Genomic DNA, 81,150 nt, shown 5'->3' with positions numbered 1-81,150 from the left:
CTCAACGCAATCGTCCGGGACCAAAAACCATGGCAAACAGCTTGACAGCCAAGACAGTCGCTCTGTCCTGCCGGACATCTCCCCCTCAAGGGGGGAGATGGCAGCTTCAGCGTCTCGCTTATCCGCAAGCATTGGAGATTGGCGAAAGCCAATGCGACATCCAATCTCGCCACTAGAGGGGGAGATGTCCGGCAGGACAGAGGGGGGCGCGAAGGAACGCGAGTTGCGCGATTTCGCAGCCCTGTCATCCCCTCCCCATCCCTCCCACCTGCTCCGCGGACAAAAACAGCAGCACCACGTCCGACATGCCGAGCAGCGGCGTGAAGGTGACGATGGTGATGCCGCCGGTGGCGTTGGTGCGGGTCAGTCCCTCGGAATAGATGTCGAGCGGCGGCTCCTCGTCGAACCAGACGCCGTGCAGCGTTTCGCCCTGCCATTTCTCGCGGCCTTTCTCGTAGCTCTTGAACGACAGCACCGATTCGTCGGCCTGGACATCGCCACCGCCGCCCCAGCGCACCACGATGCTGTCGAGCGCGCCCGGCGCCCGTCCCGCCATCGTGCTGACGATCGCGTCGGCCGGGATCATCCCGGTGCCCCAGGCCGCCTGCTGCTGCGGCGGGCCGATCAGGATGCGCTGCGGGTTGTCGCGCGTGCTTTCACCGGTGACGCCGGCCGCCCACATCCGTACCGCACAATCGAAAACCTTGCCTTGCCACCAATCGGGATAGCGGCCGGTGAGGTGCATCGCCCACTCGGCGCCGCCCGCCCTGGTCTTGCCGAGCTGGTTGCCGGCCATGAACAGGCGCTCGCGATTGGTCGCGCCGGCTGCGTGAAATTCGGCCTGTCGGGGATAAGGCCGATAGGCGGCAAGCTGGTTAGTGCGGCGCCTCCGGTCCAGCTCCGCCAGCAGGCTGAGATATTCCTTCCTTGCCGCCCGGCTGGGCGAAGCCTTTTGCGAAATCCGGCTTCTCGAGGAACGGCCTAAGGACGGCTTCGAGGCCGCGGATGCGCTGCCTGATTTCGTCATCGCTCAATGCATCCAGATTGTTGATGTTGACACTAAGATCCTTGGGCAGCACCGAGAGCACGAGCTTCAGATACTGATCGGGCTTTTCGGCGCGCACCTCGGCGATGACGCCGGCGCCATGGGCGCGGAAATCGGCGCGGATCGCTTCGAGGAAGCCGTCGGCCAGCGTCTTCTTCGCCCGCTTGGTTCGCTTGCCGGGTGCTTGATCGTGCGGCTGGGGATCGCCGGTGGAAGGAGCCTTGGCCATGCCCTACTCTGCCGTCCCGGCGGAGATCGCCGGCTTCTTGTTGGCTGGCCGCACAATGCGCTTAGTCAGCGTGCCGGGCTTCATCGCACTGGCGTCAGGCAAGGCATTCAGCCGTGCCCTGAGAATTGCCACCGCCTTGCCGTCGAGTGCTTCCGACGGGAAGCCGAAGCCGCCGACCGCATCGACGGTACCGCCACGCAGCATACCGATCCGCACGCCGGCGGCGACCAGTTCGAAGCGGCCGATGCGTGCATAGGGTGCGGCGCCGGCGAACTCGCCAATGGCGCTGACGACCTCGTGGCCGTCATCGTCGGTGATGATGGTGGCGTAACGGTTGGACATGGGGATGTTCTCTGGGGGTGGGCGCACGAGCGCGTTGCGGGATTCATGGTTGGTGATTTCGCGGTTCCGACGATCGTCAGGTCGCGTTCCTTCGCGCCCCTGTCCTGCCGGCCCCACAGCTGGCAGCTCACGTAACGTTTGGTCGAAAAGGAAGCCTGAAACAAAAAACCCGCCTCGGCGGGCGGGTCGTTGGAGCCAATTGGCACCATACCCAAATTAGTAGCATAGCTGCCGGCACAAAGCAAGAACAAAATGTGGCATCAGCGGAAAAAAATGCACTGACGACCTCGCACCCTTCATCGGTGGACGGCTGGAAAGAGGGGTTCTTTGGCGAGAAAGGCGGGGCATTGCGTGAGACTTGCGTTGACGGGATGGTGTTTGCGCTTGAGGGGAACGCGTCATGGGCAATGTCACCGGTCACTACGGCAGCGACGGCATCGTCGATCGCATATTGGCCGCGATCCCGGACGTCGACCCGGCCGGCAAACTCGCCGCCGCGCAAGTCTATCCATTCGATCAGCTCCATGGCCGCGAACTGATCGCCACGCGGGAGCATGCTGCCCGTCTTGCGCCTTCGCCGACAGATCGGATCTTGGATATCGGCAGCGGCATTGGCGGGCCGGCAAGATTTCTGGCCTCGACCTATGGCTGCCAGGTCGACGGCATCGACCTGACGCCGGCCTTTGTCGCCGCGTCGAGCCGACTGCCCGCACTCAGCGGATTGTCCGACAAGGTTCGCTTCCATCAGGCCGACGCGACGAAATTGCCTTTTGGCGACAGCACGTTCAATGCGGCGATCTGCTTCTATGTCGGCATGAACATCGAGAATAAGGCCGCGGTCATCGACGAGGCCTGGCGCGTGCTGAAACCGCGAGGCAGGCTGATCTGGACCGAGGCCATGCTCGCCGGCGGCGAGCCGTACTACCCCATGCCCTGGGCGGTTTCGCCGGCGACCAGTCACCTCGCCGATCGGGAAAAATTGAAAACCCTGTTTGCAGATGCCGGGTTTCGCATCGACGAGATCGTCGACGAAACCGGCGAACATGTTGAGCTGGCGCTGCAGAGAGCCAATTCCGGCATCGTGCCCTCGCCGGCGCAGCAGCAGGCAAATGAAATCGTCATGGGCGCGGAATTCCTGCAGCGCCGCCGCAACTACATCCGAAGCCTGAGTGACGGAAAGCTCGCCTCGCTCGCCGTGATCGTCTCCAAACCGGCCTGAAACAAAAAACCCGCCTCGGCGGGCGGATCGTTGGAGCCAATTAGCACCATACCCAGATTAGTAGCATAGCTGCCGGCACAAAGCAAGAACAAAATACGTTGCGGCGGCAAAAAATGCGAGGTGGTGGGCGAAGCACACCGGCCGGCGAGACGCCACCGTCCGGATCAGAACAGGCATTCGCGCGTTTGAAGCTTAGCCAATGGGAGCAAAAGCCATGAACGTCGCCAATCTGCAACTCGAAGGCCTGCTTATGGCCATCGCATCGATCAATCAGGTCCTGGTCCGCAAGGGCGTGCTCTCTGTCGAGGAGATAGACATCGCCTTGCGCAAGGCCGAAGCCAGCGAGACCAACGAGGAAAGGTCCGAAGGCATGTCGGCGTCGAGCCGCGACGCCGTCAACTTCCCGATCCGACTGCTGGAGTTGGCCAATCAGTGTCAGCCGGAGACGGACATGCCGTCCTTCTCAAAACTGGCGCGGATGGTTGGTCAGATCAAGGAACCTTACAACGACCAGATGTGAAGCGGCGATCGAGGATGACCGCCGCAGCAAGCTTTGGCATCACCCCCTGCCAAGCTTCAGCGCCAGGACGCGGCCTGGCCCGTGCACGGCGGCAAACAGCAGCCCGGCCAGGAAGGTGAAATGGTCGACGAAGAAGCCGAACTCCGCCTGGTTGCCGGCCCAGTGCGATGGCCCGTGGAAGGCGAAGCCCAGGAACAGCACATAGGCGCCGGCGACGAGTGCTGCCCAGGAGAAGAAGGCGCCGGTCAGGAAGCATAGGACGAGGACGACCTCGAGCAGGGCTGCGCACCAGGCCAGGAACAGCGGGAACGGAAATCCGGCCGCCGCGATATAGCCGGCGGTGGCGCCGATATCGATGAATTTGAAGGTCACGGCCATCAGGAAGACGGCGGCAAAGATCAGGCGGGCGACAAGGATTGCCGCGGTCTGCCACGGCGACTGAACGGATGAGTGAGTGGTTTCCAAGGTCATGATGTCCTCCCAAGAGTTGCGACGGTTTCGCCCCAAGGACGCACCACCAGCCGCAAGCCCGACATCATCCCCCGAAAAACCTGCAGGATACAAGCGCGTAGCGGGCCAGACATTGCAGAACCTGGTTCCTCGCCCAATGGAGGCAGGGCGCATATGGGCAAGTGCCCCCTCACCCGGATTGCCAACCGAATTGCGAAGGGCAATTCGGGGCAATCCGACCTCTCCCCGAGGGGAGAGGAGGTCGCCTGCGTTGATGCCAGCCTCTTCTCCCCAGCGGGGAGAAGGTGGCCGCCCACGGGTCTTGCCTCCGGCAAGCCCGAGGACAGGCTCCGCGGCCGGATGAGGGGGACTCCCTATCAATTGCCTGCCTTTACTAGGGCGAGGAACCAGGTTCAGGACTACCCCACCTTGGCCCCCGGCTTGCTGATCGGCTCCCGTATCGTTCCATACTGGCTGCCCCAGCGGTCGGTCATCGCCCAGCGTATGTCCCAGAGCTCCGGGAAGAAGCGGTGGCGGGCGCCGGCCTCCAGCAATTCGACCGGCCGGCCCTTCAGCGATTTCGCGCCGAGACCGATGGTGCGGTGGATGAGGTAGAGGTGGTTGGCGCGGAATTTCTGGAACAACTCGTCGAACTCGACCAGCGCTTCGGCAACGACATAGCTGTCGCCGTGATCGTAGCCGGCATCGTAGACGTCCTCGACCGAGAGCCCGCGGCCATCGAGGTAGGACGCCTTGAAGGCCCGCCACAGATCGGGCGGCAGCCGCAGCAGCTGCTTGAAGCCCGGCGATTCCTGGCCGCTGCCATTGCCGAGCTGCAACCGGATCTGCTGGTATTCCTTGGGCGACATGGTTTCGAGCAGGTCGAGCTGCGCCGTCATCAGCCGCATCAGCCGATGCACGCGCCCCATCAGCGTGACGATGCGATGCGTATCCTGCCTTTCCAGGAAATCGACGACGTCGATCAGCGTATAGGCGATGAGCTTCATCCACAGTTCCTCGACCTGATGCACGATCTGGAACTGCAGCTCGTCGGCATTGACCATCTCGGCCAGCGGCTTCTGGCAGGCAAGCAGCCTGTCGCATTTGAGGTAGACGCCATAGTCGCGCATCTCAGGCGTTTCGATGCGGGCATAATAGTCTTGCTTGTCCATGGCCATGCTCCTTGCCCCGGCCTTCGGGCCGTAGGCGCTTGTTGGATCCCGGTCTCCCGAGTCTAATCGCTTTCTTGCCGAACATTGTCCCTTTCTGTTATTCGACTGGCGGGAAACGAAGGACGAAAACTGTCCCTGAAGCAGATTGGAAGAACAAATGATGCTGGATGCGGTCGACCGGAAGATTGTCGCGGCGCTCGAACGCGATGCCCGGATCTCCTTTGCCGCGCTCGCCGACGAGGTTGGCCTGAGCAAGACGCCGTGCTGGAAGCGGGTCAAGGCGCTGGAGGACGCCGGTGTCATCCGGGGCTACTCGACCCGCATCGACCCGGCCAAGCTCGGCTTCGGCATCGAAGCCTTTATCCAGGTGTCGATCGATTTCGAGCTGTCGGACGCCTTCGAGGCGGCGGTGCAGAAGCATCCGCTGATCCGCCGCTGCCACGCCACGACAGGCGAGGCCGACTATCTCCTGCAGATCGTCACCGTCGACATGATGGCGCTCGACAGGATGCTGCGCGAGGAGCTCAGCCGGTTACCCGGCGTGCGGCGCACGATCACCTCGATGGCGATGCGCGAGATCAAGGGCGGCATCTCGTTCGCCAATGCCGTCGGGCATACGCAGACAAAGCGATAGACGGGCGGCGGGGCGGCGCCCCGGTCAGGCCCTCGTCACCAATTCGCGCCCCAGCCGCTTCGGTGGCTCGGCGCGCAGAACCACATTTGTCGTCACCGTGCCGTAGTGGCCGATGCTGTCGACGATGCTTTCAAGGTCGGGCGGTGACGGGACCACGACCTTGACCAGAAAACAGTCCTCGCCGGTCACCCGCAGTACCTCGATCACCTCCGGCAACTGGGCGAGCTTCTTCAGGCAGGCCTGGATATGCTCATGCGTGGTGCGCAAGCGGATGACCGCCATGGTGCCGAGCCCGAGCGCTGCCGAATTGATCACCGCCTTGTAGCCGGTGATGACGCCGCGCTCCTCCAGCCGCTTCACCCGTTCCGAAGCGGCGGGCTGGGACAGGCCGACGCGGCGGCCAAGCTCGGAGATGCCGATGCGGCCATCCTCCTGCATGATCTCGATGATCGCCAGATCGGTGGGATCGAGCCTTGGCCGATAATCGCCGTTCCGCATGATCACCTTTAATCCATCGGATTTCTTCGCTGCTTTCCGATGATCTCTCATTCCGCCGCCTGGGAGAAGACCTAGAATTGCGCGCGTTGCATCAGGAGAGAAGGGCTTCGCATGACCGAATTCATCATTGTGCCGGGCATCGGCGGATCGGGCAAAGCCCACTGGCAGACACGTTGGCAACAGGCGGACCTGGCGATGCGGCGGTTCAGCCCGGCGAGTTGGGACGCGCCGGACTTCGACGACTGGGTGGCTGCGCTGGAAGCCGCTGTAGGCCTGGCAAGGACACCACCGGTGCTCGTCGCCCATAGCCTCGGCTGCCTGCTGGTCGCGCACTGGCAGCGGATCTCGCCCCGCGAGGTCGGCGGCGCGTTGCTGGTTGCGGTTCCGGACCCTGCGTCGCCGGCCTTCCCCTCCTCCGCCCGCGCCTTCGCCGAGACACCGCAACAACGGCTTCGCTTTCCCTCGCTGATTGTCGCCAGCACCAACGATCCCTACGGCTCGCTGGACTATGTCAGGGCAAAATCCGAGCGCTGGGGCAGCGATCTCCATATCGCCGGACCGCTTGGCCACATCAATGGCGACAGCGGGCTCGGCGACTGGCCGGCGGGAATGGAGCTGCTGACGGCTTTTCTCGGGCAAACGCAAGCAAGCGCCCGAGGCGCCGTGCTTCAGCCGTGACCGCATCAGGACGGCTACCGCGCCGCCGCCCTGATCCGGTTTGCGCCGCGATGCCGCGCCTCAGTTCGATGCTGCGGCAGGGGTGCTGAGTTCGAGGAACGGTACGGTTGCCTTGTCGGACCGGCAGGGTGGTTCAGAGCATCAACCGCAATTCCCTATGCCCGAAATTGCTTTACGGCACCTGTGTAATGCTGCCGCTGCCTCTGACCTCCGAACGCCGCATGGTCGGGTGCCCGTAGACGTCGACGTCACCGCTGCCGGAAATCGTGACATCCGCATCCGCTTGTGCGGTAATCTCCGCATCGCCGCTGCCGCGGATCTCGATCCGCGCGGATTGGGCGATAAGGTTCCTGAGCCGGCCGGTGCCCGAACCGCGGATATCCAGATCGACCGTCTGGGCGGTTCCGGTTGCGGTAACGCTGCCGCTGCCGCGGATGTTCAGCTGCAGCCCGGGCTGATTGATCTGCGACAGGGCAAGGTCGCCGCTGCCGACCACTTTCCAGTCTGAAATTGCCGGCCCCGACACGCTGACATCGAACCGGGACGCGAACCAGCCCGGTTCGCAATCCAAGGTGAGCCTGCTGCCTTCCATCCGCACATGGTCGATCAGGGTCGACTCGCCGCTGACGACGGCCTCGGCCTTGTCACCCGGCTGATAACGGACTGAAGCCGGCAAAGCGATCGTGAAACTGCCGTCGTTGCGGAACGGCAGCGTGACCTCTTTTCTGGTCGATGTGGTTGCTCCGCAGGTGGATTGTCCGCCAATCCATGAACCCCCGGCGTTGATCCAGTCCGGCCCGGCCAGCCCGATGCCGACGGCCAGGAAGAGCGCGGCGCCGGCCAGTCCCGCCGCTGCGACGAATGCCAGTTTTCCAGTCATGGTCCGTTTCCTTCAACGTGATGACAAATTGCGATCTTGGCACCGCTCAAGCCTGGTTGCGGTCCGGGTGGGTCAGACGGGAATGCATCCGGGCATAGCGCCCGAAGACCTGTATGCCGGCGCTCGACCCCAGCAACAGCAGGGCGCCGCCGCCGAGGAACCCGCACACCAGTCCGGCGCCGATGAAGACGCGGCCAAGCATCGCCGTGAGCGTGCCGCCGGGCTCGAACAGCAGCGTGGTCAGAATGATCTTGATGCCCAGCGCACCGATGGCGACAAGCGTGATGCCAAGGCCGAGCGCAAGCACGACCGCGGTGATGAGCAGCGGCAGCAGGAAGACGATGTCGACGAAGGCAAGGCCGGCAAGCGCGAACGTCGCCGCCAACATGTTCGACACGCTCCAATGAGTTTCAAAACGGCGCAGCCCAGCTTCGGCGCGGAGTTCGCGGGCAAGCCTGGCCGGGTCACCCAGGGCCGCCGCGACCTCCGCTTCGCTGCGGCCCGAGGCATCGGCGAAATGGGCGGCGTAGTCGCCAATAATATCCTCGATCTCCTGAGTTGGCAGGCCGGCGAGCCCCAGTCTCAATTTTCGCAGGAAGGCATCCCTGGTCATGGCAAATCCTCAAGAAGTTTGTCGACTGCGCCCGCGAGCGAGCGCCAGTCGCGGCGATGAGCTTCGAAAGCCTGCTGGCCGAGCGGCGTGAGCCGGTAATATTTGCGCGGCGGCCCGCTGCTCGACTCGACGATGCGGGTGGCGACGAGGCCGTCATTCTGCATCCGCCGCATCAGCGGATAGATCGTGCCTTCTCCCATGTTCACAGCGGCGACCAGCGTGCTGGCGATCTCGTAGCCATAGCTTTCGCCCCGCGACAGCACGGCCAGGACGCACAACTCGAGAGCGCCTTTTCGCAACTGCACCTGGATCGAGTCGGTCATGCGTAACTTCCAAAATTCAATGGCTGTATATAACACGCTACCTGTTTATGCAAGGTAGCGATTGGTAGCTCGCCATCAGGCTAGGCGGGCAATGGAGATTGGCTTTGAAAACCGCTTGTCTGTTTGACGCAGTTCCGGACGGAAAACCGCCGACACTTTTCTGGAACCGCTTTAGCGGACTTCCACTCCAGCCGCAGCGCCGCGCTGGTAGGCGTTGCCTGACGCGTCCTTCTGCCGTTCGGCATCGCTTTTGCGCTTCGGGCAATCCTCGTAATTGTGGTCGCGCCCACCGCAACAGGAGCAGCATTTTGCCGGCACGTCGGAGCGAAGCATCGTTGGCATGCACAAGAATGCACGAAAACCCGACAGATTGCTAAGGCTGCGGCACCGGCAAGGTCGATTTCGCCACGGAACCGCTGCCGTCGCATGAAAGTTATCTGCTCATTGCAACCGGAGCACAGGACATGGCCGACGACCAGAACCGCTACGAGACCGGAGCGAGGAAATATCCGGCAAAGACGAGCCCCGACGCGGCCGACGAATTCTCGCAGGATGCGGCCGGCAACAAGCCACCTCCCGGCGGCATGAGATTGACCAGGCCGGCTGACGATTTCGACGACAAGACCCGGCATTCGGAGGGCCAGAACCCGCCGCGCGCAGCCATCCGTCCAGACGGCAAGGCTACCGTCAAGAAGCCCGGCAAGGACGCAAGACGATGAACGTCGCCAATCTCCAGCTCGAAGGACTGATGATGGCAATCGCGGCCGTCAACAACGCGCTGGTCCACAAGGGCCTGTTATCGGTCGACGAAGTCGACATGGCGTTGCGCCGGGCCGAGGCGGCGATGACCAGCGACGAGCGTCTCTATGAAGACATGTCGCCGTCCAACCGCGACGCCGTCTGCTTTCCGCTCAGGCTGCTGCAGGCGGCCAACAATGCCCAGGGCGAAACCGGCGTGCCGTCCTTTGCCGAACTGGCCAGGATGGTCGGCCGGACCAAGGAGCCCTATAACGACCAGATGTGATGGAGGACGCCATGGCCGACGACAAATCCAAGACCAAGCAGGATCGCAAACTGGTCTCCGGCGAAGAGCCATACGAGGTCGCTGCGTTTGCCCGCAAATACGGCATACCGCAAAGCGAGGCCGCGACCATTATCAAGCGCTACGGCCCCTCGAGGAGGAAGCTCGACGCGCATATGGCGAGCCGCAACGCCTGATCCACGTTGGCGGCCGGCGCCGCTCACGCCAGAAGCGTCCCTGCCCTGCCGCCTTGTCGAGATCCGCCCCGCCGGGCGGCCTGCTGTGTGTCAGGCTCGCCGCTGCGGGATTCAACGCCTGGTTTTGATAGCCGTGGAATACTCTCGCGGCGCAACAACTCATTTACCTCGACACTGTACCAGTCCGGTGAGCAAAGCCGGGGGGTCGGATGCAGGAACAACTATTGCGCTACGAATGTGTCTTGGAGCCGAACGGACGATGGATGGTGTGGGACATCGTTCACGATCTGCCGGCGCAATTTTCGCAGATCGCGCTGATCGGCCTGAGCCGTCGTGAAGCGGTTTCGCTCTGCCGGCTGCTCAACGAGACGAGCCGTTCCGAGACGCGGCAGAGCCGGGCCTCCTGAGAAGCGCGTGCGTCTCAGGCCTGCCCAAGCTCGGGGGATTTACATGCGATCGACAATATTCGGTCTGGTCCTGTTGCTGCCGGCCGCCGCCCTGGCGGAGCCGATCGAGACCCAGAAGATCATCACGGCGGCGACCGGCGACTGGAACGGCGATGGCGCCGCCGATCTGGCGATGATCGTCGAGACCGAGCCCGGCTATTCCATGGACCTGCATTTGTTCCTCAGGGACCGCGACGGCAATTTTCTCAGGCCTGCCGGGGTCGTGCATGAACAGATTTACGCGGAATGGAAGGACTACGACCGGCCAGGCCCCGCCACATCCGACGCCGAGCCCGAACTCACCGCGCTCCCCAACGGCTCGATCAAGCTCTATATTCCGGCGATGGAGATCGGCAGCGAGCGGACCAACAAGACGCTGACGCTCGCCTGGCGCAACGGCACGTTCGTCGTCGCCGGTTTCGCCTACGAATATTGGGATTACATGGACGACAATGTTGCCGGCGACTGCGACTACAATGTGCTGACCGGCAAGGGCAACAGCAGCAAGAAGCTGGCGGACGGCACCACCAGGCACGCGACCGTATCGGTCGAGGGCAAGGTCATCCCGTTCGCGGAGTGGACCCCAGGCACTGGCTTCAGCGCTTGCGGAGAGTAAGAGGTTTCGGTTGCCTCACTGCAGCGGCGGCTTCCACAGCAGGCTGTTGCGATCGGCGGATTTGACGCGCAGCCAGGTTTCGCGGCCGTCGCGCAGCACGCGGATCGGGATCTCGGCGCCCGCCGGGCCGCTCTTCCACAGCTTGCGATAAAAATCGGCGAGCCCGTCGACCGCCGCGTCGCGGACATCCGAGATGACGTCGCCCTGGCGCAGGCCCGCCTGGGCGGCCGGGCCGCCCTCGGCGACGCTCATCACCACGACCTTGCCGTCGCTCTCGGCCGAGAAGGCGCCGAGCCACGGCCGCGGCGGCCTGGCGACCTGGCCGCGCGTCAGGAGATCGTCGAGGATAGGCGGCAGCAGATCGATCGGCACCACCATGTTGATGTCGGCGACCTCGCCGTTGCGGCTCATCTGCAGGCGCAGCGAACCGATGCCGAGCAGCCTGCCATCAGCGCCGATGAGGCCGGCGCCGCCCCATGAGGGGTGGGCCGGCGCCGTGAAGATCGCTTCGTCGATCAGATATTCCCAATAGCCGGCGAATTCCTGCTTGGTGACGATCTGCGCCCGCACCGAGCGGCCGACGCCGTCGGCGAGCACGACGGGATCGCCGATCTTCGCCCTGGACGCATCACCGAGCGCAATGGCGGGCAGTCCGAGCGGCGCCAGCGCCTGCACCAGGCCGAAGCCCGATTCCTGATCGTAGGCGAGCGCATGGGCGGGCACCACGCGGCCGTCCTGGTCGGCCAGCCAGACCTCCTCGGCCTCGGTGATGAGATAGCCGATGGTGAGCACCAACCCGTCGCCGCGGATGACGACGCCGCTGCCTTCGCGGCGGGTGCCCAGCGCGTCTGCCGTGAAGGCGTCTTCGGGGACGGTGGCGCGGACGGCCACGATGGATCGCAAAAGGGGCTCGATATTCATGCTTTGGTTCCTGGCAATGTTCGCAGGCTGATATGAGGTTCGCAGGCCGATATGGGCTATAGTATGGCGCCGGTGACCAGGCGCAAGAGGCGGCGCCGGCTTTGGTGCGGACCGGCGCCGCGCCGTTGGCGCCGGGGTTTTGCAACAGCGCCGGCCGCCCTATCTGTACCTACGGCTATCCGAAGCTGTCCTATGCAAAGTTCCGCCTCCATCACCCAAGTTGATACCCTGAGATCCTCCCCCAATCCTCCCGAACCCCAATCCTCCCGAACCCCAATCCTTCCAATCCCCAATCCTTCCAATCCAAAGGCCTCCCGACATGAACGACTACACAACGGACCAATATACGCCGCCAAAAGTCTGGACCTGGAACAAGCCAAATGGCGGCGCTTTCGCCAACATCAACCGGCCGATCGCCGGCCCGACGCATGACAAGGAACTGCCGGTCGGCAAGCATCCGCTGCAGCTTTATTCGCTGGCGACGCCGAACGGCGTCAAGGTGACGATCATGCTGGAGGAGCTTCTGGCGCTCGGCCACAGCGGCGCCGAATACGACGCCTGGCCGATCAGGATCAATGACGGCGACCAGTTCGGCAGCGGCTTCGTCAAGGTCAACCCCAACTCCAAGATCCCGGCCATGATGGACCGCAGCGGCGAAAAGCCGATCCGCATCTTCGAATCCGGTTCGATCGTGCTCTATCTCGCCGAAAAATTCGGCGAATTCCTGCCGACAGAGCAGCCGGCTCGTGCCGAAACCCTGTCATGGCTGTTCTGGCAGATGGGGTCGGCGCCCTATCTCGGCGGCGGCTTCGGCCATTTCTATGCCTATGCGCCGATGAAGATCGAATATGCCATCGACCGCTTCGCCATGGAGACCAAGCGGCAGATGGACGTGCTTGACCGGCGCCTGGCCGAAAGCGAGTATTTAGGCGGCAGCGACTACACGATTGCCGACATCGCGGTGTGGCCCTGGTATGGCGGGCTGGCCAAGGGCCGCATGTATGATGATTCCGGCGAGTTCCTGCAGGTGGAAGAGTACAAGAACGTGCAGCGCTGGGCCGACGCTATCGATGCACGGCCGGCGGTCAAGCGCGGCCGCATGGTCAACCGCACCTTCGGCCAGCCCTCGATGCAGCTGCACGAACGCCATGACGCCAGCGACTTCGAGACGAAGACGCAAGACAAGCTCGAGGCGGCCAAAAGCTAAGCGGACGACGCGCCGATCTCCCCCCTCGTGGGGGAGATTGGCAGCTTCGGCTGGCTCGCCTCCACCGCCGCCATCCACAGCCGGTCGATATCGGCCAGGAATTTCTCGTCGAGCTTGTCGAGGTGCTTCCAGTACATACCGTCCTCGAAGAAATAGCCGAGTTCCTTCTCGATCCTGTCGGCCTCCTCCGCCCGATCGAGCCGCAGGCCGGCAAGCACCTCCGCCTTCATTTCCGAAAGCTGCGAGGAAGAAAGCGCATCGAGTTCGTCGAGCGTCAGCCGCGGGAAGATCAGCCGGCTGCGCGGCAGGTCGGATAGGTTGACGCACAGGCAGCCGCGCCGGAGAGCATGGACGAGCAGGCGGGCCGCCTTCGCCTCGAGGTTGCGCAGCGTGACGTCGTTGCGCAAAGGGTCGGCGCGGCCGACGCCGTAAAAATGCGTGTTGCCGGGCTGATCGTAGATCATGTCGCAGCCAAGGAATGCCAGCACGTCGGGCTTCTGGCTGTGGATCGTCCAGTAGGCCGCCGTCATCGACATGGTGCCGCCGGCATAGACGAAGCCGCCAAAGCTGTTTTGCGCCGGAACGTAATGCGAGGCGCTGAAGATCTGCGCCTGCTGCAAGGGATCGCCTTGCGGCATCCGCTCCGCCGGGAAATCGCCGGCATGGACGAGGAAATCCCAGTCAGGGCGCACGCGCCAGGCATTGTTGATGGCGACGATCTTGCCGAAGGCCTGCTTGGGCCAGGCCGCGCAGCGCACCACATCGGGGGCGCTGCCGATCAGCAAAATCACGTTTGGCGTTCCGTCGATGACCATACCCCTCTTCGACCGGCCGAAATGCATCTCTATGCCGCCCGGTTGAACGGCTTTATAGCCTCAACGCCGCATCGAAACACCAGCCGGATTTAGGCTGATATCAACAAAAGGGAGCTTTGCCAGCCGGTTGTAAAATGTGGCCTCAGGCACCGTCGTACAAGCAGCAGGCAGGTTTTCCCGCTAGCCCAAAACCGACGATATGAGTTGGGCGATATATATTAGTTGACTAAACTAGCGGAACGTCCAATGCACATTCCCAGAACCGAACATGTCCTGTCTAGACCATGATATCTATATGGGACATCACTACATAAGCTGAACGCGACCTCGACGGTTCGGCGGCTGCGCGTCCCCTACTCCCCAGCAACCTCCCTATACGCCCTCACAACCCCATCAAGCCCACGTATCTGCCATGTCTCCCCGTCCCGCGCCTCGAGATAGGACCGGCCGAGCGGCACTTTCCCTCCGCCGTCCGGCAGGTCCAGCACATAGACGGGGTTGCAGATGCCCGACAGGCGCGCGCGCAAGGCGCTGACCAGCGCCTGGCCCTCGGCGATCGTGGTGCGCCGGTGCGCCATGCCGCGCGCGAGATCGCCGTGGTGCAGGTAATAGGGTTTGACGCCAAGGCGGTACATCAGCTCGCGGCACAGCTCTTCCAGCACCTCGACCGTGTCGTTCACGCCTTTCAGCAGAACGCTCTGGTTCAGCAGCACGAAGCCGCCCTGCCGCAACGTGCGGCAGGCCCGCTCGGTCGCCTCGGTGATCTCGCGTGGATGGTTGAAATGGGTGACGACCGTGACCATCAGCCGGCCCTGCAAGGCTTGAACCAGCCCGCTGGTGACGCGCGAGGGCAGCGCCACGGGCACGCGGGTGTGGATGCGCAACAGCCGCACATGCTGGATCGCCTCGACGCGGGCGCGGATTTCCGTCAGCGCCTTGTCCGGCAGGGAGAGCGGATCGCCGCCGGTCAGGATCACCTCGCGGATTTCCGGATGGGACTCGATATAGGCGAAGGCCGGCCCCAGCGCCTCGCGCGAAAAACCCCGGCCGATCGAGGTCAGCGACTCCTTGCGAAAGCAGAACCGGCAATAGACCGCGCATTGATAGGTCGGGAACAGTAGAACCCTATCGGCATGGCGATGCGTCAATCGCGGCACCGGACTGAAGGCGTAGTCGGCGATCGGATCGTCGAGTTCGCCCTCCTGCTCCGTCAGTTCATCTGGCGACGGAATGACCTGAAGCCGTATCGGATCGGCCGGGTCGCTCCAGTCGATCAGGTCGAGATAGGCCTTGGGAATGCGAACCTTGTGACGCGTGGCCGCGGCTTCGGCCGCCGCGCGCTCGGCAGGCGACAGCGGCAGGGAATCCAGATCGCCTATATGCCGCACGCCCTCGCGAACATCGTCCTGCCATGCGGCATCCGCCTCGTCGGCACGCTCTTCATCGGCTGTCATGCCGGCCGCATCGACGGCCATGCTGGCGTCGGGGATGTCGGGATGTGAGGTCATCGAGGCTCCTTGAATTCGGGCTGGGTACAGCATTGGAGCCACGATTTGAAGGCAATAAGCGGTGTTGGGTCGGTTGGAGTGCGCGGCCAGGAGGCGGCGGCCGTCCACTGATCAGAAACCAACGTCCCGCATCGCTGACGCATAACATTAGCTTGCTCTTATATTAGCTTGAGCGTATACACATAAACGGCCGGTAATCTACCCCCCACCGGTTAGGCTCGGCGCCAGTCCCTCCCTACCCCTCAGGTCAACGACGCCGGGCCGCTCGGCCGCCGCAGTTGAGGCGACCGACCAGTTCTCTTCGATGTTGATCATGCCCCTCCTCGACCCGGCAGCTTGGTGAATGCATCGGCGATGTCCGCGTCTCTTCCTGTCGCCGGCCGCGGTCGCTAATCTCGGATCGCAAAAAGCTGGAGAACAGGGAATGGCGAACGACTTGTCGCCAAGGCTTTTGGCGATCATCAACGCGCTGCCTTTGCGGCCGGGCATGCGCGTGCTGGAGATCGGCTGCGGACCAGGTGCTGCGGCGCGCGAGATCGCGCGCCGGATCGGCGGCGGGCATGTGCTGGCGATCGATCGCTCCGCCAAGGCCATCGCACAGGCCGGAGCCGCCTCGCGCGCCGAGATTGCGGCAGGCCGGTTGAGTCTTCGCCAGGTCGCGATCGAAGATTTCGAGTTGGAGGCCGACGAGAAGCGCTTCGACATTGCCGTTGCGGTGCGCGTCGGCGCGCTGGACGGTCGTCATCCCGAAGCGGGAAAAATCGCCCTGCAACGGCTCGGCGCTGTGTTGACCGCGCAAGGCCGGCTGTTCATCGACGGCGGCGATCCGCTGCGCGAAATTGCGATACACGGCTGAACAGCTCGTGCTTAGAGCTGGGTCCGCGCCTCAGCTCCTCAACCCCGGCGCCTCCTGCCCGGTGCGCTCGACATACTCCGTATAGCCGCCGCCATAGGTATGAATCCCCTCGGGTGTCAGTTCCAGAACGCGATTCGACAGCGCCGCCAGGAAATGGCGATCATGCGAGACGAACAGCATGGTCCCCTCGTACTGCGACAGTGCCGTGATCAGCATCTCCTTGGTGGCGATGTCGAGGTGGTTGGTCGGCTCGTCCAGCACCAGCAAATTGGGCGGGTCGAACAGCATCAGTGCCATCACCAGCCGTGCCTTCTCGCCGCCCGACAGCACGCGGCATTTCTTCTCGATCTCATCGCCGGAAAAGCCGAAGCAGCCGGCCAGCGCCCTGAGCGGCGCCTGGCCGGCCTGCGGAAACGCGTCTTCCAGCGTCTGGAACACGGTGCGCTCGCCCTCCAGTACTTCCATGGCGTGCTGGGCGAAATAGCCCATCTTGACGCTCGGGCCGCGCGCCACCGTGCCATTATCCGGCTCGGAAGCGCCGGCCACCAGCTTCAGCAGCGTCGATTTGCCGGCGCCGTTGACGCCCATGATGCACCAGCGCTCGCGGCGACGCACCTGAAAATCGAGCCCCTCATAGATCGAGCGGCTGCCATAGCCCTTGTGCACGTTCTTCAGCGTCACCACGTCCTCGCCGCAGCGCGGCGCCGGCTGGAAGTCGAACGACACCTTCTGGCGGCGCTTGGGCGGCTCGACACGGTCGATCTTGTCCAGCTTCTTCACCCGGCTCTGCACCTGGGCGGCATGCGAGGCGCGCGCCTTGAAGCGCTCGATGAAGGCGATCTCCTTGGCCAGCATCGCCTGCTGGCGCTCGAACTGCGCCTGCTGCTGCCGGTCGGCAATCGCCCGCTGCTGCTGGTAGAATTCGTAGTTGCCGGAGTAAGCGGTCAGCGAGCCGCCGTCGATCTCGACCACCTTGTTGACGATGCGGTTCATGAACTCGCGGTCGTGCGAGGTCATCAGCAGCGCGCCGTCATAGTTCTTCAGGAACTGCTCCAGCCAGATCAGACTTTCGAGGTCGAGATGGTTGCTCGGCTCATCGAGCAGCATGGCGTCGGGCCGCATCAAAAGGATCCTGGCCAGCGCCACGCGCATTTTCCAGCCGCCGGACAGCTTGCCGACATCGCCGTCCATCATCTCCTGGCTGAAGCCGAGCCCGTCCAGCACTTCGCGGGCGCGCCCATCCAGCGCATAGCCGTCGAGCTCCTCGAAACGATGCTGCGCCTCGCCGTAACGGGCGATGATCTCGTCCATCTCACCGGCGCGATCGGGGTCGCCCATGGCGTGCTCGAGCTCGCGCATCTCGGCCGCCACTTCGCTCACCGGCCCGGCGCCGTCCATCACTTCGGCAACGGCGCTGCGGCCTTCCATGTCGCCGACATCCTGGCTGAAATAGCCGATGGTGACGCCGCGATCGACCGAGACCTGGCCCTCGTCGGGCTGCTCCTCGCCGTTGATCATGCGAAACAGCGTCGTCTTGCCGGCGCCGTTAGGCCCGACCAGCCCGACCTTCTCGCCCTTCTGCAACGCGGCGGAGGCTTCGATGAAGACGATCTGCCGGCCGTTCTGCTTGCTGATGCTTTCGAGACGAATCATGGTTTTCCGGGAAAGGCCAAAGGAGAGGTCCCGCGCCAATACGCGATAGGCCGCGCCGGCGGAAGCCCGCAAGTGATGAGGTGCCCCGCGCCAAATTGTCTGAACCCGCCAGTTTCTTCCCGGCTGGATCAGGCTTTGACGGCGTAGGGATGAGCCGGCGGATCAGCTATCGGTCAGGGCTTTTGTCGTCACCAGTTTAACCCCGGTGGCGGCAAATGCCGCATTGTGCCGGGCGATGATCTCCGCGGCCGTCTCGCTGGCGGCGTCGAGCGTGCTGTGGGCGTCGGAAACCACCGTGACGCCCAGGCCCGCTGCAAAGGCGCCCTTCACCGTGGCCGCCACGCAGAAATCGGTCTGCGCGCCGATGAGAACGACCTCGCCGGCGCCCTGCCCGACTACCCATTCTGCAAGCGCGGCATTGCTGAACGCGTCGCCGACACGCTTGGCGAAAATCGGCTCGTCCTCAGCCTGGCCGAGCGCCGGCCACACCGGCCAGCCCGGCTCACCCGGCGCCAGAGGATCGCCCTGCGGGCCGTCGTGCCTGATGAAGGCGATCTTGCGCCCGCTCCGCCGTGCCCATTCGATCAGCGCGCGGGTCCGGGCAACCATGCCGTCGGCATCATGGATCGGCGGCTCGGCAACGCCGTCGAACATGCCGGTCTGAAGGTCGATCACGATGAGCGGTGCGGTGGCCGCGGGGCTGGTCCCTGACATGGATGCGAGCATAGCGTGGGTGGTAGGTGGGTCAAGGATGCTCGGCGCCGCCGTTGAAGCCGCCGATCTCCCCCCTCGTGGGGGAGATGTCCGGCAGGACAGAGGGGGGCGTGAAGTATCGCGGCCCTTCGCAAAGTAGCCCGGCGGCCCCGGTGCACGATCACGCCCGGCCCGATGTCCCATCCTCGCCAAAAATCCCGGTCACCCAGTCGATGAACACGCGGACCCGCGGCGCGAGCTGGCGGTTCTGCGGGTAGAGCGCCGACAGCGGTGTCGGTGACGGCGGGTAGTCCGGCAGCACTTCGACAAGCGTGCCGCGCGCGAAATCCCCGGCGAAGCGGTAATGCGGCGCCTGCACCAGGCCGAAACCGAGGCGCGCCAGCTCCGCCATCGTGTCGGAGCCGTTGACCGTCACCCGGTTGGGCAGGCTGACATAGCGCAACGCGCCGCCAACGGTGAATTCGAGCGGCATGACCTCGCCGGTCCGCGACGAGCGGAAGCCGACCATCAGATGGCCTTCGAGATCGTCGGGGGTTGCCGGCATGCCGTGCTTTTCGAGATAGGCGGGGCTGGCGCATGTGACTTCGCGCAATGTTGCCACCCGCCGAACGATCATGCCGCTGTCGGCCTGTTCGCCGGAACGCAGCACGCAGTCGATGCCCTCGCGCACCAGATCGACCAGCCGGTCGCCGTCGCCGATATGCAGGTCGATCCCGGGGTAGCGGTCGAGGAACTCGGAGAGCCGCGGCAGGATGAAATGCCGGGCCATGAAGCCGTGCACGTCGATCCTCAAAAGGCCCTGCGGCTGCGCCGATTGAAAGCCGGCCTCGGCATCCTCGACATCGGCAAGGATGGCGAGGCAGCGCTGGTAATAGGCCTGGCCGTCCAACGTCGGGGTGACATGGCGCGTGGTGCGTTCGAGCAGCCTCACCCCCAGCCGCGCCTCTAGGTCCTTGATCGCCTCGGTGGCGGTCGATCGCGACATCGAGAGATCGGCGGCAGCCGCGGTGAAGCTGCCGCGCTCGATCACACGGGCAAGCAGGCGCATCCGGTCGAGACTGTCCATCGCCATTGTTCGCCATATCCGAATGGTGTTGGCAAGTCCCGAGCGATTATCCCGCAAGATTTGTCGCCTATTTCAGTCGACAAGAATTGGAGAGCTGACATGACTACGCGGAATGGAAAGGTAGCGTTGGTAACCGGCGCCTCGAAGGGTATCGGCGCCGAAATTGCCAGGCGGCTGGCGCGCGACGGCTTTTCGGTCGTCGTCAACTATGCCAGGGGCGATGAAGCCGCCGAAGGCGTGGTGCGCGGGATCGAGGCGGCGGGCGGCACGGCGATCGCCGTCCAAGCCGACGTCGGCGATCCCAAGGGCGTGGCGCATCTGTTCGACGCAGCCGAGCAGGCCTTTGGCGGCCTCGACGTGCTGGTCAACAATGCCGGCATCATGAAGCTCGCGCCGATCGCGCAGATGGACGACGCCGGTTTCGAGCAGCAGATCGCGGTGAACCTCGGCGGCGTCTTCCGCGGCATGCGCGAGGCCGCAAGGCGGCTGCGCGAGGGCGGCCGCATCATCAGCTTCTCGTCCAGCGTGGTCGGGTTCTACCAGTCGACCTACGGTGTCTACGCTGCCACCAAGGCCGGCGTCGAGGCGATGACCCATGTGCTGGCCAAGGAACTCGGGCCACGCGGCATCACCGTCAATGTCGTGGCGCCGGGGCCGGTGGCCACCGAACTGTTCCTCGGCGGCAAGTCCGAGGCACTGGTCGAAACGATCACCAGGATGATCCCGCTCGGGCGGCTCGGCCAGCCCGCCGACATCGCCGGCGTGGTGTCGTTCCTCGCCGGACCGGACAGCGGCTGGGTCAACGGCCAGGTGCTGCGCGCCAATGGCGGCACGGTCTGACTTTACCTCCAACAATCAACAGGAAATCGACATCATGCCGTTTGCAAATTTCAAGGTGCCTGAGCGCGCGCTGTCCGCCGGACAGAAGGAGGACCTCGTCCACAAGACCACAGCCCTGTTCGTCGAGATGTTCGGCGAAGGCGTGCGCCCCTACACGATGGTGCTGATCGAGGAGGTCGCCGATGGCGGCTACGGCCGCGCCGACGTGGTGTTCACGATTCCTGGGGGAAGGACGTGAAGCTGCCGATCTCCTCCCTTCTGGGACCCTCAACGGTGAGATAGCAGCTTGGCGGTCGCGCGCTAGATCGCTGGCAGAGGCTAAGGCGAGGCCAGCGATGGACGATTGGAAGCTACCTTGGGACGGCGGTTGCTTGTGCGGTGGAATACGCTTTCGCATCAGCGCGCCGCCCTTGCTGACGACGGCGTGTCACTGCACCGGCTGCCAGAAGCTGAGCGCCAGCGCGTATTCCCTGACCATCGCCGTGCCCAGCGACGGTTTCGCCATAACGCAAGGCGAGCCGGTGGTCGGCGGCCTGCACGGCCCGCACCGGCAGCTCTATTGCCCGCACTGCAAGAACTGGATGTTCACGCGTCCGCATGGCCTGGATTTCCTTGTCAACGTGCGCGCGACCATGCTGGACGAGCACCATTGGTACGTGCCCTTCGTCGAAGTCTTCACTTCGGAAAAGCTGCCCTGGGCTTCGACCGCCGCTACCTACAGTTTCGCTACTCAGCCCGACCTTGAGGGATACGCCCCTTTGATCGAGGCGTTCGCCCGCGAAGCGGCGCGGCCAACCTGACTGGTTGCCGCCCGGAAAGGCGGCGCCAGCTTTCGTGCCTCACTTCAATTCCAGCCAGACCGGCGCGTGGTCGCTGGCGCCGACCTCGCCGCGCACGTCGCGGTCGATGCCCGCCGCTACCAGCCGGCGCGACAGCTTCTTGCTGAGCAAGATATGGTCGAGCCGCAGGCCGGCATCGCGCGGCCAGCGATTGCGGCGATAGTCCCAGAATGTGTAGAGCGTCTCCGTCGGGTGCTTCTTGCGCAGCGCATCAAGCCAGCCCTGGTCGAGCAGCCGCTGGAACGATGCCCGGCTTTCCGGCTGCACCAGCGCGTTGTCGTCATAGGAGCGGGTCGGGTAGATGTCGCGCGGCTCGGGCACGATGTTGTAGTCGCCGGCCAGCACCACCGGCAGGCCGGTGTCGAGCAACTGCGCCGCATGCGTCTCCAGCCTTTCGTGCCAGGCCAGCTTGTACTGGAATTTCGGGCCGGGCTGCGGATTGCCGTTCGGCGCGTAGAGGCAGGCGACGACGATGCCGTTGACCGCCGCTTCGATGTAGCGCGCCTGCTGGTCGCCGTCGTCGCCGGGCAGCGCCTCGCGGGTCAGCACCGGCTCCGAGCCACGCGAAAGGATGGCGACGCCGTTCCAGGTCGGCTGCCCGACCCACACCGCCCCGTAGCCGGCCGCCGCAAGCGCGGTGCGCGGAAACTGCGTCTGCCTGGCCTTGAGCTCCTGCAGGCAGGCGATGTCGGGTTTGGCGGCGGCCAGCCATGCGAGCAGGTTTGGCAGCCGGCCGTTGATGTTGTTGACGTTGAAGGTGGCGATCTTCATCGGCCTGCTTCAGCGCACGATCCGTTCGGTCCACGCCTTCACTGCATCAGCCAGCGTCTTCAGATGATCGGCGGTGGAGAAGCCGGAGATGTTTTTGCGCGGCTTCAGATCGTGGTCGCCGTCTTCCAGCCAGGAGATCTCGATTGCGTCGGACAGAGCATAGGTCGCGACCTCGTCTTTGGTCCCGAACTCGTCGCGCGTGCCTTGGAAGATCAATGTCGGCGTCTTGAGGTCGGCGAGGTGTTTTGTCCGAAGCTGCGTCGGTTTGTCCGGCGGATGGAAGGGATAGCCGAGACACAGCAGCCCTGAAATCTCGCCCTTTGAAAACATCTCGTCGGCGATCATCGAAGCGACGCGTCCGCCCATCGACTTGCCGCCGATGATCAGCGGACCCTTCACGCCCTTCGCCCTGAGATCGGCGATTGCCTTGATATATTCCGGGTTCACCGTCTCGGCGCGCGGCGGCGGCTTGCGATGGCCGTAGCGGCGGGCCGCCATGTAGTGGAACTCGAAGCGCACAACGCGAAAGCCGGCTGCGGCCAGCGCTTTTGCCGTGGCGGTCATCGAGGGCGAATCCATCGGCGCCCCGGCGCCATGGGCGAGCAGGATGGTGATTGGGGCGGTGTCGGCACCGTCGAAGAGGAAGGTCGTCATGGGGTGGCCCGCAGATGAAGGCCGAGTTCCTTCGCACCCCCCTCTGTCCCGCCGGCCATCTCCCCCGCAAGGGGGGAGATTGGATGTCGCCATCGCTTTCGCCAATCACCAACGTTGGAAGGCGGGCGGTAAGGAGAAGCTGCCGATCTCCCCCCTTGCGGGGGAGATGTCCGGCAGGACAGAGGGGGGTGTTCAAGCGCGACCAAATGAAGCCCTAACCCCCCGACATCCGCGCCAGCTGCAAATCGACGAACTGGATACCCTTGGCCGCCATACGTGCCCATTCGGAATCCGCGTCGAGTTCGAGGTAGCGCGCCCAGTTCCGCCGCGCTTCGGCTAGATTGCCGGCGTCGAACTCCAGCCTCGCAAGGTTGAACACCGCATCGGCGTACTTCGCATCTAGCGAAATCGCCTTCAGCAGATGCCGCCGAGCCGACGCCACCCGCCCCTCTTCGCTCATCAGCCCGGCCAGATTGAACCATGCCTCGACGAACACCGGGTCGCACTTGATGGCGCGGGCATAGTCGTGCGCCGCCTCGGCCGCGTGGCCGGAGGCGCGCAGGCAGTTGGCGCGGTTGAAGGCGGCGATGGCATCGCTCGGGTCGATGGCTAGACAGCGCTGGTAGAGTGCCGCGGCCTGCTCGTGGTCTTCAGCCTCTTCCGCCGCCTCGGCATCGGCGAACAGCTCTTCCAGCGTGTCGTCATCCTGCGTTCCCAGATCGAACAGCAGCTGGCCGTTGACTTCGCTCTGGCCGCCCTCGAGATAGATCGCGTCGGCCCGCCCGTGCTGCGAGCCGACATTGAGCGATTTGGCGGTGAGCGAGGCGATCGGGCCGGAGCGATGCACCGACCGCACGATCGCCCCCCATGAGGCGCCGCCGGCGACCAGCCCGGCATATTTGCGGGCGAGGATCAGGTCGCGGAAGGAATACGGTTCGCAATCATGCTCGAAGGCGTCGAACAGCGACAAAAGGTCGAGATCGGCGCCGGTCAGCCGCGACTGATCGATCAGCGACTGCCGCGACAGCGTCGAGGCTTCCGGTGCCTTCATCAACCCGAGCAGCCGCAGGAAGCCGTTCTCGCTGACCAGCCTGCGCCCGGCTGCACGTTCCGCAGCGACGCGGCGCTCGATCTCGATGTCGCCGGCCCTGGCGAGCAACATGCGGCCCAACACGACATGCGTGGTGCGCCGAGTGACGCCGCGCCGCAACTGGCCGTGCTGGCGCGCGACCTCGCGCGCCGCCAGCCTGAGCGGAAAGGCCGCCAGCGCGCCGACGATGCCGAAGACCGTGCCGGCAAGAGCCGTCACGCCTTGCTCTTGCCGACGGCTTTGAGAAGGTTCGCCTTGAGCGGGTTTTCCTTGGCCGCGCCAGCGCCGGCCTTGGCGGATTTCGCCGCAGGCTTGGCTGTTTCATCGGCCTTGCTCTTCGACTTGGCCGGTGGCTTGGCCGACTGCGACAGGCTCGCCTTCAGCGCATCCATGAGATTGATGACGTTGCCGCGCTCAGGTGCCGCCGCGATGATAGGCTTGTGGCCCTTGAGCTTCTCGCGGATCATCGTCATCAACGCGATCTCGTAGCGGTCCTCGTAATTCTTCGGGTCGAAGGTGGTTTCCTTCTGCTTGATCAGCGCTTCGGCTAATTGCAGCATTTCCGGATCGGGGTTTCCGGCCGGGATATTGCCGAAATATTCAGCCGTGCCACGCACTTCGTTCGGATTCCTCAAGGTGCAGACGAACATGCCGTTCTCGCGCGCGCCGATCGTCACCACGCGCTCGCGGCTGGACAGCACGAGGCGGGCGATCGCCAGCTTGCCGGATTTGCGCATCGCTTCGCGCAACACGGCAAAGGTCTCCTCGGCCATTGCGCCATCCGGCGCCAGGTAATAGGGCGCGTCCTGGTAGATGACGTCGACCGAACGCTCGTCGACAAAGGCCTCGATGTTCATCGTATGGTTGGATTCGATGCGCACCGCGTCGAGATCGGTATCGTCGATGATGATGTATTGCTTGTCCTCGTATTCGTAGCCCTTGACCAGGTCCGAACGCTCGACCAACCCGAGTTCAGGGTCGACCGGCTTCATGTTGATGCGGTTGTGCGTCTTCTTGTGCAGCTGGTTGAAGCTGATGCGCTCGCTGGCACTGGTCGCCGGATAGAGCCGGACCGGACAGCTGACCAGACTGAGCTTGAGGTAACCTTTCCAACTTGCCCTGGGCGCCATGAAATACTCCTACGCGGCCTTGTGCTGTCGAACTGTTCGCAGCGCTGTTTCGTCCGGAGGACGAATGCGGCTGCCGAAATCCTACATTGCCCCTTACAATACCGGCAAATCCCTAGCGAAATCTTCCTCCGCTGGGAGCCGCCTGCAGGCAAGAGGTCCGTGGCGAAGAATAATTCAAATTTTCCGGAGCGTCGATGGAGTCTGGGCCGCGCTCGCAGAACTACGTCGCGGTGCCTATCGCCGGCAAATCCCTGGCGAAATCTTCCATGTCGGCCCAAGGGTCGCCTGACGTCGCCAGAAGGCCCGGCAGCGAGGAATAATTCAGATCCTGCGGAGCATCGATGGATTCCAGATCGCTCCAGCTGACCGGCGTCGAGGCCGGCAAATTGGTGCGGGCGCGCAGTGAATAGGGAGCCGCCGAGGTGTGGCCGCGCGCATTGCGGTGAAAATCGATGAAGATGCGCCGCTTGCGGTTGTCCTTGCCCATGGTGGTGGTGAAAGTGTCGGGCGCGGTGGCGGCAAGATGCGTGGAGATGGCGCTGGTCGCCTGGTGCAGTTTCTTCCAGTTCTGCTTTTGCGTCACCGGCACGGTGATGTGGATGCCGTGCCCCCCGGAGGTCTTGGCGAACGGCACCAGCCCTAGCGCTTCCAGCTCGCCCTTAATGTGCACCGCCGCCTCAACCACCTCGCGCCAGGCGATCCCTTCGCCCGGGTCGAGGTCGAAAACGATCAGGTCCGGCTTGTCGAGCCGCGTGCGATGGGTGCCCCAAGTGTGGAACTCGACGACGCCGAACTGCGCCAGAGCCAGATAGCCCTTGGCGTCTTCCACCGAGAGATAGGATTTGGTCTCGCCCTCCGAATTCGTCGCCTCGAAGGTCGCCACCGAGGACGGCATGCCGGTGAAGGCGTGGCGCTGGAAGAAACAGTCCTGCGGCTTGCCGGTCGGGCAGCGCACCAGCGAGACCGGCCGGCCGAGAATGTGCGGCAGCATGAAATCGCCGACCAGCGCGTAATAGACGGCGATGTCGAGCTTGGTCGGGCCGGTCTTGCCGAACAGCCGCCGCGTCGGGTTGGTCACCCAGATTGTGGCGAGGTCGGCCTCGGCGATCAGCCGCTTGCGCTTGGCCGAAACCGGCGTCGACAGGCCGACGTCACGCAGGCCGCGGAACACGGCATGGCGCAGCGCATTGTCGGTGGTCCGGTTGGCGTAATGGATATGCGCCGAAAGCAGCGGCCGCACCCAGTTCATCTCGCGCATGATCTCGCGCGGAACGCCCTCGGGCGCGGATGCACCGGCCCGCAACGGCTCCAGCCGCGCCAGCAATTCGCCTGCGGTCGCGGCATCGAAGCCGGTGCCGACCTTGCCGCGATAGTGCAGCTCGCCGTCTTCGAATTCGCCGAGGCCAAGTGCAGCGAGTCCCTCGGCCGCGTCGGAGACGGTGTAGCCAGCGATGACAAAGTCGCCGGTCTGGAGCGCCTTGGTCTTGGTCCAGGTTTTGGTGCGGCCGCTCTGGTAGATCGCCGTGGCGCGTTTCGACACCACACCCTCCAGCCCCATCTCGGATGCCTGGTCATAGAGCGCCTGGCCGTCGCCTTCGACATGATCGCTGAGCTGGATGGCGGAGTTGGCGCCGAGACCGGACAGAAGTTGCGAAAGCAGCGCCTTGCGCCGCCGAAGCGGCGCTTTTGTCAGGTCCCAGCCGTCGAGATAGACGAGGTCGAAAGCGTAGAAGTGGAGCTTGTTGCCGGCGCCTTCGGCCAGCGCGTCCTGCAGAAGGGCAAAGCGGCTGATGCCCTTGGGGTCGAGCGCGACGACCTCGCCGTCGATGATCGCCTCCCGGCACGGCAGCCTGGCGAAGGCAAGCGGCAGGTCGCCATAGCGCTTCGTCCAGTCGAGGCCGGCGCGGGTGATCAGCCTGACCGCACCGTCGGCCAGGTGCGCCATGGTGCGGTAGCCGTCGAACTTGATCTCGTGCAGCCATTCCTCCCCAGTATCCTCACCGTCCGGCGGCTTGGCCACGGAGGTCGCCAGCTGCGGCTCGATCCGGGAAGGCGGGGGCGCCTTGACGGCGCCCGGCAAAGCGCCGGGTTTCAGCACCACCGGCTTGGCAGGTTTGGCGGCAGGCTTCGGCGGTGCCACCAGTTCCTCAATACGACGGCCGGATTTGACGCTTTCCGGCCGGGCTTCCAGTATGTCGAGCGTGGCATCGGCGGCGAGATCGCGCTCCTTGAACAGCAGCCAGTTCTTCTTGCCCTCATCCTCGCCGGGCTTCGGTTTCAGCCGCGTCAGCATCCAGCCGCCATTGAGCTTCTCGCCGGCGAGCCGGAACTTGAAGGAGCCGGTGCGCAGGCTCTTTTCGACATCGTCCATCGGCGCCCAGACGCCGGTGTCCCAGACGATCATCGGTCCTCCGCCATATTCGCCTTCGGGAATGACGCCCTCGAAATCGATATATTCGAGCGGATGGTCCTCGGTCTCGACCGCCAGCCTTTTGTCGGCCGGGTTCAGCGACGGGCCGCGCGGCACCGCCCAGCTCTTCAGCACGTCGCCGACCTGCAGGCGCAAATCATAGTGATCGGCGGTGGCGTGGTGTTTGTGGACGACGAAGCGGTTGCCTTCACCGGCAGCCAGGCCACCGGCCGGTTCCGGCGTCCTCGTGAACTCGCGCTTGGCGCGATAGGCCTTGAGCTTCGAAGGAGCTGGCATGGACTAGGCGTAGGTGGTGGGCAAAAGCAACGAGCGTAGCATCAAAATCCCATCGCAGCGGCGCTCCAATGTCACGGCATGGATCCCAGGGTCTCCGCGACGTCGCTTCGCTCCTGCTCCGCCCTGGGATGACGAAGGATGGGAGGTCACGCCGCTCAATCGTCGGTGGCCGGCGTCAATTCGAGCTCGGCCGGCGACAGGCCCTGCTGCAGCTGGCTGAGCCGGAATTCGTCGACCCAATAGGCCTCGCCGTCGACCAGCACCCGCGCACTGTAGCCGCCGGCGGAAAAACGCTGCGCGGTGATGTAGACCTTGTGGCGGTCGAGCGCCTTGCGCACCGCGGCGCGCTTGGATTTCTGGCTGGTGACGGAACTGGCCATGCTGGTTACTCACGCACAAAGCCGCAAGGCGGCATGCCTAAGGATGGCCGAGAGCGGGTCGGCTGTCAATTTGGCGGCCGCTGCGAGCCCTCGCGCGGTGGCGTCTCTCGCTCTGTGGAAACCGAGCCGGCGCGCTATATTGAACGTGGCGGCTTGGAACGCGATGCTGACCTGGAGAACTTCACATGACGTTGACGACACGCAAACTCGGCGGCCAGGGGCTGCAGGTTTCCATGATCGGCCTCGGCTGCATGGGCATGAGCCAGTCCTACGGCCCGGCCGACGAGGCGGAATCGACCGCCACGCTGCACCGCGCCATCGAACTCGGCTGCACCTTCCTCGACACTGCGGAAGTCTATGGGCCGTACGCTAACGAGGAACTGCTCGGCCGCGCGCTGAAGGGCCGGCGCGATGAGGTGACGATCGCGACGAAGTTCGGCTTTCGCATCGAAAACGGCAAGCAAGTCGGCACCGAGCGCGACAGCCGGCCGGAGCATATCCGCGAGGCTGTCGAAGGTTCGCTGAGGAGGCTAGCCAGCGACCACGTCGACCTCCTCTATCAGCACCGCGTCGATCCGGCGGTACCGATCGAGGAGGTGGCGGGTGCTGTCGGCGAGCTGATTGCTCAGGGCAAGGTCCGCTTCTTCGGCCTCTCGGAGGCCGGCGCCGCCAATATCCGCCGGGCGCATGCCGTGCATCCGGTGTCGGCAGTGCAGAGCGAATACTCGCTGTGGGAGCGCAATCTCGAGCCGGAAATCATTCCCCTGCTGAAGGAGCTCGGCATCGGCCTGGTGCCGTTCTCGCCGCTCGGCCGCGGTTTTCTCACCGGATGTCAGGCGCGCCGAAGACTATCCAGAGGGCGATTACCGGCGCGGCGATCCGCGCTACCAGGGCGCCAACTATGACGCCAACATGCAGGCGGCAGCCACGGTACTCGACATCGCCGCGGCCAAGCGCGTCAAGCCAGGCCAGATCGCGCTGGCCTGGCTGCTCCACAAGGGGAGCGACTTCGGCATCGACGTCGTGCCGATCCCCGGCACCAAGCGCAGAAAATATCTCGAGGAGAACGTCGCCGCGGCTTCGATCAGGCTCGACGCCGCCGAGATGCAGGTGCTCGACGACGCGCTGGCGCCGGGCAAGGTCGCCGGTCCGCGCTACGGCGAGCGCACCATGGTGATGATCGATCGGTAGGTCTTGCCTTCTCCCGTTCTTGCGCAAAGCTCCGGCCTTGGCTAGCATCCGCCGGCAGGCACCGAGCGGAGGAGAACGTCGCGGTGGACCGGCTGGAGCGCCGTTGCGTCCCTTCAAACACGAGTTGGGCGCTCGAAGGACACTCCATTTTGAATCGACGCAAGGAACCTTCCGGAAAACCCATTCCGGTTTCGGGGTCGTGCGCTCATCTGGGAGGAGACTAAATTGATCAACAGACGTGAATTCCTGCTGTCGACCGCGGCGATGGGCGCCCTGGCGCTGGCCGCTCCGCAACTGGCTTTCGCCCAGGACAAGCTGACCATCCTCGGTTCGGTGCCGAGCCTCGGCTTTCCGTTCTTCGTGCACATGCTGAACCAGATCAAGGCGGAGGCCCAGGCGCAAGGCGTCAACCTGGTCGAGAGCGACGGCCAGAACTCGGCGCCCAAGCAGACCGCCGACATCGAGGCGGCACTCGTGCAGAAGGTCAACGCCATCGTCATCTCGCCGCTCGACGTCAACGCGCTGGCCCCAGCCATCGAAGAAGCGGTCAAGGCCGGCGTTCCCGTCGTCACCATCGACCGCCGTGTCGAGGGCGTCGAGGGCATCCTCGCCCATGTCGGCGCCGACAATGTCAAAGGCGGCGAGGCCGAAGCGCAGGCCATGGTGGCGGCGTTTCCGAACGGCGCCAAGATCTTCCATCTGCAGGGCCAGCCCGGTGCCGGCCCGGCGATCGACCGCAACAAGGGTGTGCACAACGTCCTCGATCCGATGAAGGACAAGTACCAGATCATCTTCGAGCAGACCGCCAACTTCGCCCGCGCCGAGGCGCTGTCCGTCACCGAGGCCGGCCTTGCCGCCAACGGCAAGCCCGACGCGATCATCTGCGCCAATGACGACATGGCGCTTGGCGCGGTTGAAGCCTGCGCGGCGCGCAACTTCACCGACGTCAAGATCTACGGCTTCGACGCGCTTCCCGAAGCGCTGGTCGCCGTGCGCGACGGCAAGCTGGCCGGCACGGTCGAGCAATTCCCCGGCGAGCAGTCGCGCACTGCGGTGCAGATCGCGGTCGCCTACGCCAAGGACAAGACCGAGCCGAAGGAAAAGCTGGTGCTTTTGACGCCGATCGTCATCGGCAAGGACAATCTCGACAAGGCGGAGAGGCTGGGCGAGACGAAGTAGGGCCAATTGGCGAGGCCGGCGGGACAGCACCCCCCTCTGGCCTGCCGGCCATCTCCCCCTCAAGGGGGGAGATTGGCAGTTTCAACGCGTCGCCCTGTCTTCAACGCCGAAGATTAGCGAAAGCGGCCATGACATCCGATCTCCCCCCTTGAGGGGGAGATGTCCGGCAGGACAGAGGGGGGTGTTCAAGCGCGGCGTGAACAACTGCATCGAGGGAGAAGCTTTTGCCAGCCGAAGCCACTGCGTCGCCCAATACCGCCCTCCTCACCGTCGAGGGCGTGACCAAGCGCTTTGCCGGCGTCACCGCGCTGAACGACGTTTCGCTCGAAGTCCGCCCCGGCGAGATACTCGGCCTGCTCGGCGAGAACGGCGCCGGCAAATCGACGCTGCTCAAGATCCTGTCCGGCGTGATGCCGCCGTCCAGCGGTCGCATCGTCTTCGACGGCGTCGAATTCAATCCGCACAATCCGCAGGATGCGAAACGCCACGGCATCGTTACCATCTACCAGGAACTGAGCCTGATCCCGACGCTGACCGTGGCGGAGAATATTTTCATCGGCCGCGCACCGCTCGGCCGGTTCGGGCTGGTCAGTTGGCGGCGAATGGAGGAAGATTCCCGCGCGATCATCGCTCGTGTCGGCCTCGATCTCGACCCGGCGACGCCGGTTTCCGCACTGTCGGTGGCCGAACAGCAGCTGGTCGAGATCGCCCGCGCGCTATCGCTGAAGAGCCGCTTGATCATCATGGACGAGCCGACCTCGGCGCTGACCGAAACCGAAGTGCAGAAGCTGATGGCGATTATGGGCCGGCTGCGCAGGGATGGCGTCGCCATCATGTTCGTCACCCACAGGCTGGAGGAGGCATCGGCGATTTGCGACCGCATGACGGTGCTGCGCGATGGCAGGCTGGCCGGTCACCTCGATCGTGAGGGCGGACCGATCAGGCTGCCGAAGATCATCGAGAAGATGGTTGGCCGCGCCGCGTCCGAGCTCTATGCCAGACCGACGCTGCGCGATGTCGCCGGCGACGTCCGGCTCTCGGTGCGCGGCCTGCGCACGGTGCGCGATCCGCAGGCGCCGCACGCCATCGTCCTTGAAGGCGTCGATCTCGACCTCAAGGCGGGCGAGATCCTCGGCGTCGCCGGGCTCGTCGGCTCCGGCCGCACCGAGCTCGCCCGCGCCATCTTCGGTGCCGACCGCATTGCCGCCGGCACAATCATGCTCGACGGCAAGCCGATCGCGCCGGCCTCACCCGCCGACGCCATCGAGCTCGGCATCGGTCTCGTGCCGGAAGACCGCAAGCACCAGGCGATCTTCGCCGCACTCGGCATTCTCACCAATTTTTCCGTCGCCGCGCTCGACCGCTACTCCAATGCCGCCGGTTTCATGGCCGAGCGGCGCGAGCGCGAGGCGCTGGCGAACTACAGAAAGACGCTGTCGATCCGCATGGCCTCGCCCGAGCAGCCGATCGAGGGACTGTCGGGAGGCAACCAGCAAAAAGTCATCCTTGCCCGCTGGCTGGCGCGCGACCCGAAGGTGCTGATCGTCGATGAACCGACGCGCGGCGTCGATGTCGGCGCCAAGGCGGAGGTGCACCAGATCCTGGTAGAGCTCGCCGCGCGCGGCATCGCCATCATGATGATCTCTTCGGAACTGCCCGAAGTGCTTGCGGTGTCGGACAGGATCGTCACCATGCGGCGCGGGCGCATCACCGGCGAGATGCCCGGCATCGAGGCGACAGAGGAAAGACTGATGGAACTGATGGCGCTCGACCAGAAGCAGGAAGCCCAGAATCAGGAAGCACCGCGATGACCAGCACGACCGAACGGAGCCAGCGCGGCGGCATCAATCTTGCGCGCCTGCTGATGAGCTTCGGCCCGCTGATGTTCCTGGCGGTGCTGATCGTCGTCTTCACCGTGCTGAAGCCGAGCTTCATCGACCCGATCAACCTGTTCAACATCATGCGCCAGATCTCGATCACCGGCCTGATCGCGCTCGGCATGACCTTCGTCATCCTGACCGCCGGTATCGACCTGTCGGTCGGCTCGCTGCTCGCCTTCTGCGGCATGGTCGCGGCCGTGGTGGCCAAGGGCGGCACCGCCAACACGCTGTCGCTGTCGACCACGGGCACGCTGGGCTATGGCTGGTTCGCCGCCCTTCTCGCCGCCGTCGTCGTCGGCGCCGTGGCCGGCGGTGTCCAGGGCTTTGCCATCACCAGGCTGAAAGTACCGCCCTTCGTCGTCACGCTCGGCGGCCTCACCGTGTTTCGCGGCCTAACGCTGACGATCTCCAATGGCGGCCCGATCTCCGGCTTCGACGCCTCGATGCGCTGGTTCGGTACCGGCCTGATCGGCCCGGTGCCGGTGCCGGCGATCATCTTCGCGATTGCCGCAATCCTGTGCCACATCGTGCTGCGCTACACGCGCTACGGTCGCGCCGTCTACGCCGTCGGCGGCAATGCCGAGGCCGCGCGGCTCTCCGGCCTGCGCGTCGACCGCATCCTGATCTCGGTCTACATCATCGTCGGCTTCTTCGCCGGCCTTGCCGCCTTCGTTTTGTCGGCGCGGCTCAACTCCTCCGAAGCCGTCGCCGGCATCGGCTACGAGCTGACGGTGATCTCGGCGGTCGTCATCGGCGGCACCTCGCTGTTCGGCGGCATCGGCAGCGTCGGCGGCACGGTGGTCGGTGCAGGGCTGATCGGCGTCCTGCAGAACGGGCTGCAATTCAACAACGTCTCGTCATACACGCAAAGCATCGTCATCGGCCTGATCCTCATCCTCGCCGTCGCCTTCGACCGCTGGCTGAAATCGCGGGTAAGGCGGTGATGGCGGGGGCGACGATTTTCGCTGCAAGGCAGCAAGAGGTTGGCGAAAAGCGCTGGCAACAGCCAATCTCCCCCCTTGCGGGGGAGATGTCCGGCAGGACAGAGGGGGGTGGGAAGGATCGCCAACGTCTCAATGGAAGCCGCTTCCAAGCCCATTCCAGCAGGAGGATTAGACTGCAAATGGCTGACAAGCTGGCGGGACAGCACCCCCCTCTGCCCTGCCGGGCATCTCCCCGCAAGGGGGGAGATCGGCCGTCACCCATGACTTCGCCAATCACGAAGACAGGAGCGCCTAGTGGGGCACGATCTCGTTCCGTCACGCCAGCGCAAGAATCCAAAATCCATGCGTCGCGCGATGACCGACGCCGAGCTGAAACTGTGGAATGAGCTTCGCGCGCATCGGCTGATGGATTTGAGCTTTCGCCGACAGGTGCCGATTGGACCCTACATTGTGGATTTTGCCTGTCCGACGCACGGCCTCATCGTCGAGGTTGATGGCAGCCAGCACGCCGACGCTGAGCACGCCGAGCGGGATAGGATACGCAGCGCCTATTTGGAGAGCAGCGGCTGGACTATCCTGCGCTTCTGGAACGACGACGTCATTCGCGATATCGACAATGTCTGCCAGCACATAGTCATGACGGCCGGCGCGGATGTGCGCTGAACTCGGCCGTGCAGGATCGGCGGGACAGCACCTCTCTGTCCTGCCGAACATCTCCGCTCAAAAGGGGCAGGTTTCTGAGGCGAGGTGCCAATGACCCAAATAAGAACCATGACCGAACAGGACGTGCCCTCGGTATCGCGGCTGCTGGGCCAATCCTGGCGCCACACCTATTCGCCAATCCTGGGTGCCGAGACCACGGCACGGCTGTCGGATGAGAAGCACGCGCCGGAGCGGCTGGTGACCGAGCTCGGGGACGACAGCAAGATGTGGTTCGTGGCCGAGCGGGCGGACGGCTCGCTCGCCGGCTACGCGATGGCCGCGATGGGCAACAAGGGCGATGTCATGCTCGAGCGGCTCCATATCGACAAAAGCGAGTACGGCACCGGGCTGGCGGCCGATCTTTTGCACGCGGTTCTTGCAGCGCATGCGGGGATTCCCAGCATCGCGCTGGAGGTGATCGAGGGCAACGACCGGGCAATCGCCTTTTATCGCAAGCACGGTTTCGAAGTGGTCGAGCGCCGGCCGGCTGCACACGGGGTGGGCGGCCACGCCTCGCTGATTATGCGCCGGTTGCTACCGATGGCTTAGAGCGCTGTCGGCGAAGCTGCCAATTTCCCCACTAGAGCAAGCAATCGCGCATCCGCGCCGCGATCATTTACGCTCCTTCCTTGCCCGCTCCCACGCGTTGAGCCGACAGAAACATCAGCGTGTAGGCAGCCTTGCGGCGGTCCCAGCCGGCCGACTCGGCCATATCCAGCAGGCCGTCGACCAAAGGCGCCAGCGCCGCCCTGCAATCGGTTTCATAGTTGAAATCGTTCTTCGGGCGGGTCGGCGCCGCGGTCTTCCCAAAACTGTCCGTCATATCCATGGCAACACCTGCTCAGCATTCGACCCGAACCGGCAAGCCCGTGCCCGCGTTGGCGGACACGGCCCATCTGCCGTTTCGAAATCTCGCTTTGAAAGCCTGATCTTAGAAGTCCATGCCGCCACCGCCGGGCATCGGAGGCATGGGTGTTTCCTTCTTCGGCTTCTCGGCCACCATCGCCTCGGTCGTCACCAGCAGGCCGGCAACAGAGGCGGCACCCTGCAGCGCAGTGCGAACGACCTTGGCCGGATCGATGACGCCCTGCCCGTACAGGTCGCCGAACTCGTTGGTCTGGGCGTTCCAGCCATAGCCGAAGTCGGTCGTCTCGCGCAGCTTGCCGACGATGATCGAACCTTCCGCACCGGCGTTCTCGGCGATCTGGCGCACCGGCGCTTCGATGGCGCGACGCACGATGTCGACCCCGGTCTTCTGATCGGGATTGTCGACGACAACGTTATCGAGCGCCTTCGCCGCCCTCAGCAGCGCCACGCCGCCGCCGGGCAGGATACCCTCCTCGACCGCCGCGCGTGTGGCATGCATGGCGTCGTCGACGCGATCCTTGCGCTCCTTGACCTCGATCTCGGTCGAGCCTCCGACGCGGATGACGGCGACACCGCCAGCGAGCTTGGCTAACCGCTCCTGCAGCTTCTCGCGGTCGTAGTCGGAGGTGGTTTCCTCGATCTGCGCCTTGATTTGGCTGATGCGCGCCTGGATTTCATCCTTGCGGCCGGCACCGTCGACGATGGTGGTGTTCTCCTTCTCGATCAGCACCTTCTTGGCGCGGCCGAGCATCTCCAGCGTGACGTTCTCGAGCTTGATGCCGAGGTCTTCCGAGATCGCCGTGCCGCCGGTCAGGATGGCGATGTCTTCGAGCATGGCCTTACGGCGGTCACCGAAGCCCGGCGCCTTGACGGCCGCAACCTTCAGGCCGCCGCGCAATTTGTTGACGACCAGCGTCGCCAGCGCCTCGCCTTCGACGTCCTCGGCGATGATCAACAGCGGCTTGCCGGATTGCACGGCGGCTTCGAGCACAGGAAGCATGGCCTGCAGGTTGGACAGCTTCTTCTCGTGGATCAGCACATAAGGTTCTTCGAGTTCGACGCGCATCTTATCCTGGTTGGTAATGAAATAGGGCGAGAGATAGCCACGGTCGAACTGCATGCCTTCGACCACTTCCAACTCAGTCTCAGCGGTCTTGGCTTCCTCGACAGTGATGACACCCTCATTGCCAACCCTTTCCATCGCCTCTGCGAGGAAGCGGCCGATCTCGGCATCGCCATTGGCAGAGATGGCGGCGACCTGGGCGATCTCGTCGTTCCTGGTCACCTTGCGGGCATTGGATTTCAGGTCGGCGACGACGGCGTCGACCGCCTTGTCGATGCCGCGCTTCAAATCCATCGGGTTCATGCCGGCAGCGACCGCCTTGGCCCCTTCCCTGACGATGGCCTGAGCAAGAATCGTCGCGGTCGTGGTGCCATCGCCTGCGGTGTCGCTGGTCTTCGAGGCGACCTCGCGCACCATCTGCGCGCCCATGTTCTCGAACTTGTCCTCGAGCTCGATTTCTTTGGCGACAGTCACGCCGTCCTTGGTGATGCGCGGCGCGCCGAACGACTTATCGAAGACGACATTGCGGCCCTTTGGACCGAGCGTCACCTTCACCGCATTGGCGAGAATATCGACGCCGCGCAGCATTTTCTCGCGGGCTTCGGTATGAAATTTCACATCTTTGGCAGCCATTGGATCACTCCTTCGAATAGGCAGCTTTTCGTTGACTGGAATGCTTGTTCAGGCCCCGCTCAGGCAGCCCTCTTCATCTCGCCGGCGCCCTCGATAACGCCCAGCACGTCGCTCTCTTTCATGATGAGCAGATCCTCGCCATTGAGCTTGATCTCGGTGCCGGACCATTTGCCAAACAGGATGCGGTCGCCGACCTTGACATCGAGCGGCTGCAATTGGCCGCTGTCGTCGCGCGCACCGGGGCCGGCGGCGATGACCTCGCCCTCCTGCGGCTTCTCCCTGGCGGTGTCGGGGATGATGATGCCGCCGGCGGTCTTCTCGTCGACCTCGATACGGCGGACCAGGATACGGTCGTGCAATGGACGGAACGTCATGTCGTTCTCCTCTCGGGACAAACAGATTTTCGAAGATCCTCCTCACCGGACCGGCAATATCGGCCCGGCACGGGGTGCGCGACCCCTTCATCAGGCATCGCGCGCATACGAACTAGTCGCGCTTTTTTCTGCTTTCAAGAGGGTCACGCAAAAATTTTAGCACTCGACCAATGAGAGTGCCAATGTACTGTAATTGCTTGCACATTCGTCGCTCTCCCGACGCGACTGGAACCTATGTGGAACCAGAGGCGTTTTCGCGGACGGAGATTTCAACGGAAGGAAGATTGCATGACCAGCAGGGACTTTCAGCTCCAGATGCAAGGGTTTGGCCTCACCACGGCGGAGATCCACTACCGCCTGCCGGATCATCGGAGCCTGTTGCAGCTCTACATCTGGCAGGAATACGATATCGCCCCTGATTTCCCGACGCTGAAGCATTTCCTCGATTTCTGGGAGCGCGAGATCGAAGGCCCGCTGCATTCGGTGCGCGTCGCCCATCATCACCTGATCCAGCCCTCCGAATGGCGGGCCGTAAACGGCATCATCACCGTCCACTGAAGAGCAAGCCGATCAGCCGCTAGTGGTCAGAATCTGACACTTGGTATCCGGTTGGGCGGTCGGTTCAGGGGTTCAAGGCGGTTAGCAAATCCTGTGTGGAGCGCGGAGCAACGCGACTTCGCGACGGAGTGGCGGAGCTAACCGAAGCGGATCGTGTCCGGAACGGGTCTTCGGCTTACGCGTTGCAACATGGAGGCGACGGCGGGCGTGCCTCACGACGCGCGGTTGGGTCCCATCCACTTGTTGCCGCGATTGGACCTGCGAAGCGCGCCGAAGTCATCGCAGAAACGCCCATACATTCGTCATGTCCGCGGCGATGGCAGTGCTGGCACGACGTCGATCCAAAGGAGAGTAGATGAGTGCGTTCTCTCTTTCATCGGACGGGAAACTTGCGATAACGGCGAGCCAGACGTCGTCCAAAAATGACTTCGACTATTTGGTGGGCAACTGGAACATCAGGAACCGTACGTTGAAGGAACCGCTGGCCGGCAGCGACGAGTGGGAGGAATTCGACGCGACCCAAGAGTTCCGCCAAATCCTAATGGGTTTGGGCAACTTCGACATTTTTCATACGGAGTTGGGAGGAAAGCCGTTCGAGGGCCTCACCGTGCGATTGTTCGATCCAACGACGCGTCTCTGGACGATCTACTGGGCCGACAGCAACGCGGGCAAACTCGACGACGGAAAGGTGGGCTCGTTCAATGGCGACGAAGGCGAATTCTTCGGCCGTGAGGTTGTGGCCGGCAAGGACGTTATCGTGAAATTCCACTGGGATAAGCGCAACCCGCAAACCCCGATTTACAGCCGTGCGTTCTCCGCTGATGCAGGCAGAACGTGGGAATGGAATTGGTACTCGAACTTTTCACGACGGTGACTAACTGAGTTGGCCCAAGCAAAATCCCGCTCCTTCGCGTGTAGCCAAGGGAAATCCCGAGCCGGACTCTTATGTCAGTGGGTACAAGTCAGGTGGGTACCACTAGACAGCGGACAAAGTTTCCGGAGTGGGGGAAAGGCAGCTGCCTCTCCCCACTTGTTTTGGATCTCACAATATCGGAGGGGTCCGGACTAGCCGGCGTGGTCGACAGGCTTGCGGGCCGATGCGAGCAACCCGGCCTTGCGCGCCGCCCTGGCGAAGGCCTTGCGCGCATCACGCGCGGTGTGCCAACCGTCGAGCGCGTCCCGGCAGGTCCGATAGGCAGCGCGCCAACTCCGGCCCCGTGCACGGTCCGGCCACTGCTGGCGCATGCATTCGATGGCTTCCCAACTGCTGGCGACCTTGCGCTCGCTGGATTGGAATTTCAACGTGATCGGCTCGGCAAAGCGGACGTCGTCCATCACTTCCTCCGTGTCTTGTGATCGTCTTCTTGTTTGAGCAGCAACGTCATGCTGGCGGGCACCGGCGGCCGGCCGGCGCCGCTGAAGGACATGGTTCGTCTCTCTGCGCGGTTCAAGAGCATCGCGGAAATGGCCGGTTATTCCTCCTCGTCCGGCCCTTGCAGCAGTTCGATCAGCATCGCTACTCTTGCCGTCGGCAGCGGTCGGCCCTCGTTCACCAGCGCCTCGTCGGCGGCGATCCAGGCCAGGGCCTCACGCAATTCTTGGACCGTCCCGTCTGTCGCCGCAATGTCGGCGATAACGGCGTCGTCGACCGGGCCCACCACAGAAATGATCTCGTCGCGTGTCATGTCAGCTCCATCTGCGATTGCCGGGAACGCAGCCCCGGCAACAGAGGAATCTGGGTCTTGACCTGCGGCAGACAATGACCCGCCGGGGAACTCGGCGTTGGCGATTGAAGCCAGCTGGCAAACAGGCAATCTCCTGCCGGACATCTCGCCGCAAATAGGGAGATTGGCAGCCTCGCCGAACCGACCGAAAAACCGGCAACGCGAAAGCCGCCGGGTCTTGACTTGCGGCGGACAATAACCAGATCGATGGCACCGGTCGCCGAAATGGGGCCGGCGAAACCAGGGAGCGCCAGCTCTTTGGCGCTCCTCGTATCTATGTTGCTCGATGGAGGATGTAGCTATGAGAACCGCATTCGACTTTTCCCCGCTCTATCGGTCGAGCATCGGCTTCGACCGCGTCTTCAACCTGCTGGAAAATGCCCCGCAGGCTTTCGACGCGTGGCCGCCCTATGACATCGCGCGCAGCGGCGAGAACAACTACCGCGTCACCATCGCCGTCGCTGGCTTTTTCGAGGACGACCTCGAAATCACCCATGAACCCAACCTCCTGATTGTCTCCGGCCAGCACAAGGAGCCGGATAACGCGGAGTATCTGCATCATGGCCTCGCCGCACGGCCCTTTACCCGCCGTTTCGAGCTTGCTGATCACGTCAAGGTCGCGGGCGCCACGCTCGACAACGGCCTGCTCAGCATCGATCTGGTACGTGAGGTGCCCGAGGAGATGAAGCCTCGGCGCATCGCCATCGCGACCGATGTCGCCTCGCCGAAGACCGGGCCGAAGGTCGCGCAAGACGAAGCAAACAAGCAGGCTGCCTGAATGCACCAGTCGAGAAAGGAGACTATGCAATGGCTATTCGTGATCTCATTCCCTGGGGCCGGGAGAACAATCAGGCCCCCAGCCTGTTCCGCGACGGCGATCGCGATCCCTTCCTGACGCTGCATCGCGAGATGAACCGCTTGTTCGATGAGGCGTTCCGCGGCTTCGACACGCGGCTGCCGTCGCTCGGTGGCTTCTCCGCTGCCCGCGCCAGCTGGCCCAGTGTCGAAATCTCCGATGGCGAAAAGGAGATCCGCGTCACCGCCGAGATCCCCGGCATGGACGAGAAGGACATCGAGCTGCTGCTCGATGACGGCGTACTGACGCTGCGCGGCGAGAAGCGTGAAGAGACCGAGGACAAGGACAGGCAGTTCTCCGAACGCTTCTATGGCCGTTTCGAGCGGCGTATCCCGCTCGGCTACGAAGTCGACGAAGGCAAGGTGAACGCCGCGTTCCGGAACGGAGTGCTCAGCGTGACGCGGCCGAAGACGGAGCGCGCCCAGGCCAAGGCCAAGCGTATCGCCATCAACGACGGCAACGGCAAGTCCTGATGGCTCGCATCAGGACGACGACCCTCCCTTCTGCCCTGCCGGTTCCGGCGGGCAGAGGGGGCAACTGTCGATGACCCGTTCTCCCGACGCTCCGGTTCCGCCTGACCAGGCGCAGCAAGCCCTGCAGTGCCTGACGACCGAGCATTTCGTGCTGCAAAATGCTCGCGCCGCGACCATTCAGGAAGCGAACCAGCGAGCCGATCTGTTCCTGACCTCGGTCTCGAGCGCAACCATTGCCTTGTCCTTCGTCGCGCAGGTCACGGAGATGGGCAGGCCGTTCGTGCTGTTCAGCCTGATCTTGCTGCCTTGCCTTTTCTTCATCGGCCTGGTCACCTTCGTGCGCGCGGTGCAGGTTGCCATCGAGGACATGGTGCATGCCCGCGGCATGGCCAGGATCCGCCACTATTTCGTCGAGCTGACGCCCGTCCTGCAAAGATACCTTGTCAATTCCACCCATGACGATCCCTCGGCGGTGCTGGTCGACAAGGGCCTCAGGCCCTCACCGCTGCAATATTTCATGACCACCGCGGGGATGGTGGGCACGATCAATGGCGCCATCGCCGGCGTCTTCACCGGCATCGTTGTAAAGTCCGCGTTTGGCGGGGGCATGACGCTCGGCGTGATTTGCGGGCTGCTGGTCTTCGCCGCATGCATTCTCATCCTGCGGCGTTACCACAGTCGCGCCTGGGCGGCGGCCGAACAAAGCTTGCCCGCACTGTTCCCGGGCGACAATGTCAACAGCGAAAGCTAGCGCCGACACATCCGGATGTCGAAAAGTGGCAGGGCGACGCCCTTGCGTCTTGCGCGCCAATTGACCATCCTCGCCAACATTATTTGCACCGCGGCCGGGGGGTTCGCATATGCCGACGCTTTATGCGCTGAAACCGGCCTTTCAGGCCAGGTTGCGGCCGCTTGCCGACGGACTGGCCAGGGCCGGCGTCACCGCCAACCAGATCACGCTGCTGGCCGCTGCCCTCTCGCTCTTCACCGGCCTTGTGGTGGCAGCCCTTGCCGGCCACCGCATGGTCTTTCTGCTGATGCCGCTCGTGCTGTTTACGCGAATGGCGCTGAATGCCATCGACGGCATGCTGGCAAGGGAACATGGCCAGGCCTCGAAGCTCGGCATGTATCTCAACGAGCTCTGCGATGTTGTCTCCGATCTCGCTTTGATCATGGCCTTTGCCGTCATTTTTCCTGCCTGGGGCGTCGTTGCATTCGCTATCGCGGCGGTGATTGCGGAATTCGCCGGCGTGCTCGGCATCGCGGCCGGAGCGGGGCGCAACTATGCCGGCCCCTTCGGCAAAAGCGATCGGGCGCTGGCGCTTGGCATCCTCGCGGTGCTTATCGCGTCCGGCCTGTGGGTCCCGGCGCTCACGCCGCTCGTGTTTCCGGCCATGGCTACACTCTCGCTGGTGACCGCCATCAACCGGATACGCGGCGGCCTTAACGGGAACGGCAGCTGAATTCCGGTCTCGCCAGGGAGAACAACATGCTTCACCAACAGACGGTTGCCGCCGTGGCTCCAGCCAACGTCGAGCGGGTGGCGCAGGAGCGCAGCTTCAAGAGCCATGACGGCACCGAGATCTTTTATCGCTATTGGCCGGCGCTGTCGGAACATCGCAAGGGTGCCATCCTGCTGTTCCATCGCGGCCACGAGCATGGCGGCCGCATGGCGCATCTGGTCGACGAGCTCCAGATGCCCGACCACGCCTTCTATGCCTGGGACGCGCGTGGCAATGGCCGCTCCGCCGGCGAGCGCGGCTATGCGCCGTCGTTTGCCGCGCTGGTGCGCGACATCGATTGCTTCGTGCGCGAGATCGGCAGTGACGGCTTTGCCCGGCGCGATATAGCGTTGATCGCGCAATCCTTCGGCGCCGTGCTTGCCGCCGCCTGGGTGCACGACTATGCGCCTGACATTCGCGCCCTGGTGCTGGCCTCGCCGGCCTTCTCGGTCAAGCTCTACGTGCCCTTCGCCAAGCAAGGCATTGCGTTGTGGCAGAAGCTGAAGGGCCGTTTCTTCGTCAATTCCTACGTCAAGGCGAAATTCCTGACGCATGATCCCGAGCGCATCGCCTCCTTCGACGCCGACCCACTGATCACCCGGCCGATCGCCTCCAACATCCTGGTCGAACTCTACGACCACGCAGCGCGCATCGTCGCCGATGCCCGCGCCATCACCGTGCCGACACAGCTTCTGATCTCCGGCAGCGACTGGGTGGTGCGGCATGGACCGCAGCACGAGTTTTTCGTCAATCTGGCGAGCCCGGCCAAGGAGCGGCATGTGCTGCCCGGCTTCTTCCACGACACTTTGGGCGAGCGCGACCGCCACAAGGCACTCGACCTGATCAGGCCTTTCCTCGAAAAGCAGTTCGCGGCGCCGGAAAAGCCGCTCGACCTGACCGGGGCCGACCGCGCCGGCTACACACGCGACGAGGCCGACCGGCTGGCCTCGCCGCTGCCGCTACTGTCACCCAAAGGTCTCTACTGGGCAATCAGCCGCGCCTCGATCCGCATGGGCGCATGGCTGTCGTCCGGCATGAAGACCGGGATTGCCACCGGCTTCGATTCCGGCTCGACGCTCGACTATGTCTACGAGAACGATGCGCGGGGCATCGGCCCCGGCGGCCGCATGATCGACCGCACCTTTCTCGATGCTATTGGCTGGCGCGGCATCCGCCAGCGCAAGCTGCATCTGGAAGAGCTGATCGGCAGTGCCGCTGAGACGCTGAAGGCCGCCGGCCGGCCGGTCCATATCGTCGATATCGCCGCTGGCCATGGCCGCTACGTGCTCGATGCTGTGCAGAAATGCGCCGAGCCGCCGGCCAGCGTGCGGCTGCAGGATTTCTCCGAGCTCAATATCTCGCTCGGCCGCAAGCTGATCGCCGAGCGCAAGCTGCCGGCGAGCGTCTCGTTCCATCAAGGTGACGCCTTCGACGCCACGATGCTGGCCGGCCTCGACCCGGCGCCGGATCTCGCCATCGTCTCGGGGCTCTACGAATTGTTTTCCGACAATGCGATGATCGCCCGCTCGCTCGGTGGACTGGCCGGCGCCATGCAGCCGGGAAGCCTGCTGGTCTACACCAACCAGCCCTGGCATCCGCAGCTCGAGATGATCGCGCGCAGCCTGACCTCGCATCGCGGCGGCCAGGCCTGGGTGATGCGCCGGCGCACGCAGGCCGAGATGGACCAGCTGGTGGCGGGCGCCGGATTCGAGAAGCTCGACCAGCGCATCGACCAGTGGGGCATCTTCACCGTTTCGATCGCCCGGCGCGTCTGAGCATGGACTTGCCTGCCTCTGCCTTGCCTCGCGATGCCCCTGCCCTTCCGGCCTTGCCGCGCGAGCCGTATCCCGGGATAGTCCTGCGCGCCGCGCTGTGGCTGGCATTTCTGGCGCCGTTCTTCTACTCCACCTACGGCTTCGCCAACTGGCTGGCGTCGCGGCGCGACGATTTCGGCAGCATCGTCTTCGGCTGGGAGCATGGCATCCCGTTCCTTGCCTGGACGATCGTGCCCTACTGGTCGATCAATCTATTCTACGGCCTGTCGCTGCTGTTGAACAATTCGAAGAACGGCGTCGACCGCCTCGCCGGCCGCTATCTGACGGCGCAGATCATCGCCGTCGCCTGCTTTATCCTGTTCCCGCTGACGGCGACCTTCGTGCGTCCGCAGACAAGCGGCCTGCCCGGTTTCATGTTCGCCGTGCTCGGCGGCTTCGACAAGCCCTTCAACCAGGCGCCGTCGCTGCACATCGCACTACTGGTCATCATCTGGGACCATTGGCGTCACAGGTTGACCGGCATCGCCGGCGCCGCCTGGCATGTCTGGTGTTTCCTGATCGGCGCCTCGGTGCTGACGACGTGGCAGCACCATTTCATCGACATTCCGACCGGCGCGCTGCTCGGCCTTTTCGCTCTGTGGCTGTTTCCGCGCGACGGCGAGCTGCCATTCGACGGCTTCCGCCTGAGCGTTGACCCGAAAGCGCGGCGGCTGGCGCTGTTCTATGCGCTCGGCGCAAGCCTTGCGCTGGCCAGTGCCGCTGCCGGCGCGTTGGTCTCGGCGCTGTGGCTCATCCTGTTGTGGCCGGCACTGGCGCTGGCCATCGTCGCTTTCGCCTATGCCGGCGCCGGCGCCAAAGTGTTCCAGAAAACAGCTGATGGCCGCGTGTCGCTGGCCAGCCGTCTCCTGCTTTGGCCCTACCGCCTTGTTGCCAGGGTCAATGTGTGGGCGTGGACGCGAAAGCTTCCAGCGCAGATCGTCATCGCCGACGGTGTTTGCCTCGGCCGTTTTCCGACCGCCGCCGAGGCCGACGCCTTCGGCACGGTGGTCGATCTTGCCGGCGAATTGGAAAGGCCGCGTGGCGCCTCGATCCGCTGGGTGAGCCTGCCCATGGTCGACCTTTTGCCGCCGTCTCGCGAGGCGCGTGCGCAAGCGGTGGCGGCGATCGAGACGGCGCGGGGCCAGGGCACGGTGCTGGTCTGCTGTGCGCTTGGCTTCCAGCGCAGCGCCGCCGTCATCGCCGAATGGCTGGTCGCCAGCGGCCGGGCCGACACGCCGGCTCAGGCGCGAGGCAAGCTCGCCGCCGCGGGCCGGCCGGTGCATCTTGGCGTGGACGCACCGGCATGACCGCCTTTCGAGATAGGGCCGAGACGTTCGCCGCCGGGCTGATGGTGCTGGTGGCATGGCCGCTGCTGCTGGTTGCCGCTGCCTTGCTGGCGGCGCCGGTCGTCGGCCTGGCGGCAGTGCCGCAAACATCGTCGCTGTCGGCGGTAGCCTGGCTGATCGCCGCAGCGGGTGCCATAGCCACAATCATTCTCTCGGCCCTGCTTTTGTTCGACGCGCTGCTGTTCCGGCTGATGGCCAGCCACGCCAGCGAGGCAGGCGGCGGTGCCGCGGTCGACGATGTGCTGGCGCGCATGCGGCTGAAACCCACGGCGGCCGGCGGCCGCTCGCTCGACCAGCGGATAGCCGGCACGCGCCGCCTGCTTGCCAAGCAGCGTATCACGTTCGGCCTGTTCGCGGCGGCCTCGGTCGTCGCGGCATTCTTTTGAGCCGGTCGATGACAAAGCTTCGTGTCAGCACTTATACCTTGCTGCAGACGGTGACCTCGGTCGGCCTGTCGGCGCTGGCCTGGGCGGTCACCGGCGTGCGGCCGATCTGGAACGGCAGCCAGCCATCGGACCGGCAGCGCATCTACTTCGCCAACCATGCCAGCCACGGCGATTTCATCCTGCTGTCGGCCTGCCTCAGCGAGAAGGAACGCGCCAGTACCCATGCGGTGGCCGCCGCCGATTATTGGGGCAAGACGCGGCTGCGCCGTTTCATTGCCGAGGACATGCTGTCTTCCGTGCTGATCCACCGGCAGTGGACGGATGAAACGCAGCACCCGATCTCGATCATGCTGTCGGTGCTCGATCAGGGCCATTCGCTGATCCTGTTTCCCGAAGGCACGCGCAACATGACCGACGAACCGCTGCTGCCGTTCCGCTCCGGCCTCTACAATCTGTCGATGGCGCGGCCCGATGTCGAACTCATCCCGTGCTGGATTGAGAACATGTCGCGGGTGCTGCCCAAGGGGCAATTCGTGCCGGTGCCGCTGCTTTGCCGTGTCGTCTTCGGCGCGCCGATCGCTATTCAACCGGGTGAGGAACGCCGCGCCTTTCTCGACCGTGCCCGCGAAACGCTGCTGGCGCTGAACCCCCGGCCGTAACGAGACGATTGAGGACCAAGGCAAAATGCTGCCGATGATGCACGAAACCCTCATTCTGATTGTCGGCCTACTGGCGGTGCTGATCAGCGCCAGCGTCGTCGCCGGCGTCTTGTCATGGCGCGCGCCAAAACCGTTGTCGCCGACGCTGGTCAACCTCACCCAGCGCATCAATGCCTGGTGGGTGATGGTGGTGGCGATCACCGTTGCCTTCTTCTTCGGCCGCCCCGGCATGACCATCCTGTTCGCGCTGATTTCCTTCGCCGCTCTGCGCGAATTCGTGACGCTGACACACAGCCGCCGCAGCGACCACTGGGTGCTGCTCGGCATGTTCGGCATCGTCATCCCGTTCCAGTACTGGCTGGTGTGGACCGCCTGGTACGGGCTCTTCACCATCTTCATCCCGGTCTACTGCTTCCTGCTGATGCCGGCGATCACCGCACTGCACGGCGACACCGAACGCTTTCTCGAGCGCGTCTCGGCGCAGCAATGGGCGGTCATGATCTCGGTCTACTGCGTCAGCCACGTGCCGGCGCTGCTAACACTCGAAGTACCCGGTTTCGAAGGCCGCAACCTGTTGCTGATCGCCTTCCTGATCGTCACCGTGCAAGGCAGCGACGTGCTGCAATATATCTTCGGCAAACTGTTCGGCCGCCACCTCCTGGCGCCGACGGTCTCGCCGTCGAAGACCTGGGAGGGACTGGTCGGCGGGCTGGCGGCATCGAGCCTGCTCGGCGCGCTGCTGTCGTTCCTGACGCCGTTTTCGCCGCTGCAGGCGGCCGGCGTCGCTCTGGTCGCCTGCCTGATGGGATTCTTCGGCGGGCTGGTCGCCTCCGCCATCAAGCGCGATCAGGGCGTCAAGGACTGGGGCCACCTGATCGAAGGCCATGGCGGCATGATGGACCGTGCCGACAGCCTGGTCTTCGCCGCCCCGGTGTTCTTTCATACGGTGCGCTATTTCTGGACAGTATGAGGGTTGGCGCCGTTTGCCGCGGCACCGTCCGGACGGTTCAGCGCGACTTTGCGAAGATAACCTGATCCGTTTCGTTATTACCGTTTTCGCGAAAACGGTAATAACCCCACCTGCCGCCGTCATTCGCCGCGCTTATTTTGCCGCGGCGAGCGGCTCTTTCTTGCGCGCCGGCGCCAGGCGGCGCATGCGGCGTTTGGCGGTGGTCTTCAGCGCCACCGGCGGATTGCTGGACAACGCACCGAGCACCGCACCGACCATTCCGTGTGCGACGAAATCAGCGTTGATCTCATTGGCCAATTTGGCGGCTGCCTCCTGGTTGTCACTGTCGGGTTCCGACCACAACACGATACCCACCCGCAACCTTGGTTTGGCGCGTTTCAGCCGACGGACCAGGAACCGGCCGTGCTTGACGGAATTCCGGCTCAAAAATCCGACGACGGCGGTATCGATAGCGTCGAGCTCAAGGCGGCGAATGCTCCCCGGTTCCATATCGGCGAAGCTCGCTCTCAACACCGTGGCGCCCTGGACTTCGAGCACCTGTGCCAGCATGGCGGCAGCCGCGTCGTCGAGTTCGCCGCGCCCTCCGGCGCACAGCACCGACATGCCCGTGCCATCCGGTAGTTCGGTGTCGTCCCCGCCCTGAACCTCCCCCTGAACCTGCTTGTCCTCGTGTGAGCCGTTGTCCTCGGCCGCGGCAGTGTCGCCCGCTTCCGCCTCCTCCTGCGCGCTGTCGTCGAGGTTCGCCACCATCGTCAGCGCGCTGCCCGCGACCTGCTGTCGTTGCTCATCGCTCAACACACCACGCACACGGTCCTGCTCGCCGAGCAGAAGTGCGGGAATCGCGACCTTGTCGTAGAACTCGACCAGATATTCTTCCTCCAGCATCTCCTCGGCATGGTCCGTCGCTTCCTCGGGATCGCCGGCCAGCAGCCGCTGGTAAAGCCGGGCGTGCGGTTCGAGCACGGGTTCGTTGCCGAACAGAACGTCGAGGAATTCGAACTGCGGCACATGTCGGCCGAGCACGACGAGGCAGACCGTGAGCGGCGTCGACAGAACGAGGCCCAATGGCCCCCAGAGCCAGGTCCAGAAGATCGCCGCGACGATGATAGCCAACGGCGACAGCCCGGTGCGCGAGCCGTAGAGCCAGGGTTCGATCACGTTGCCGGTGATCAGTTCCACCACCACGAAAAGCCCGGCGGTCCATAGCACGAGCGACCAGCCGGGCGCCACGGCCAGCGCCAGGAACAGAGGCAGCAGCGTCGCGATAACCGGGCCGATATAGGGAACGAAGCGCAGCGCCAGCGCCAGCAAACCCCACAGCAATGGATTGGGTATGCCCAGCAGCCAAAGTCCGATTGCAATCGGAACGGCATAGACGATGTTCACGACCAATTGCATGAGCAGATAGCGGCCGACGCGCTTGCCGGCATCCTGCAGCGCCTCGGTGGTTCGATGCAGATCGCCGTAGCCGACGAGGCGTATGAAGCGATCGCGCAGGTCCTCCCGCTCGAGCAGCATGAATATGACCACCACGACGATCAGTCCGGCCGATGCCAGCGGGCTCAGCAGCGGGCCGATCAGATTCTGGAGAACCTCGAGCGGTCGTTCGCGCGCGACGATTTCGACCGGGATCGGCTCCCGCGGAGGCTGATCGGCGGCGGGTTGCGCGGGTTCCGGTCTGTCGAGTTCCTGGCCGACGCGTTCGATCACCCGGCTCAATCTGGAAACGATGCCTCCGCCGACGCCGGTTTCCTTGAGCGACCGGACCTTGGTCAGGATATTCGCCTGGTAAAGCGGGATGTTCTGCGCCAGTTCACTGACCTGTGTGGCGACTATGAAGGAGAACAGCGCCAGCACCGTGAATGCGCCGAGCACGCTGGCGATCACGGCAGGAAGACGCGGAATGCCGGCTCGCTTGAGTGCCGACACCATCGGCACAAGCGCAAAGGTAAGCAGCAGGGCGATTGCGATCGGCAGAAAGACCTCGCGCCCGAAATAGAGCGCCGCGACGGCCGTCACGACCGACGCTACGCTGGGCAACGATGTGCGCGGAAGCGCCCTGGCCGCGGAAACAATGCTCGCCCGCCGGGTCTCCGACAGGTGCGCGCCGTTTCGACTATTTGCCGCCACTTGATACCTCCGCCCCGCCATCGCCATGATCGGGCATATTGAGCCGGCGTGCAACTTCGCAACCTCTCCTGCAGCGAAGCTTTGATTTGCCGTCGTTTGGCTTGCTGCCGGCAGCGCGGCAGTTCCGTCACGGTAGAATTTTTTGCATAAATGGCGGCACCAGCAATCCTGTTCCATGCTTGCGCCAGAACCTGGAACTTTTGGGTCAAAACGCCGTTCCTTCGTAGATCGCTAATGGACAACCTCAAGGCAGCAGCTCAGGAGGAATGATCATGAACATCAAGATGCTTTGCATGGGCGCGATGGCGCTTTCAATGATGACCGGCGCAGCGCTTGCCGCCGGTACCACTGGCACTTCGGCGCTCGACGATCCGCAGAAAATGACGCCCTTCTTCACCGACGCCGGCATGAAGACCATGAAGTCGGAAGCCGAAATCAAGGCGGCATGGATGGCCATGTCCACGAGCGACCGGGCCATGATGTTGAAGGAATGCAGCGACGCAGGCATTGCCAAGATGCATGCCGACTTCTGCAAGATGGCCAACCAGCTCGGTGGCGCCAACAAGTGACCGCCGGCCTCTTGCCGATTGCAATAACGGACCAAGCGAAAGGGCGGGCAGCTCCGCCACTTTCCTGTCCGCACCGGCCGGCGCTCAGCGATTTGAACTCGTGCCGGAATATCTGCGTAATGAAGGCCACGGCTTTTGTTCGATTGCCGTGGCGCCATCGCATGGACGACGGCCTGGTCGGAGCGCATGTCGCGGAGCGGCAATGCCATTATGGGCCCAGGGGGGTCCCGTCTGCTCGCAACCCGGGTTTTCCGATCGGCCGTCCACATGGCATTGACAGCCGGCACGCTTGACCCAGGGGCTTGACCCGGCACGCTTGACCTCGCCGCCAACCGTGGGATAGGCCGGGGACTGGCCCAACCACCTCCGCACCGGAGCCCCCCGCGAAAGACCTGCCATGACGGACACGATCGTAAGAGACAGCAATGGCACGGCGCTGCACGAGGGCGACTCCGTGACCCTGATCAAGGATCTCAAGATCAAAGGCACCTCGGAGACGATCAAGCGCGGCACGCTGGTGAAGAACATTCGCCTCACAGGCAATCCCGGCGAGATCGAATGCAGCACCAGGCAGGTAAAGAGCCTGGTGCTGAAGACCGAGTTTTTGAAAAAGGCGTGATTGCCTCGGCACCCTTCGCTTCGCTTCAATATCAATCGCTCTCTTGACTGAACCGCTCATGTGAGTGAATCGCCCACGCTGGGAGTTGGAGGAGCCGCGCCCTCCCCCTATGTTGCACTGCGTTAGATTTGTTGCATTGCAATATCGGCGCATCGGGTCGAGCCTCTGCGAGGTGGGTATTCCTTGCACGAGGTGACTGTGTCGGCATCATTTCGGCCTGACATCGAAGGGCTGCGCGCGCTGGCGGTGGCGGGTGTCATTGCCTTTCATTTTGGTCTCTCCGGTCTGCCCGGCGGCTTTGCCGGCGTCGACATCTTCTTCGTCATCTCCGGCTACCTGATTACAAAACACCTGGTTACGGAAATCACCGAAACCGGGCGGCTGAATCTCTGGCGCTTCTACGCCCGGCGCGCCCGGCGCCTGTTGCCGGCGGCACTGTTCGTCATCCTCGCCACGCTGTTCGCGGGTTATTTCATCCTGTCGCCGGAGGAACAGGCGCTCTATTCGAAAGGCGCCATGTTCGCCTCCGCCTACATGATCAACCTCTGGCTGATCCGCTGGTCGTTTGACTATTTCGCCGCCGACGCCACCAACAACCCTTTCATCCACTTCTGGTCGCTCTCGGTCGAGGAACAGTTCTACCTGGCATGGCCGGCGCTGCTTCTTGCCGCCGCATGGCTGCGCCCAGGCAAGCGCACCGCTATAATCGTCATCGGCGTCGCAGGCCTAGCCTCCTTCGCCGCCTGCGCCTGGCTGACCGAAGTATCGCAGCCCTGGGCCTTCTACTTCTCGCCGCTCAGGGCCTGGGAATTCGCCGCCGGCGGCCTCGCCACCATGGCGCCGGCAAGGATCTGGCGCGACCGGCCGCTGCTGGCCACCCTCCAGGCATGCCTCGGGCTGGCGCTGATCGCGTGGGCCTATCTGATGCTGGACGAAGACTCGCCCTTTCCCGGGGTGAATGCGCTGGCGCCTGTCGCCGGCACCGTGCTGCTGCTGCTCAGCGGCAGCTGCCGCAATCTGCCGAGCGCCGTGCTGGCGCTGGCGCCCCTGCAATGGCTGGGCCGGCTTTCCTATTCGCTCTATCTCTGGCACTGGCCGGTCATCGTCTATGCCGCGATGGTGGTTCCCAACCTGTCCACGTTTGACCGGCTTGCCTGCGCGGCGCTGACGCTGCTTCTGTCGATGTTCACCTATCATTTCATCGAGAACCCGATCCGCCGCAACGGCTGGCTGATGGCCGGAGCGGCGCGGGCGCTGGTGCCCGCCGTCGCGCTGACCGGCGCCGGCGTGGCCGCGGCCTATGGCAATGCGCGCTTTGCCGAGCACAATCTCAGCCCCGAACAGCACGTCATCGCCGACAGCGCCGCCCAGCTCTCCACCGTGCGCGCCACCAATGGCGGCTGCGTGCTCGATTTCGAGACCGTCAAGCCAAAGCCCTGCATGTTCGGCCGCAAGGACGCCCAGCGCTCGGTCGTGCTGTTCGGCGACTCGCATGCCGACCATTGGTCGACGCCGCTGATCAAGGCAGCCGAGAAGAACAACTTTCGCGTCGTCACCTTTCTCAAATCCTCCTGCCGGGCTTCGCGGGTGACGACCTGGAACTGGCGGCTGAAGCGCGACTACACCGAGTGCGACCAATGGCGCCAGCAGTCGGTCAAGGACATCATCGCGCTCAATCCGCAACTGGTGGTGATCTCGGAATTCTCGATCGGCAATGTGATCAAGGAATCGCCCGAGGAGTTAAAGCACGCCGATTGGCAAGAGCAGTGGCGGACGGGCCTGACCTGGACGCTTCAAGCATTCAGCCAGGCCGGCATCAAGGTCGCGGTCATCAGGGACGTGCCCTACAATGCAAGCTACGCCGACAAATGCGTGGCGCGGGCGCTGTGGCGGGGACAGACGCCCGCGACATGCGATACGCCGAGGATCATGGCGGCAAATGACGACATCGCCACGATCGAGCGCGACATCGTGCGCTCGACACCCAACGCCAGCTATATCGACATGACCGACCGCTTCTGCGACCAGACCACCTGCCACGTCTTCATCGACGGCAAACTCGCCTTCCGCGACCGCCACCATCTGGCAACGCCTTTTGCCGAGACGCTGGAGCCGGCGGTGGAGCGGGCGCTGTTTTCGGATGTGATGGCGGCGGCTGTGAAGTAACGGTGCCGGCAGCCTTTCCCGCCGAATCCTTCAGGCGGGCTTGGTGCCACGTTGACCGACACGGCAACCATCCCCGGGGTCAGCTAAGGATGAGACCCGCGAGGAAAACGGTAAGGATAAGCGACAGCGGAACTGCAAGAAGGCAGCACAGCTCGAAAGTATTGGCTCCCCAAGAAGTCATTGGGCGCTTTTTCATGTTGGCCTCCTCCCTCAACGGCCAGACCGGGACGGCAGTTCCGCTTAGATGGTGCTCATCCCCACCACTCATCATGCAATTGACGCAACTCGTTCCGCTTCCTGGTCATCCATCGTGCACGCGCCAGGTGTGTCGCCCACGCCCGGAAAGCCCTGTCTGGCTCCTCCTCCGGATCAATGTGCAGAACGATGCGGGCGACCTCACGCCAATCGGTCCCTTCGGCCGACGCGTCGAGCAGCCGGATATAAGTAAGCATGCGATCCTCGTCATAGCCGGTCGGCACTGAAGACGTCGGCGCTGCGTTCGCGATATGAGAGTTTGGCTGCTTTGGCATTGCGACCTACCAGCAATGGCGCACCGTAGCAGCCTATGAAGAAGCCGGCGCCCTTTGATCGGAGGATGCGGATCGAGATTCGCCTCGACGGTCGGCAAATGCGGGCCTCAGGCGGCAGTTCGCCGCCCAGGAGGGCCACGCCTCATCACATCGCGATCGGGTCGACGCATTCCATGTATTTTAGTGGAACCTAATTTAGTTGGCGCAATTATGCATGCGTGAAAAAGCGTGAAATCCAGACTGTCACTGAAAGCTGGCTATCGCGAGATCAGTTGGCCGATGATCCAGTGATTGCCGTCGATTTGACCGAACGGATATTACAGGCGGCCGAAAACGACAGGATCGTCTGCCTCGTCGTGGCAACGGAGCAGCTGGAAACCGACAGCATCGAGAAAGCGGAACCTCAGGAGACCAGGATTGCCGCAAGTTTCGTCCGGGACTTTGAGGTGATGCTGCTTGTTCTTTATGCGGCCTACGCCCTCGCTGTGCTGGGTGCGACCGCCTTCGTTTTGCTGGAACTGGGCCATGTTCTGTAGATCGGCAGGTGACGGGACTGGCGCTGGCCAATTTGTCGCTGTTTGACGGGATACATAGGGCGCGGACCACGACCCGCTTGAGGCTTGCGTCGGCGGCCCCACCCTGGCGCACAGCCAGAGGCGTTTTTGCCCCGCTGGCGCTAATTTGGGGCCCTCGGTTCGTGACATCTTGCCAATCTATGGAACGAGGCTGCCCCTCGGGGGTTTTTCTATTAGAGGGACGTTAAAGAAGGAGGTAGCTATGAAGAAGCTCCTGCTTGCCTCGGTGATCGCCATCGCCTCGGCGGCTTCCGTGATCGGCCCGGCGAATGCCGGCGGCAGTGTCACGATCGGCATCGGCAACGGCTATGACGACGACTATTATTATCGCCACCATCGGTATTCCGATTACGACGATGAGTACGTCCCCCGTTACCGCTATGATGTCTATAACGAGGACTACAGGCCGCGCTACCGGCACCACCGGCGCTGTCATACCGAGGTCGTCAAGCATTGGCGTCATCACCACCGGGTTATCGAAAGAATCCGTGTCTGCCGTCGTTGACGGATCGATCCGGCCGGCAGTGCCGGCCGGATCGGTGGGGCTCCTCACCTCGGCTTGCGCATCAGCATCATGCCGTAATACACAGCCAATATGTCGAGCCCGATCTTGAGTAGTTTCACCACCACGTCGCGCGGCTCGCCGGCCTGTTCGGCCAGGCTCTTCACCGTTGCGTCGGCACAGCAGACCCTTTGCACGATGCCGGCGATTTCCCAATGGGCAAGCGCCCTGGTGGCCTCGGCATGGTCGCGGCCGGCGGACAGGATGTGATCGGCGACACCGCTGCCAGTGCGGCCGCCGTCGACGCGCTCGGCCCAGGCCATCGGCTTGGCGCTTGCCTCCGACGAGTTGCGGAAATCCTGGCGGTAGCGCATGCCTGCCTCGCGCTGCTGGCGCGACAACGAGGTGAGGCCGGTCAGCGGGTCGACATTGCGCACCCGCACGATGCCGCCGGTCGCGGTGTGGCCGTCATTGGAAACCTCATAGAGGCGCGCCGCCTCCTGCGTTCCCTTGGCCAGCCGCTTGCGGCCGAACCGGTCGTCCTTCAGCGCGAAATCATGGCCGATCTCCTTGCGGATGCGCACCTGCTCGGCCTCGCCCTTCGGCAATCGCGGCAGCCTGGTTTTGGTCTTTTGGACGGTTTTGTTGCTCATCGGCTCTGTCCTCCTGGTTTTCTGTCGTCGGGCTCTGGCGAATTTCCGTCATCCAGCGGGGCTCAAATTGCTTTGGCCGGCAGCGTGCGCAGGAAGCGCGCCGCGTGATAGGCGCAGTAGCTTTTCGAAGGCCTTGTGCGCAGCCCGCAGCACAGCATGTCCAAACCGGGGCGGCTGCCGGGGGCGTCGTTTTCCGCATCCTCCTGCGGCGTCGTATCGAGCGGCGCGCGGCAGCGGTCGAACAGGCAATCGATGAAGCGCATGGCGACGAAGTGCGGCTGGCGGCCGCCGGCGGCGATCGGGCGCGGCGCCGGCATTTCGAGCGGCTCGCCATCGGACCCGGTGATCCGAACCGGACCCGGCTGCCAGGCCGGCGGCGCCAGCCTGGCCGACAGCCTTGCCGGGCGGCAGTGGTGCTCGGCCGGTACGGCCCCTGCCTGGCCGGCGGGGTTCGACGGCTCTGGCGCCGATTGTCCATGCCGGCCGCCCGACCGTCCGCTACACCAGCCCTTGGATCTGGCAAGGCCGATGGTGCGCAGACGGGCGGTGCGGTGGACGATGCCGATGATGGCCGCGCGCGAGGCCGGGCGGCCGCGCAGCGCACTCAGCCGGGCGGCGATCTTCGCGGCCGACAGCCCGCTCATCAGCCAGTTCTCGATTTGTTCCAGTTCGGAGGCGGAGTAGCGGGCGGCCATGACGTTCTGTTCCCTGCAAAGGTGGTTGTGTGCGGCGCCGGCTTCGCCGGCCTCAGGCTCGAAAGCCGGTCAGCCCTCGCGCGGCCTGCTACGATCGAGCTTCATCTCGGCCGCCTGCCTTGCGCCGGAGGCTGCCTTGCCCGCCCGCTTATCGAACGCGATGACCGTACCGTCCTCGGTGCGGATGCAGGAAACCGCGGCATCCGCATTGACGGCCAGCAGGCAACTCGTGGCCGGAGCCGTGAGGGAACGGCTCCGGCCGTTCCGGCCGCTTGCGCTGCCGGATCCGAGGCGCGAGCCTCGGGCATCGTCCCGGCCGGGGAGGAGGACAGCCAGGACGAAGGCGAAAAGGCTGGCACATGCCTATCTCGGCCGCCTCCTTGGCGCTGAAGGGCGGATTCGAGGACCGAAAGCTGGCGGAGCGACTTGTGCATGGCTACATAAGAGCATAACTCAAGTGGTAATGCAAGTGATTCTTGCATAGACGAAACCGAATCTTGTGCCTCAGATGGAGCCATGGTGAAAACTGCACTGTCGATCAAGGTCGGGGCGGCGATCCGCCGGGCGCGCAAGCAGCGCGGCCTGGTGATGCGCCACATTGCCGAGCACAACGACACCGACGTCGCTGCCGTCGGCAATTGGGAAACCGGGCGCAACCTGCCCAAGACCGAGAACCTTTTGAAGACCGCCGCCTTCCTGCGCGTCGACCCGGTGGCGCTCGGCAAGGGCGAGGTCGCCTTCCTCGAAGATGCCGGGCCGGTTGCCGATGCCGAGATCGTCACCGATCCCGGCCCCCTGCCCGCCGGGCCGATGGACATCCAGCTTCTCGGCACCGCCGTCGGCGGCGACGATGGCGACTTCACCTTCAACGGCCAGCCGGCCGGCTATGTCCAGCGGCCGCCGGGGATCCGGCATCTGCGCAACGTGTTTGCGCTGCACGTGCTGAGCGATTCGATGGTGCCGCGCTACGAGCCCGGCGAGATGATCTATTGCGGCGGCCGCGACGCCGTCCCCGGCGACCATGTGGTGATCGAGACGCTGCCCGAAGAGAACGAGCAAAACGGCAAGGCCTTCATCAAGAAGCTGGTCAAGCGCACCGCCGCCGAGCTGATCGTCGAGCAATACAATCCGCCCAAGACGCTGACCTTCAACCGCTACGCGATCAAGAACGTCTTCCGCGTCATCCCGCTCAAGGAACTGCTGGGGTATTGAGGCTTGTTGCCTTCTCCCTTTGTGGGAGAAGGTGGATCGGCGCACAGCGCCGAGCCGGATGAGGGGTGCTGGAAGGAACGCGGCGGAGGAAATGTAGACGCGATTTTAAGCACTTAGGCCATCAAGGTAGCGATCCGTCCAACACCACCTCATCCGACCGAGCTTCGCTCGGCCGCCTTCTCCCACAAGGGGAGAAGGGAAGAGCAGCACGCCCTCCCTCAAGCCCGCCTCGATTGCTCCAGCTCTCGACCGTTGAGCAGGCGCGCCTCGGCGCGGGCCCGCTGCCGGTCGTCGATGAAGGCAGCCTGGATCGAAACGGCGGCGCCCGGCAGGCCGTCGGCCCGGCAGGCCTTGCAGATCAGGCGCCCCGAAAGTGCTGATAGCGGTGTCTCCGGCATCACCCCATGCCGCTTGAGCTCGGCCGGCTTCCACCACCTGTTGCGGCCGCAATCGATGCACTCGACGGCAATCGAGACGACATCGGCGATCGTCGCTTCCTTGCCCGCTAATGCCATGGTCATCCCCATCGTTGTTCCTGCTTTGTTCGCAACATTATCGGTTTTCGAGGCGGAGTCGAGTCGGTTCCGCTTACACCGGCGTGAAAGTTTCACTTGTTCATTTATTTGAGTTATGCTTATATCTCATGCAAGCTGGAATCGACGCAGCCGCGGCCGCTCCGTCCACCGAATGCAAGGGAGTGACGATGGACCTCGCCCAGTTCGCCCAGGCCTGCGGTTATGCCGGCGACAGCCCGGCCATGCTTGCCGCCTTCGCGGCCATCCGCCAGGACGGCATCCGCACGGCGCGCCAGGGCCATCGCCAGCGCAAGGCGGCGATCGACCGGATGAAGCCGAGCCGCGCTTTGTTCCTGGCGGCGATCCGCCCGGCGCAGTCGGCCGAGGAGGCGATCGAGGACGCCGCCCGCTTCCTGTCGATGTTCCGCAACATGCCGCAGTGGCGACAGGAAAGGCGCAGCGCCGACCTCGCCCGCGCCAGGCAGCAGCGCCTCTTCGCCCGCTTCTTCCGCCGCTACGGCTATCGCCTCTGGGCGTTGGAGGCGGCCTATCGTGGCGGGAGCGGCCGCTGGCCGATCAAAGCTGCTGGCTGCGGGCGAAAATGCGGCCGTAGTCGGGATCGCCAATTTCGGCGAAGTGATGGGAGCGCAGGAAGCGCTGCAGCCGGGGATTAGGTTTGGCGCACGTCGCCGCGTGGACATTCCAACGGATCAGCCTGAATTTGCCGATCGGTGGCATAGGCCCGGACAAGCCTCCACAAGACGAGCAGGACGCCTTCGCCACCACCGTCGATATGGGCAAGGTTGACCAGCAGCGTGCCGCCATCGCGATTGAATTCGGCCAGGACGGTGGCGCTGCCCATGGTAAAGGAAATCGGGCGGCCGAAGGCCAGCAATTGATCCTGGTCCGCGCGCGACAGTGCCCGCAAAACCTCCAGCGAGACGCCTTCAATTTCGATCCGCATTGGCTGGTTGACCATCGCCGGGTTGCTCGCTTTCGACCGATTTTATCCTAGTCTGCCTGCCAGAAAGACAGCTGGTAGTCCTCCAGGTCTTTGGGCTCCGGATCGAAAAACTCGACGACAAACCTTCGGTCCGGAAACCGCCATTGCAGTTTTGCTTCATAAATCTCCTTGAGGACTGAGCCGAGGAACACGAGCTTGTCGCGAGAAATGTCGGCGATGCCCAAGGCGTGAATATCGGCAATATGCAAGTGGTTCATGACCGCTTCCACAGACTGTCGCGTGGCGTTGGGGTGTCGTTCGAAGCTTCGCAGGCCCTCCTCGCTGAACCCTTCCATCAAAACGTAGCGTTCGAACGTTACGAACTCCGGCCAGAAAACGGTGCTGTACCCCACAGCAAGTGCAAATCGGCCCTCGCAGCCAACCCAGCTTTGTAAATCGATGCCGGTCCCATTGTTCCAAGCTGCCAATTCGGCCTTCATGCTGGCTGGAACATCCATATCGTTTCCTCCCGATCTTCACCTGTCATAGGTCTTTCAACGGCTGCTTTCCACTAGCCGACGCTTGTCGTCGCCAAATCCACGCCGTATGTCTCCGCGCGATGAGCGAGATCGAATTCCGTCGTGCCCAGGCGCCCGACCTGCCGGCGATCGTTGCAATGCTTGCCGACGATGCGCTCGGCGCAGACCGGGAAGACCCGTCCACGCCGCTCGCGCCATCCTATCTCGATGACTTCAGCGCGATCGATGCCGATCCCAACCAGTTGCTGGCCGTGGCCGTCGAGGGCGAGCAAGTGGTCGGGACCCTGCAACTCACCTTCCTTCCGGGTATCTCCAGGAAGGGTGCCTGGCGCGGCCAGATCGAAGGCGTACGCGTCGCCCGGCAATGGCTGTCCCGCGGCGTCGGCAAGCTGATGATCGAATGGGCGATTGAAACGTGCCGTTCGCGCGGCTGCAGCCTTGTTCAGCTCACCACTGACAAGGAACGACGGGAGGCGCACGCTTTCTACGAGCGCCTCGGTTTCACCGCCAGCCATCTCGGCTACAAGATGGCGCTGTAGGTCGCTGCAGCAGGCGCCGTCGGCGAAGCTGCCGATCTCCCCCCTTGCGGGGGAGATGCCCGGCAGGGCAGAGGGGGGTGCTGTCCCTCCGACCTGTCAACCAATCGGAGCCAAACCCTCAGGCTGATTCGAGTTGGCAACAACTGAAGTCGAAGTTGGCGATCCGTCCCACCCCCCTCTGTCCTGCCGGACATCTCCCCCGCAAGGGGGGAGATTGGATGTTGCTTCGACTTTCGCCAACCACCAACGCTGGAACGCAGGCAGACAGAGGGCGCCAAACTGAAGCCATTGCCCTTCACCTACCCTCCGCGCCGCTTGACAATCCGCCCACAATGTTCTCTTTATGTTCTCATCACAACTCGAGATGATGCGGCGTTTGAACCGCCGCGGGCGAACGGGCCGGATGGAAGCCAACATCCTCCACGCGGATCTGGATGCCTTCTATGCCTCGGTCGAACAACTGCTCGACCCGGCCTTGCGCGGCAAGCCGATTGCCGTCGGCGGCGGGGTAGTGCTCGCCGCATCCTATGAAGCCAAGGCGTTCGGCGTGCGCGGCGGCATGCCGGGACGGCGGGCGCGGGAACTCTGCCCGCAACTCATTTTCGTCGGCGGCCATTTCAAGGACTATCAGCGGCTGGGCGATGCGGCAATCAAGGTGCTGGGCGATTTCACGCCGGTGGTCGAGCGAATTTCCATCGACGAGGCCTTTGCCGACCTCGCCGGCTGCACCCACCTGTTCGGCTCGCCGGCCGAGATCGCCGGCAAGATCCGCCACCGCGTGCGGGCGGAGCTCGGCCTGCCGATCTCGGTCGGCGTAGCCCGCACCAAGCATCTGGCCAAGATCGCCTCACAGGTCGCAAAACCCGACGGGCTGGTGGTGGTCGATCCGCGCCACGAGCTGGAGTTCCTGCACCACCTGCCGGTCGAGCTGATGTGGGGTGTCGGCCCGGTCACCAGGGAGCGGCTGGCCGGCATCGGCGTCAACACCATCGGCGAGCTGGCGAAGACCAACAATGGCGCGCTGGAGCGCCTGCTCGGGCCGGCGGCGGGAGAGAAATTCAACGCGCTGGCGTGGAACCGCGATCCGCGCAAGCTCGAGACGCAGCGCCGGGCGCGCTCGGCCGGCGCGCAATCGGCGCTCGGCCGAAAACCGGCCGAGGAGCAGGTCTTCGTGCCTGCGCTGCTGCATCTGGCCGATAGGGTCGCCACAAGATTGCGGGCGAAATCCCGGCCCGGCCGCACGGTGACGGTTCGTGTCCGCTTTGCCGACCTGCGCTCGGTGACGCGCTCGATCACGCTCGACCAGCCGATTTCGGCAACCGCCATGCTGGCCGAGATCGCCGAGGCGCTGGTCCGCAAGGTGCTCATCGACCATCCGCACGAAAAAACCATCTCGCTGCTGGCGATCGCCGTCTCGCATCTGGAGCAGCATGCCGGCCTGCAACTGGAACTGCCGCTTGGGCTCGACGACGACCGCCGCCGCCCCGGCACCAGCAGGGGCGCGGCGCGCTGGATCGCAGATCGCGCCGTCGACAAGATCCGCGACCGCTTCGGCTGGGAGGCGGTCGGCTACGCCTCGGTCGCGCTCGGACTGTCGCGGTCGGTTCCCGACGCGTTTCGCGAGCTCGCCGAAAAGGAGTTGTGAGCCGGCCGGTCGGGGCGAAAGTCTGGCGATACCGATCTCGAAAGAACTATCCGACAGGAGCCAGGGGCGATACGGCCGGCCCGTTCAAGGCCGTGCCGTCGACGGCAAAATGCGAGCCGTGGCAGGGGCAGTCCCAGCAGCGTTCCAGCGAGTTCCAATGGACATGGCAGCCGACATGGGTACATGCGGCCGAGCGTTTGTAGAGCGTACCGTCCTCATCGCGAAAAGCCGCGACTTTGGTAAGACCTTCGCGCACAATAGCGCCCTGCCCCGGCCGCAGCTTGTCGGCGGAATCGATTTCACCAGGCGCGACATACTCGGCAAAACTCCTGATCGCTGTCGCATTCTCCGCTAGATAATCGCCGATCGCCCGTACCGTCTTGCGCGAGGGTTCGTAAAGTCCCCGCCAGGGGCTTTCCCCCTTCAGAATCAGGTCCGAAATCAACAGGCCTGCCACGACCCCATGGGTGATGCCCTGACCGGAATCGCCCGTAGCCACGAAGACGTGCCCGTTGCCGGGATTGCGGCCGATGAACCCGGCATAGTCGACCGTCTCCATCACCTGCCCGGACCATCGATTGGCTTCCGCGCCGAGATCGGGCACCAATTTTTTGATCCAGGCCGCCAGGGCCGTGAAGCGGTGGTCGGCGTCGTCGGCCTGCCCTGTCTTATGGTCTTCACCACCGACGATCAGAAAGTCGGTCTTGCCTTCGCCAGGCTGCAGACGGACGTAGTGATAGGGGTCCAGCGTGTCCCAATAGAGTGCATCCGGCAAAACGTCGCGCGCGATCTCGAACGACATGGCGTAGGTCCGATACGGCGCCTGCTTGGTATGGAGCGCGACCCGATCGTTGATCGGCGAGTTGGTGGCGACAACGGCCGACCTGGCAGACACGGCAAAGCCCGAGACCGTGCTTACGCGCACGCCGCCGTCGGTCTCCTCGACCTTATCGACGATGGTCTCCGCATAAAGCGCGCCGCCGTGCGCGCGGATGCCGGCAGCCAGCCCGCGGAGATATTTGAGCGGGTGGAATGTCGCCTGATTGGCGTAGCGAAGGATCGGTGCATCCGAAAAGCCTGCAAACGGCACGCCTGCGGTTTTCTCGACGTCGACCCCGATCTTCAGAGCGGCGTCCAGTTCGCGCTCGATGACGGATTCCTTCCTGCCCGACGCCGGAAACAGAAAACCGTCGAGGCGGCGGAAATCACACGCCATACCCTCCGCCTCCAGGATCGATTGGATACGGTCAATAGCGGCCGACTGGCTTTGATAGTAAATCCGCGCCAGTTCCTCGCCGCGCAATTTGATCAGTTCCGAAAAATAGTCATCGCAGATCGATGACAGGTGCGCGGTGGTGCGGGCCGTCATGCCGCTTCCGATCCGGCCGCGATCGAGCACCGCCACCTTTTGCCCGGCGATGGCCAGTTCGTAGGCGACCGACAGTCCGACAATGCCAGATCCGACGACCACGACATCGACCTGTTCACTCCGCTCGAGCGGAACCGCATCAGGCGCGACTTCGGTTCTCGCCCAAACGGATACAGTCCTTTCGTCGCCGACATTCATGGCGGAGCCCTTCATACCCGACATTCGGATAAACGGACGCCAGGATTCAAAGTTCCTTGACGCCTGAATGCCTGCGTAAGCTTGACGTCACCGCCGGTCCGCCCCGACGCGTTGTGAGCCGGCCTGGCTGGGGCGGTGCGATGCACTTTACGTGGCCGTCACACCAAAAGCGTTGCGCTGCCCCAGGCGATCAGGGCGATGCCGGCTGCCCGGCCGACCCACTGGCCGGCAGGAAACGCCTTTTCAACCAGCACCAGAATGGCGAGCCCGGCAACCCACACCAGGTTCATGATGCCACCCACGAACAATAACGCCATCAGCATCCAGCAGCATCCGACACAGAACGCCCCGTGCAGCGCGCCCAAACGCAGCGCGCCAAGTGTGTGGGGACGCCAGTGGCGGGAAAGGAACGCCGTCGGCTTCCTGCAATGCGACAGGCAGGCGTTCTTGAGCGGCGAGAGCTGATACAGGCCCGCGGCGATCAGGACGATGCCTGAAAGCCAGCGGCTCTGCGAACTCATCGTCGCCGCGGTAACGAATGCCTCGCGTTCGAGCAGCCAATGCAACGCAGCTGCCGCGACGGAGAACCCCAGCCAGACCAAGAGATAGCCTGCCATGAATACGCCGGTGGGCGCGAGCTTGTCCTGGATCTGGCCCTGTGCGAGCGCATGGCGATGCACGCGCGCATAGAGCAGGACAGTCGGCGCCGCGCTCGGAGACATCATGGCGATCATCATGACCCACCACATGGCGATCATCAGCGCCCAGTTCGCCGCCCCCCAGACCCGCGGTTCCGTCGCCGTGGCCATTGCGCTCATGTCCATGCCGGGCATGTCCATGCCAGACATATCGGAGGTCATGTCGGCGGTTTGCTGGTGGGGGAATAGCGCGACCCTCGTCATCTCCCACGCATTCATGCCGAGCCCTGCACCGGCGACGATATAAAGCCAGCCCAGCAGGCACAGCGCCGCCACGCCCGCAATCGTGATGACGCGGTCGCGTCTGAGCAGCCGTTCCAGTGGCGACCCACCGTCCATGCGGCGCGTCAGGCTCGCACCACCCCGTGATTGTTGAGATGCAGCCGGGCGAACTGGCCGTAACTGTCCTTCATATTCACCTGAACCGGCCCGCTGGTTGTGCTTGAAGCGCTGCCGATCTCGGCGACCGCATATTCGAAGCCGTTCGGCAACACGATCTGAGCGCGCGAGTCCGCGCCCGTCACCTTGTTGCGAATCGGTTCGCCGACCGTTTCGATGTAGTCCTTGACGAAGATGCGGCCCCTGCGGCCGTCGATATCGAGGTCGAGATCGATCTTGGTGAAAACCGGCTCATTCATTTTTGTCACGGTTGAGGCGTAGACGGCGAACATCGTCGCGAACGGGTCGGTGTCCTGGCCGGTCATGATGCGCAGCAGCGCGTCACGCTGCCGGTCGGTTGCATTCTCGTCGACGAAAGCGATGGCTTCGCCATTGCCTTCGTGGATCGCGCCAGGCCATTTGAAGATCGCGGCGATCCGCAGGCCGTCGAGAGCGGTTTCGCCATGATGACCTTCGTCAATCTGGATGCCCGCCACCGCATGGCAATGGCCTTTGTCGGGCAGCGCATTGAATTGACAGTTGCAGCCATATTCGCAGGTGCAATTGACGAGTTCCCGTCCCTTGATTTCCCAAGACGTCATGCTGTCCTCCCTGATGCGAAGTATTAGACCATCATCATACACCTGCGCCGGCCGTGCCGCCATCCTGTGGCGCCAAGAGTGATCGCGACAAGAGGCGGCAGGCCAATGCGGTTTCTTGTCGAATTTGGGTGAACATACCCCCCGGAGATGGCGGGGCGATATCGGAACGGCAGACGTGGGTCGAAACAAGCGTTTCCGAGCGCAACCCGCCAAGGTCCGGAAATGACCCAGAAGGGGCGTTCGGCAGCGATCCGAGCAGCAAGGATTTGGCAGGACCGGAAATCGGCATGGAATGCCGCAATCATCATCATGTCCCGTCCAAGTTGTGGACACTTCCTTCTCAAAGGCGCACTCTTGGCATGCGAAACGCGAGCCAGAGTTTCGTCCAACGCTTCACATGCCTGACTTGCGTCGGTGATTGTCTGACCTATCCGGATACTTCCGGATGGGCAGACCTCACATTGTGTCGCCTATCCGTGATCAGGCTACGGCCTAAGGCACGTTGCAGCCCGTTCCGGATCAACTGGGAGGTAAACAACATGCCTGATTTTCAGCGCAGAGAACTTCTTGTTCAAGGAAGCGCGGCTCTTGCCGCAATTGCTGCTCTCTATACCTCGCGTCGGGCTTACGCTTTTCCAACACGGCCGAGCGAGGAAGTTATTCCGTGGCTGGATCAGCCGACCAAAAATCCCGATCCGGTGGGTATCCAGAAGCAGCTTGTCTGGGAGGATTTGGATAGCTGGATAACGCCAAACGACAAGTTCTTCAGCATCTCGCATTTCAACCGACCAACGATCGACGAGAAGACATGGTCGATGGAGATCGGAGGCTTGGTCAAGAAGCCCTTGGAGTTAACGCTCGCCGACATCAGGGCGCGACCGCGGCAGGAGGTCGTTTTCACAGTGGAATGCTCGGGCAACCACGGATTTCCCTTTTTCACCGGCGGCATCGGCAATGCCCGTTGGGCAGGGACGCCGCTCGCCCCGATCCTCGAGGAAGCCGGTGTTCTGGAGAAGGGCATCGAGGTCGTCTTTTTCGGTACCGACACAGGCGAGGTCCCGATACGCGACGTCAAGATGCAGCAGAACTTCGCTCGTAGCATGTCGCTCGCCGACGCGATGAACCCCGACAATCTCCTCTGCTATGAAATGAATGGAGCCGCCTTGCCGGCGGCCAACGGCTTCCCGGTACGGCTCATTGCTCCAGGCTGGTACGGGATCGCCAACGTCAAGTGGCTAAAGCGCATCGAGGTTCGCGATACGCGGTTCATGAGCCTTCTGATGGCCCGTGACTATGTCACCATCCGGGAGGAGGACCACAACGGCGAGACCGTATGGGCCGAGACTTCGGTCGGGCGAGCGCTGATAAAGTCCGCGCCCGCGAAGGTTACCCGGAAAGATTCAGATTACTCCATCATTGGAGCAGGCTGGGGGGCGCCGATCGAACGGGTCGAAGTGCAAATCGATCAGGGGCCTTGGGCACCAGCGACCATTGACCACAGTGAGGAGGCAGAACACGCCTGGAAAATTTGGTCCCTGGATTGGGCAAATCCCTCTCCTGGAGAACACACGGTGACCTCGCGCGCGGTCAGCACCACGGGACAAATTCAACCGGCGATGGACGATCCCTTGATTGCCAAGAAACACACATACTGGGAAAGCAATGGCCAGGTGACGCGCCGCGTGCGTATCGGCTAGCGCATTTTGCAGCCAAATGGAATCATTTGGCGTCCGCATAAATGCGGCAAAACAGATAGTTAGAGCGGGTTACCGGTTCCAGAGAACCGGAACCAGTCTAAGAACTTGCTGCCGTGTGACAATTTGCGTTTGGGTCACCCAGGAGGAGGCTGCCTGATCCGAAAGCTGGCACCGCTCTATATCGAGCATGACGGGTGTAGGCCGTAGATCCTCTTCGCGACGATACCGCTCCCCGAAATCGGCAGCGGAGCCCTTCAGCTTGGTGATGGAGGCGATGGCAGACTTGTCCGGTGGCGCAACCCTTGGCCACGTCGCCTCCGCGCGCCATCTCGGCAAGCCCCCTCACCGCTCTATCGTACTGATCTCCGCATCGACCAGGCACCAGGGCGCATAGCGGAAGTCGCGGATCTGAACGACCTGCTCGTCCCGCCATTCGACCAGCATGAAGCCGCGCACGGCGCCGTCCGGCTCCCAGGGTTGCGGATGAGGATCGCCGGCCGGCCGCCGACAAAGCCCAGCGACAGCGCCCAATCGGTCGCGCGGTCGTAATTGCCGAAATAGGTCGACACCTCGGCCTTGCCGCGCAGGCGGACGCGGTTGACCAGCGGTTTGCGCGAGTGGATGTCCGCCCGGCGAATCGGTCGAGATCGCATCACGCAGCGTTGACGTTGCCATCCGCGTGTGGTCGTCATACTCCGGGGTAGGGGGCAAGCAGCGCAATGGCCAGAGTCACGAAGGTTGATTCTAAATCTTACTACAACACTCTTCCGCCGCTCGGACACGAGTGTGGTGACATCTGGCGCAACCTGCCTTCGTTCGGAATGCTCGGCGAGACCCCGTGCGCTGGCATAGTCATAACTCCAGCATGTGATCTTAGTTGGCAGAAATCCGACACCCTGACCTACCTGCCAATTGTCCCCATTCGGACCTTCTTCTCGATGGAAGCGGCTTTACCGGCGGTTATTGAGCGGGTATGCGCAAACCTTCAGACCATCGGGTACGAGTTGCGGCCTGAGTGGTCAGCTCAGACGTACGTGCCCCCATCTGGCGAGGAACTGACGTCCCTACAGACGGGTTTGGAGCAGTATCGTTCAGCGCAACAGCGTCCGGCGAAGGTGCTGGCGGCAATCGACCGCACCGTGGCGGGCATTGAGATTTTGCATGCTATCACGCACTCAGAATTGAACCCGATCGCAAGCGAGAAACTAAGCGTCCATTTTGGTGCTGAATGGGCCAAGATAAAGGATCGATTGATACGGAACAGTTACTCTCCTGCTCTTCATTTTCTTCCACATGATGGTCAGAATGCGGTATTCAGCGGTGTCCGAGAGCATTCGGTTGTACTCTTCCGCTACCCTATCACGGTACCCGTAAAGATGCTCAACTATGCAGAAGAGACTAGCGACTCCGCATGGGCTGATCGCGTTGAATCTCTGAACCTGTCTAGCACGATGAAAAACGCGTTCTTTTCGGCGCGACCGGTCAAGATGCTGTCATTAAAGGCGGCATTTCTTTCCGACCTTCTCACCCGGTTCTCTGCCTTATACAACCGCATTGGATCGCCTGATTTCACCAAAGAAACAGTTGATCTTTACTCATCGCAGGTGGACATTTGATGGAATACGTCAGCCTTACTCGAGAAACTTGCTCTTGGTTGTTAACACATCCTGAGGCGCTAAGTGCATTGGCAGATATCCTCTTGAATGGAGATCTTTCTGGACTCGCCAGAGCCGACTTAGCGGCAGGCCCATTGAGGTTGTCCGGGGCGGAGGATGGTCGGATACTTGCGATCTGGAATGCAGAGTACCTCTCGAACACCGGCAGCGAAAGCTGGGGCATCTTCCGTTTAGAAGGTGCCCTGTCGATTGCTTCGCATCCCAAAATAGGCCCGCAGGTAATCGAGCGTTTTGTCTATGTTATAAGCCAGCGCCTGCAAGGGCTCATGATCGAAGGCGACTTCATACATCGCGCGCGGCCGAATGGATCCCATACTTGCCTCGCCGGCCGCGGTAACGACGCAAGGCACTACTCGGTCTGTTATTATGAAGCGGCGCCAGGCTTCAGTGGTCTCACTTCGCGGTCGCTTATCGGCATAGGGCCTGAGCACGATTTCGACGAGTTGACGAAGGGAATCGAGCCGGAAATACTCCGGATTGTATCTCTGGTGGAAAAGTGCAATTCGCTCGTAGATCGGCAGGTAAGGCGCCCGGCGCTGGAGGATGAACAATTCGCCCAGCTTCGGAATGCTGTTATGCCCGCTGATGCGGACTCGGGGTTCCTGAGCAGCATCACCGTGACAACGAGCACGTATGAAGATCGTGTCGTAAATCCGTACGAAACACTGCACTGGACTTTTGATCAGTGGCTACGAAGCGGCGTTCTGAACCCGGCTCAACGTCGGGCCATTTCTGTTGACATTCTGCATTCGCACCCAGTCAGGATCATCGGTCCTGCTGGTTCAGGCAAGACGTTGCTGATGCAATTGATAGCGTTGCGGTACCTCAATGAACACAGGGCCAATGGGCAGCCCTTGAAGGTGGCCTATATTGTCCACAATGCGGCAATGGCTGCTACAGTGTTAGATCGTTTCAAGGCCCTTGGAGGCGAGGAATACCTTACCGGCACTGATCAGGAATTGATCGTCACGACTTTAGGAGAGTACGGTCGCCGTCGTATTGAACTAGACGAGCAGATGGTGATCGACCGCGATGCACAGAAAACGAAAGAGTTCCAATTTTTGCAAGTGCGGAGCGCTCTGCAGAAGGTTATGAACACTCGTCCTCAGCTTTTCGAGGAAAGCGAACTTCTAAAGCAAGTATGGAAAGAAGATGAGCTTTTTATTGCCTTCGCAGTCCTAGTTACTGCTGAAATATCAGCAGTCATCAAAGGCAGAGGGCTAACTGACGAAAGGGACCGGTATATAAACGCAGAGGTCCCTTTTAGTAGATTTCATAGAATCCTAAACCAAACGGAGCGCGCTGTCGTTTTTGACTGTTTTGAGAATTATCACGCTGTTGTTTTTGAGCAGTACGGTATGCTGGATTCTGATGACATAGCATTGTCGCTGGCTGGTCGGCTTAAAACGCCGGTGTGGGAGTTGAAAAGGCGCTCCGAAGGGTATGATCTCGTTTTGGTAGACGAGGCGCAACTCTTCAACGAAAACGAAAGACGAGTGTTTCCGCTCTTAACGAGCAATTCGGCAAAGCACGTTCCGATAGCGCTGGCGCTAGACGAGGCGCAAGAGCCGTTCGGTCTTTCCGCCGCTGGCTTGGGCGCGTTGGGAATTTCAGACATTGAGAACGAGAAGCTGCCCTCGAACCATCGCTCAACAAAAGAAATCATAAGTCTCGCCTTCTTCGTTATCCAAAGGACCACCGACCTTTTTGGTAGCGAGTTCCCAGACTTCACGGGCACGGATGATGCCTCTGTTCCGTCAGATCACCCGCTAGCAAGCCCCCCGGTCATTGTGACGCGCAATGAAGATCAGACCTTCGCAAAATTCCTGGTAAAGACAGTACAGAAACTTCGCTCGAAGAATGTTAGACAGATTGCCGTCATCTGTCATTCGGAGACATATTGGAAAGATATTTTAGATAGTTTTACAGAGTCAAAACTCCCACTGCATGTGATAACGCAGAGAGGGGAAAAGATTGTACCCGACCAACCCCTTGTTGTGCTTAGCCGCCCATCCTTCGTTGGTGGGCAGGAGTTCGATGCGGTGGTACTGGTCGGACTTGAGCAAGGGATTATGCCGCCACGAGTCGTTAATAACCCGCCGCTTGCAGCTGCCCTTGAGCAGCAGGTACTACGAGAAATCTACCTGACTGTGTCGCGCGCCCGATTCCGGGTTGTCGTGGCCATCAACAGAGGCGGAACTCCGAATACTGCGATAGCGGCGGCGCGTGACGCGGGAATGATTACTCATGGGTCAATCGTCTGACCCACATCGAAAGCGACCGGTTCGATGCCGCGTCGTTCCCCGCTCCTCCCAGCCAAGGGACAGTAGCGCGGAAAACTTCAGTTTCGAACGATCCAGTTTTCAGAGGCAGAGTAAGTGGCCCACGAAACGAGATTCGAACCGCCATTGCGTAGTCTGCTTTCGGCGCAAGCAGACATATTCACCGGAGATTTCGGCGTCGACTCTAGGCCCCAAGCGGAAGGTTCCACCCGCGACCGCAACGGGTGGCTGTGCCAGAAGCCACCTCAATAATAGCGAAGCCGGTGGCGCAACCTTGGCCCTGTCGCCTCCGCGCGCCATTTCCGCACCATTTCCAGCGCTCGCCTCACCTCTCCACGGCCCTGATTTCCGCATCTACCAGGCACCACGGTGCATAGCGGAAGTCGCGGATCTGGATGATTTCATCGCCCGCCCATTCAACCAGCACGAAGCCGCGCACGGTGCCGTCGGCCGCCTGCGGGTCGCGGATAAGGATCGCCGGCCTGCCGTCGACGAAGCCGAGTGACAATGCCCAGTCGCTGATACGGTCGTAATTGCCGAAATAGGTCGACGCCTGGGCCTTGCCGCGCAGGCGGACGCGGTTGACGACTTCGAGCCGGACGTCCTCTGCGATCAGTGCCTTGACCGCGTCGAAGTCGCGCGCGTTGAACAGGTCGACATAGCGCCGCAGCCGGCGCTCGTCATCGGCGTCGAGCTTCGGCGCGAGCGCCTGCTCGGGCTGCAGCGCCAGCAGCTTGAGCTGCGCCCGCCCGCGATGCAGCGCGGCCTTGGTGGCGGCGAGCGTCGCGCCGGTCACTTCGCAGGTCTCATGCAGGCTGAGGCCGAGCACGTCGACCAGGATCACGGCGCTGCGCTGCGGCACCGAAAGCTGCATGAAGGCGCGCAGGCCGGTCTGGGCGGCGAGCCGGCTGTCGGCGCTGCCGGAGGGATCCTCGATGACGCTCATGTCGGCCTCGGTCATGCGCGACCTTTCCCGATTGCGCCGCCGCAGATGATCCTGCGCGGCATTGTGGGCGATGCGAAACAGCCATTGCTCCGGCCGTTCGACCATCGCACCGCCGTCGATCGCCTGCAGCGCGTTGATCAGCACCTCCTGGACGATGTCCTCGCCGTCGATCACCGAGCCGGCCATGCGCGCGCAGTAGCGATGCAGCCTTGGCCGCAACCCGACGAGCATCGCCTCCAACGTCGCCCTGTTCATTTTCGGCGTAGCATCCCGTTTCTGCGCGAGCGGCATGGCAGGCGCTATCCCGCCTTCTGACCCGCCAGCATACGGTAATTGCCGATGACTTTGACAGGCGATCGCATTGCCGGGGTCGAACGGCGTTCGGCGTGGTTTTCCGCAAATGCCTTGAAGGCGGCAAGCCCGGTCAGCGCCGACGAATCGCCGTCCTGGCCGACGATGTGGACGAACGAGCCGTCGTCCAGCTCGAGCACGAGATAGCGCACCGTCGGCGGTGCCGCCTCGCCCAGTGCTTCGAACACTTTTTCGACCAGCGCGCGGTTATCTTCCAGGTCGGCTTGGTTCACACCGTATCGAATGAGCGCGTAGTCCATCGTCGTCTCCTGACCGGTTGGTATGAACGAAGGACGACCGGCTGCGCTGAAAAGATTCTCCTTGTGGAAGAATCTTTTCGGTTGCCCGCATCGTCTTTCCCGCGTGGGCGGCTGCGCGGCAGCCATCAAGCAGGAGAGACGACCATGCATATCCAGTTTGCCGAGCTTCCGGTGTTCGACCAGGACCGCGCCAAGGCGTTCTACACCAGGCATCTCGCCTGTCAGGTGCTGGCCGACCAGAAGATGGGCGACGGCGGCTGGCGCTGGATCGAGCTGGCATTTCCGCATGCCGTGACGAACCTGCATTTCATCAGGCGCGCCGACGACGCCCCCGGCGCGGAGCCCGTATTGGTGCTGGTCGACGAAAATGTCGGAGCAATGAGCGCGGCGTTGAAGGCGGGCGGCGTCGAAATCATCACCGAACCGCATGATGCGCCGTGGCAGCCGGGGCGCACGGTGGCGGAGTTTCGCGACAGCGAAGGCAACCGCATGGTCCTCGCCAGCCGATAAGCCACCGGAGCCCTCTGTCCGGCGGGGCATCGTACCTAAGTCCTACCTTCGGCCCGACCATCGGCCGTGCTTCCTTCGTGTTATTATTTCGTGACCGCTGCGCGCCGGAACCTTCCCTTGCATCGGGCGTTCGGGCGCTGTATTCGCGATGCCTCATATTTAGGCAGGCGGAGGAAATGCGAATAAGGGCGGGTGGCAAAACAAACATGGGCCGGGGAGGAGCATCTTACCATGTCGAACCGTAAAATCGGAATGTCCCCCAGTTTGGGGCTGCGCGTCGCTGACCTCAAATCCAGAATGCAAAGTGCCCAGATTACCGAGTACGAAATCAAGACGTTTCAAAAGGTTGCCGCCATTATGGGCGGCGCCAAAGGCTCACTGCGCCTCGATGCGGACGATCTGATTGCCGCATCCTTCCTTGTCGATCCCGTGGAAGATCTCCCGCTCTCCAGTTGACGGCGCTGAACGCGGGTCGAAATCCTATCGGGTTTGTACCTGCGATTGCCGCCAGCGGAGCATCCGCCAGCCCAGGCCGCATGCGAGGATGACGTTGGCCAGCGCCAGACCAGAAAGCGCGGCCAACGTCCCATGCGGGCCGAAGCGCTCCAGCAGCAATGCGCCGGCCGAGGGTGCCGCCGCCTGGGCGATCAGGCTCGGCATGGCGAGGCGGCCCATCAGCTTCGCGTAGCCGTTCGAGCCGAACAGCGCGAGCGGCAACGTCCCCCGCGCGATGGATTCCAGGCCGATGCCCGCGCCATAGAAGCCGAGCGCCAGCGGGATGATTGGCATGCCGGCCCAGAGCGCCGAAACGCCGATCGCCACAAACGTAACCGAGGCGAACTTGGTCAGGATCGGATGGTGGTAGCGCGCGATGGTCATCTCGATCGCGCGCGCCGCCACCTGGGACGGGCCGACCAGCGCGCCGAGCCCGACGGCCGCGGCCAGCGCCATGCCGCTGCCTTGCAGGATGGTGAGCAGATGCACCGACACCGTCGAGGAGATCACCGCCGCAAGCGTAAGGGTGGCGGCCAGAACGATGATGATCGACGGATCGGGATTGCCTTCGCCGGCCGGCGTCACCTCTTTCAATCCTGGCCCGACCGGCAATCCTGGCCCGACTGCCGGTTGCGGCGCCTCGCGGGGCAGGATCACGAGATAGAGCGGAAGCGCAATCACCAGCTGAAAGACAGCGTAGGCCAGGCAGGTGCCGCGCCAGCCGACCTCCCCAAGAAGCCAGGCCGAAATCGGCCAGCAGATCGTACTGGCAAAACCGCCGAACAGCGTCAGCGTGGTAATGGCGGAGCGCGCGCCGTGGCCGTAGTGGCGCCCAAGCGTCGCGAAAGCGGCATCGTAGAGCCCAGCCCCCATGCCCAGTCCGATGACCAGCCAGGCTGCGATATAGGCCGCAAGATTAGGGGCGAGAGCCAGCCCGATCTGGCCGAGCCCGATGCATGCGGCGCTGAACGCCAGAACGCTGCGGCCGCCATGCCGCTCGATCGACGACCCGACGCGCGGCGAGATCAATCCTGCCGTGAGCAAGCCGAGAGACAGGCCGCCGACAACCCATGCCAGCGGCCAGCCGGTATCGGAGGAGACCGCCGGCGCAATCACCGCTGGAAGATAGTAGGAAGATCCCCACGCCATGATCTGCGTCAGGCCAAGCGCGGTGATGATTGCGCCGCGGCTGCGCAGGATGGTGGGCGAAGGCGCCAGAAGGCTCATGCCGCGACGCCGCAGCCACAGCCGCTTTTGCCGATCGCCTTTGCTTCGGCATCGGCGACACAGCAGGCATCCACCGCTACCGGCGCCGGACCGCCGCAGCAGCCCGTGTCGGCAATGCCGATCCGCGGCACGGTGCAGACGCCGGTCTCGGGCAGCACGAGCTGGACATTGTCGGCCGCAACCATGTCGCCGGCAATCGCCGCGGCGACGGAGCGCACCTGCTCATACCCGGTCAGCAGCAGGAAGGTCGGCGCGCGGCCATAGCTCTTGATGCCGACTGTGTAGAACCCATGCTCGGGATGGCTGAGCTCGCGGTGACCGTGCGGCGGCACGTCGCCGCAGGAATGTTCGTTGGGATCGATCAGCGGTCCCAGCGCCTTGACGCTTTCCAGCCACGGATCGAGTTCGAGCCGAAGCTCGCGCGTCAGCGACAGATCGGGGCGCTGTCCGGTCGCGGCGATGATGCGGTCGACCGGGCCAATCCGCTGCAAGCCGTCCTTGGTCTGGCCTTCGACGACCAGCCGGCCGTCGGCATCGCGGATCGAAACGGCTGCAAAGCCCGTCACCAGTCTGACGCCGCGGCTCTCGGCGAGTTCGCGCACTTCGGCGCCGAGTTCGCCGCGTGCCGGCAATTGGTCGGCATCGCCGCCGCCATAGATGCGCACCAGGTCGGTGCCGCGCGTTGTCCAGATGAAGGCCGTGCCGGGCTCCATATCCGCCAGCCTGGCGAGATCCAGCAAGGCATTGGCGGCCGAATGGCCGGAGCCGGCGACCAGCGTCGTCTTGCCGGCATAAAGGCTGCGGTCGCGGCCGAGGATGTCGGGAATGCCGTAGGCGATGCGGTCGGCAAATTGCGCTTCGCCTACGGCATGAATTCCGCCGGCGCCGAGCGGGTTCGGCATTTGCCAGGTTCCCGACGCATCGATGACGGCGCGGGCGCTGTCGCGCCGCGTGCCACTGGCGGTTTCGACCACCAGCATGAACGGCCGGTTTTCGCGTTCCTTGCTCAGCACCTTGTCGGCGCCCCAGCGCGAAATGCCGACGACGCGGGCGCCGGTTTCGACCGACGGTGACAATTGCGGAAGCTTTGCAAGCGGCTCGAGATAGTCCGCGACGAGATCGTTTGCCGTCGGGAATGCCTCGGGCTCCGGCATCCGCCAGCCCTGCACCTCGAGCAGGTTTCTAGACGCCTGATCGACGCAATAGCGCCAAGGCGTGAACACCCGGACATGGCCCCAATCCCTGAGGTTGGATGCAACCCTATTGCCGGCTTCGTAGACTTTGACAGGAATACCTTGCGCGATGAGGTGGACCGCTGCCGCCAGGCCGACCGGCCCGGCGCCGATCACCGCGACGGGAAGCCTTTCGATCATCTCCATATCTTCCGTCCTTCCGGTAGTTTCGAATTACAATGCCAAAAAATTACGCCGCCGTCTTGGCCGTCGCTTCCACCGAAGCCGGCGCACAGGTGGCGTCGGCGCAACATTCGTCCGCGAGGTATCCGATGAGCCCGTTCATGGCGGGATAGTTGGCCCGGCAGATCAGCGTCGTCGCCTGCCGCTCCTGTGTCACCAGGCCGGTGTCGACCAGCCGCTTGAGGTGATGCGACAGCGTCGAGGCAGCGATGCCGAGCCTGTCCTGGATGCGCCCGACCGGCAGGCCTTCATCGCCCGCCCGCACAAGCGTCCGATAGAGCTGCAACCGCGTCGGGCTGCCGAGGGCTTCAAGTTGCGCAGCTGCTTTTTCGAGTTTCATGGAAATAAGCTATTTGCAGAATCGCTGCACGTCAAGAGAATTTCGACAAAGATCGAAATAAGACGATATCTAGCCGACGCGCTTGCCGCTGGCGTCGATGACCGCCTCGCCGTCCTCCTTGGTGAACGGGCCGATATCCGGATTGGGCAGGATGTCGAGCACGGCTTCGGAGGGTCGGGCGAGCATGGTGCCGAGCGGCGTCACCACGATCGGCCGGTTGATCAGGATCGGATGCGCCAGCATGAAATCGAGCATCTCGTCGTCGCTCCACTTCGGCTCGCCCAGGCCAAGTTCGGCATAGGGCGTGCCCTTTTCGCGCAGCAATTGGCGCGGCGTCATGCCCATCGCGGCGATCAGCTCGACGAGCTTTTCGCGCGACGGCGGGTTTTTCAGATATTCGACCACCTCAGGCTCCTCGCCGGACTGCCTGATCATGGCCAGCGTGTTGCGCGAGGTGCCGCAATCGGGGTTGTGGTAGATGGTGATGGTCATTGCGCAGCTTTCATCTGTCCAATCTGTTTTGGTTCGGCGAGCAGCCACCCCGCGAAGGCCATGGCGAGCAATCGCTTTGGACCTAAAATTTGAATCCGCCCCTTGCTTCGCAGGTTTGCGCCGCCCCTCACCTGCCTGCCGGCATCCTCCCCGTAGACGGAGCGAGGGACGCTGCCTTCGACAATGTCGCAAAGCGCCAACGTTGCAAGCATAGCGCCAGCGTTGCGGCCGGGTCTATCTCCCCGTTCATGGCCCTTGCGCGGGAGATGCCAAGTGGTGTGAAGGAATGCGAGTTTTGCAATCGTTCTGAGCAGCGACCTCGGACGAGCAGGAATTCGGATTTTTATTGCCACGGCGTATTTTGTTCTTGCTTTGTGCCGGCAGCTATGCTACTAACTTGGCTATGGTGCCAATTGGCTCCAACGACCCGCCTCCCGAGGCGGGTTTTTGTTTCAGGCTTTGCAGCGTTCGGTAGGTGGGTCAGTCAAGTCCATATTCGATTGCCCTGCCGTTTACGGGAGAAACGCCCGGCAGGGCCAGAGGGGCGGCCCCTACTTCGATAATTGGCCGTCTCCAACACCAACCTGGCGCAATCGCCTGTCCAAAGCGATTGCCCCGCGCCGGCGACGGCCCACCCGGCTGATCAGCCAGGCACCGTGGCGACAATGGCATCAGCGCGGCCAAGACCGGCAACCGCTTTCCTGACCCGCTGCAGATGCGCCTGGCGTCCGGCGGCCGAGACGCTGTCCATCCGGTAGAGCGCCAGGAATTTGGTCCGGCACAGCGGATGGCAGACGGAGCGGAAGCCGCGCAGCAGGGTTCGCCGGCCGGGCTGTCCCATGATCCACGACATCAGCGGCGTGGCACCGCATGTGGTCATCGCCACCACCCGGCGTATGTGCCGCAATTTGGGCCGCGGACCGCGTCGTGCGGTCGGCATCTCGAAAGCGAAGCCCGGCACCAGCACACGCTCCAGCCAGCCTTTCAGCATCGCCGGCACGCCATACCACCAGGTCGGGTAAATGAAGACGACCGCCTCGGCCCAGATCAGCTCCTGCGCATGTTCGTGCACCGGTTGCAGGTTCGCCGCCTTGTCGTGGTAACCGCGCCATTCCTGCGTGCGCATGACTGGATCGAAGCCGGTCGCATGGAGATCGAGCAGGTGGACCTGATGCCCCCTTTCGGCAAGCGTCTCCAGCACCGTATCGCGCACGGCGCCGTTGAAGCTGTCGGTGCAGGGATGGCAATAGACGACGAGGACCTTCATCTTGCGCTCAGCCCGGTCGGTCGCCAGAGGATCGCGGTGCTGCATGCAAGCGCGTCGCATGCAAACAAGCCACCCGCAGACATAGTCGATCAGCTGTTTTCATGCGAAGCCCCGCAGCCCCATATCAAGACGCAACACCTCCAGTCGCGTCAAGCCCCGCTCGTTCGCTCAAGGAAAATTGCGCAGACATGGGCTTGCTGGAGGGCGCTGTCCCGCATGCCTTGAGCTACTCCGCGGGATGCGGCGCTGCGGCGTATCATGCCCAAGAACTCCCAGCATTGTTCCCAGAATGTCTGCGCCCTAGCTTCAGGGCGTGTTCAAAGCGTCAGGAGAAAACGATGCAGACAGGAAAACTGAGCGGCAAGATCGCCTTGGTGACGGGCGCCTCCTCCGGCATCGGCGAGGCCACCGCCTTGGCGCTGGCGGCCGAGGGCGCCACGCTGGCGATTGCCGCGCGGCGCACTGAGCGCCTGGACGATCTGGCGAGGCGGATCCGTGAGACCGGCAGCACCGCGCTGCCGATTGCCGCCGACGTCACCGACGAAGCGCAAGCCACGGCGATGGTCGAACGGGTCCTGCAGGAGTACGGCCGGCTCGACATTCTGCTTGCGGTTGCCGGCGTCGGCGTCGCCGCGCCGTTCCGCAATACGACGCCGGAAGAATACCGCCGGATGGTCGACGTCAACATTCTGGGCCTGCTTTATCCGATCCATGCGGCGCTGCCGTCGATGCAACGGCAAGGCGCCGGCCACATCGTCGTCGTTTCTTCCGGCACCGGCCGTTATATCCACCCTTCGGTGGTCTATTCCGGCACCAAGCACGCGGTAAGCGCGATGGCGGAATCGCTTCGCCGCGAGATCGGCAAGGACGGCATCCGCGTGACCTGCATCGAGCCTGGCGCCGTCAAGACCGAGTTCACCCAGAATATGCGCGCCGATGTGCGCCAGGCGGTCGAGCTAAGGCTTGGCGACATGGAGCAGCTGGAAAGCGAGGACATCGCCGCCGCCATCCTGTACGCGGTAACGCAGCCGCCACGGGTCAACGTCAACATCCTGACGCTCTATCCGACCGAGCAGGCATGAGCTTGGCCGACAGATATGGTGCCCTGCGCCGCCCCGCAGCATCATCCCCCGGTCATCAGCGTGAACACAAGCTGCCGCAGCTTGCCGCCCGGGCCGAATTCGACCCGGTCGAAATCGCGGCTCGCCTGCCGCTGTGCCTGCGAAATTCCGGCGAGCCGTCTCGTCACTTCGGTCCTGATCTTGCTGCAGCCGCGGTCGTCGGGGACGGTCAGGCCGATGGTGGCCGCCTCGATCTTGTGCACCATGTCGATGATGCTGGCGCCGTGCACCTTCTCGTGGGCGGCGAGGCCGGCTGCGAAAACGCCCCAGTTCTTCTGGATTGTGCCCGGCAGCCGCGCGGCCGGCTTCGGCAAGGTGTAGGTGATGATCAGCTTCGGCCGCGCCGACACCAGCACGCAGGCGTCGCCTTGCGGCTGGTAGTCCCTCACCCAGGTCAGCTTGAAATTGGTATGCGCGATGACGCGGCGCTCGCCGAGCAGCGGCCCGCGGCCGCCGATCGAGGCATAGAGCTCCGGCCCGGATTGCCCTGAGATGGCATAGGTCTCGACCTTTTCGACCGCCTGCCAGCCGGCATGCGCCAGCGATGTCGGCAGACAGGCGAGCAGCAGGCAAAGGCGAACGGCTGTTTTCATGCAAGTCCTCGCAGTCGCCGTGATCGATGCAAGTGGCGAGCAGTTCCCTTCCGTGGACACAGCCGGCAGCCGGCTATACTGGGATGCTCGTATACAAGAATCCACAGGCAACGCCATGTCGCCGCGACCGAACATTGCCCGGCAACGCCCTGCCCCCCGGAACCCAGCCTCCCGGCGTCAGCCTGTGCCGCGCGCTGTCCAAGCTTGGCCTGTGCTCGCGCAAGTCGGAGTGCGTTATCGCTTCTAGCTGACGCCTGAATGCTTCGAGTCGGGGTTGACATTCTGTGAAGGTGCGCCGGCTGCCGCCGCCCGCGAACGCTGCCATCACGTCGCCGATCAACTTGCCGCCAACTTCCCATGCGCATGCGTTCGGTCGGCGAGCGTTTCGATCACGCGACACTCGCCGACCCGCCCGCAGGCGCATTCCTCGACCATCTTCCGCAATTCCCTGCGCAGAGCCTTGAGACTGGCGATGCGCTTCTCCACCTCGACCAGCCGTGCCTTCGCGATCTCATCGGCGCGGGCGCATGATTGATCCGGATCGTCCTGCAACGAAAGCAGCGTACGGATCGCATCAACCTCGAAGCCGAGTTCTCGCGCGTGCCGGATAAAGGCAAGCCGCGCTACTGCCCTCCTTCCATAGCGTCGCTGCTTTCCTTCGGTTCGACCCGTTTCGGGCAACAGGCCAATTTGCTCGTTAGTAGCGGATCGTCGGTATTTTCACCTCCGCGCGACGAGACAATTCACCGATCGACAAATCCATAAAAAGCCTCTTGAACCTCTAGCCACTAGAGATCCTACAGTGTCTTCACTGAGGAGTCACCCATGTCTGAAGCTTGCTGCGATCATAAAACCAAAAGCTGTGCGGGACCGCCGCTGCTGGTTCTGCCGGCGAAGCTGCACGGTCATTCGCATGATCAAGCAGCGGAAGCCTCATGCTGTTCGGGCGGCGTGCCGGTCTTTGACGGCATGAACCTGCGCTACAAGCGTGTGCTGTGGACGGTCATCACTATTAATGCGGCCATGTTCCTGACCGAAATGACTGCCGGCTCACTTGCCGGTTCTCAGGCGCTGAAGGCCGACGCGCTGGATTTCCTCGCCGACACCCTCACATATGGGATAAGCCTCGCGGTCATCGGTGCGAGCTTGAGGACGCGCGCAACGGCTGCGCTGCTCAAGGGTCTGTCGCTCAGCCTGATAGCGCTTTGGGTTTCCGGCTCGACCGTCTATCAGACGCTGATCCTCGGCGTGCCCAGCGCGGAAATCATGGGCACCATCGGCTTTCTGGCCCTTGCCGCCAATCTTGCTTCCGTTGGTTTTCTGATGCCCTACAAGGATGGTGACGCGAATGTCCGCTCGGTTTGGCTGTGCTCGCGCAACGACGCGATCGGCAATATGGTGGTGATGGCCGCAGCTGTCGGCGTCTGGAGTACCTCAAGCGCATGGCCGGATCTGGCCGTCGCCGCACTTATGGCCGGTATCTTTCTAACCTCATCGGTGCAAATCCTGCGGCAGGCCTGGAGCGAATACCGCGAAGGCGCCCACGACCGAACGACTGTGCCGGCCGCATGATCTGTTGGTTATGTGGGCAAGAGCGGATGTCCAGGAGACCCGTCTCGTTGTCTGTAATCGGGTCATGGAGCGACGCTTTGTGAAAGCGCCGCTCCCTGTCTTCTGCACGATCGCCGCCTGATCACGCACGCCGGAAAGGGCGACGTCTCCGACGGTGATCGTGACCAGCTCGCAACCCCGCAGCTTGCTGTCGATGGCAAGATTGAACAGCGCAAGATCGCGTTCTGCACCTGATACTGCAGTCGCGTTCGGATGCTCCAGACCTCTCGTGCCTTGGGCGGAGGCCTCTGACCGACGATGTGGCCCGTGTTCCAACTGCGCATGGTTCTTCTCCTATGCCGCCCTCCACAGCCGCAGCGCCCGATGCGGGCCTGCGAAATTGCAACGTCTAACCTGGAGCCGCCTCCGAGGATTCTGTTCGGAAGGTTACCGACTTGCGCCGCGTCCGATGAAGTGGACCACGCAATGGGCGCAGTCGCCCATTCGAGACGGCTCGCGAAACGGGCGACCCGCAGATGCTTTTTCGTGTTATGATGGGCTTGCAACGCGCGTAATCTCGACCTCGGCAATATGGCAGAGGTCGAAAGCGATTGCCTTGGCACAGGAAGCTTTCGCCCCCAGCACTTGATCGCCTCCGAAACGCTAGGTGTGCTGCTTCCCTGACTGACCCAGGG

The 81,150-nt window shown here is 63.3% G+C and carries 92 protein-coding genes and 2 pseudogenes; 48 read left to right on the top strand and 46 right to left on the bottom strand.

Features of this window, described 5'->3' with window-relative positions:
- Window positions 1–244: 244 nt before the first annotated feature.
- The 3 genes from NKH43_RS27975 to NKH43_RS27965 form a co-directional block, all read right to left on the bottom strand.
- Window positions 245–796, bottom strand: a complete 552-nt coding sequence (locus tag NKH43_RS27975) for a terminase large subunit domain-containing protein (protein WP_352642931.1) — start codon at window positions 794–796, stop codon at window positions 245–247.
- Window positions 797–875: 79 nt separating this feature from the next.
- Window positions 876–1,274 carry a hypothetical protein gene (locus NKH43_RS27970; protein WP_023718144.1) on the bottom strand — a complete coding sequence of 133 codons (399 nt, stop codon included), beginning with the start codon at window positions 1,272–1,274 and terminating at the stop codon, window positions 876–878.
- 3 nt (window positions 1,275–1,277) lie between these two features.
- Window positions 1,278–1,616, bottom strand: a complete 339-nt coding sequence (locus NKH43_RS27965) for a hypothetical protein (protein ID WP_352860878.1) — start codon at window positions 1,614–1,616, stop codon at window positions 1,278–1,280.
- 400 nt (window positions 1,617–2,016) lie between these two features.
- Here NKH43_RS27965 and NKH43_RS27960 point away from each other — a divergent pair, with 400 nt between their 5' ends.
- Window positions 2,017–2,835 (top strand): class I SAM-dependent methyltransferase, encoded by an 819-nt coding sequence (locus NKH43_RS27960; RefSeq protein WP_352860877.1) that lies wholly within the window; start codon window positions 2,017–2,019, stop codon window positions 2,833–2,835.
- A 214-nt stretch (window positions 2,836–3,049) separates the two neighbouring features.
- Complete coding sequence (locus NKH43_RS27955; RefSeq protein WP_023675713.1) at window positions 3,050–3,355, top strand: hypothetical protein; 306 nt, start codon at window positions 3,050–3,052, stop codon at window positions 3,353–3,355.
- A 39-nt stretch (window positions 3,356–3,394) separates the two neighbouring features.
- Here NKH43_RS27955 and NKH43_RS27950 read toward each other — a convergent pair whose 3' ends face one another.
- Complete coding sequence (locus NKH43_RS27950) at window positions 3,395–3,826, bottom strand: DoxX family protein (protein ID WP_352860875.1); 432 nt, start codon at window positions 3,824–3,826, stop codon at window positions 3,395–3,397.
- Window positions 3,827–4,224: 398 nt separating this feature from the next.
- A complete protein-coding gene (locus NKH43_RS27945; RefSeq protein WP_352860874.1) occupies window positions 4,225–4,977 on the bottom strand; it encodes a tryptophan 2,3-dioxygenase family protein in 753 nt (250 codons plus the stop codon).
- 160 nt (window positions 4,978–5,137) lie between these two features.
- On the opposite strand from NKH43_RS27945, the gene NKH43_RS27940 reads away from it, so the two are divergent.
- On the top strand, window positions 5,138–5,611 hold the full coding sequence (locus tag NKH43_RS27940) for an Lrp/AsnC family transcriptional regulator (protein ID WP_036244522.1): 474 nt from the start codon (window positions 5,138–5,140) through the stop codon (window positions 5,609–5,611).
- Window positions 5,612–5,635: 24 nt separating this feature from the next.
- On the opposite strand, the gene NKH43_RS27935 is transcribed toward NKH43_RS27940, so the two are convergent.
- Complete coding sequence (locus NKH43_RS27935; protein WP_352860893.1) at window positions 5,636–6,109, bottom strand: Lrp/AsnC family transcriptional regulator; 474 nt, start codon at window positions 6,107–6,109, stop codon at window positions 5,636–5,638.
- A 111-nt stretch (window positions 6,110–6,220) separates the two neighbouring features.
- On the opposite strand from NKH43_RS27935, the gene NKH43_RS27930 reads away from it, so the two are divergent.
- Entirely contained in the window at window positions 6,221–6,787 is a 567-nt protein-coding gene (locus NKH43_RS27930; protein WP_352481625.1) for an RBBP9/YdeN family alpha/beta hydrolase, read from the top strand.
- Between the two features lie 172 nt (window positions 6,788–6,959).
- Here the strand turns inward: NKH43_RS27930 and NKH43_RS27925 are convergent, their stop codons facing one another.
- The 4 genes from NKH43_RS27925 to NKH43_RS27910 all read right to left on the bottom strand — a co-directional run bounded on the left by NKH43_RS27925 (window position 6,960) and on the right by NKH43_RS27910 (window position 8,945).
- Entirely contained in the window at window positions 6,960–7,667 is a 708-nt protein-coding gene (locus tag NKH43_RS27925; RefSeq protein WP_352860872.1) for a GIN domain-containing protein, read from the bottom strand.
- Window positions 7,668–7,713: 46 nt separating this feature from the next.
- A complete protein-coding gene (locus NKH43_RS27920; protein ID WP_023718133.1) occupies window positions 7,714–8,280 on the bottom strand; it encodes a DUF1700 domain-containing protein in 567 nt (188 codons plus the stop codon).
- Window positions 8,277–8,603, bottom strand: coding sequence for a PadR family transcriptional regulator (locus tag NKH43_RS27915; protein WP_023718132.1), 327 nt, complete (start codon window positions 8,601–8,603; stop codon window positions 8,277–8,279). The genes NKH43_RS27920 and NKH43_RS27915 overlap by 4 nt, the downstream gene beginning before the upstream one ends.
- A gap of 171 nt (window positions 8,604–8,774) precedes the next feature.
- Window positions 8,775–8,945 (bottom strand): hypothetical protein, encoded by a 171-nt coding sequence (locus tag NKH43_RS27910; RefSeq protein ID WP_352860870.1) that lies wholly within the window; start codon window positions 8,943–8,945, stop codon window positions 8,775–8,777.
- A gap of 122 nt (window positions 8,946–9,067) precedes the next feature.
- Here NKH43_RS27910 and NKH43_RS27905 point away from each other — a divergent pair, with 122 nt between their 5' ends.
- From NKH43_RS27905 to NKH43_RS27885, 5 genes are all read left to right on the top strand, one after another.
- Entirely contained in the window at window positions 9,068–9,322 is a 255-nt protein-coding gene (locus NKH43_RS27905) for a hypothetical protein (RefSeq protein WP_352860868.1), read from the top strand.
- The gene (locus NKH43_RS27900) at window positions 9,319–9,627 is read left to right on the top strand and encodes a hypothetical protein (protein ID WP_023675703.1); all 309 of its coding nucleotides are present in this window, start codon (window positions 9,319–9,321) and stop codon (window positions 9,625–9,627) included. Before NKH43_RS27905 ends, NKH43_RS27900 begins: the two co-directional genes overlap by 4 nt.
- A gap of 11 nt (window positions 9,628–9,638) precedes the next feature.
- Window positions 9,639–9,821 carry a DUF3606 domain-containing protein gene (locus NKH43_RS27895; protein WP_023675702.1) on the top strand — a complete coding sequence of 61 codons (183 nt, stop codon included), beginning with the start codon at window positions 9,639–9,641 and terminating at the stop codon, window positions 9,819–9,821.
- Window positions 9,822–10,030: 209 nt separating this feature from the next.
- Window positions 10,031–10,228 carry a hypothetical protein gene (locus tag NKH43_RS27890; protein WP_031193725.1) on the top strand — a complete coding sequence of 66 codons (198 nt, stop codon included), beginning with the start codon at window positions 10,031–10,033 and terminating at the stop codon, window positions 10,226–10,228.
- Window positions 10,229–10,271: 43 nt separating this feature from the next.
- Window positions 10,272–10,883, top strand: a complete 612-nt coding sequence (locus NKH43_RS27885; RefSeq protein ID WP_352860866.1) for a hypothetical protein — start codon at window positions 10,272–10,274, stop codon at window positions 10,881–10,883.
- Window positions 10,884–10,898: 15 nt separating this feature from the next.
- Here the strand turns inward: NKH43_RS27885 and NKH43_RS27880 are convergent, their stop codons facing one another.
- Window positions 10,899–11,804 (bottom strand): S1C family serine protease, encoded by a 906-nt coding sequence (locus NKH43_RS27880; protein WP_352860864.1) that lies wholly within the window; start codon window positions 11,802–11,804, stop codon window positions 10,899–10,901.
- Window positions 11,805–12,123: 319 nt separating this feature from the next.
- Here NKH43_RS27880 and yghU point away from each other — a divergent pair, with 319 nt between their 5' ends.
- Window positions 12,124–13,011 (top strand): glutathione-dependent disulfide-bond oxidoreductase, encoded by an 888-nt coding sequence (gene yghU, locus NKH43_RS27875; RefSeq protein WP_352860862.1) that lies wholly within the window; start codon window positions 12,124–12,126, stop codon window positions 13,009–13,011.
- Here the strand turns inward: yghU and NKH43_RS27870 are convergent.
- On the bottom strand, window positions 13,008–13,826 hold the full coding sequence (locus tag NKH43_RS27870; protein ID WP_352860860.1) for a hypothetical protein: 819 nt from the start codon (window positions 13,824–13,826) through the stop codon (window positions 13,008–13,010). The two genes, yghU and NKH43_RS27870, sit on opposite strands and share 4 nt — an antisense overlap.
- 353 nt (window positions 13,827–14,179) lie before the next feature.
- A complete protein-coding gene (locus NKH43_RS27865; RefSeq protein WP_502906519.1) occupies window positions 14,180–15,334 on the bottom strand; it encodes a KamA family radical SAM protein in 1,155 nt (384 codons plus the stop codon).
- Window positions 15,335–15,758: 424 nt separating this feature from the next.
- Between NKH43_RS27865 and NKH43_RS27860 the strand changes: the two genes are divergently transcribed.
- Window positions 15,759–16,190, top strand: coding sequence for an SAM-dependent methyltransferase (locus NKH43_RS27860; protein ID WP_352496066.1), 432 nt, complete (start codon window positions 15,759–15,761; stop codon window positions 16,188–16,190).
- A 30-nt stretch (window positions 16,191–16,220) separates the two neighbouring features.
- Here NKH43_RS27860 and NKH43_RS27855 read toward each other — a convergent pair whose 3' ends face one another.
- The 3 genes from NKH43_RS27855 to NKH43_RS27845 all read right to left on the bottom strand — a co-directional run bounded on the left by NKH43_RS27855 (window position 16,221) and on the right by NKH43_RS27845 (window position 19,623).
- Window positions 16,221–17,843 carry an ABC-F family ATP-binding cassette domain-containing protein gene (locus tag NKH43_RS27855; RefSeq protein ID WP_352860859.1) on the bottom strand — a complete coding sequence of 541 codons (1,623 nt, stop codon included), beginning with the start codon at window positions 17,841–17,843 and terminating at the stop codon, window positions 16,221–16,223.
- Window positions 17,844–18,005: 162 nt separating this feature from the next.
- The gene (locus NKH43_RS27850; protein WP_352860857.1) at window positions 18,006–18,557 is read right to left on the bottom strand and encodes an isochorismatase family protein; all 552 of its coding nucleotides are present in this window, start codon (window positions 18,555–18,557) and stop codon (window positions 18,006–18,008) included.
- 160 nt (window positions 18,558–18,717) lie between these two features.
- Window positions 18,718–19,623 (bottom strand): LysR family transcriptional regulator, encoded by a 906-nt coding sequence (locus NKH43_RS27845; protein WP_352860889.1) that lies wholly within the window; start codon window positions 19,621–19,623, stop codon window positions 18,718–18,720.
- Between the two features lie 99 nt (window positions 19,624–19,722).
- Here NKH43_RS27845 and NKH43_RS27840 point away from each other — a divergent pair, with 99 nt between their 5' ends.
- From NKH43_RS27840 to NKH43_RS27830, 3 genes are all read left to right on the top strand, one after another.
- Window positions 19,723–20,463, top strand: coding sequence for an SDR family oxidoreductase (locus NKH43_RS27840; protein WP_352860856.1), 741 nt, complete (start codon window positions 19,723–19,725; stop codon window positions 20,461–20,463).
- A gap of 34 nt (window positions 20,464–20,497) precedes the next feature.
- On the top strand, window positions 20,498–20,701 hold the full coding sequence (locus NKH43_RS27835) for a tautomerase family protein (protein ID WP_292656388.1): 204 nt from the start codon (window positions 20,498–20,500) through the stop codon (window positions 20,699–20,701).
- A gap of 97 nt (window positions 20,702–20,798) precedes the next feature.
- Window positions 20,799–21,263 carry a GFA family protein gene (locus tag NKH43_RS27830; RefSeq protein ID WP_352481634.1) on the top strand — a complete coding sequence of 155 codons (465 nt, stop codon included), beginning with the start codon at window positions 20,799–20,801 and terminating at the stop codon, window positions 21,261–21,263.
- Window positions 21,264–21,302: 39 nt separating this feature from the next.
- On the opposite strand, the gene NKH43_RS27825 is transcribed toward NKH43_RS27830, so the two are convergent.
- From NKH43_RS27825 to NKH43_RS27800, 6 genes are all read right to left on the bottom strand, one after another.
- Window positions 21,303–22,073, bottom strand: a complete 771-nt coding sequence (locus NKH43_RS27825; RefSeq protein WP_352496062.1) for an exodeoxyribonuclease III — start codon at window positions 22,071–22,073, stop codon at window positions 21,303–21,305.
- A gap of 9 nt (window positions 22,074–22,082) precedes the next feature.
- Window positions 22,083–22,727 carry an alpha/beta hydrolase family protein gene (locus NKH43_RS27820; RefSeq protein ID WP_352860854.1) on the bottom strand — a complete coding sequence of 215 codons (645 nt, stop codon included), beginning with the start codon at window positions 22,725–22,727 and terminating at the stop codon, window positions 22,083–22,085.
- A gap of 214 nt (window positions 22,728–22,941) precedes the next feature.
- Window positions 22,942–24,036 carry a tetratricopeptide repeat protein gene (locus NKH43_RS27815; protein WP_352860852.1) on the bottom strand — a complete coding sequence of 365 codons (1,095 nt, stop codon included), beginning with the start codon at window positions 24,034–24,036 and terminating at the stop codon, window positions 22,942–22,944.
- Complete coding sequence (gene ku / locus NKH43_RS27810; RefSeq protein WP_023718114.1) at window positions 24,033–24,947, bottom strand: non-homologous end joining protein Ku; 915 nt, start codon at window positions 24,945–24,947, stop codon at window positions 24,033–24,035. The genes NKH43_RS27815 and ku overlap by 4 nt, the downstream gene beginning before the upstream one ends.
- Window positions 24,948–25,167: 220 nt before the next feature.
- On the bottom strand, window positions 25,168–27,654 hold the full coding sequence (gene ligD, locus NKH43_RS27805) for a DNA ligase D (protein WP_352860850.1): 2,487 nt from the start codon (window positions 27,652–27,654) through the stop codon (window positions 25,168–25,170).
- A 155-nt stretch (window positions 27,655–27,809) separates the two neighbouring features.
- Window positions 27,810–28,034: a hypothetical protein gene (locus tag NKH43_RS27800; protein ID WP_023718112.1), complete on the bottom strand. Its 225-nt coding sequence runs from the start codon at window positions 28,032–28,034 to the stop codon at window positions 27,810–27,812.
- Window positions 28,035–28,219: 185 nt separating this feature from the next.
- On the opposite strand from NKH43_RS27800, the pseudogene NKH43_RS27795 reads away from it, so the two are divergent.
- From NKH43_RS27795 to NKH43_RS27770, 6 genes and pseudogenes are all read left to right on the top strand, one after another.
- Window positions 28,220–29,225 (top strand): annotated as a pseudogene (locus NKH43_RS27795) (aldo/keto reductase).
- 228 nt (window positions 29,226–29,453) lie between these two features.
- The gene (locus NKH43_RS27790; protein WP_352860887.1) at window positions 29,454–30,404 is read left to right on the top strand and encodes a substrate-binding domain-containing protein; all 951 of its coding nucleotides are present in this window, start codon (window positions 29,454–29,456) and stop codon (window positions 30,402–30,404) included.
- 224 nt (window positions 30,405–30,628) lie between these two features.
- The gene (locus NKH43_RS27785) at window positions 30,629–32,215 is read left to right on the top strand and encodes a sugar ABC transporter ATP-binding protein (RefSeq protein ID WP_352860849.1); all 1,587 of its coding nucleotides are present in this window, start codon (window positions 30,629–30,631) and stop codon (window positions 32,213–32,215) included.
- Window positions 32,212–33,228, top strand: coding sequence for an ABC transporter permease (locus tag NKH43_RS27780; protein WP_352860847.1), 1,017 nt, complete (start codon window positions 32,212–32,214; stop codon window positions 33,226–33,228). The genes NKH43_RS27785 and NKH43_RS27780 overlap by 4 nt, the downstream gene beginning before the upstream one ends.
- A 294-nt stretch (window positions 33,229–33,522) precedes the next feature.
- Entirely contained in the window at window positions 33,523–33,891 is a 369-nt protein-coding gene (locus tag NKH43_RS27775) for an endonuclease domain-containing protein (protein WP_352860845.1), read from the top strand.
- 108 nt (window positions 33,892–33,999) lie between these two features.
- Window positions 34,000–34,479, top strand: a complete 480-nt coding sequence (locus tag NKH43_RS27770) for a GNAT family N-acetyltransferase (protein WP_023718106.1) — start codon at window positions 34,000–34,002, stop codon at window positions 34,477–34,479.
- A gap of 67 nt (window positions 34,480–34,546) precedes the next feature.
- Here the strand turns inward: NKH43_RS27770 and NKH43_RS27765 are convergent, their stop codons facing one another.
- From NKH43_RS27765 to NKH43_RS27755, 3 genes are all read right to left on the bottom strand, one after another.
- Window positions 34,547–34,759, bottom strand: coding sequence for a hypothetical protein (locus NKH43_RS27765; protein WP_352860843.1), 213 nt, complete (start codon window positions 34,757–34,759; stop codon window positions 34,547–34,549).
- Window positions 34,760–34,861: 102 nt separating this feature from the next.
- Complete coding sequence (gene groL, locus NKH43_RS27760; protein ID WP_023718104.1) at window positions 34,862–36,493, bottom strand: chaperonin GroEL; 1,632 nt, start codon at window positions 36,491–36,493, stop codon at window positions 34,862–34,864.
- 59 nt (window positions 36,494–36,552) lie between these two features.
- Window positions 36,553–36,867, bottom strand: a complete 315-nt coding sequence (locus NKH43_RS27755; protein WP_352860841.1) for a co-chaperone GroES — start codon at window positions 36,865–36,867, stop codon at window positions 36,553–36,555.
- Between the two features lie 288 nt (window positions 36,868–37,155).
- On the opposite strand from NKH43_RS27755, the gene NKH43_RS27750 reads away from it, so the two are divergent.
- Both NKH43_RS27750 and NKH43_RS27745 read left to right on the top strand, forming a co-directional pair.
- Window positions 37,156–37,425, top strand: a complete 270-nt coding sequence (locus NKH43_RS27750; protein ID WP_023718102.1) for an usg protein — start codon at window positions 37,156–37,158, stop codon at window positions 37,423–37,425.
- Window positions 37,426–37,780: 355 nt separating this feature from the next.
- A complete protein-coding gene (locus NKH43_RS27745; protein ID WP_352860839.1) occupies window positions 37,781–38,299 on the top strand; it encodes a hypothetical protein in 519 nt (172 codons plus the stop codon).
- A gap of 191 nt (window positions 38,300–38,490) precedes the next feature.
- Here NKH43_RS27745 and NKH43_RS27740 read toward each other — a convergent pair whose 3' ends face one another.
- Complete coding sequence (locus tag NKH43_RS27740; protein WP_023718100.1) at window positions 38,491–38,760, bottom strand: DUF982 domain-containing protein; 270 nt, start codon at window positions 38,758–38,760, stop codon at window positions 38,491–38,493.
- A gap of 137 nt (window positions 38,761–38,897) precedes the next feature.
- Window positions 38,898–39,110 (bottom strand): hypothetical protein, encoded by a 213-nt coding sequence (locus NKH43_RS27735; RefSeq protein WP_245278542.1) that lies wholly within the window; start codon window positions 39,108–39,110, stop codon window positions 38,898–38,900.
- 340 nt (window positions 39,111–39,450) lie between these two features.
- On the opposite strand from NKH43_RS27735, the gene NKH43_RS27730 reads away from it, so the two are divergent.
- The 9 genes from NKH43_RS27730 to NKH43_RS27690 all read left to right on the top strand — a co-directional run bounded on the left by NKH43_RS27730 (window position 39,451) and on the right by NKH43_RS27690 (window position 47,155).
- Window positions 39,451–39,927: an Hsp20 family protein gene (locus NKH43_RS27730; RefSeq protein WP_352860837.1), complete on the top strand. Its 477-nt coding sequence runs from the start codon at window positions 39,451–39,453 to the stop codon at window positions 39,925–39,927.
- Between the two features lie 29 nt (window positions 39,928–39,956).
- Window positions 39,957–40,478 (top strand): Hsp20/alpha crystallin family protein, encoded by a 522-nt coding sequence (locus tag NKH43_RS27725; protein WP_352860836.1) that lies wholly within the window; start codon window positions 39,957–39,959, stop codon window positions 40,476–40,478.
- Between the two features lie 70 nt (window positions 40,479–40,548).
- A complete protein-coding gene (locus NKH43_RS27720; protein WP_036244507.1) occupies window positions 40,549–41,229 on the top strand; it encodes a hypothetical protein in 681 nt (226 codons plus the stop codon).
- Between the two features lie 109 nt (window positions 41,230–41,338).
- Entirely contained in the window at window positions 41,339–41,941 is a 603-nt protein-coding gene (locus tag NKH43_RS27715; RefSeq protein ID WP_352860834.1) for a CDP-alcohol phosphatidyltransferase family protein, read from the top strand.
- A gap of 26 nt (window positions 41,942–41,967) precedes the next feature.
- Complete coding sequence (locus NKH43_RS27710; RefSeq protein WP_352860833.1) at window positions 41,968–43,755, top strand: bifunctional alpha/beta hydrolase/class I SAM-dependent methyltransferase; 1,788 nt, start codon at window positions 41,968–41,970, stop codon at window positions 43,753–43,755.
- A gap of 2 nt (window positions 43,756–43,757) precedes the next feature.
- A complete protein-coding gene (locus NKH43_RS27705) occupies window positions 43,758–45,101 on the top strand; it encodes a phosphatase PAP2/dual specificity phosphatase family protein (protein WP_352860831.1) in 1,344 nt (447 codons plus the stop codon).
- Window positions 45,098–45,526, top strand: coding sequence for a hypothetical protein (locus tag NKH43_RS27700; RefSeq protein WP_352860829.1), 429 nt, complete (start codon window positions 45,098–45,100; stop codon window positions 45,524–45,526). The genes NKH43_RS27705 and NKH43_RS27700 overlap by 4 nt, the downstream gene beginning before the upstream one ends.
- 8 nt (window positions 45,527–45,534) lie before the next feature.
- Complete coding sequence (locus NKH43_RS27695; protein WP_352860828.1) at window positions 45,535–46,185, top strand: lysophospholipid acyltransferase family protein; 651 nt, start codon at window positions 45,535–45,537, stop codon at window positions 46,183–46,185.
- A 34-nt stretch (window positions 46,186–46,219) separates the two neighbouring features.
- Window positions 46,220–47,155, top strand: coding sequence for a phosphatidate cytidylyltransferase (locus tag NKH43_RS27690; protein WP_352481711.1), 936 nt, complete (start codon window positions 46,220–46,222; stop codon window positions 47,153–47,155).
- A gap of 132 nt (window positions 47,156–47,287) precedes the next feature.
- On the opposite strand, the gene NKH43_RS27685 is transcribed toward NKH43_RS27690, so the two are convergent.
- A complete protein-coding gene (locus tag NKH43_RS27685; RefSeq protein ID WP_502906518.1) occupies window positions 47,288–49,285 on the bottom strand; it encodes an AI-2E family transporter in 1,998 nt (665 codons plus the stop codon).
- 272 nt (window positions 49,286–49,557) lie between these two features.
- On the opposite strand from NKH43_RS27685, the gene NKH43_RS27680 reads away from it, so the two are divergent.
- From NKH43_RS27680 to NKH43_RS27670, 3 genes are all read left to right on the top strand, one after another.
- Complete coding sequence (locus tag NKH43_RS27680) at window positions 49,558–49,854, top strand: hypothetical protein (RefSeq protein ID WP_352860826.1); 297 nt, start codon at window positions 49,558–49,560, stop codon at window positions 49,852–49,854.
- 397 nt (window positions 49,855–50,251) lie between these two features.
- The gene (locus NKH43_RS27675) at window positions 50,252–50,473 is read left to right on the top strand and encodes an alkylphosphonate utilization protein (RefSeq protein ID WP_352860824.1); all 222 of its coding nucleotides are present in this window, start codon (window positions 50,252–50,254) and stop codon (window positions 50,471–50,473) included.
- A 198-nt stretch (window positions 50,474–50,671) separates the two neighbouring features.
- The gene (locus tag NKH43_RS27670; protein ID WP_352860822.1) at window positions 50,672–52,639 is read left to right on the top strand and encodes an acyltransferase family protein; all 1,968 of its coding nucleotides are present in this window, start codon (window positions 50,672–50,674) and stop codon (window positions 52,637–52,639) included.
- Window positions 52,640–52,890: 251 nt separating this feature from the next.
- Here the strand turns inward: NKH43_RS27670 and NKH43_RS27665 are convergent, their stop codons facing one another.
- Window positions 52,891–53,169, bottom strand: coding sequence for a hypothetical protein (locus tag NKH43_RS27665; RefSeq protein ID WP_352860821.1), 279 nt, complete (start codon window positions 53,167–53,169; stop codon window positions 52,891–52,893).
- Between the two features lie 218 nt (window positions 53,170–53,387).
- Between NKH43_RS27665 and NKH43_RS27660 the strand changes: the two genes are divergently transcribed.
- Both NKH43_RS27660 and NKH43_RS27655 read left to right on the top strand, forming a co-directional pair.
- Window positions 53,388–53,705 carry a hypothetical protein gene (locus NKH43_RS27660; RefSeq protein WP_352481649.1) on the top strand — a complete coding sequence of 106 codons (318 nt, stop codon included), beginning with the start codon at window positions 53,388–53,390 and terminating at the stop codon, window positions 53,703–53,705.
- Window positions 53,706–53,946: 241 nt separating this feature from the next.
- Complete coding sequence (locus NKH43_RS27655) at window positions 53,947–54,249, top strand: hypothetical protein (RefSeq protein WP_352860819.1); 303 nt, start codon at window positions 53,947–53,949, stop codon at window positions 54,247–54,249.
- Between the two features lie 44 nt (window positions 54,250–54,293).
- Here the strand turns inward: NKH43_RS27655 and NKH43_RS27650 are convergent, their stop codons facing one another.
- Together NKH43_RS27650 and NKH43_RS27645 are read right to left on the bottom strand one after the other, a co-directional pair.
- A complete protein-coding gene (locus NKH43_RS27650) occupies window positions 54,294–54,899 on the bottom strand; it encodes a DUF6456 domain-containing protein (protein ID WP_352860817.1) in 606 nt (201 codons plus the stop codon).
- A 62-nt stretch (window positions 54,900–54,961) separates the two neighbouring features.
- On the bottom strand, window positions 54,962–55,594 hold the full coding sequence (locus NKH43_RS27645) for a GcrA cell cycle regulator (RefSeq protein WP_352860815.1): 633 nt from the start codon (window positions 55,592–55,594) through the stop codon (window positions 54,962–54,964).
- A 516-nt stretch (window positions 55,595–56,110) separates the two neighbouring features.
- On the opposite strand from NKH43_RS27645, the gene NKH43_RS27640 reads away from it, so the two are divergent.
- Window positions 56,111–56,806, top strand: coding sequence for an XRE family transcriptional regulator (locus NKH43_RS27640; protein WP_352860813.1), 696 nt, complete (start codon window positions 56,111–56,113; stop codon window positions 56,804–56,806).
- 218 nt (window positions 56,807–57,024) lie between these two features.
- Here NKH43_RS27640 and NKH43_RS27635 read toward each other — a convergent pair whose 3' ends face one another.
- Window positions 57,025–57,327 (bottom strand): hypothetical protein, encoded by a 303-nt coding sequence (locus NKH43_RS27635; RefSeq protein WP_352860811.1) that lies wholly within the window; start codon window positions 57,325–57,327, stop codon window positions 57,025–57,027.
- Window positions 57,328–57,509: 182 nt separating this feature from the next.
- Between NKH43_RS27635 and NKH43_RS27630 the strand changes: the two genes are divergently transcribed.
- Window positions 57,510–57,995: a hypothetical protein gene (locus NKH43_RS27630; RefSeq protein WP_352860809.1), complete on the top strand. Its 486-nt coding sequence runs from the start codon at window positions 57,510–57,512 to the stop codon at window positions 57,993–57,995.
- Window positions 57,996–57,997: 2 nt separating this feature from the next.
- Window positions 57,998–58,336, top strand: a complete 339-nt coding sequence (locus NKH43_RS27625) for a hypothetical protein (RefSeq protein ID WP_352860807.1) — start codon at window positions 57,998–58,000, stop codon at window positions 58,334–58,336.
- Here the strand turns inward: NKH43_RS27625 and NKH43_RS27620 are convergent.
- Window positions 58,333–58,782: a hypothetical protein gene (locus tag NKH43_RS27620; RefSeq protein WP_352860806.1), complete on the bottom strand. Its 450-nt coding sequence runs from the start codon at window positions 58,780–58,782 to the stop codon at window positions 58,333–58,335. The genes NKH43_RS27625 and NKH43_RS27620 overlap by 4 nt on opposite strands.
- A 101-nt stretch (window positions 58,783–58,883) precedes the next feature.
- On the opposite strand from NKH43_RS27620, the gene NKH43_RS27615 reads away from it, so the two are divergent.
- Window positions 58,884–59,342, top strand: coding sequence for a GNAT family N-acetyltransferase (locus NKH43_RS27615; RefSeq protein ID WP_352860805.1), 459 nt, complete (start codon window positions 58,884–58,886; stop codon window positions 59,340–59,342).
- Window positions 59,343–59,745: 403 nt separating this feature from the next.
- Window positions 59,746–60,987, top strand: a complete 1,242-nt coding sequence (dinB, locus tag NKH43_RS27610; protein ID WP_352860803.1) for a DNA polymerase IV — start codon at window positions 59,746–59,748, stop codon at window positions 60,985–60,987.
- A 46-nt stretch (window positions 60,988–61,033) separates the two neighbouring features.
- On the opposite strand, the gene NKH43_RS27605 is transcribed toward dinB, so the two are convergent.
- The 3 genes from NKH43_RS27605 to NKH43_RS27595 all read right to left on the bottom strand — a co-directional run bounded on the left by NKH43_RS27605 (window position 61,034) and on the right by NKH43_RS27595 (window position 64,232).
- The gene (locus NKH43_RS27605) at window positions 61,034–62,554 is read right to left on the bottom strand and encodes an FAD-dependent oxidoreductase (RefSeq protein ID WP_352860882.1); all 1,521 of its coding nucleotides are present in this window, start codon (window positions 62,552–62,554) and stop codon (window positions 61,034–61,036) included.
- A 158-nt stretch (window positions 62,555–62,712) separates the two neighbouring features.
- Window positions 62,713–63,591: a DUF2182 domain-containing protein gene (locus NKH43_RS27600; protein ID WP_023722934.1), complete on the bottom strand. Its 879-nt coding sequence runs from the start codon at window positions 63,589–63,591 to the stop codon at window positions 62,713–62,715.
- 8 nt (window positions 63,592–63,599) lie between these two features.
- Window positions 63,600–64,232, bottom strand: a complete 633-nt coding sequence (locus tag NKH43_RS27595) for a DUF1326 domain-containing protein (protein WP_352481656.1) — start codon at window positions 64,230–64,232, stop codon at window positions 63,600–63,602.
- Window positions 64,233–64,771: 539 nt separating this feature from the next.
- On the opposite strand from NKH43_RS27595, the gene NKH43_RS27590 reads away from it, so the two are divergent.
- Window positions 64,772–65,929, top strand: a complete 1,158-nt coding sequence (locus NKH43_RS27590; protein WP_352592728.1) for a sulfite oxidase — start codon at window positions 64,772–64,774, stop codon at window positions 65,927–65,929.
- Between the two features lie 342 nt (window positions 65,930–66,271).
- Here the strand turns inward: NKH43_RS27590 and NKH43_RS27585 are convergent, their stop codons facing one another.
- Window positions 66,272–66,460 carry a hypothetical protein gene (locus NKH43_RS27585; RefSeq protein WP_352860801.1) on the bottom strand — a complete coding sequence of 63 codons (189 nt, stop codon included), beginning with the start codon at window positions 66,458–66,460 and terminating at the stop codon, window positions 66,272–66,274.
- 188 nt (window positions 66,461–66,648) lie between these two features.
- Between NKH43_RS27585 and NKH43_RS27580 the strand changes: the two genes are divergently transcribed.
- Window positions 66,649–67,545 (top strand): hypothetical protein, encoded by an 897-nt coding sequence (locus NKH43_RS27580; protein WP_352860799.1) that lies wholly within the window; start codon window positions 66,649–66,651, stop codon window positions 67,543–67,545.
- Window positions 67,545–69,869 carry a UvrD-helicase domain-containing protein gene (locus tag NKH43_RS27575; RefSeq protein ID WP_352860798.1) on the top strand — a complete coding sequence of 775 codons (2,325 nt, stop codon included), beginning with the start codon at window positions 67,545–67,547 and terminating at the stop codon, window positions 69,867–69,869. The genes NKH43_RS27580 and NKH43_RS27575 overlap by 1 nt, the downstream gene beginning before the upstream one ends.
- A gap of 343 nt (window positions 69,870–70,212) precedes the next feature.
- On the opposite strand, the gene NKH43_RS27570 is transcribed toward NKH43_RS27575, so the two are convergent.
- Window positions 70,213–71,088, bottom strand: coding sequence for a sigma-70 family RNA polymerase sigma factor (locus NKH43_RS27570; RefSeq protein ID WP_352481657.1), 876 nt, complete (start codon window positions 71,086–71,088; stop codon window positions 70,213–70,215).
- Between the two features lie 44 nt (window positions 71,089–71,132).
- Entirely contained in the window at window positions 71,133–71,444 is a 312-nt protein-coding gene (locus NKH43_RS27565) for a hypothetical protein (protein WP_352481658.1), read from the bottom strand.
- 144 nt (window positions 71,445–71,588) lie between these two features.
- On the opposite strand from NKH43_RS27565, the gene NKH43_RS27560 reads away from it, so the two are divergent.
- Both NKH43_RS27560 and NKH43_RS27555 read left to right on the top strand, forming a co-directional pair.
- Window positions 71,589–71,954: a VOC family protein gene (locus NKH43_RS27560; protein WP_352481659.1), complete on the top strand. Its 366-nt coding sequence runs from the start codon at window positions 71,589–71,591 to the stop codon at window positions 71,952–71,954.
- A 231-nt stretch (window positions 71,955–72,185) separates the two neighbouring features.
- Window positions 72,186–72,410 carry a hypothetical protein gene (locus NKH43_RS27555; protein ID WP_352860797.1) on the top strand — a complete coding sequence of 75 codons (225 nt, stop codon included), beginning with the start codon at window positions 72,186–72,188 and terminating at the stop codon, window positions 72,408–72,410.
- Between the two features lie 24 nt (window positions 72,411–72,434).
- Here the strand turns inward: NKH43_RS27555 and NKH43_RS27550 are convergent, their stop codons facing one another.
- From NKH43_RS27550 to NKH43_RS27530, 5 genes are all read right to left on the bottom strand, one after another.
- Entirely contained in the window at window positions 72,435–73,676 is a 1,242-nt protein-coding gene (locus NKH43_RS27550; RefSeq protein ID WP_352844611.1) for an MFS transporter, read from the bottom strand.
- Entirely contained in the window at window positions 73,673–75,049 is a 1,377-nt protein-coding gene (locus NKH43_RS27545) for an FAD-dependent oxidoreductase (protein ID WP_352860881.1), read from the bottom strand. Before NKH43_RS27545 ends, NKH43_RS27550 begins: the two co-directional genes overlap by 4 nt.
- A gap of 49 nt (window positions 75,050–75,098) precedes the next feature.
- Window positions 75,099–75,431 (bottom strand): ArsR/SmtB family transcription factor, encoded by a 333-nt coding sequence (locus NKH43_RS27540; protein WP_352860796.1) that lies wholly within the window; start codon window positions 75,429–75,431, stop codon window positions 75,099–75,101.
- Between the two features lie 69 nt (window positions 75,432–75,500).
- Window positions 75,501–75,923 (bottom strand): arsenate reductase (glutaredoxin), encoded by a 423-nt coding sequence (gene arsC, locus NKH43_RS27535; RefSeq protein ID WP_352860794.1) that lies wholly within the window; start codon window positions 75,921–75,923, stop codon window positions 75,501–75,503.
- Between the two features lie 643 nt (window positions 75,924–76,566).
- A complete protein-coding gene (locus NKH43_RS27530) occupies window positions 76,567–77,235 on the bottom strand; it encodes an NAD(P)H-dependent oxidoreductase (protein ID WP_352860792.1) in 669 nt (222 codons plus the stop codon).
- Window positions 77,236–77,528: 293 nt separating this feature from the next.
- Between NKH43_RS27530 and NKH43_RS27525 the strand changes: the two genes are divergently transcribed.
- Window positions 77,529–78,272, top strand: a complete 744-nt coding sequence (locus NKH43_RS27525; RefSeq protein ID WP_352860791.1) for an SDR family oxidoreductase — start codon at window positions 77,529–77,531, stop codon at window positions 78,270–78,272.
- Window positions 78,273–78,313: 41 nt separating this feature from the next.
- On the opposite strand, the gene NKH43_RS27520 is transcribed toward NKH43_RS27525, so the two are convergent.
- Window positions 78,314–78,904: a DUF922 domain-containing Zn-dependent protease gene (locus NKH43_RS27520; RefSeq protein ID WP_352860789.1), complete on the bottom strand. Its 591-nt coding sequence runs from the start codon at window positions 78,902–78,904 to the stop codon at window positions 78,314–78,316.
- Window positions 78,905–79,240: 336 nt separating this feature from the next.
- A pseudogene (locus tag NKH43_RS27515) lies at window positions 79,241–79,667 on the bottom strand (MerR family transcriptional regulator).
- Window positions 79,668–79,729: 62 nt separating this feature from the next.
- On the opposite strand from NKH43_RS27515, the gene NKH43_RS27510 reads away from it, so the two are divergent.
- The gene (locus NKH43_RS27510) at window positions 79,730–80,476 is read left to right on the top strand and encodes a cation efflux transmembrane domain-containing protein (RefSeq protein WP_352860787.1); all 747 of its coding nucleotides are present in this window, start codon (window positions 79,730–79,732) and stop codon (window positions 80,474–80,476) included.
- The last annotated feature ends 674 nt before the right edge of the window (window positions 80,477–81,150 follow it).

The sequence above is a fragment of the Mesorhizobium sp. M1163 genome (assembly GCF_040318415.1).
GTDB lineage: Bacteria > Pseudomonadota > Alphaproteobacteria > Rhizobiales > Rhizobiaceae > Mesorhizobium.
This window is presented reverse-complemented; position numbering and strand designations above follow the sequence as displayed.

What these genes read in the sequence shown, in the direction of transcription:
- NKH43_RS27590 (WP_352592728.1), top strand. Translation starts at nt 64,772, where the DNA reads ATGCCTGATTTTCAGCGCAGAGAACTTCTTGTTCAAGGAAGCGCGGCT.
- NKH43_RS27905 (WP_352860868.1), top strand. Translation starts at nt 9,068, where the DNA reads ATGGCCGACGACCAGAACCGCTACGAGACCGGAGCGAGGAAATATCCG.
- NKH43_RS27745 (WP_352860839.1), top strand. Translation starts at nt 37,781, where the DNA reads ATGAGTGCGTTCTCTCTTTCATCGGACGGGAAACTTGCGATAACGGCG.
- NKH43_RS27575 (WP_352860798.1), top strand. Translation starts at nt 67,545, where the DNA reads ATGGAATACGTCAGCCTTACTCGAGAAACTTGCTCTTGGTTGTTAACA.
- NKH43_RS27550 (WP_352844611.1), bottom strand. Translation starts at nt 73,676, where the DNA reads ATGAGCCTTCTGGCGCCTTCGCCCACCATCCTGCGCAGCCGCGGCGCA.
- ku (WP_023718114.1), bottom strand. Translation starts at nt 24,947, where the DNA reads ATGGCGCCCAGGGCAAGTTGGAAAGGTTACCTCAAGCTCAGTCTGGTC.
- NKH43_RS27695 (WP_352860828.1), top strand. Translation starts at nt 45,535, where the DNA reads ATGACAAAGCTTCGTGTCAGCACTTATACCTTGCTGCAGACGGTGACC.
- NKH43_RS27750 (WP_023718102.1), top strand. Translation starts at nt 37,156, where the DNA reads ATGACCAGCAGGGACTTTCAGCTCCAGATGCAAGGGTTTGGCCTCACC.
- NKH43_RS27890 (WP_031193725.1), top strand. Translation starts at nt 10,031, where the DNA reads ATGCAGGAACAACTATTGCGCTACGAATGTGTCTTGGAGCCGAACGGA.
- NKH43_RS27665 (WP_352860821.1), bottom strand. Translation starts at nt 53,169, where the DNA reads ATGCCAAAGCAGCCAAACTCTCATATCGCGAACGCAGCGCCGACGTCT.
- NKH43_RS27540 (WP_352860796.1), bottom strand. Translation starts at nt 75,431, where the DNA reads ATGAAACTCGAAAAAGCAGCTGCGCAACTTGAAGCCCTCGGCAGCCCG.
- NKH43_RS27715 (WP_352860834.1), top strand. Translation starts at nt 41,339, where the DNA reads ATGCCGACGCTTTATGCGCTGAAACCGGCCTTTCAGGCCAGGTTGCGG.
- NKH43_RS27580 (WP_352860799.1), top strand. Translation starts at nt 66,649, where the DNA reads ATGGCCAGAGTCACGAAGGTTGATTCTAAATCTTACTACAACACTCTT.
- NKH43_RS27530 (WP_352860792.1), bottom strand. Translation starts at nt 77,235, where the DNA reads ATGCAGCACCGCGATCCTCTGGCGACCGACCGGGCTGAGCGCAAGATG.
- NKH43_RS27545 (WP_352860881.1), bottom strand. Translation starts at nt 75,049, where the DNA reads ATGATCGAAAGGCTTCCCGTCGCGGTGATCGGCGCCGGGCCGGTCGGC.
- NKH43_RS27900 (WP_023675703.1), top strand. Translation starts at nt 9,319, where the DNA reads ATGAACGTCGCCAATCTCCAGCTCGAAGGACTGATGATGGCAATCGCG.
- NKH43_RS27970 (WP_023718144.1), bottom strand. Translation starts at nt 1,274, where the DNA reads ATGGCCAAGGCTCCTTCCACCGGCGATCCCCAGCCGCACGATCAAGCA.
- NKH43_RS27960 (WP_352860877.1), top strand. Translation starts at nt 2,017, where the DNA reads ATGGGCAATGTCACCGGTCACTACGGCAGCGACGGCATCGTCGATCGC.
- NKH43_RS27885 (WP_352860866.1), top strand. Translation starts at nt 10,272, where the DNA reads ATGCGATCGACAATATTCGGTCTGGTCCTGTTGCTGCCGGCCGCCGCC.
- NKH43_RS27615 (WP_352860805.1), top strand. Translation starts at nt 58,884, where the DNA reads ATGAGCGAGATCGAATTCCGTCGTGCCCAGGCGCCCGACCTGCCGGCG.
- NKH43_RS27680 (WP_352860826.1), top strand. Translation starts at nt 49,558, where the DNA reads ATGAACATCAAGATGCTTTGCATGGGCGCGATGGCGCTTTCAATGATG.
- NKH43_RS27940 (WP_036244522.1), top strand. Translation starts at nt 5,138, where the DNA reads ATGCTGGATGCGGTCGACCGGAAGATTGTCGCGGCGCTCGAACGCGAT.
- groL (WP_023718104.1), bottom strand. Translation starts at nt 36,493, where the DNA reads ATGGCTGCCAAAGATGTGAAATTTCATACCGAAGCCCGCGAGAAAATG.
- NKH43_RS27675 (WP_352860824.1), top strand. Translation starts at nt 50,252, where the DNA reads ATGACGGACACGATCGTAAGAGACAGCAATGGCACGGCGCTGCACGAG.
- arsC (WP_352860794.1), bottom strand. Translation starts at nt 75,923, where the DNA reads ATGACCATCACCATCTACCACAACCCCGATTGCGGCACCTCGCGCAAC.
- NKH43_RS27570 (WP_352481657.1), bottom strand. Translation starts at nt 71,088, where the DNA reads ATGAACAGGGCGACGTTGGAGGCGATGCTCGTCGGGTTGCGGCCAAGG.
- NKH43_RS27860 (WP_352496066.1), top strand. Translation starts at nt 15,759, where the DNA reads ATGGCGAACGACTTGTCGCCAAGGCTTTTGGCGATCATCAACGCGCTG.
- NKH43_RS27850 (WP_352860857.1), bottom strand. Translation starts at nt 18,557, where the DNA reads ATGTCAGGGACCAGCCCCGCGGCCACCGCACCGCTCATCGTGATCGAC.
- NKH43_RS27605 (WP_352860882.1), bottom strand. Translation starts at nt 62,554, where the DNA reads ATGAATGTCGGCGACGAAAGGACTGTATCCGTTTGGGCGAGAACCGAA.
- NKH43_RS27730 (WP_352860837.1), top strand. Translation starts at nt 39,451, where the DNA reads ATGAGAACCGCATTCGACTTTTCCCCGCTCTATCGGTCGAGCATCGGC.
- dinB (WP_352860803.1), top strand. Translation starts at nt 59,746, where the DNA reads ATGGAAGCCAACATCCTCCACGCGGATCTGGATGCCTTCTATGCCTCG.
- NKH43_RS27600 (WP_023722934.1), bottom strand. Translation starts at nt 63,591, where the DNA reads ATGGACGGTGGGTCGCCACTGGAACGGCTGCTCAGACGCGACCGCGTC.
- NKH43_RS27880 (WP_352860864.1), bottom strand. Translation starts at nt 11,804, where the DNA reads ATGAATATCGAGCCCCTTTTGCGATCCATCGTGGCCGTCCGCGCCACC.
- NKH43_RS27765 (WP_352860843.1), bottom strand. Translation starts at nt 34,759, where the DNA reads ATGGATATGACGGACAGTTTTGGGAAGACCGCGGCGCCGACCCGCCCG.
- NKH43_RS27820 (WP_352860854.1), bottom strand. Translation starts at nt 22,727, where the DNA reads ATGACGACCTTCCTCTTCGACGGTGCCGACACCGCCCCAATCACCATC.
- NKH43_RS27645 (WP_352860815.1), bottom strand. Translation starts at nt 55,594, where the DNA reads ATGGCCGCCCGCTACTCCGCCTCCGAACTGGAACAAATCGAGAACTGG.
- NKH43_RS27840 (WP_352860856.1), top strand. Translation starts at nt 19,723, where the DNA reads ATGACTACGCGGAATGGAAAGGTAGCGTTGGTAACCGGCGCCTCGAAG.
- NKH43_RS27520 (WP_352860789.1), bottom strand. Translation starts at nt 78,904, where the DNA reads ATGAAAACAGCCGTTCGCCTTTGCCTGCTGCTCGCCTGTCTGCCGACA.
- NKH43_RS27835 (WP_292656388.1), top strand. Translation starts at nt 20,498, where the DNA reads ATGCCGTTTGCAAATTTCAAGGTGCCTGAGCGCGCGCTGTCCGCCGGA.
- NKH43_RS27555 (WP_352860797.1), top strand. Translation starts at nt 72,186, where the DNA reads ATGTCGAACCGTAAAATCGGAATGTCCCCCAGTTTGGGGCTGCGCGTC.
- NKH43_RS27955 (WP_023675713.1), top strand. Translation starts at nt 3,050, where the DNA reads ATGAACGTCGCCAATCTGCAACTCGAAGGCCTGCTTATGGCCATCGCA.
- NKH43_RS27720 (WP_036244507.1), top strand. Translation starts at nt 40,549, where the DNA reads ATGACCCGTTCTCCCGACGCTCCGGTTCCGCCTGACCAGGCGCAGCAA.
- NKH43_RS27830 (WP_352481634.1), top strand. Translation starts at nt 20,799, where the DNA reads ATGGACGATTGGAAGCTACCTTGGGACGGCGGTTGCTTGTGCGGTGGA.
- NKH43_RS27945 (WP_352860874.1), bottom strand. Translation starts at nt 4,977, where the DNA reads ATGGACAAGCAAGACTATTATGCCCGCATCGAAACGCCTGAGATGCGC.
- NKH43_RS27755 (WP_352860841.1), bottom strand. Translation starts at nt 36,867, where the DNA reads ATGACGTTCCGTCCATTGCACGACCGTATCCTGGTCCGCCGTATCGAG.
- NKH43_RS27700 (WP_352860829.1), top strand. Translation starts at nt 45,098, where the DNA reads ATGACCGCCTTTCGAGATAGGGCCGAGACGTTCGCCGCCGGGCTGATG.
- yghU (WP_352860862.1), top strand. Translation starts at nt 12,124, where the DNA reads ATGAACGACTACACAACGGACCAATATACGCCGCCAAAAGTCTGGACC.
- NKH43_RS27865 (WP_502906519.1), bottom strand. Translation starts at nt 15,334, where the DNA reads ATGACCTCACATCCCGACATCCCCGACGCCAGCATGGCCGTCGATGCG.
- NKH43_RS27825 (WP_352496062.1), bottom strand. Translation starts at nt 22,073, where the DNA reads ATGAAGATCGCCACCTTCAACGTCAACAACATCAACGGCCGGCTGCCA.
- NKH43_RS27915 (WP_023718132.1), bottom strand. Translation starts at nt 8,603, where the DNA reads ATGACCGACTCGATCCAGGTGCAGTTGCGAAAAGGCGCTCTCGAGTTG.
- NKH43_RS27705 (WP_352860831.1), top strand. Translation starts at nt 43,758, where the DNA reads ATGGACTTGCCTGCCTCTGCCTTGCCTCGCGATGCCCCTGCCCTTCCG.
- NKH43_RS27630 (WP_352860809.1), top strand. Translation starts at nt 57,510, where the DNA reads ATGGACCTCGCCCAGTTCGCCCAGGCCTGCGGTTATGCCGGCGACAGC.
- NKH43_RS27560 (WP_352481659.1), top strand. Translation starts at nt 71,589, where the DNA reads ATGCATATCCAGTTTGCCGAGCTTCCGGTGTTCGACCAGGACCGCGCC.
- NKH43_RS27735 (WP_245278542.1), bottom strand. Translation starts at nt 39,110, where the DNA reads ATGACACGCGACGAGATCATTTCTGTGGTGGGCCCGGTCGACGACGCC.
- NKH43_RS27800 (WP_023718112.1), bottom strand. Translation starts at nt 28,034, where the DNA reads ATGGCCAGTTCCGTCACCAGCCAGAAATCCAAGCGCGCCGCGGTGCGC.
- NKH43_RS27930 (WP_352481625.1), top strand. Translation starts at nt 6,221, where the DNA reads ATGACCGAATTCATCATTGTGCCGGGCATCGGCGGATCGGGCAAAGCC.
- NKH43_RS27770 (WP_023718106.1), top strand. Translation starts at nt 34,000, where the DNA reads ATGACCGAACAGGACGTGCCCTCGGTATCGCGGCTGCTGGGCCAATCC.
- NKH43_RS27655 (WP_352860819.1), top strand. Translation starts at nt 53,947, where the DNA reads ATGAAGAAGCTCCTGCTTGCCTCGGTGATCGCCATCGCCTCGGCGGCT.
- NKH43_RS27595 (WP_352481656.1), bottom strand. Translation starts at nt 64,232, where the DNA reads ATGACGTCTTGGGAAATCAAGGGACGGGAACTCGTCAATTGCACCTGC.
- NKH43_RS27510 (WP_352860787.1), top strand. Translation starts at nt 79,730, where the DNA reads ATGTCTGAAGCTTGCTGCGATCATAAAACCAAAAGCTGTGCGGGACCG.
- ligD (WP_352860850.1), bottom strand. Translation starts at nt 27,654, where the DNA reads ATGCCAGCTCCTTCGAAGCTCAAGGCCTATCGCGCCAAGCGCGAGTTC.
- NKH43_RS27925 (WP_352860872.1), bottom strand. Translation starts at nt 7,667, where the DNA reads ATGACTGGAAAACTGGCATTCGTCGCAGCGGCGGGACTGGCCGGCGCC.
- NKH43_RS27845 (WP_352860889.1), bottom strand. Translation starts at nt 19,623, where the DNA reads ATGGACAGTCTCGACCGGATGCGCCTGCTTGCCCGTGTGATCGAGCGC.
- NKH43_RS27640 (WP_352860813.1), top strand. Translation starts at nt 56,111, where the DNA reads ATGGTGAAAACTGCACTGTCGATCAAGGTCGGGGCGGCGATCCGCCGG.
- NKH43_RS27565 (WP_352481658.1), bottom strand. Translation starts at nt 71,444, where the DNA reads ATGGACTACGCGCTCATTCGATACGGTGTGAACCAAGCCGACCTGGAA.
- NKH43_RS27725 (WP_352860836.1), top strand. Translation starts at nt 39,957, where the DNA reads ATGGCTATTCGTGATCTCATTCCCTGGGGCCGGGAGAACAATCAGGCC.
- NKH43_RS27740 (WP_023718100.1), bottom strand. Translation starts at nt 38,760, where the DNA reads ATGGACGACGTCCGCTTTGCCGAGCCGATCACGTTGAAATTCCAATCC.
- NKH43_RS27870 (WP_352860860.1), bottom strand. Translation starts at nt 13,826, where the DNA reads ATGGTCATCGACGGAACGCCAAACGTGATTTTGCTGATCGGCAGCGCC.
- NKH43_RS27780 (WP_352860847.1), top strand. Translation starts at nt 32,212, where the DNA reads ATGACCAGCACGACCGAACGGAGCCAGCGCGGCGGCATCAATCTTGCG.
- NKH43_RS27855 (WP_352860859.1), bottom strand. Translation starts at nt 17,843, where the DNA reads ATGATTCGTCTCGAAAGCATCAGCAAGCAGAACGGCCGGCAGATCGTC.
- NKH43_RS27525 (WP_352860791.1), top strand. Translation starts at nt 77,529, where the DNA reads ATGCAGACAGGAAAACTGAGCGGCAAGATCGCCTTGGTGACGGGCGCC.
- NKH43_RS27910 (WP_352860870.1), bottom strand. Translation starts at nt 8,945, where the DNA reads ATGCCAACGATGCTTCGCTCCGACGTGCCGGCAAAATGCTGCTCCTGT.
- NKH43_RS27650 (WP_352860817.1), bottom strand. Translation starts at nt 54,899, where the DNA reads ATGAGCAACAAAACCGTCCAAAAGACCAAAACCAGGCTGCCGCGATTG.
- NKH43_RS27690 (WP_352481711.1), top strand. Translation starts at nt 46,220, where the DNA reads ATGATGCACGAAACCCTCATTCTGATTGTCGGCCTACTGGCGGTGCTG.
- NKH43_RS27895 (WP_023675702.1), top strand. Translation starts at nt 9,639, where the DNA reads ATGGCCGACGACAAATCCAAGACCAAGCAGGATCGCAAACTGGTCTCC.
- NKH43_RS27710 (WP_352860833.1), top strand. Translation starts at nt 41,968, where the DNA reads ATGCTTCACCAACAGACGGTTGCCGCCGTGGCTCCAGCCAACGTCGAG.
- NKH43_RS27975 (WP_352642931.1), bottom strand. Translation starts at nt 796, where the DNA reads ATGGCCGGCAACCAGCTCGGCAAGACCAGGGCGGGCGGCGCCGAGTGG.
- NKH43_RS27920 (WP_023718133.1), bottom strand. Translation starts at nt 8,280, where the DNA reads ATGACCAGGGATGCCTTCCTGCGAAAATTGAGACTGGGGCTCGCCGGC.
- NKH43_RS27965 (WP_352860878.1), bottom strand. Translation starts at nt 1,616, where the DNA reads ATGTCCAACCGTTACGCCACCATCATCACCGACGATGACGGCCACGAG.
- NKH43_RS27620 (WP_352860806.1), bottom strand. Translation starts at nt 58,782, where the DNA reads ATGGATGTTCCAGCCAGCATGAAGGCCGAATTGGCAGCTTGGAACAAT.
- NKH43_RS27635 (WP_352860811.1), bottom strand. Translation starts at nt 57,327, where the DNA reads ATGACCATGGCATTAGCGGGCAAGGAAGCGACGATCGCCGATGTCGTC.
- NKH43_RS27935 (WP_352860893.1), bottom strand. Translation starts at nt 6,109, where the DNA reads ATGCGGAACGGCGATTATCGGCCAAGGCTCGATCCCACCGATCTGGCG.
- NKH43_RS27950 (WP_352860875.1), bottom strand. Translation starts at nt 3,826, where the DNA reads ATGACCTTGGAAACCACTCACTCATCCGTTCAGTCGCCGTGGCAGACC.